Below are 114351 nucleotides of genomic sequence, written 5' to 3' on the forward strand. Positions count from 1 at the left end.
GTCTGGCGGTAATAGCGCGGTGGTCCCACCTGACCCCATGCCGAACTCAGAAGTGAAACGCCGTAGTGCCGATGGTAGTGTGGGTATTACCCATGTGAGAGTAGGGGGCCGCCAGACTTTTAAATTTGAGAGAGAGCCCAGCAGTGATGCTGGGCTTTTTTGCTTTTAATTATCTTATCGTGAGTAAATTATCATTTATCTATTTATAATAGTCTTAATCAAAATTAGTTATTGAAGATTATCAGTTAATAAGAGAACAAAATGAGTTCATTAATAGCCTTTAATAAACCGTTTAATGTTACGACTCAATTTTCACCACATGAAAAATATCAGACGTTAAAAGACTTTATAAGCTTATCTAAGTTCTACCCTGCTGGGCGGTTAGATACCGATAGTGAGGGGTTATTATTGTTAACCAGTGACGGTAAATTACAAGCCAAAATCAGTTCACCAAAGTTTAAATTGCCAAAAACTTATTGGGTACAAGTTGAAGGTATTATTAATCAACAGGCTATAGATAGGCTAAGAAATGGTGTGCAATTAAAAGAATTTTATACAAAGCCAGCCATTGTAACCTTTCTTGATGAGCCATTGCAATTGTGGAAAAGAGTTCCTCCTATTAGAGAGCGCAAAACAATACCAACTTCATGGATAAGTATGACAATTTCAGAAGGAAAAAATCGACAAGTCAGAAGAATGTGTGCGGCTGTCGGTTTTCCTTGTTTACGTCTAGTGCGTGTTCAGATTGGAAGGTATAATCTATTTACTCACCAGTTACCATTAAGTGAATGGCGATTCATCGCTATTCGAGATCTTTATTTATAATCAGTGATATTTACTGATTGTGGATCGCGAAATATTTCTTTTATAATCTTTTTAAAAGATCGAATGCATTGGGCTTTATTCTAAAATAAGATACAATGATCTTTAAATGATCATGGGATAAATTATTTATGGTTGAACAAAAAAAAGAAGGGTTTTTCTCCCGTTTAAAAAAAGGTCTTTTTAAAACTAAACAGAATATTGGATCTGGTTTTTTAAGTCTATTTAGAGGAAAAAAGATCGACGATGCTTTATTTGAAGAACTAGAAGAGCAGTTACTTATTGCTGACGTTGGTTTTGATACAACACAAAAGATTATAGATAGCTTAACAAAGCAGGCCTCAAGAAAAGAGCTAAAAGATGCAGATGCTTTACATGTACTTTTAAAACAAGAAATGAAATCTATTTTAGATGGGGTAGATAAACCACTTGATATTAATACTCATAACCCATTTGTTATCTTAATGGTTGGTGTTAATGGTGTAGGTAAAACAACGACAATTGGCAAATTAGCCCGTCAATTTCAGCAACAAGGTAAATCAGTTATGCTGGCTGCTGGCGATACATTTCGTGCTGCCGCTGTTGAACAATTGCAAGTTTGGGGGGAACGTAATCATATCCCTGTTATTGCACAGCATACCAATGCAGATTCAGCATCAGTTATCTTTGATGCAATACAAGCAGCGAAAGCAAAAAAAATAGATATATTAATAGCTGATACAGCAGGTCGTTTACAAAATAAATCTCATTTAATGGATGAGTTGAAAAAAATAGTACGAGTGATTAAGAAGCAAGATGAAACAGCTCCTCATGAAATCATGTTAACCATCGATGCAGGTACCGGTCAAAATGCGATTAGCCAAACAAAACTATTTAATGAAGCGGTTGGCGTAACAGGAATGACATTGACTAAATTAGATGGTACGGCAAAAGGTGGGATTATTTTTAGCATTGCAGATCAGTTTAATATCCCAATTCGTTATATAGGCGTTGGTGAAAAAATTGAAGATTTAAGGCCTTTTGTTGCCAATGATTTTATAAATGCCTTATTTGATGAAGCAGATGAATAGAGAAAGGTCATGATCGAATTTCTGCGTGTAAGTAAAGTTTATTCTGGTGGTAAACCAGCATTACAGAATATAAACTTTACTTTATCATCTGGAGAAATGGCATTTTTAACTGGCCATTCTGGTGCAGGCAAAAGTACTTTAATGCGATTAATCTGTGGTTTAGAGAAAGCCAATGATGGTCAAGTGTTACTAAATGGTATTAATGTTTCAAACCTAAAAAGACACGATATGCCATTTTTACGTCGCACTATTGGTATGGTATTTCAAGATCATCAGCTATTAATGGATCACACTGTCTATGATAATGTTGCTATTCCATTAATTATTTTGGGTAAACCGGTAGAAGAAATACGCAGGCGGGTTTCAGCATCATTGGATAAAGTCGGATTGATAAATAAGATGAAATTTTATCCTATACAGTTATCAGGTGGGGAACAGCAACGAGTGGGGATAGCTCGTGCGATTGTTAATCGCCCTAGTGTCTTGCTTGCTGATGAACCGACCGGTAATTTAGACGATAAGCTTTCCAAAGATATCTTAAAGCTTTTTGAAGAGTTTAATCGGTCAGGTGTAACTGTTTTGATGGCAACGCACAATATGGGACTTATTCGTCGTAAGCATCATAGAATACTGCATTTAAATCAAGGGCGTTTAGAGATAAAAAATTGATGCGTAATACCACTATCAAATCTACTAAATCGAAAGAAACGAAAAATACTTTTTTGTCTCGTTGGAAAAGGCAAATAAGTTATGCTTGGCGCAATGCCTTTAATGATTTTACTCAACATCTTTTTGCATCATTACTGACTATTTTTGTTATTGCGATTTCTATTACGCTACCAACCATTAGTTATTTACTTTGGAAAAATGCCAATCAGGCTGCACATCAATGGTATCCAACGCCTAATTTAACTGTTTATATCAATAAAGAATTAACTCCGGAGCAAACTACAGAATTGCTGACCAAACTCAAATCTTATCCTGAGGTTGATAGCGTTGATTATCTTTCTCGAGATGAAACAAAAGAGGAATTTAGAACATGGTCTGGATTTAGTAACGCATTGGATTTATTAGATGAAAATCCACTACCAGCAGTAGCCATTGTTATACCTAAAGAAGAAGCAAAAAAAACAGTTGTATTGCATCGATTACAAGTTGAATTACTTAATATTGATGGCATAGATGATATAAAGTTAGATGATAGCTGGTTTACTCGATTAACTGCACTAACTAATATGGTTAGATCTGTTTTTTGGATTATTTCAATCTTTATGATTATTGCTGTGTCACTTGTAATCGGTAATAGTATTCGCTTAAATATTTTTGCTAGAAAACAAACAATAATTGTTATGCAATTAATTGGTGCAACAGAAGGTTTTATTTTACGTCCTTTTTTATATAGTGGAATTTTTATTGGCTTTGTTAGTTCTGTTGTTTCGTTGGTGTTATCGGAAATATTTATCTTTCAAATAGAATCAATTATATTGAATGTTTCTGATGCTTTTGGGACAATTATTCATATTGAAGGCTTATTGTGGGATGAAAGCTTATTAATTATATTTATTACTATCATTATTGGATGGCTTTCATCGCTTGTTGCGACTAAAAAATATTTAGAAATAACACAAATAACCTAGCTATTTCGACATAACTAATTAGAATGTGTATTAGTTTTAGTAAATGTAGATCCTCGCAACATGTTTTATTAATTTTAAATAAAAAATATGAACTAATTTATAGCTTGAAGGTCTAACTGATAAGTGAACATCAGTTTAATGTTTTTAATTGTTACATCTTATTTATGTGACAAAAACTAGTTAATTTAAGAGGGGGAGTTAAATGGGTACTGATATAAAAATGCAAGTAAGTGCTTTAATTCCACAAGGTAATATTGAATCATATATTCGTATGATTAATACCTATCCGATGCTAACAGCAGAAGAAGAAAAATCATTAGGTGAAAAACTTTATTATCATGACGATGTTGATGCTGCAAGACAATTGATATTATCTCATTTGCGTTTTGTTGCGCATATTGCTCGTGGGTATTCTGGTTATGGTTTACCGCAAGCAGATTTAATTCAAGAAGGTAATATTGGTTTAATGAAAGCTGTGCGCCGTTTTAATCCAGAAATGGGGGTGCGTTTGGTCTCATTTGCTGTGCATTGGATAAAAGCCGAAATTCATGAATATGTATTAAAAAATTGGCGTATTGTTAAAGTGGCCACGACTAAGGCACAAAGAAAGTTATTTTTTAATCTAAGAAAAACCAAACAACGTTTAGGTTGGTTTAATAATGCTGAAGTTGATATGGTGGCTAATGAGTTAGGTGTAAGCCGTAAAGATGTACTTGAAATGGAATCACGCATGTCAGCACAAGATATGTCATTTGATATAGATAGTGATGACGATGATAATTCAATTGTTGCGCCAGCACTTTACTTAGAAGATAGCAATTCTGATTTTTCAAAATCAATTGAAAATGACAATTGGGAAAATGATGCAACAGATAAGTTACACGATGCATTATTAAAATTGGACGAACGTAGCCAAGATATTATCAAAGCTCGTTGGTTAGACTCAGATGATAGCAAATCTACATTACAAGTTTTAGCTGATAAATATAGTGTTTCAGCTGAACGAATTCGCCAACTCGAAAAAAATGCAATGAAAAAATTACGAGTTGCTATTGAAGCCTAATTTTTTCGTTAATGTTAACTTCCTAAGCCTTACTGATAAAAAAGTAAGGTTTTTTTGTACTTAAATCCAATAAAACAATAAAAAATTATCGTTTTATTTTAATTTTTTATTGTTTCAAATTTTATTTATGTTATATTGTGTACAGTTTTATAAAAGAAAGGATATAAAGATGAACACAGATATGACTAAAACACATTCTCGATTGAATCAATATTGTCGCTTTATGGCATTATTAACATTAATTCCTATTCTAATTATGTTAATTAGCTCAATATTCCCATTCTTGTATTATTTTTTTGATATGCAAAATATTGGGCTTGAATTTGGAGGGTTTTCTTTTATCCAAAGTGGGATTGATAATGTTGATCCTAAATTGTTATCTGGATGGCAAGCGACTATCGCAACCTTAATCGATACTTCATTAATACTTATTTTAGCTTATGCGTTTTATCAACTTAGATTATTGTTTATTAATTACAGTCAATCAGAGTATTTTTCGGTAAAATCAGCTAACCATTGTTACGTATTTGGCAAATTGCTTGTTTTATGGGTGGTTATAAGTTTTTTATCTGAACCTTTATTGACAATGCTCTTAACTTATAATCAAGACGCATCAGCACGATACTTTTCTATTTCTTTTTCTAGTGATGATATTATAACGCTATTTTCTGCCATGAGTATTATGCTTATAGGTCAAATATTGAAAAAAGCTTGCCAACTAGCTGAAGAAAATAAACAATTTATTTAAAAGGAGCCATATGTGCCAATTATAATAAATTTAGACGTAATGCTAGCAAAACGTAAAATCAAATCCAAAGACTTAGCGGCGGCGATAGGTATTACAGAACAAAATTTATCATTACTTAAGCAAGGTAAAGTAAAAGGATTTAGACTTGCAACACTCGAGGCAATCTGCAAACATCTAGATTGCCAACCAGGTGATATATTAGAATATACAGATAAAGAGTAGATTAATGAAGGCAATAAAATCACAGTTATGGCTTGCAACTACTATTTATTTTATACTCTCCCTTCCCTGCTTTGCTTATCCAAAAGTGATTCATGTTTTGGTGGCACTTTGTGATAACAAATATCAAAAGATTGCACCTGTTCCTAAAGCTATAGGTAATGGTCAAGATCCAAAAAATAATCTTTATTGGGGCGCAGCCTACGGTTTTAAGACCTATTTTGCAAAGCAAAAAGAATGGCAGGTTATTCAAATTAATAAACCAAGCAAAGGTAAAATATTAGAAGAAATAATTTATAAACATCAACATCAAGATGTCTATATCGTAGCGCAAGCATATGATGGCAAATATATAGATGATACTGTTGATGATTTTCTAACCTATTCGGCAGGTAAAAAAAATCAATTGTATTTGCTTGGTGATAAAAAGATTATTGCTGGAGGAAAGGCTGACTTAGTTATTTATATTGGTCATGATTCATTAATGGAGTGGTCATGGCGTAAATATTTACCTGATAGTTGGCGCTGGGATACATTATCAAAAGAACAACAAGAAAAACAAAAATCACGTTATGCGGCGGTATTTGCTTGCAAAAGCCAACAATATTTTACACCACCACTATCTCGTTTAGGCATCACGCCTTTGATTTTGACTATGCATCGAATGGCACCAGAAGCGTATAGTGTTTATGCGATGATTGATAGTTGGTTGAAAGGTGAATCTAAAGAAGCTATCCGACTGAAAGTGGCAACTGCTTACAGCCAATATCAAAGACTAAATAAACCAGCATTACAGATGTTTACTACTGAATACAAGTAATAATTTTATTCACTTTTTTTAAAAAAAGTAATTACTATGGTTGATGTTATAACTTATAACAAAATAATTTAATAGCAAAGGAAAAGGTGTATATATCCATTATGAAGATACCTAAAATTGTCATTTTAACAGGCGCTGGTATTTCAGCTGAGTCGGGGCTATCAACATTCCGTGCGCAAGATGGGGTGTGGGAAGGCTATAATGTTGATGATGTTGCCACTTATGAAGGGTATATTCGAGATCCTATAGCGGTTCATCAATTTTATAATATGTTGCGCCATAAATTACAAGATGCCAATGTTAAACCAAATGCAGCACATCTTGCTTTAGCTGAGTTAGAAAGAAAGTTAGGCTCAGAAAATGTATTAATTGTGACACAAAATGTGGATAATTTACATGAACAAGCTGGATCTAAAAATATTATTCACATGCATGGGGAATTATTAAAAGTCCGTCATGAAAAAACAGGGCAAATTATTGAGTGCGATAAAGATGTGGATTATAAACAAAATCCATTCATTCGCCCGCATATTGTTTGGTTTGGAGAGATCCCACTACAGATGGATGAAATCTATGATGCACTTTCGCAAGCTGATTATTTTATTGCAATTGGTACATCAGGTAATGTTTATCCCGCTGCCGGTTTTGTGCAAGAGGCCAATTTATCTGGTGCTGAAACGATTGAACTTAATCTAGAACCTAGTCTTAAGCAAAGTTTATTCCAAACAAAAATTTATGGTCCAGCAAGTAAAATTGTGCCTGAATTTATCCAAAAATTTATTTAGGAATAGGTGGCTATTTTAGTTTTTTGAGATAATTATTATTGCCTAAATTACGCATTTGGGCATGAATCCATTTTGCTCTTTTTTGGACTCTCTCGCTTGGTGTTATTGGGCTCCAACGTCTTGGATTAGGTAATACTGCTGCAAGTAAGCTTGCTTGCTGTGATATTAACTGGCTGGCACTGACATTAAAATAGTGCTGAGATGCGGCTTCAATGCCAAAAATACCTTCTCCCCATTCTGCACAATTTAAATAGAGTTCCAGTATACGTTCTTTTGACCAAAATAACTCTATCCATAATGTAAACCAAGACTCAATTCCTTTACGAATCCAACTGCGAGATGGCCATAAAAAGATATTTTTAGCCACTTGCTGAGTGATTGTGCTAGCGCCTTTAATCTTTTTGCTATTTTGATTATGGTCTAGCGCTAGGCGAATGGCTTTAAAATCAAATCCCCAATGGGCAGGAAAATTCTGATCTTCTGACGCTATTACTGCAATTTTTATATTATCTGAAATTTTATCTAGATCTTTCCAGATTTGTTGTTGTTGGGTGTTCCAATGCATTATCTTGCGCTCTATCATTAACATAGAACCGAATGGAGGATTTACCCAGCGCATAACTAAGGTGGAGAAGATAGATAGCAACATGAGTCCAATTATTCCTTTTTTGGTAATGATTAAAATGCGTTTTAATTTTTTTAATACAGGAATCATGTAAATTTTATAGGCTATAAAGTAAAAAATTGGTAAATAAGATACGCTATATTATTGTTTAAATAAATAACTTTTTATAAATTCAACAAGTTGAACTGGTTGATTGATATCAAATACTGGTAAAGAAGTAGTTAACGGCTTATCACTCGCAACCGCTATTGTAAACTCGTCAATATAGAGTGCTTTTTTATCTGATTTGCGGTGGCAAATAATTTTAGGGATTTTTTCGTGTTTAAATCCTTCTATCAGTATTATATCAATATCGTTAAATTGATTAATGAGTGTAATTAAATCGGTTGGCTTATTTGGTGTTTCATGAAAAACTGCATATCGCTTATCAGAAGCAACAATTGTTTGTAACGATCCAGCCTTACGTAATTGATAACTATCTTTACCTGGAATATCGACTTCAATATCGTGATGAGCGTGTTTTACTGAGCCGACTTTAAAATTTTGTTCAACAAGTAATGGAATGATCTTTTTCAGCAATGTTGTTTTACCGCTGCCACTATAGCCACTAATGCCGATAATTTTTTGTTTGTTCATAGAACCCATCTTTTAAAAGTGTTATATTCATGTGTAATTAATATTACATCATTTTATACAAAGCTAAACGATAAAGGTAATCATATGTATGATTTTTTGAATGATTATAATCAGACTATTCATCCTACATTGCTCAAAAGTGTTATTGATATTACTGATAAGAAGTTCAGTGGGTATGGTTTAGATCAATATTGTAACCAGGCAAGAGAAAACATAAAAATACAGTTACAGTCGCCTAATGCTGATATTCATTTTATGCCGGGGGGGACGATTACTAATTTAGTGGTCATTTCACATATCTTAAGACCTTATCAGGCGGTGATTGCGGCTGATACTGGGCACGTCAATGTGCATGAAACTGGGGCTATCGAGGCAACTGGGCATAAAGTGTTAACAGTACGAACAGAAGATGGAAAGCTAACGCCAGAACTGATTAAGCCCGTTTTAGCTGATCATTGTGATGAACATATGGTGCAACCAAAGCTTGTATATATATCAAACACCACAGAACTTGGCACTATATATACCAAGCAGGAGATCAAAAAATTATATCAATTTTGTCAAAAAAATGACCTTTATCTTTATTTAGATGGAGCGCGTTTAGCTATGGCTTTAGCGGCGAAGGATAATGATATATCTTTTCCTGACTTAGCAAAATACACAGATGTATTTTATATCGGTGGTACTAAAGTTGGTGCTTTGGCTGGTGAAGCGGTGGTATTTAATAACCTTTCTATTAATCAAGATTTTCGTTTCAGTATGAAGCAAAAAGGTGCAATATTCGCGAAAAGTTGGATTGTGGCAGCACAAATGAATGCGCTAATGCAAAATAACCTTTATTTTGAGTTAGGCAAGCATAGTAATCAGATGGCTGATAAATTAAAAACGATATTTGAGAAAGCAGGATTAACCTTTGTAGCCAAACCTCAGAGCAATCAATTATTTGTTAATTTTCCTAATCTATTGGCTGAAAAAATTCTCGCTCATTACGCTGTTGATAACCTAGGCCAAACTGACTCTCACCATATTGGCTTGCGTTTTTGTACTTCATGGTCTACTCAAAATGATGAGATAGAATCGTTTGCTGAGCAATTTAAAACATGGTTAGCCTAACATGTTGATAAGTATTAAACGTTGACAGGAATGAGTGATCGTTGATCACTGTTCCAGTGAAATTATCTATTGATAAGTTATTTTTATATCGGTTATACATTTATCTTATTTATATTTTGGGCTATTTTGTCAGCTGGTTTGCTTGTTTTAGTTCTTCAGGCGTATTGATATTAATAAAACAAGACGCCTGATCATTAAAGTCGACCGATTTTGTAGCGATTTGTTCTAAAAATAACATTAATTTACGATTACCCTGTTCTAAATAACTTCTAAGTTGTTGAATAACGCTCTTGTGAATAAGTAGAATGGTTGGGTGATGATATTTACCATCAATAGGATAAATTGCTTTATGGGTTAAGGTATGCACAGCTAAACGTGCGATTAAATCATTCGGTAAAAAGGGAGTATCACAACTAACAAATAAATTCCAATCAGTTGTACTATATAATAACCCACTGTAAATACCTGATAATGGACCAAAGTACCCCGTTAAAACATCGCTAAACACTGGATATCCAGCTGATTGATATTGGTTAACATTATTATTACAATTAATCATGATTGAATCAGTTTGATGTTTTATGCGGTCAATGACATGCTGATACAGCGGTTTTTGATTTAATAACAATAAACCTTTATCATCACCATTCATGCGTGTGCTTTTTCCCCCTGCTAAAATGATTGCAGTAATAGACAGTTTTTCCATAAATTATTTCTCTTTTACATTGCGAAAAAACAAAATAACATTACTATATAGCAAAGTTATTTTAAATTGCAGCATACACATTTTAAACAGATTGACTCAACTATTATTGAAACTGAGTATATACCAGTCTCTTTTTAAGGTGTAGTTTAATCAATTAAATATTATTATGGTGTCGATTTTTAGGTTGGCAATAATGGGTATGCGAGTTATTGCCTTATGTTTTGGAATAATTTATTTAGATATATGTAAATAAGATTTTATATCATCTTCAATTAATTTGAGGATTAAAAAAGGTATTAATTATGAAATGTCACCGTATTGATGAGGTAATGGAATTATTACAACCTGCATGGGAAAGTGATTCTGATCTTAACTTATTACAATTTTTGGCTAAATTAGGTCAAGAGGCTGGTTTTGAAGGTGAATTAAAAGACTTAAGTGACGAAGTATTAATTTATCATTTAAAAATGCGAGGTTCAGATAAAAATGAGGCTATTCCTGGCCTAAAAAAAGATTATGAAGAAGATTTTAAGTCCGCATTGTTAAAAGCTCGTGGGATTATAAAAGAATAAGGAGAATTGTTAAGATGAAAAAAACACTTATTGCAATTAGTATTTTGCTTTCTTCTGTAAACTGTTTTGCAAATGAAAGTCCAACTATTAGTAAAACTAACACACCACAAACAGCGGCTGCGAATGTACTTGATCCGATTGAATTAGGCAAACAATATGCTGCACTGCCAACTAATCCATCACCCGATAAAGAAGTTATTGAGTTCTTTTCGTTTAATTGCCCAAGCTGTTTTAGATTTGAAATTCAAAATAATGGATCACAAACTATTGGTAAAGCTTTACCAGAAGGATTTAAGTTTAAACGCTACCATTTAGAGGATTTTGGACCATTAGCTAAAGAGCTTGCGCAAGCATGGGCTGTGGCTAATGTACTTGGTATTCAAGATAAAGCATCAGATGCACTTTATAATGCAGTGCAAAAAGATAAAACAATAAAAACTGCTGATGATATTAAAATGGTTTTTGAAAAATTAGGTATCAGTGGTGAAGTATATGATAAAACTAAAGACGGTTTTTTAGTTAAAGCGTTTATGGCACAACAAACTGATGCGATTAAAGAGATGAAACCAGAGTCTATACCTACTGTTATTGTCAATCGTAAGTTTTATATCATATCAAATCAGCTTAATATCACCAGTGATGAGGATTATATTAATGATTATGCTAGAGTCACTGCATTTGTTGCTGGGTTAGATCCTAATGCAAAAATAAAAGAAAAATCTCATTCTGATAAAAAATAAATGATTATTGAGTTTAACGAAGCAACTTGCATAAATTAATTTTTAAATCCCTTTGCAGCATTATTTTGTGCAAAGGGATTTTTTATTATAGTAAGATGATTATTCTCGCTCTAAAGCATAAATAGGATCGAGTTTTGCTGCTCGTTTTGCTGGAAAGTAACCAAAGATAATACCAATTATGCTTGAGCAGCTAAATGCCGCAACAATGGCGATAATGGAAAAACTCATAGCAAATGATGTAACAAAAGCGTTAAAGATAAATCCAATAGCAAACGAAAGTAAAATACCTATTGTGCCACCCGTTAAACAAACTAATACGGCTTCAATTAAAAATTGTTGTAATATGTCGCTTGAACGAGCACCAACGGCCATACGTACGCCAATTTCTCGCGTTCTTTCTGTGACCGATACTAGCATAATATTCATCACGCCAATGCCACCAACAATAAGTGAAATGAGTGCAATAGCCGAAACCAAGAGTGTCATTACCCAAGCTGATGAGTTAATGGTTTCTCGTATATTATCTGAGTTAAAGATAAAAAAATCTTTTGTGCCATGTCGTTTTAACATAATTTGATTGATCGCTTGTTCTGCAATTGATAAATCGACATTATCTTTAACGCGTACCGTGATGCTTTTTAACGAAGTTTGACCCATCATACGATTAATCACAGTGGTATAAGGTAACCAAATATTCAAGCTTTCATTACTACCAAATCCTTGTTGTTGTTTAGTTGCAACGCCAATGATTCTTACGGGTAGCTGGCCGGCCATTAAAATTTTTCCAATAGGGTTTTGATCTGCAAATAGTCGCTTAACGGTATTTTCATCAATTACCGCATCTTGTGCTGAAGTAATAATACTTGTTTCATCAAACGATTTTCCTTGAGAAATAGTATAACCGCGAACTGCAAAGAATTGCTCTCCAACACCATTTACGGTTCCTGTTACAGCTAAGTTGTTAATTCGAAAATAAACACCCGTTGATAGGTTTGGCGTGGTGCTGTGAACAAAACTTTGTTGAGCTAAAAAATCGGCATCAGATGAGCGTAGTGTCGTGATTTTATCTGCATTGCGATCACCAAAGCCTGAACCTGCATAGATTTCAAGTGTGCTTGTTCCCAACGAATTAATATTAGATAAAATTTTCTGTTTTGTGCCTTGTCCTAATGCAACGACTGATACTACAGAAGCAATACCAATAATGATACCTAACATTGTTAAGACAGTACGTAATCGCTGTGAAAGCATCGACAACATAGCCATCTTAAAAGCATCACGAAAACGATAATATTTTGCCAAGAAGTTATCTTGGGTTTTAGTCGCTTCGATTTGCTTAATTTCACGATTATCACCTTGTTCAGATTGGTATTTGGGATTAATTGAATCAGAAATAATATTACCGTCACTAATTTCAATTATTCGCTGGGCATTTTGGGCAATATTTGCATCGTGTGTGACAATAATAACTGTGTGGCCTTGTTGGTGTAACTCTTGCAATATTGCCATCACTTCTAAGCCACTTTTGCGATCGAGGGCTCCGGTTGGTTCATCAGCTAAAATGATTTGTCCACCATTAATTAAAGCTCGGCCAATACTGACACGTTGTTGTTGTCCTCCTGATAACTGACTAGGTTTATTATGTATTTTATCGGCAAGTCCTAAACGTGTTAAAATTTCGTCCGCTCTTTTTTGCCGTTGTTCACTGGTCACGCCAGCATAAATGGCTGGAATTTCAACATTTCCTTGTGCTGTTAGTGCATTTAACAAATGATAACGTTGAAAAATAAAACCAAAATGCTCACGACGTAATTGGGCGAGCTCATCAAGTGACAATTTACTTGTTGCCCGTCCGCCAATGGAGTAAGTGCCAGTGGTTGGTTTATCTAGGCAGCCTAATATATTCATCAAAGTGGATTTACCAGACCCAGATGCTCCAATAATCGCCACCATTTCACCAGCATTAATTGTCAGATTTATGCCTTTAAGAACTTGTATGGTTGAATCACCTGCTGGAAATTCACGAACAATATTTTCAAGCTTGATAAGAGATATATTATTTGCCATATTAGAATCGAATCCTTGGGGATCTTGTATTATTACCTATTGACGCTCCATTAGTACTACTTACTACAACAATATCGCCCTCTTTAATACCCGATTTTATCTCAACATTGACATTATTATCGATACCTAAAATAACTTCGTGTTCTTCAATTTCTTTACTTTTATTTAATAAATAAACAATGGCTTTATTGTTGCCTAATTTTTTTTGGATTGCTTGAGAAGGAATGGTTAATACATCTTTTGCTTCAGACAAGACAATATAAACTTGTGCTGTCATTGAAATTCTTAAAATATGATCAGGATTATCCACATCAAATAATCCATTGTAATAAATCGCGCTTTTTGTTGATGAGGATGAGCCTGACAAGGTTGTCTCGGTATTAATTGAATCTGGTGCCGGCTCTATCGCACGTAGTGTTAAACCCTCAAAACGTCTATTCGGTTGTCCTAAAATGGTAAAATAAACTGGCATTCCTTTTTTAACATTGACCACATCGGCTTCAGAAATTTGCGCTTCAATAGTCATTTTATCCAGCTGAGCTACTTTAACAATGGTTGGTGCACTTTGGACGGAATTAACGGTTTGTCCTTCATCGACAGGAATGGCGACAATCACACCATCAATTGGCGAGCGAATTTTAGTATATCCTAAGTTAACTTTCGCTGTATCAACTGCAACTTGCGCCTTAACAATATCGGCATTAAGCGCAGCAATATCGGCTTTGATAGCATCAAGTTCGGCTTTTGCTGCATCCAAATCTGATTGAACACCCACCCCTTTACTGACCAGTTTGTGCTGACGATTATAAGTTAACTGATAGTTAATTAGTCTTGCTTGTTTGGCTTCTCGTTGTGCTTCTAAACTATTAAGTGAAGCTTCTGATTGTTTTAAATCATTGCTTTGTTTAAGATCGTCAATTTCGGCGATCATATCGCCTTGTTTAACTTCATCACCCAACTCAACGTAGAGTTTTTTAATTTGACCAGAAACTTGCGCGCCAACACTAACCTGCTTAAAAGCACTAATTGTGCCATCAGCAAGAACCGTTTTTTCAATCTGACCTTTGGTCACAGGCGAGGTAATATAATTAACGGTAGGTTGTGAATGAGATGTGATTAAATATGCAATATAAATAATTGCTAAGAAGATAATAGCTATAACTATATATTTAATTTTAATAAACTTTAACAATCCTTTTCATCCTTTAATTTAGTTATTATTTTATTTACATTTTATCGTAATAAACAAAAATGAAATTGATAACTATTCTTAATAAATTGTAATAATTATGAAAATTATCTTATACAAATTTTCCATTTTATATTAAAACGCATAGTTTTCTGAAAGTTTTTTACAGTAATTGCACATCTCAATAAGTGATAATATGATCTTTATTCGGATTTATTGGCAATTGCGCTATAATGGCGCAAATTTTTGGCAGTATCTAAAGATAGAAGAGTAATGGCGTTAAAAATAACCAATAAATGTATTAATTGTGACATGTGTGAGCCTGAGTGCCCAAACGAGGCTATCTCTATGGGCTTTGATACTTATGAAATCGATCCTAATAAATGTACCGAATGTGTGGGTTATTACGATCACTCAACTTGCCAGCGGGTTTGCCCTATTCAAAATGCAATTATTGCCGACCCTGAACATGTTGAAACTCAAGAAGCGTTATTAGCAAAATTTCAGGGACTGAAAGCTTCTTCTTAAATTAGATTGGCTTATTATCAATCCGAAGCTCTTTGGGAATTTCAAAGGTGATATTTTCTAAAATGCCATCTGTTTCAATGAGTGATGTACAACCGAGGCTTTTTAAATGATCAATCACTTGCTGTACTAAAATATCAGGAGCAGAAGCGCCGGCTGTCACGCCGATTGTCTGTGCATTTATCAACCATTCTTTGCGGATGTCAGAAGCAAAATCAATTAAATAAGCCTGTTTACTGTTTCGTCTTGCCAGTTCGGCTAGGCGATTGGAATTAGACGAATTTTTAGAACCAACGACAAAGACGATATCGGCACGTGATGATAGCTGTTTAACGGCTTGCTGGCGATTGGTTGTCGCATAGCAAATATCATTTTTGCGAGGGCTGCGAATATTAGGGAAACGTTTTTTTAAAGCAGTAATGATTTCGGCTGTATCATCAACCGATAACGTTGTTTGAGTGGTAAAGCAAAGGTTATTTTCGTTTTTTACCTGTAGCTTTTGTACATCATCAATCGATTCGATTAAATAGATGCCACCTTCGGGATTGCTATATTGTCCCATTGTACCATCTACTTCGATGTGACCTGCATGACCAATTAAAATGACTTCTTCGCCACGATAGCTTGATCGAGCAACTTCCATATGTACTTTGGTTACAAGTGGACAAGTCGCATCAAAAACGCGGAGTTTACGTTGTTTGGCTTCCTCGCGGATCGCTTTAGACACACCATGTGCTGAAAATATAAGAATGGTGTTGTCGGGTACTTCGCTAATATCTTCAATAAAAATCGCCCCTAACTCTTTTAGACGATTAACAACATAGCGATTATGTACAACCTCGTGGCGCACATAAACTGGTGCGCCAAATAATTCAAGTGCACGTTCAACGATGGTGATAGCACGATCAACACCAGCACAAAAACCGCGAGGATTAGCTAAAATAATTTGCATACTATACAGTCTTCTTCGGTTTTTTATAATTACAGATGATAAATAATCCAATACCTATGCAGATTGCACAGTCTGCGATATTAAAGGTTGGATAGTGCCAATCACCAAAATTGACATCAAGAAAGTCGACAACAAAACCATGATAAAGGCGATCAAATAAATTACCTAATGCACCACCTAAAATTAGTGATAATGAAAAATTTTCTAATTTTTGCTGACGAGTATTGCGGTATAACATATGCAAAATCACGGCACTGATAATCAAGGCGATAGCGGCAAGCATCGTACGTTGACCTTCAAGAATGCTAAAGGCAGCGCCAATATTGCGTACATAAGTAATTGAGAAGAAGGGTAATAGGTTCACTGATTCAAATAGCGAGAAGTTATTTAAAATCCAAAATTTACTTGCGATATCAATGATAAAAACAATGATTGCAAATAATAACCAGTAAAGTCCGTTATCTTTTTTCATATAAGTCTGTGCTCATTATTATGTTTCCGCCGACAATTGTCGGCGGAAAGGGTACTAGATAGCTATAAAGAGAGGCTATAGCTTATTTTAATGTGCTAAATGGCTTATCGCTATGCAAAATGTCGCACTTCGCCTTGGCCGTGAATGTTTTCTGCACAACGTTTACATAAGTGTGTTGTTGGCTCATTATCGACGGTATAGTGCCAACAACGAGGGCATTTATCACCTTGCGCCTTAGCGAGTTCAATTTTCAGTCCTTGAATATCGCTTTGCACAGCATTGGCTGGCGCTGCTTGTAATGGTTTTACGCTCGCTTGTGATGTAAGTAAGACAAAGCGTAATTCATTCTCTAATTTAGCTAATGTTGCGACAATATCTTCATCAGCATAGAGCGTAACAGCAGCTTCAAGAGCGCCACCAATCACTTTATCATTACGACCTTGTTCAAGCACTTTATTCACTTCGCTACGAATCGCTAAAATCTGCGCCCAATATTCGCTATTTAATGCTTCGTTATCTGACAAAGTAAATAGCGAGCTATACCACTCATCTTCAAAAACAAATTCTTGTTTGTTTGTCATTGGTAGATATTGCCAAATTTCGTCTGCGGTAAAGGATAAAATTGGCGCGATCCAACGAACCATCGCTTGTGCAATATGATATAAAGCCGTTTGGCAACTGTGGCGAGCAATACTATCGCTTTTAGCTGTGTACTGGCGATCTTTGATGATATCTAAATAGAATGATCCCATTTCGATTGAGCAAAATTGCATAATACGTTGCACCACTTTGTGGAAATCATAATTTTCATAAGCCTGAATGATCTGCTCTTGTGCTTCTTTTGCCATACTCACTGCCCAGCGATCAAGTACAACCATATCTTCTGGTTTAACCATATCTTTCACTGGATCGAAACCATTCAAGTTAGCGAGCAAAAAGCGAGCGGTATTACGGATTCGGCGATAACTGTCAGCAGCGCGTTTAATAATTTCATCTGAATAACTCATTTCGCCTGAATAATCGGTCGATGCAATCCATAAACGTAAAATATCGGCCCCAAGTTTGTTCATAACTTCTTGTGGTGTGACAATATTACCAAGCGATTTAGACATCTTGCGGCCTTGCCCATCAACCACAAAACCGTGAGTTAATACTTGCTTATAAGGTGCTTGGTTATTGATAGCCGTTGATAACATTAATGAAGACATAAACCAACCACGATGCTGATCAGAACCTTCTAGATAAAGATCGGCTTCATGCCCTTCAAACTCAGGGCGTGAGGCTACGACCGAATAGAATGTCGATCCTGAATCAAACCAAACATCTAATGTATCGGGCACTTTTCGATAATCTTCTGCATCAGGACCAAGCAGGTCTTTAATATCGGCATCCCACCAAGCTTGAATACCATTTTGTTCAACTAACTTAGCGACTTTTTCAACTAATGCCAACGTATCAGGATGAAGTTCTTCAGTCTCTTTGTGAACAAATAATGTCATTGGCACGCCCCACGTGCGTTGACGAGAAATGCACCAGTCTGGTCGATTGGCAACCATGGTTTCAATACGTGCTTGTCCCCAATCTGGGATCCAGCGAACTTGCTTGATCTCTTTTAATGAATTTACTCGTAAACCTTGTTTATCCATGCTGATAAACCATTGCGGTGTTGCGCGATAAATGACAGGAGTTTTATGACGCCAACAACAAGGATAGCTATGTACGATGTTTTCAAAGTGTAGTAACGCGTTATGCTCTTTTAATATTTCAACGACAACTTTATTGGCTTTGAATACAAATAAACCATCTAATCCGGCACCTGTACCCGGTAGGTAACAACCATTCCCTCCAACAGGATTTGCTACTTCAAGACCATATTTTTGACCGACCATAAAGTCTTCTGTACCATGACCAGGTGCGGTATGTACTGCACCTGTACCGGCATCAATAGTAACATGCTCGCCAAGTACCACAGGTTCATCAAAATCAAGGAATGGGTGTTTAAAACGTAATAATTCAAGTGCCTTACCTTGACAGCTACCTAACACTTTCCATTCACTGATATTGGCTCGTTTCATCACAGTTTCAACTAAATCAGTGGCTAAGATTAGGCACTCTTTATCATTGATTTGAACAAGTTGATATTCAAAATCTGCATTTAAAGCAATCCCTCGGCTAGCTGGTAATGTCCAAGGTGTGGTTGTCCAGATAACAGCATAAATGGTTAAATCGGTATTGATACCAAATTTATTCGCGACGGCTTGATTATCAACCGCTTTAAATTTTACATCGATTGCTGGTGATGATTTATCATAATATTCAACCTCGGCTTCCGCTAAAGAAGACATACAATCAGTACACCAATAAACCGGTTTTGCGCCTTTAACTAAATGACCATTTTCAATCACTTTACCTAAAGCACGAATGATGTTGGCTTCTGTATCATAATTCATGGTGCGATAAGGGTTTTGCCAATCACCAAGTACGCCCATACGAATAAAATCGGCTTTTTGTAGTTCAACTTGTGAGGCCGCATAATCACGGCAAATTTGGCGAAATTCAGCCGGAGATACTTTAACCCCTGGTTTACCAACTTGCTCTTCGACCTTTTGTTCAATTGGTAAGCCATGACAATCCCATCCTGGAATATACGGGGAATCATAACCGCTTAAGCCTTTTGATTTGATAATGATATCTTTGATAATTTTATTAACTGCATGACCAATATGAAGTTTACCATTTGCATAAGGAGGACCATCATGCAAAATAAAGGTTTTTTTTCCTTTTTTTTCTTGGCGGATTTTGCGATAAAGTTCCTTATCGTACCAATTTTGTAACATTGCAGGTTCGCGTTTAGCAAGATCGCCTCGCATTGGGAATCCTGTTTCAGGTAAATTCAATGTGTTTTTATAGTCTGTCATGCTGATTTATTCCAGTTAAATTTGTTGATACTACTTTTAATTGGTTAATTGTGCACTGATCTTTTTCGCAGTGCAAATATCTTGTGTAATTTGTTGTTTTAAATCTGTTAATGAATCAAATTTTTTCTCATCACGTAATTTTTGGACAAAAGTTATGTCTAAATATTGTCCATAAATATCCTCTGAAAAGTCAAATATATTCACTTCTAAAATAGCCTTTTTTCCATTAATGGTTGGTCTTAAACCAATATTGGCGATACCATGGTAATGCTGGTTGTTACAGATATTTTTGACTTTAACAAAATAGACACCTTGTAGCGCAGGCTTTTTTCGGTGTAAGTGGATATTGGCTGTTGGGGATCCTAATTGTCTAGCCAAAGCATTGCCATGGACTACGCGACCTTGTATTGTATAATCACGCCCTAGCAGACAATGAGCCAATTCAAAATCACTATTTAAAAGTGCTTGGCGAACAGCAGTACTACTAATACGAAAATTATTCCAAACCAATGTTGGCATGCTTTCTACTATAAAATCGTTGTTGTGGGCATATTGTTGTAGAAGATTGATATCCCCTTTACGGTCAAATCCAAATCGAAAATCATCACCGATGGTAATATATTTAGCTTGTAGCTTATTAATCAACCAATCTTGAATAAAATGATTTGCTGACATATGGGCAAATTTTTTTGTAAATGGAATAACAACAGTATAGTCAACACCTAACTTTTCAATAAAAATGATTTTTTCTTGGAATGAAGTTAACCGTGACGGTGCCTTATCTTGTGCAAAAAACTCTAGTGGTTGAGGCTCAAATAACATCACAACCGCAGGCAGTTTTCTTTTTTTTCCTTGTTTAATAATATGGTTAATTAATTGCTGGTGCCCTAAATGAACGCCATCAAAATTTCCCAAGGTTAAAACACATTGAGAGAATTGATTTTTTAAATTAGTTATACCACGGATAATCTTCATGAAAACAATGCTATTTATATTAAGTAACTAAGAATTATACCAATCTTTCTTGAAGATGCACGCAATATAAAGCTAGGTTTTACTGTTTTGCATCAAGCCTTTTACTCTATTTTACACAAAAGGCTTGCTGCTAAGTTATGCCTTAAACCGTTACTCGTCAAAAATAACGATTTATAAGATATAGCAAAAATACCGAGTTGTTGACACTTCATGATTAAAATAATCCGCTAAAAATGTATAAAGTGTTTTCTCCGAGATCACTTAAGCTTTTATTTTCTATCTTTTGTATATTTGTTGATTATGTTATATCTCTATTAAAATGCGTATCACAATTTCTGCTTTCCCATTCGTTTTTGGGTTAGCAGATTTCGTGAATTTTTCATTTATATGATGGGTATCTTTTTAATAATAAATGTTCGCCTGTTCTTTGATATTCACATCCGTTATCCAAATAAATAACCGTATCAAGATCTCGCAAAAAATCATTAACTCTAATAAATAAGTTGTTTTTGGTTTACTGTTTAATTTTGTTTTTAATTAATGGCACACGCTTGGTATCAACATATTGCATTTCGGCAAGATAGATTTTGTTATAGCGATTAGCCAAATCGGTGATGGCTATTTTTCATTTATGATGCCATCACCATATCTCTTGTCTGTGATAAGGCGTTAGTTTTGTTGTTTAGAACATGAGCATGTTATTTGCTAACTTTGTCAGCTCAGTTGTTCCCCCCCTTAAGTAGGGGCAATTTTTCTTTATCAGCTTGACCTTAATTTGCTCATAATTCCGTTCTCAGTTCAAAAATTAGAAACTCAGTACTAAAATCTAAGGATAGGTGCACAACCCATACTGAAGGTAAGTAGACGGATTGCTGTAAACAGAACCGAAGAGCGAGGAGACATAGAACTGCCTTAACCCTATTACATCACTTGTCCAGTAATTACTTTTCGATTTGGAAACAAAGCCCGAATTGGTATAACTTGTCATTTTTCCCCATTCGCTGAACAGGCCCGCACCAATTTGGCGCTGGTAAACGTTGTTACTTGATGACGGCTTGGCACCAATGGCTCCTTGACAAGTATCGCCTGAGCCTTTATTTGTACAAATTGCGTTGGTAACATCGTTTACTTTTATAAGCCTATAACCTATGCTAGTACACCAAGTTGCATGGTTGGAAATAGTTCTATTTTTATTTCCACGGCTAATAAACCACTTGCTCAAGACAAACCCATATCTTAGTGCTTCTCTACCAGAGATATCGTAACCGACTAACTCGAATGTCTGTGGTAAGGTTGGTTTTGTTATTTGACTTGGATTGTCGGCTTGCTGCTCGGCCTCGGTTGCCGTTGGTCCTGTTAGTACAACCCGAATAGTGTTACTATTTGCTTTGGGCGTCATGGTAGCGGTGATACCTCCATGTGTCACTGTTGGCCAAGCTAGTTGGTCAAATGCTCCTCCTATAACTAAATCAAAGAATAAACCATCAGCACCAGTGGTTGGGAAGTTACGATCATAAGATGTGGGTAAGGTAGATTGAACAAGAAACCCTTTACTTGGATTCCATATGTTTTCGGGACCGGCGTGACTCCCTGTTCCCAAATTATTCTGCCCATACTTCAATTCTGGCTTGGCATAGCAGATTTTGGGCGGTATGTTTGGGGAGATATAGTAAGTTGTCGTCTTGGTACTAAAAGTGTTGGTGTTAGGTACGCCGTACTTTGAACTGAACATGCCATCGGTGTTACTTAACACCACTTTATAAGGAGCTCTACAAATATCTAAGGTATCGTTGCGATCCACTATTTGGTTATCTCTATCCATAAAGCTAACACTTATACTGCCTGTTGCAGTCACGCCATTTTCTTCTTGTCCATCGCCATCATCATCACCCCAGTATTTATAAGGGGCATCAATGAGTCTTTCTAATCCTATTGAGTTGATTGATGTTGGCACAAACATGCCTATATTTGCTAAGGTATCAGTTGCATTAGGTAATACTATTGGTTTTTTTGTATTTGAAATGTTGGTTGATGGCGTAAAAGTTCTACCGTCCGGTAAAGTAATACTTAACAAACCTTCTGTCGTGCGAGCTTTGGTTCTACCTCCATCAAACGTTAAATATGGTGCTGAGCCTTGAATAATATTTGTAGTAGTAGCTGATAACGCCTGAGTATTTAATGAATATGACAATAGCAATGCTAATGTTAAAGGAAATTTTGATGATACTAATGAAGTTAAAGAGAAAACTTGGTTAAAGTAATATTTAGAACTATTTAAGACATCAAACTGCCAGCGCCGGTGCCTACAATGATAATGCATATCTCCTCCGTCAATTAATTCCTTATTTTATCTTTTTCTATAATTATCAGCTCGCAAAATAAGCTAATTTTATTTTTAATCACCAAAATTATAACGCCTTAAAAAAATTGTTCACCTTTTAAATAGAAAAATTTGTAAAGAAATATAAATACTACAATCAGTCTCACGTTTTGTATAAAAAAACAATTTTTTGGTTCTTTTTTGTGGATATTTATACTGGCGTTATTTTTATCGTTAACTGTTTGAAAGCCCCAAAACCTATCTGACAAAAAAAATGAAATGCTCCATGCTAGTTACTTTACTAAGTAAAACGAAGATGAATTAAAGCGACAAATAGGTAATTGCTAAGATAATATTGCTAGAGTATAGGAATTACTCGCGTTATTTACAGTAATTTGAGAAACTAAAATAATCAATATACATAAAAAACAAAATTAACGTCTTATCGCCAGCAAGAGATATGGCAAGTATCATAAAGAAAAAATAACTGTCACCGATTTGGTTAAACGCTTTGTGAGCAATCTTCCAACCATGTATAACGAGTCAAAAAAGCCCGATTGAAGATAAATCTAATCTGGCAAATAAAACACGATAACAAAACTTATCTGGACGAAATATTCACAAAATCTACCCACCCAAAAGCGAATAGGAAAGCAGAAAGCGTGATACGCACTTTAATGGAGAGATGGCATAATCAGGAAATATTTCAAAATAAAAAATATATAAAACAAAACATTAATCAATTTTTAGGAAAACGCCTTATGTGTTTTTAGCCGATTATTTTAATCATGAAATATAAACACTCCAGCGTTTTCTTACATATAATATCAATAATGGTTTAGTGCTCGTAAAAACTCTTGTCTTGTACTTGGATTTGTTTTAAAACCCCCTCCAAGCGCTGTGGTGGTTGTCGTGCTGCTCGAATCTTTAATGCCTCTGGCTTTTACGCAATAATGGGTCGCATCAATTGAAACTGCAACATTGACTGTACCAAGTAACGTTTGCAGAGCAACTAAAATTTGCTGCGTTAACCTTTCTTGTACTTGGGGGCGTTGTGAAAAAAACTCAACGATACGATTGATTTTCGATAAACCAATCACTTTATCTTTCGGAATATAAGAAACGGTAGCTTTGCCGTCGATGGTAACAAAATGGTGTTCACAAACACTGGTTAGTGTAATATCGCGAACAGTTATCATCTCGTCAACTTGCATTTTATTTTCGATTAGCGTGATTTTCGGAAAATTTTCATAATAAAGACCTGAAAAAATCTCATCAACATACATTTTTGATACACGATGAGGCGTCTCGGCAAGACTATCATCAGTCAAATCCAGCTCCATTAATTTCATAATTTCACGGAAGTGAGCCTCGATTTTTGCTTTACGCTCACTATTATCCATAGCTAGACGGCATGATGGTGTTTCAAGGTTTTTAGCGGCTAGTGCTTCTTTGACTTTTTGCGCAGCAAGAGTTAATTCTGTCATTTATCAAATACTCAGGCGAAATTAGAGGCAATATTATATAACACTCGTGATGTAATATACAGTTCTTACAGATTTTTATACTAAAACGCATAGTTTCCTGAAACTTTTTTACATTATATTATTGTCTTCCTAAGAATATTCTAGCTAATTAGGTTATACTATCAGTCATTGAATTGACTAACGTTTTAGGTAACCATAATGCCAAATAATACACCGATTATTTTAATTGATGGATCATCTTATCTTTACCGTGCTTTTTTTGCATGTCCTCCATTAACAAATGCCAAAGGTGAGCCAACAGGCGCTATTTTTGGTGTGATTAATATGGTTCGTAGTTTAATTAATCAATACAACTCTTCCCATATTGCTGTGGTATTTGATGCCAAAGGGGGATCATTTCGTAACGAGATCTATAGCGAATATAAAGCTACCCGAGAGGCAATGCCCGAAAATCTTCGTCCCCAAATTGAACCTATTCACACTATTTTGAAAGCCATGGGTTTACCACTACTTTGCATTGATGGTGTCGAAGCAGATGATGTCATTGGTACACTAGCTAGACAAGCAGAAAAGGAAAATCTTGAAGTGTTGATTAGTACTGGCGATAAAGACATGGCTCAGTTGGTGAGTGATAAAATCACGCTTATTAATACCATGAATAATACGATTCTTGATCCAAAAGGCGTTATGGAAAAATTTGGTGTTCCACCCGAAAAGATGATTGATTATTTAGCATTAAGAGGGGATTCTTCCGATAATATCCCTGGTGTACCGGGCATAGGGGAAAAAACGGCACAAAGTTTATTATCTGAATTTGATGGCATAAAAGATATTTATAATCGATTGGATGATATTGAAAAATTATCGATCCGAGGCGCTAAATCTTTAAAGAAAAAATTGATTGATAATCAAAATGATGCAGATCTTTCTTATTTACTCGCAACAATCAAAACCGATGTGAAGTTAGATTTTACCAATGAGCAATTATTGGTAGGGGATATTGACGTTAAGGCTCTAATTGAGTTGTTTAATTACTATGGTTTTCATCGTTGGCAAAAAGAATTAATTGGTGGTACCTTTTTAAAACAGCAAAAAAATACTGCGGTAGAAGCCGATGATAATTTCTTCTTCTCTACTCAAGAAGAACAACTTACACCAACTTCACAAAACACAGAAACTGATTATCAATGCATATTAACCAATGAACAACTAGATGAATGGCTTGTAAAATTAACAAATAGGAAGCAATTCGCGTTTGATACTGAAACCGATAATGTAGATCATGTGCATGCTAAATTAGTAGGCATATCACTCAGTGTTGAACCTTATCAAGCGGCTTATATTCCACTTGCTCACCAATATTTAGGTGTTCCGAAGCAATTGCCGCTCAATGATGTTTTAGCTAAATTAAAACCGATATTTGAAAATCCTAAAATCGCAAAAATTGCCCAAAATGCGAAATTTGATTACAGCGTGCTGGCAAACTATGGCATAACAGTGCAAGGGATTGCGTTTGATACCATGATTGAATCTTATGTATTAAACAGTAATGACCGTCATGATATGGATAGTTTGGCAAATCGCTATTTGAATCACAAAACCATTACTTATGATGAATTAACTAAATTTGATAAAATTCGAGTGACTATTGATAATATTGATGTAATAAAAACGACGCAATATGCTGCTGAAGATGCCGATATCACGTTACAATTGCATAATAAGTTATGGCCTGATCTTGAACGAGACCAAAAATTAAAAAATCTATTCACTAATATTGAAATGCCACTCACCATTATAATAGCCGAAATGGAAAGAACCGGTGTTTTGATTGATGCCAAGTTATTAAATAAGCATTCTACTGAATTGAACAACAAATTGAACGAAATTCAAGAAAGATTACAATTGTTGGCAGGTGAAAATTTTAATCCCGCATCACCTAAACAAATTCAAGCTCTTTTATTTGATAAGCATCAATTACCGATACTCAAAAAGACACCAAAAGGCGAACCGTCAACTAGTGAAGATGTTTTGAGTGAGCTCGCTAATCAATACGAATTGCCGCGCATGATTTTGCTTTATCGTAGTTTAGCTAAGTTAAAAAATACTTATACCGATAAATTACCATTGATGATTAGCCCTATCGATCATCGGATCCACACTAATTATAATCAAATCGGTACAATAACGGGTCGATTGTCGTCAAATGAGCCAAATTTACAACATATTCCAGTGAGAACCGAAGAAGGGCGCCGAATTCGACAGGCATTTGTTGCGCCAAAAGGTTATAAGATTATTTCTGCTGATTATTCGCAAATTGAATTACGTATCATGGCGCATCTATCACAAGATAAAAGCTTACTTAACGCTTTTGCTAACGATAAAGATATTCACCGAGTGACAGCTAGCGAAATTTTAGATAAATCTGAATCTGAAGTCACTTTTGAAGAGCGAAGACGGGCAAAAGCAGTTAATTTTGGATTAATTTACGGTATGAGTGCTTTTGGTTTATCTAAACAAATTAATATTACTCGTAAAGAAGCAAGCTTTTATATCGATCGCTATTTTGAACGTTACCCAGGCGTTCAAACTTATATGGACGAAACCCGCCAGCAAGCAGCAGAACAAGGTTATATTGAAACTTTATCTGGTCGACGTTTGTATCTTCCTAAAATTAAATCAGGAAGTGGTATTGAACGTCGCGGTGCTGAGCGTGCCGCTATTAATGCGCCAATGCAAGGCACGGCGGCCGATATTATCAAAACAGCGATGATTAAGGTAAGTGAATGGATTAAAAGCCTACCTGTAGGTAATATTAGGATGGTGATGCAAGTCCACGATGAACTCGTATTTGAAGTAAAAGAGGAATTGGTTGAACAGTATCGAACTCAAATAAAATCGATTATGGAAAATTGTTATCAGCTATCTATACCATTAAAAGTGGATGTCGGCGTGGGTGATAACTGGGATGAAGCACACTAATGAGGCTAGATCAGCACTAAATAAATCAGCCTTGACTTAAATAAAATGGCTAAGTGTTAATTTTATACTGAAACACATGCTTTTCTGAAACTTTTTTACACAGCATGGCTTAATTTTCTAACATTAATGGTACTATTGCCGAAACCTTTCGGCGTGTTAGAATAGGTAACTAAATCAAATTTATATCAAAATGTTATTCTGTCAGAGCAACAGGCAGAATAAGAAAAGGGAGCGCAAGCCGCAGTCTGGTTAATTAGGCGCTCGTTTTTGTTATTTTTAGGATTATTTCATGAAAATCAAAACCCGTTTTGCACCCAGCCCAACAGGCTATTTACACGTAGGTGGTGCTCGTACCGCACTTTATTCTTGGCTTTATACTCGCCATGCAAAAGGTTCATTTGTATTACGTATTGAAGATACCGATCTTGAGCGTTCAACACCAGAAGCGATTGAAGCAATAATGGAGGGTATGAATTGGTTAAAATTATCATGGGATGAAGGTCCTTATTATCAAACTAAACGTTTTGATCGTTATAATCTCGTTATTGACGAAATGTTAACCAAAGGTACAGCTTATCGTTGTTACTGTTCTAAAGAACGCCTTGACCAGCTACGTGAAGAACAGATGGCGAAAGGTGAAAAAGCGCGTTACGATGGTCATTGCCGTTGTGATTCGGTACAAAAAGAACATTCTCATGATGAACCTCATGTTGTTCGTTTTGCTAATCCTATTGATGGTACCGTTATCTTTAATGATTTAATCCGAGGACCGATTGAGATCGCCAATAAAGAGCTTGATGATCTTATTATTCGTCGCACAGACGGTTCACCAACTTATAATTTCTGTGTGGTTGTTGATGATTGGGATATGGAAATTACCCATGTTATTCGTGGTGAAGATCACATCAACAACACACCTCGTCAGATCAACATTCTCAAAGCGTTAGGTGCACCATTGCCTGAGTATGGGCACGTATCGATGATTTTAGGGGATGATGGACAAAAATTATCTAAACGCCATGGTGCGGTCAGTGTAATGCAATATCGTGATGACGGTTATTTACCCGAAGCGCTACTTAACTATTTAGTACGCCTTGGGTGGTCGCATGGCGATCAAGAAATCTTCTCAGTGCCTGAAATGATTAGTTATTTTTCATTAAATGCAGTGAGTAAATCAGCCAGTGCATTTAATACTGAAAAATTACTTTGGTTAAATCACCATTATATTAATCATTTAGATGCAGATTATGTTGCTCAGCATTTAGTTTGGCATATGAACCAACAAGGCTATGATTTAGCTAATGGTCCCGATCTTATTACTATCATTAAGCTATTTGGCGAACGTTGTAAAACGCTGAAAGAAATGGCTGAATCTTGTTCTTATTGTTATCAAGACTTTGCTGATTTTGATGCAGATGCAGCTAAAAAACACCTTCGCCCCGTGGCTAAACAACCATTAGAAACACTTAAAGCCAAAATTGAAGCGATCGCCGATTTTGATTGGCAAATAGATAAAATTCATCATGCCATTGAACAAACGGCAGCTGAACTGGATGTTGGTATGGGAAAAGTCGGCATGCCACTACGCGTTGCAGTAACCGGTATCGGGCAATCACCATCGGTTGATGCAACTGTTTTTGCCGTTGGTAAAAAGCGCACGCTTGCTAGAATTGATAAAGCTCTGGCATATATTACTCAGCGTGAGCAATCTCAAAATTAATCTATTTATTGCAGGGTAATGCCTGCAATTATTTTCGCCAAATCGAGCACTTCTATGGTTCGCTTAAAAAAACGCTATTGGATCTCACTAAGTATCTTATTTTTGATCGCATTGTTTTGCTTATATGGGTGGCACTATTGGCAGTCATTTAAGCAGAAACATGGAATTATGGTCGATTGGCATGATGCTAGCCTTGGTTTTGATGGCCTTACTTTTGATGAACTTACTGTTAGCAAGCAATCTCAAATCTCTATAACAGCTAAAAATCTATTAATTTCATGGTCATATTTATCTGCAAATAATTTAGATATCCACTGGCAAGTAAATCAATCTGAAACGGTCGTAGATTCTGTCGAAAATGTAGTTGATACTGCTACTGATAATCTTAATCAATCCGATCTTGATCTCTCTTTGATTCCAACGATTATTTATTGGTCACCTAAGACGATTCATATAGATACATTGCGATTTTATGAACAAGATAAAAAACAATTCGATTTAAAAGTCGATATCAGTAAACAGCAAGAAGCGATACAACTGAATGTAGCAACCAATACCCAAGAGATCGCACAATTGTCAGCTACTTTGTTGGTTAATCAAACAGCTTCACGTTTTGATATACAAAACGGTCTTTTTAAAACATCTTTAAAGCCATTTGGTCTAGAAAATAGCAACTTAACATTACCATTTACTGGTTGGGTATCTGCTGATCAATTGGCATTAACAACTTCAGATAACGCCTCAATTAGCTTTGATAAAGCGAATATTTCTAACGATTTACTCCTTGGTTCTGGCACAGGGCATTTGAATATGCAACTTCAATCAAAAATTCCGTTTGATAGCAATAAACTCTCTGTTATAGCAATGCTAACGGTTAATAAGCTCAATGGTATTTATAAAAGTAGTGAAATCAAATCGGTGACAGGTAATGTCAATATTATTGTTAAAGATAACCGATTTACGATTTCAACGCCGGCGTTAAATGTTCAAGAAGTAAACATGGGTATCGCCTTTGAAAAGCTAAAATTAGCTGGAAGTTATTCCGCTTCATTCAAAGCACCTAGCAAAGGAATAGTTACTTGGAAAAAGCTTCAAGCTGATATTTTTTCTGGCTCAGTTTTTATTGAACCGAGTAAATTGAATTTAGCTAAATTACCCCAACAATTAAATTTAAAGATAAAACAGATACAATTAAAAGATATTCTTGCTAAATATCCAACCGAAGGGCTTGCTGGCGACGGTACAATTGATGGTTTTTTACCGATTACATTATTAAAAGCGAAAACAAAGAGTGAGGCGGCATTTGAACTGGCAATTAAAAATGGGCAGCTAACCACAATTAATCAAGGTTATTTACAGTTTGAAAATTCAGCCTTAAAAAATTATGCGCAAAATAACCCAAATATGAAAATACTCACTGATATTATTAAAAACTTTCATTATACTAAATTACAAGGTACAGTTGATTACGCCAACGACATTGCTAAATTGAAATTGAATATTCAAGGAAGTAATTTAGATGTTGAAAATGGCAAAGCAGTGAATTTAAATATCAATCTTGAAGAAAATATGGCTAAATTGCTGATGAGCTTACAGTTATCAGATCAAATTAGTGAGCCAGTTCGTAAACGAATTCAAGCACGTTTAAAAAAGGAAGCTTCAAAATAAGAGGTTATTTTATGGTACGAAATGTTATTGCAATAATGATGCTAAGTAGTGCGTTAATCGGATGTTCGCCAACAGTAAAAGTGCAAGCGCCGAGCGAACCGATTAATATCAATTTGAATGTTAAGATAGACCATGAAATTAATATTAAGGTTGATAAGGCGTTAGATAATATCATCAATAAATCTGGATTATATTAAATTAATCGGTTTTATTTTCATCTATCCTTTTGAATGTGACTAATAGAAAAACCTGTATTCGCATTCAAATTAATAAAATATGATGTATTTATTAAGGAGTTTGTTATGACTATTTGTAAAAAAGCAACTGTAGCATTATTGTCTGTCTTTTTGTCTTTTTCTGCGTTTGCATTAAATTTAGAGCAAGCTATTGATTCATTGAGTCAAGCCAAAGCACAAGGTATCGTTGGCGAACAGGCTGATGGTTATTTAGGTGTTGTGAAAAATGCAGGTAATGCCACCGAAATTGCGCAACTGATTAATCAAGCTCGTAAAGCACAGTATCAAAAAGTGTCCGCTGAAAGCAATGTTCCTTTAAGTGAAGTAGAAAAAAAAGCGGGTAGTAAAGCGCAAGAAAAGACCCCAGCAGGTCAATATATAAAGCAACAAGGTCAATGGTTAAAAAAATAATCATCACTTTTTGCAACGATAGAAAAAGTATAATGACATTGTACTTTAATTGTGTATTAATAATGTGTATGCTGTTTGTTTAAATATTTGTTCATTATCTTTTTATATTTAATAAAAAAGATGTGAAGTTTTTATCTAGTTAGTTTTTTTACTTGTAATAGTATCGCTTATGCGATTTGAAATGGAGAAAATCAATGTGTTCGATTTTAGGTATTCTTGATATTAAATCAGATCCAGAACAACTACGAACAAAAGCATTAGAGCTATCATGTCTACAGCGTCATCGTGGTCCTGATTGGTCTGGTATTTTTGCGTCTGATAAAGCTATTCTTGCTCATGAACGTTTATCAATTGTGGATGTTAATACCGGATCTCAGCCTCTTTATAATAAAGATAAAACTCTAGTTTTAGCGGTGAATGGCGAAATTTATAATCATCAAGAACTCCGAAATCAGTACAAAGATCGTTATGAGTTTCAAACCGGTTCAGACTGTGAAGTAATTCTTGCTTTATATCAAGAAAAGGGTATTGACTGTCTTGACGAATTACAAGGCATGTTTGCGTTTATCCTTTATGATATTAATAAAGGTAGCTATTTTATTGGTCGTGATCATATCGGTATTATTCCAATGTATACTGGTCATGATGAAAATGGCACATTTTATGTTGCCTCTGAAATGAAAGCACTCGTGCCTGTTTGTAAAACAATTGAGGCTTTTCCTCCAGGATGTTACTTATCTAGTACCGAAGGTGAAATCAAAACCTACTACAAACGTGACTGGATGGATTATGACAATGTTAAGGATAATAAAACAGACATCAATGAACTTCGCCTTGCATTAGAAGAGTCAGTAAAAAGTCATTTGATGTCTGATGTGCCTTATGGTGTGTTATTATCAGGTGGACTTGATTCTTCAGTCATTTCAGCAATCACTAAAAAATTCTCAGCGCGCCGTGTTGAAGATCACGAAAAATCAGAAGCATGGTGGCCGCAGTTGCACTCATTTGCAGTAGGTCTAAAAGGTGCACCCGATCTTAAAGCGGCGCAAGCGGTTGCGGATCATTTAGGTACAGTTCATCATGAAATTAACTTTACTATTCAAGAAGGTATTGATGCCATTCGTGATGTAATTTATTTCATTGAAACTTATGATGTAACAACTATTCGCGCGTCCACACCGATGTATTTAATGGCACGTAAAATCAAAGCTATGGGCATTAAAATGGTACTATCTGGTGAAGGTGCTGATGAAGTGTTTGGTGGTTACCTTTATTTCCACAAAGCACCAAATGCCAAAGAGTTCCATGAAGAAACCGTACGCAAATTAGCGGCACTGCATATGTATGATTGTGCTCGTGCTAATAAAGCGATGGCGGCGTGGGGCGTTGAAGCGCGCGTTCCATTCCTTGATAAGAAATTCTTAGATGTTGCTATGCGCATTAATCCAAAAGATAAAATGTGTGGTAGTAATGGCAAAATGGAAAAACACATTGTCCGCGAAGCATTTGAATCTTACTTACCAGCATCGGTTGTTTGGCGTCAAAAAGAGCAATTCTCTGACGGTGTGGGTTATAGCTGGATTGATACATTAAAAGAGATTGCCGAAAGTAAAATTACTGATCAGCAATTAGAAAATGCAAAATTCCGCTTCCCGTACAATACGCCGACTTCAAAAGAAGCCTATATGTATCGTGAGATTTTTAATGAACGGTTCCCACTTGAAAGTGCAGCACATTGTGTGCCTGGTGGTCCAACAGTTGCTTGCTCAACTGCGAAAGCGATTGAATGGGATGAATCATTTAAGAACCTAAACGATCCGTCTGGACGTGCGGCAGTTGGTGTTCATAACGATGCATATAAAAAATAATTGATTAGATTTTAAAAAACAGATTAAAAAAGGGCATGGTTGCCCTTTTTTATTGATTGAATCTATGTGCTCTCCTTTCTGATATTTAGTTTCATATTTCTCTTTTCGTCAATATTTATCTAGGATTTTTATACTAACAAGATTTGCCATTCATTGAGTTGAGTCTATTTTTTAGTGAGTAATTGTTCAATATGTGATCTAAATTCACTTTTTTCTTAAATTAATTAACTATACTTAATGTTACCAGTCACATAACGACTGGGTGGAAAGTAAACAATGTTTATTTTCCAATAAATATAATTGTAAGAGTGGTAATTTATTAACTAGGAGCATTGAGTGAAAAATTATAGAATTGCAATAATCAACTCAAGTAGTTTTGGAAAATATTTTCCAGATCATTTAAAACGATTAGAAAAAATAGGTGAAGTAAAACATTTTACTTTTGAAAATAGTATTTCTGGAAAAGAATTAGCTGATGCATTGCAAGGGATCAATATTGTCATTGCCAGTGTCAGGCCATTTTTTGATAAAGTGTTTTTTGATAATAAAAAAGATCCTTTATTTTTACTTTCTCGCCATGGAATAGGGTTTAATAACGTCGATGTTATTGCTGCTAAAGAGCATGGTACGATCGTTACTATTGTTCCCCCTTTAGTTGAGCGAGATGCGGTTGCTGAAAATGCAGTAACGAATTTACTAGCATTAATTAGACAAACAGTTCAATCTCAAGCGGCTGTTAAGTCAAATGAATGGAAAAAAAGAGCCTCTTTTCTAGGCGTTAATGTTACGGGTAAAGTTGTTGGTGTTATTGGATGCGGTAATATTGGTAGTCGGGTCGCAGAAATATTTAAACACGGCTTTAATACTCGGTTACTTGTGGTTGATCCTAAGGTCAATAAAGAATGGGCACATAAAAATAATATCGAAATTGTTGAATTAGATTATTTGCTTCAAAATTCCGACATCATCTCTTTAAATGCATCACTGAATGAAACAAGCTACCATATCTTAAAAGAGCCTCAATTTTCTTTAATGAAAAAAGGTGTCTATATTACGAATACTGCACGAGCTGAATTGATTGATGAAAGTGCGTTATTAAATGCACTTGATAGTGGTATTGTTGCGGGACATGCAACTGACGTAATGTATGTCGAACCTTCATATAACGATCATCCTTTAGTTAAACACCCTAAAGTACTTGTTACACCTCATACTTCCGCTTATGCCATTGAATGTCTGCAAGGTATGGGGGAAAAGTGTGTACAAGATGTAGAAAACTTTGTTAATAATTTAGAACTACAATCAGTTGTTTCTTAAAAAGTTATTTAACATTTTAAGTAATAACAAAAAATATTAAGGAGTCTATATATGCAAGAAATGCATGTAACGTTTCTTCAAGCGGCGATTATTTCCATATGGGTTGCAATGGTTATGTCACGGGGATTGGGTGGCGCAACCTTAACGTTAAGGTTTACCCCAATGATGACAGGTTTAATTGTTGGTGTTGTTTTTAATGATATTCCAAACGCCATGATAACAACTGCCGCAATACAATTAATTTACATGGGCGTTTTTTCGCCAGGTGGTCAAATGCCATCAGAGCCAGCTATTGCAACTGCTGTTGCTGTTCCTGTTGCGTTGCTTGGAAATATGGAGCCAACCGCTGCGGTTGCAGTTGCTGTACCAGTTGGTTTATTAGGATCTTACTTGTATCAACTAAGATTTTTCTTTAACACTATGATTATGAAATTAACTGAAAGATATGCGCAAGAAGCAAATAGTTCAGGATTAACTCTTTCTATCATTATATTACCAATAATTTGTAGTTTTGCCTTATTTGTTCCGTTTATGTTTGTTGCACTATATTTTGGAGCACCGATTATTGCTGATGTCATTAAATCCAATGCTGGGGGAGTGGTTTTCCATATTCTTAACGTTATTGGTGGTGGTCTTGCCGCAGTTGGTATTGCATTAACCATTTATGTTATTGGTAAAAAGAGCTACATCATTTTCTTCTTATTGGCTTATTTTATGGCAGTAATGGCCAAACCACTGAATATAACAATGGTAACTTATGCGATTGTTGGAGCTATTGTTGCCTTTATTTTTGTTCTTGCAAAAAGTGAAGCAGTAAATTCTGCGGCGGATCAGCCTAGAAATAATTCAAATAATAGCAATCAAGATGATGACGATTATTAATCTACAGTGATTTGATGAATCAATTAGATAGAGGAATTTTATAATGACAGAAATAGTACAAGAAAGCATTGATCTAAAACCAGAGACTATTACTAAAAAGGATATAACTTTTGCTTGGTTACGATGGTATTATGCCAACGAAATCCCACACTCATTTGATCGTTATCTTGCAGCATCATTGATGTGGGGGTTAATGCCAATCCTTAAAAAATTATATAAATCAAAGAGTGAACTGGCAGCAGCTTACCAACGACATTTATTGTTTTTTAATACTCAAATAACTTGGGGGGGAGGAACAATTTCAGGAATTATGGCCTCTCTTGAATCAGTTCGAGCCGATGAGGTTTATCAAAACAAACCAATCAGTATTGATGATGATGTTCTTTATAATACTAAAGCGGGTTTAATGGGAGCATTAGCTGGCATTGGAGATGCGATTGACTCGGGTACTATACAATATATTTTTATTGCAATAGCACTTCCTTGGGCACAAGAAGGATTAGCAATTGGTGCGTTGTTCCCTTTCTTTGCTTTTGTAATATATCAACTTTTTGTGGGATATTATTTTGCGCAATTAGGATTCAAATTAGGTAGAAATGCCGCTACAGAAGTGGTGGGTAACAAAATGCAAATGCTTATAGAAGGCTTATCTATTTTAGGTCTATTTATGATGGGAATTTTAGCTGCCAGCTATATTAAAGTCTCATCAAGCTTAAAATTTACCTTATCAGGCAAAGATTTCGTTATACAAGATACATTAGATAAAATTTTACCTGGTGCGTTACCGCTCATTGTTGTAATGGGATTATATTTTTATTTTTCTAAGAAAGGTTTAAAAGTCACCAGAGCATTAGTTGGATTAACCATTATACTAGGTGTTTTAGCTGCAATTGGCATTTTATAAAATAGTGATATAAAAAATAGAGGTTTTAAATTATGGGAAAAGTTGTTTTAGCTCGTGTAGATAGTCGTCTTATTCATGGTCAAGTCGCAACTAATGTTTCTAAAGCGGCCGGTGCTAATGCCTTATTCGTTGCCGATGACTATTCAGCAAATGATGAGTTTACAAAAAATATCATTTTAGGTGCTGGTGCTAGCACAGGCCATAAAATCAGAGTATTAAAAGAAGATGGCGCTGTAAGATATTGGAATGATCGCAAATATGATGATTTTAATGTTATCTTAATTACTAAAAATATTGAGATAATGTATAAAATTATTAAAGCTGGGGTACCAATAACTAATCTTAATATTGGTGGTTTACCATTAGTACCTGGCGCAACTTCAATAATTAAAGAAGTATCGATTAACAAAGAGCAACTTGATCTATTGATCGATTTAAAAAAGAGTTTCCCTAATATGGATATCTATTTTCAAGCAACGCCTTCATTGAAAAAAGTCACATTAAATGAAGCAATCAAGATGTTTGAATAATATAGGATGGTAAAAATGATAGGCGTGTTATTAATTAGCCATGGCAAGATGGCTTTAGGAATAAAAGATAGTGTAACAATGATTGTTGGGGAACAAGACAAATTTGAATCATTATCACTTAACCCAGGGCAAGATATTAATCAATTAAAAACGGATTTATTTAATTGTAGCAAATCGTTAGATTCTGGCGATGGTGTTTTAATTTTTGTCGATCTCTATGGTGCTTCTCCTTATAACGCATCAATGCAATGTGTGCCACAATGGCATGATCTTGGCATGAATGTTCGCGTTATTACTGGTATGAGCTTGCCAATGGTAATTAATGCAGTATGCAATAGAGATTCGCTATCACTGCAAGAGTTGACAAAAGAGTGTATTGAATCAGGGCATGAAAACATTCAAGATGCTATTGCAAATATTATGCATTCTAACAAATCTGAAAGTGAAGACGATTATTAAATAGTTTAATTTAACTAATAATATTATTTATTAAGTTGATAGTTTTTAGTCTATACCTATCAACTTATTTTTTATCTTCATAGTTAATTGGATTGTATAAAGGTTTATTCACTATATTATTTTAAATTTTATATTTAGATAGTTTATTAAAAATGGAAATACTTAAAGATCTTGTTCTACGATATTGCGTCATCTTTGGCAAACGGTTTTCTTCTAAAGAAAAGATTGCTTTTTTAAGAGTGATATCTAAAGAACTCAGTCAATTAGGCTATATAGTTGATGCAAAACTGGCTAAATTGAAATTAGCCACAAGACGGTATGAAAGCTACTACAATGCTTATATTGGTGATTTAAATAAAGCTGAATTAATCATCTGCACTTATTATGATACGGCTATTAACTGTTTTAATCTTCAAAAAAACTACGCATTTACACCGCAATTTAATAAATTAAATTACTTTATCAGTATTGCGCCTATTGTTTTTTTATTTATTATATCGCTGATATTAAATTATTTTGTCTTTCTTCCAAATATTAGTACTCAAGGCTTTTTTAGCATTGCTGGTATTAGCTCAATTATTTCAACTGTTTTGCTATTTTTTGTTGTATTTAAATTTAAGAGCGGCATTCCTAATCAAAAGAATTTTGTTTGTAATTCATCAAGTATTATTACTATTATTAACTTGATTAACCAACTCGACAAAAAAGACAAGAAAAAAATAGCCTTTGTTTTATATGATGGAGGGAACAGTAGTCAATATGGCTTAAAAATGCTGGAAAGCTACTCTAGCCAAATAAAAGACAAAAAATTTATTTTTATAGACAGTATTGGTAATGGCAATGATTTAATTTATCTAAAACCACAAGGATCGGCTCTACAAATAGAAGACAAAACTATTTATACAGGAAAAATGGAAACCCAATTACCTAATTACATCATGATCACATCTGGTGATATAGATAAAGATGGTAAAATTGTTATTAATAATGCTCATTCATCAAAAGACAACTATTTATCTAACGAAATAATCGAAAAACATACCCAGTCGCTTCATGATGTATGCCGTTCATTAACAACTCGTTATGCCAATAAAAATCAAAAATAGTATTTGAGTAGAGGGAAAGCGATCACATCTACCAACCGATTGGGTAGATGTGATAGATAAATTAATGTGCAGCGCCTTTTGGTGCACCAATAGGTAAAATGGTTCGACCGTATTGCTCATTAATCACTTCAGCCATAGCTAAATAAATGGCACTTGCGCCACAAAGAATACCTTCAAAACCAGCGATATGGAGAATGTCATGGTTACCTGAAATATTACCAATAGCTAATAAAGCAAATAACACGGTTAAACTAGCAAAAACAAATTGTAATACGCGGTTACCTTTTAATGTGCCAATAAACATAAAGCCAGTAAAAATACCCCATAAAGCAAGGAAGATACCGACAAAAGTTGCATCAGATGGTGCTGTTGCTGGCGAAGTAGGTAAGTACCAAATGCCCACTAACGCAATCCAAAAGAAACCATAAGAAGTAAATGCTGTTGTACCAAACGTATTGCCTTTTCTAAATTCTAAAATACCAGCAATGACTTGAGCAAGACCACCATAAAAAATACCCATTGAGACAATGACTGTCATAACTGGGAAAAATCCAGCATTATGAATATTTAATAAAATTGTTGTCATACCAAATCCCATTAAACCAAGTGGGCCAGGATTTGCAAGTTTTGTTTGTTCCATAAGGATCCTATAAGTTAAGTTTGATGATTAAAAAAGAGCGGCAATAATAAGTGCAGAAAACGCGATAATCAAGATTTCAGGGGAAATTATTTTTTTGTCCCCCTTGATATTAATAATAATGTTCCCATTTATGTGAAAACAAAAACATTTCTTTGTGAAATAAAGGCTTGAAAATTAATATTTAAGACCTATATACAAGAAATAAAATACAGATTTTGAGGAGAAAAGATTATGGGTAAAATTATTGGTATTGATTTAGGTACAACAAATTCATGTGTTGCTGTCATGGACAATGGCCAAGCAAAAGTATTAGAAAATGCAGAAGGCGATCGTACAACCCCTTCCATTATTGCTTATACTCAAGATGGTGAAATCTTAGTTGGTCAACCAGCAAAACGTCAAGCAGTAACTAATCCACAAAATACATTATTTGCCATTAAACGTTTAATTGGTCGTCGTTTTGAAGATGCCGAAGTACAACGCGATGTTAGCATCATGCCATATAAAATTGTAAAAGCCGATAATGGTGATGCATGGGTTGATGTTAAAGGTCAAAAAATTGCGCCACCACAAATTTCTGCCGAAGTATTAAAGAAAATGAAAAAAACAGCAGAAGATTATCTTGGTGAAGCGGTGACTGAAGCGGTAATTACTGTTCCTGCTTATTTTAACGACGCACAACGTCAAGCAACCAAAGATGCTGGTCGTATTGCTGGACTTGATGTAAAACGTATCATCAACGAACCAACAGCTGCAGCCCTTGCTTATGGTTTAGATAAAGATGTAGGTAACCGTACTATTGCTGTTTATGACCTTGGTGGTGGTACATTTGATATTTCTATTATCGAAATCGACGACGTTGATGGTGAAAAAACCTTTGAAGTATTAGCAACAAATGGTGATACTCACTTAGGTGGTGAAGATTTTGACTCACGCTTAATCAACTATTTAGTTGACGAATTTAAACGTGAACAAAACTTCGATCTAAAAAATGATCCGCTAGCAATGCAACGTTTAAAAGAAGCGGCAGAAAAAGCAAAAATTGAATTATCATCAGCACAACAAACTGATATTAATTTACCGTATATCACTGCTGATGCAAGTGGTCCAAAACATTTAAATATTAAAGTAACACGCGCTAAACTTGAGTCTTTAGTTGAAGATTTAGTTAAACGTTCAATGGATCCTGTAAAAACAGCATTACAAGATGCAGGTCTTTCTGTTTCTGATATTAAAGACGTTATTCTTGTTGGTGGTCAAACACGTATGCCAATGGTTCAAAAAGCGGTTGCTGACTTCTTTGGTAAAGAACCACGTAAAGATGTAAACCCTGATGAAGCAGTTGCTGTTGGTGCGGCTGTTCAAGGTGGTGTACTTGGTGGTGATGTTAAAGATGTGTTATTACTTGATGTTACGCCATTGTCTTTAGGTATTGAGACTATGGGTGGCGTAATGACAGCTTTAATTGAAAAGAACACAACTATTCCAACTAAACATAGTCAAGTGTTCTCAACTGCTGAAGATAATCAATCAGCTGTAACCATTCATGTGTTACAAGGTGAACGTAAACGTGCGGGCGATAACAAATCATTAGGTCAATTCAATCTAGATGGTATTCAAGCTGCACCTCGCGGTATGCCACAAATTGAAGTTACATTTGATATTGATGCTGACGGTATTTTACATGTATCTGCGAAAGACAAAAATACTGGACGTGAACAAAAAATTACGATTAAAGCCTCTTCAGGATTAAGTGAAGAAGAGATTCAAAAAATGGTTAACGATGCTGAAGCTAATGCCGATGCAGACCGTAAATTTGAAGAGCTAGCTCAAACTCGTAACCAAGCCGATCATCTTGTTCACTCAACACGTAAACAAGTGACTGAAGCAGGTGATCAGTTATCAGCTGATGATAAAAAAGCAATTGAAGATGCAGTCAGTGCTTTAGAAGTTGCCGCTCGTGGCGAAGATAAAGCAGAAATTGAAGCTAAAATTAATGCATTAATGGAAGCATCTAAAAAATTGCTTGAATTAGCACAACAACAAGCCCAAGCAGCTCAAGGTGCGGGTCAAGCAAATAGTGGAAACACTAATGCGCAAGATGATGTTGTTGATGCAGACTTCAAAGAAGTTGATGATGATAAAAAATAAACATTAACTACAATGTTTTTTAATGAGTTATTTCAACAAGTTTTAAGCATATAACAAGTTAAACGGGCGCGAGGTAACTCAAGCCCGTTTAGTTGTTTATACAATCATAAAAAAATAAAGGTTAATTATGGCGAAGAAAGATTATTATGAAACATTGGGCGTTAGTAAAAGTGCCAGTGAAAGTGAGATAAAAAAAGCCTATAAACGCCTAGCGATGAAATATCATCCTGATAAGAATCAAGATAACAAAGCCGAAGCCGAAGCAAAGTTCAAAGAAGTGAAAGAAGCTTACGAAATCCTAACTGATCCGCAAAAAAAAGCGGCTTATGATCAATATGGACATGCAGCTTTTGAACAAGGACAGGGTGGATTCGGCGGATTTGGTGGTTTTGGCGGTGGTGCATTCGACGATATATTTAGTGATTTCTTTGGTGGCGGTCGTGGACGCAGTCAAACCGCCTCTCGCGGCAATGACTTACAATACAATATCTCCCTAACATTAGAAGAAGCCGCAGCAGGCGTTAATAAAGAAATTAAAGTACCAACTTGGGTAAGTTGTGATACTTGCCACGGGCAAGGCGCTGAAAAATCTTCTGATGTGGTCACGTGTAATACCTGTCATGGTGCAGGTGTTGTACAAATGCGACAAGGATTTTTTGCCGTGCAACAAGAGTGTCCAACTTGTCATGGACGGGGTAAAGTGGTTAAAAATCCATGTAAAAAATGTCATGGTGAAGGTCGTGTTGAAAAAACGAAAACATTGTCTGTTACTATTCCAGCCGGTGTTGATACAGGCAACCGTATTCGACTATCTGGTGAGGGCGAAGCAGGTTTAAATGGCGCACCAGCAGGTGATTTATATGTTCAAATGCAAATTAAACCACATGCTATTTTTGAGCGAGACGGCACCAATTTGCATTGCGAAATTCCAATTAATATTGCATTGGCATCACTTGGTGGCGAAGTTGAAGTACCAACCCTTAATGGCAAGGTCAGCTTAACGATTCCTGCTGAAACACAAACCGGTAAAATGTTCCGACTACGAGGTAAAGGCGTCAAATCATTACGTGGTAGTGCGGTAGGTGATCTTTACTGCCATGTTGTGGTTGAAACACCCGTTAACCTAACGAGCAAACAAAAAGAGCTGCTTAAAGAGCTAGGCGAAAGCTTTAAAGCCGATAAAAACTCTAAACACAGCCCCAAAGAAAAAAGCTTCTTTGACAAAGTGAAAAAGTTTTTTGAATAAAGCTAATCATAGTTGAAATAATAGCGAGATTAGGTTACTAATCTCGCATTTTATTTTTATCTTATTGTTTAATTTTAATATTTTTTGCTTTTCCATTTCCATAAAATAAAATTTCTTTACAGCAATATTTAAATTAATAATCTTATTAGATAATTGATAGTTATTAACTTTAAATGAATATAGTATACATTAGTTAAATTATTAATATTAGTTTTGTATGATTTTAATGACATGAAGGGAATAATATATATGTTTTTTAAAAAGTTTTGGAAAAAATCACCGCCTGATATTAAAGACACACCAAAAGAGAAACAAAGCTCACAAGATCATTTAAGTGTGATAATTCACGATTTTTGGCAACAGGTAAAGAAATCTGAACAATCTCTTAATGAACTTGAACTTATCGATATAATGGAAAATATCAATAAGCTATTAGATGAAAATCAGTTAGATGTCATTGCTGAAATTACTGTAGGGGATACTAAGAAGCATAAAATTATTTTTACCGCGGATGGAAAAATTGATCGATTCGAGTATGTAATGGAAATTTCCCGACAAGCACCTGATCTTCAGTTTTTCGAAGTAGAAGCATTTCGTCAGCGCATTAATAATGTAGATACCTTTGTTATAAAATCTAAAGAGAGTTCTTTCTCATTAGGTGCAACTGATTTATTAATTCAATATAAAGAAAGTTATCGTAAAATATCTATTGGCATTATGTTCGCTAAGACTGTTCCCGAAGATATGATAAAACAAGCAGAAACGATGGCATTGATTTATCTCGATCATCTATTGGGTGAATATGATTTTGCTATTAGAGTAGAATCTATTGAGTTTTTAAAGACAGATCAGAATGTTGCGACAGTTCCTGCTAACCAATTTGTAACTATTTTTGATCGGTTATGGAAAGAAGATTTAAAACACACAGGTGTACTTAATGCTCAAGAGGATCAATGGATTGTATTTGAATTAACGGATCTTAAAATGTTAGTGCATCGTAATGAAGCGGCTAATTCTTTGGTTGGGCATGAAAATTATTGTTATGCACTTAATGTTATCGTTGATATTGATAGTAAAGAGACTCTTTCAGCTGTTTATGAATTAGAAGATGCTATTAATCTTGCATTACGTGCTGATAAGCGAGGTATTCATTGTCAAAACAGTTTTAGTCAAGGTGTAAGAAATATGTTATGGCATGTAGGAAATAAACACTCAGCACTTCAATTAGTACAACAGATAACAAACCGATATAATACGTTATCAGTTAAAATTGAATGTGAGTTCGATCCTTTCTGGCGACAGTACTTACGTTGGGTTGAATGTCATCAAGCATAAAAAGTATCTACGATCAATAGATGCTTTTTCGCATAATAACTACTGTGTTAGCATATTGTGATATTTAAGTTATAAAAAAGGATAACCTAATTACTTAGATTATCCTTTATAAAACTTAAACCCGATTTAAGTCGGGTAGCAACGACACATTACTGTGTCGCCGCCCCCTAAGAACTGTACGAGCGAATTTCTCCGCATACAGCTCAAGCCTTTCTATTAACTTATTGCTAAGTCGGTTTCAATACGTCTAACTTCAGTGCATGAACTTTAGTATGACATACAGGATGTAATAAAACCCTGTTTTTCAGCTTATTATCCCCGCCATTTACACGGTATATGATATGGTGGTCATGCCAACCCGTCTCTTTTGTGATAGGAAGATGACATAATCCACAACGCCCTTTTTGTTCCTTATACAACCTTTGCCATTGACTTCTGTGCGAATAATCCTCGTACATCCGTTTTTGGTATAATGTTTCACCGTATAATTCCCATTCGGGTAAAAATGGGTTGTACTCCGATTTTACCTTTACATGACGTTTAATTTCTGTCCTACTGCAAAACAGTAATTCAGTCCATATCTTTTCACCGTGCCGATTCGTTGTATGTGTGCCAAATATCCAGTCCCTGCTTTGTATCTTTGTAAAGTATTTCGCTTTAACAAATCGTTTCCGCCTGTTACTGTGTCTTCGACAACACCATCGCCAAATCGCTTGCCAGACTAAATAGTCTACTTTACTGTACGTTTCTTTAGCAACTATGCTGCGGTGATAGTTAGCCCATCCCCTTAACATTGGATTTAACTTTCCTATTAATATGTCTTGTTTAACCATCTTCATAGCACTGATTGTTTCTTTCACCTTGCGATAGAATGCTTTCACATTCTTTTTACTTGGCTTAATCAACAATTTGCCTTTAAATGATTTCACCGTCCAACCAAGAAAATCAAACCCTTGCTCGATATTAACAACGTGAGTTTTCTTTTCCGATAAGGTTAATCCCCTCTCTTTTAAAAATTCCCGCATTATTGGCAGAACTTCATTTTCAAGTAATTCTTTCGAACTCCCCGATATAATAAAATCGTCCGCATATCGAACCATATACACCTTATTGGCTCGCCGTTGTCTATTTCCAATTACACCAAAGTGTTTGGTTAATAGCTCGTCTATGCCGTCTAGTGCCATGTTTGCTAAAGTTGGTGAGATGATACCCCCTTGTGGTGTACCCTCTTCCGTCCGCTTGACCTGTCCCATGTCTACTACACCCGATTTTAACCATTTTGATAATATCCGTTTATTCATCGGAATATTTTCGATTAACCAATCGTGGTTAATATGGTCAAAGCAACCCTGTATATCGGCATCCAATACCCATTGCGCCGTTTGTCTCATTTGACGCCCTTTGCGTGAAAATATCTTATGCACGTGGCTTATCGCATCCGCCGTTGAGCGATTGATACGAAACCCATACGAGTTTTTATCTGCTGTCGTTTCGGCTACAGGCTGTAAAGCAAATAAATACAGCGCTTGCATTGCTCTGTCTTTCATGGTCGGAATGCCTAAAGGGCGCTTCTTTCCGTCAGACTTGGGAATATAAACTCGCCTTAACGGCATGGGTTTATATCCTTTACTTGTCAGCGTTGCAATGGCTTTCCATTTACTCATTGGCGTTGACCATGTTACCTTGTCAACGCCTGCCGTCCTTTTACCTCTGTTTTCTGTCACTCTTTGAACCGCTAATTGCTTAGCATACGTTGAGCGTGTTAGTAACCTTTGTAGGCGTTTGACCTTACGGTAGTCACCTTCAATTGTTGCCTTCGCAATCCGTACCTGCAATCCCTTAACATGTTTTGTTGCTTTAACCCAATCAATATTGTGCCATAGCTCATTCATGTCAGGAGTCGCTGGAGCTGGACTACTTTTAACTTTTTCGTTAAACTTAGTGTACTCTTTCATACTTACTCCTGTAGTAACAGAAATAAGCAGAAATCTACTTGGTTTGGTATGAATAATTTCTTCGTCGTGAACAGTCAGAAGAATTATTCAGGTTACCAAATAAATTCTACTTCTCTGTCACATGGTGAATTGTTAGAGTAGGGAAATGGGCTTGTTTTCACTTGCCTGTTTCCTTTCCTCACCCAATCATTCCCGAAGAAATGACCATAAAGGATTAGCCCACATCTTACGATGAAAGACCAGTCAGAAGTCTGCACCCTTTCGAGTTGGGTCATGTTTCATACCCTATATCAGCCATTACAGCCAATCATTCGCTTTCTCTAACCTCCTTTACCTGCACCCCCATCAGTATCGCTTGCGCTTTACCTGCCCTAAGGCGGAAATACAGGCTTACCAAGTTCCATTATTATCACACAAATAGTTAAGATGCTGTCTGTTCGCCGATAGTGTTATGATGACGTATCCCCAATCTAAAAAGAGATATCCCACTATATACCATTTTGGTTAGAGCTTGTCAGTAGCTTAAGCTCTTTAACGATCACGACGTTTATCAACAATTCACTTACGTTCATCTTTCTATTTAGCCTAGCCCCTCATGGCATGCTACTTGCCATTACTTAGTGTTACCTCACGATAAACATTAACCTTGCTATTCCTCAAGGGGGTACATTGTCAGGAAGCTCCGCACCAAACCGTTGCCAGTTTCGCACTATCCCTAGACTACTGTTAGTCATATAACAGGTTGACTCGCACGTTTACCTCATTTATCAGTAATTGTACTTCAACAATGATAATAACAGCTTATGCACTTATAACTTCACAATAGGTCAATTCTAGCTTAAACTATATGCTGATGGATTCTTTCGTTTCCTTGGTCGATTCAATAATTTCTTATTGAACTCCTTGGAATCTTCCAGAATATCAGATAGGATTAATTGAATTGTCCAAAGAATTTTGTTCTTTAGTTATGAGATTTGTCTCCCACAGACTAAGGTAAATTCTTTACCGAATATAGGTTGTGCAATATCCTTTCGGACATTGTATACCGTCCTACTCAGATATTGCGAGGGGTGGCTAATTAAAGTTATTCACCTTAATAGCCCACCTAACTTTTGATTAAAAATCAAAGAGTTAGGCGTACAAGTGCGCCTCTTGTCGCACTTAAATTTTCGTTGTAAATGTACGAGCAATAACATCGCGTTGTTGTTCAGCAGTTAGTGAGTTAAAACGTACCGCATAACCAGAAACACGAATAGTTAATTGTGGGTATTTTTCAGGATTTTTTACAGCGTCTTCTAATGTTTCACGGCGAAGTACATTAACATTTAAATGTTGACCGCCTTCAACTTTAATAGTTGGGGCAACATCTAATGGAACTTCACGATATTCGAATTGACCTAGTTCTGCAGTCGGGATCACTTGATCTTCTTTATAAACTGATTTAGCAGCTACACAGCGCGCTTCTTTTGTCGCGTCGTCTAATAACCAGAAAGAGTTAAGAAGTGCTGCATTATCTGCTTTAGTAATTTGGATACCTGTAATCATTTTAAATCCTCCTAACGGGGCCTTATTGCCCTAAAATAATTAGGGTTAATATAGCACTTTGAATATTTGATTAAAGTCAAAAAAAGCTATCGATTCAATAAGTAATACCTTTGTTTAGTGTTTTAGTTATGATTGTATGAAAACTATTTATTACATTAATTATTTTTTTATTTATTCCTCCTTATCAATTGTCTTTTTAACAATAAAAGAGCACAACTTAATATTCGATTTAGCCAAACTGATTGTGATTTAAAATTTTGTAAAAATATGTCATTAATATTGAAGCATTAAATACTTGGTTGTATTGCGTGTCTAACTGAATATTTAATAATCTTGCTGTAGTGAGGTTTAAGCTGATTAGCATTAGGTTTATTATGATTTTTAGGTATAATTATTGTAATCAGCAAATAGTGTTGTTGAGTCATATAAAATTAGAATATAGGTATTGTATGAGTAATCAATTAACATGGCATGACGTTATCGGTGGTGAAAAACAGAAGCCCTATTTTCAACATATAATGCAATTTGTGGCATCTGAGCGCGCTAATGGTAAGATTGTGTATCCACCCCAGCATGATGTGTTTAATGCGTTTCGCTTCACGCCATTTGATCAAATCAAAGTCGTAATTTTAGGGCAAGATCCTTATCATGGACCTAATCAAGCTCACGGACTTTCATTTTCTGTTTTACCGGGAATTAAGCCACCGCCATCGTTAATGAATATTTATAAAGAGCTATCAACAGATATTGATGGATTTACAATTCCTTCTCATGGCTATTTAGCTTCTTGGGCGACTCAAGGCGTATTATTATTAAATAATGTGCTCACTGTTGAAGCAGGGCAAGCACATTCTCATGCAAAAATAGGTTGGGAAACCTTTACTGACCATGTGATAGCCGCAATTGATAAGCATCTTGAGGGTGTGGTTTTTTTATTGTGGGGATCACCTGCACAAAAAAAAGGGCAGTTTATTAATCGTCAAAAGCACCATGTATTAACGTCAGTGCATCCATCACCGTTATCTGCTCACCGTGGATTTTTGGGCTGTAAGCATTTTTCAAAAGCAAATGATCTTATTATACAACAAGGCAAAGCAGCCATAGATTGGCAGCCAAGACTACCGGAAAAAGTGAATGAATAGCCATAAAAAACGTCGAACGGGTTTGCAAGAAATCGCCAATTTAATTGGGATTAGTAAAATGACAGTTAGCCGCTTTTTACGTGATCCTAATTTGGTCTCTAAACCTCTTCAATTACAAATTTCAGCCGCGATAGATGAGCTAGGCTATATTCCAAATAAAGCCCCTGATATGCTATCTAATGCTAAAAGCAATGCAATTGGTATTGTGTTTCCTTCTTTTACCAATCAAGTTTTTGCTGATATTTTAAAAGGGATTGAAACGGTGACGGATGCTCGGGGATATCAAACCATGATTACCCATACTGGCTATAGTGCAGAAAAAGAAGAATCACGTTTGCGATCATTACTTTCTTATAATATTGATGGATTAATTTTAACCGAAAGAACACATACTCCAGCAACATTAAAAATGATTGAAATTTCGGGCATACCTGTGGTTGAAATTATGGATAGTGTTTCACCTTGCATTGATATGGCGGTTGGATTTGATAATTTTACTGCGACTAAAAAGATGATTCAGCGCATGATAACTAAAGGGCGTCGAAATATTGTCTATTTTAGTGCAAGGCAAGATCAACGGAGTATTATTCGTCAACAAGGTTATGAAAAGGCAATGGAAGAAGCAGGATTAACCCCACGAACGCTAGCAACTAAAGAAGCGTCGTCTTACCAATTAGGGGCGAGATTTTTGCATCAAATTTTAACAGAGTTTCCTTGTGTTGACGGTATTTTTAGTACTAATGATGACTTAGCTTTGGGGGTATTATTTGAATGTCAGCGGATGGGAATTGAAGTGCCAAAACAGATAGCGATTGTTGGATTTCATGGACATCAAATTGGTCAATTTATGAACCCAAAATTGGCGTCTATACAGACTCCAAGAATTGAAATGGGAAAAATTGCCGCAGAGCTGTTATTAAAACGGATTAATGGTGAACAAATTGATAAAAAAGTGATTGATTTGCCGGTTGAGTATTTAGACGGCGAAAGTATTTGATAAAACAGAAAGTCGGATTGAGAATCATCTAACCTTACCACATTTAGTGATAATGTTATGAGTAAATTATAAACCTTTAGGGTTTTCACCATATTGGTTAGGACCAGGAGTTGAATCGGTACACATAAGTTTTAATAGCGTATAAGGTGTTGCAGTCCAAAAGTACCAACCCGGTTTATCAACATCATGCAAACGGCGTACTGTAACTGCGAAATTAGGAACAAATAAAGCCAACGTCAAGCTCAAAGTTAAAACGAGGTTATTTTTTATCATATTATCAATAATTATCATCAAAATAATTAGAACAATATAGATCGAAGAGAACATCCAATATTCTTCACGGCAAGCTCGCCCATCAAAATTTCCATAATTTATTGTAATACAATCAATAAACCAATTCATTCCCATATTCTTTGTTTATTTAATAACTGACAACCATTCTAATGAAAATAAAACGAAAATAAAACTGCTTTTTATGATTAAATTTCCTATTTTTTATTTTTTTATCGATAGTTATATCGTCGATAGCTTGTTAATTCGAGGTTTTCATAAAATGATAACTATGTTAGAATTATCGCTCAGTGGTTATTTATACCGACTAACAGATTATAGAAAATAGCACTGAGGCCCTCCATGAAAATAGTTGAAGTAAAACACCCTCTTGTACGCCATAAAATTGGATTAATGCGCGAACACGATATTAGCACCAAAGACTTTCGTGATCTTGCCAGCGAAGTTGGCAGTTTATTGACCTATGAAGCAACGGCTGATCTTCCTACCGAAAAAGTCACCATAAATGGTTGGTGTGGACCTGTTGAAGTTGAACGAATTAAAGGTAAAAAAATTACGGTAGTACCAATTTTACGTGCAGGTTTAGGTATGATGGATGGTGTGCTTGAACATATACCAAGCGCCCGAATTAGCGTTGTGGGTTTTTACCGTAACGAAGAGACACTTGAACCAGTTCCTTATTTCCAAAAGTTAACCTCTGATATTGAAGAGCGAATGGCTTTGGTTGTTGATCCAATGCTGGCAACAGGCGGTTCTATGGTTGCGACGATCGATCTGCTTAAAAAAGCAGGTTGTAAAAATATTAAAGTATTAGTTTTGGTTGCTGCACCAGAAGGCATTAAAGTGCTTGAGCAAGCTCATCCTGACGTTGAACTTTATACCGCATCAATCGATGAGAGGTTGAACGAAAAAGGCTACATATTGCCAGGACTTGGGGACGCTGGAGATAAAATCTTCGGCACAAAATAAAATCTCAAATTTTAGACCGGTTAATCCGGTTTTTTTATGCCTGTCAATTAGGCAAGTTATACAACAAATTAGTTAAGTAAGAGAGGCGCGATGTGAGCAATATCACAACAGACAAAACAAAAAATATAACATCTCTGCATAAGCATTCTTGGCAGGATATTTTTACTGGCGCACAAATGTTATTTGTCGCATTTGGTGCATTAGTGTTAGTACCGTTGTTAACGGGGTTAAATCCAAATGTAGCGCTGTTTACTGCTGGAGTTGGTACTTTACTATTTCAATTAACCACTAAAGGTAAAGTGCCGGTATTTTTAGCTTCATCATTTGCTTTTATTGCCCCTATCTCATTTGGTGTTGCTCAGTGGGGGATCCCCGCTACGTTAGGTGGTTTAGTTGCCGCTGGTTTTGTATTTATGCTTTTTGCTTTTTTAGTCAAAATGAATGGTAGTGATGTTATTGACCGCATTTTACCACCGGTTGTGACCGGTCCAATTATTATGGTTATTGGCTTATCACTTGCACCGGTTACTGTTGGGATGGCAATGGGTAAAGATAGTGGCCTGCAAGCAGAAAATTATCAATTGATTCTTATTTCAATGGCTTCACTATTAACAACTTTAGTGGTGGCTATTTGGGCAAAAGGGTTTTTAAAATTATTACCAATTATTTCCGGTATTGTGGTTGGTTATGCGCTTTCTTGTTTGTTTGGTATTGTCAATTTTCAACCGGTGATTGATGCACCATGGTTTAAAGTACCTGATTTCACGTTTCCTGAATTTCACTGGCAAGCGATTTTGTATATGCTGCCAATTGTGATTGCACCAACCATTGAACATGTTGGTGATATTATGGCAATTAGTACTGTTACAGGTAAAGATTATACGCGTGATCCTGGTTTACAGCGCACATTACTCGGTGATGGATTAGCAACTTCGACAGCTGGATTTTTTGGTGGACCACCTTGTATTACTTATGCCGAAGTGATTGGTGCGGTTACATTAACGCGTAATTTTAAAACTCGCGTTATGACATGGGCGGCAATTTGGGCTATTTTAATGTCTTTTATTGGTAAAATCGGTGCATTTTTAGGATCAATTCCAACTGTAGTCATGGGGGGAATTATGGTGCTATTGTTTGGTTCAATTGCATCAGTAGGCATTAATATCTTAGTCAAACATAAAGTAGATCTATCCGTGCCTCGAAATATGTGTATTGTCTCATTAGTCTTAGTTTTTGGGATTGGTGGAATGATTTTTGATTTTGGGTCATATGCTCTACAAGGTATCAGTTTGTGCGGTATTTTAGCCATTGTGTTAAATCTGATCTTACCACATCAAGTTAAACCGACTGATAGCCACTAAATTAATTCACATTTCGTTGACTATATTTATAGTCAACGATAGCCATAATATGGCTATGTTAACCTATTATTATAAATTCTCAATTAATCACCAAACGGTATAGACTCCTGAATATTTTTTACAAAAATATCACTTAAACGTGCATATCCCATTTTCATTAAAGTCACCATCTCTTTTTGTTTTTTTATGCATTGGTGGGCAAGCTATTTTGTGAATTGTTGATTGATACCATGGTTATCACAAATCGATGCTACAAATGCTCAATTAATCACGAAACGGTATAGACTCCTGAATATTTTTTACAAAAATATCACTTAAACGTGCATATCCCATTTTCATTAAAGTCACCATCTCTTTCTGTTTTCTTATGCATTGGTGGGCAAGCTATTTTGTGAATTGTTGATTGATACCATGGTTATTACTAATTGATGCTACAAATGCTCAATTAATCACGAAACGGTATAGACTCCTGAATATTTTTTACAAAAATATCACTTAAACGTGCATATCCCATTTTCATTAAAGTCACCATCTCTTTCTGTTTTCTTATGCATTGGTGGGCAAGCTATTTTGTGAATTGTTGATTGATACCATGGTTATTACTAATTGATGCTACAAATGCTTAATTAATCACGAAACGGTATAGACTCCTGAATATTTTTTACAAAAAATATAACCTAAAAATTGAATAGGTAGGTAGATACCTCATAGTTAGTACACAACTTATGTATAAAATTATGTTGCCTGTTTTTATTCAATGCATTTTACAATTTTATTTATGATATAAGCTGCTTATCCGTGATAAAGTGAAGGTTTTTATATGGTTATTACAGTTGTTTGTCAAAAAGTTTCAGGAAACTATGTGTTTGAGTATAAAAGTGTTTGAGTATAAAAACACACTTATCATAAAATAAGTGTGTTTTTAATAAAAAGTTATTTATTTGATTGGACGCATAGTCGGGAATAAAATAACATCACGAATAGTATGACTATTGGTAAATAGCATCACGGTGCGGTCAATACCAATCCCAAGTCCTGCTGTAGGTGGTAAGCCGTGTTCAAGTGCGGTGATATAATCTTCATCATAAAACATGGCTTCATCATCACCCGCATCTTTTTGTGACACTTGGTCAGCAAAGCGCTGTGCTTGATCTTCCGCATCATTAAGTTCTGAAAATCCATTACCAATTTCACGACCACCAATAAAGAATTCGAATCGATCAGTAACAAATGGGTTGTCATCGTTACGGCGAGCAAGTGGTGATACTTCTGCAGGATATTCAGTAATAAACGTTGGTTGAATTAAATTTGCTTCAGCCACTTCTTCAAAAATTTCAGTGACAACCCGACCAAGTCCCCAGCCTTTTTCAATCTTAATACCAATAGATTGCGCAATGGTACACGCTTTTTCAAAATCATCTAAATCGGCATTATTGGTTTCAGGACGATAATGGCAAATGGCTTCACGCATCGTCATTTTTACAAATGGTTTGCCAAAATCAAAGGTATGATCGCCATATTGCACAACAGCATCACCTGTCACGGCAATCGCTAAACGACGGAATAAGGCTTCTGTTAACACAATTAGATCTTTATAATCAGCATAAGCCATATACATTTCCATCATGGTAAATTCTGGATTATGTCTTGGCGATACGCCTTCATTACGGAAGTTACGGTTAATTTCAAAAACACGCTCAAAACCACCAACAACTAAACGTTTTAAATAAAGTTCGGGTGCAATACGCATATACATATCTAAATCAAGTGCATTGTGATGCGTAATAAATGGTTTAGCTGATGCTCCACCTGGAATGACTTGCATCATTGGAGTTTCAACTTCCATAAAGTGATGTTCAAGCATAAAGTTACGGATTTCGCTAACCACTTTTGAACGAGCCTTAAACGTCTCTCTTGACTCTTGATTGGTGATAAGATCCAAGTAACGTTGACGATAGCGCATTTCTTGATCGGCAAGTCCATGAAACTTATCAGGTAATGGACGTAGTGCTTTGGTTAATAAGCGAATTTCTTCACAATGAATAGAAAGTTCGCCTGTTTTCGTTTTAAATAGGTAGCCTTTCGCACCGACAATATCACCTAAATCCCATTTTTTAAATTGTTCGTTATAAAAACCTTCAGGGAGATCATCGCGGGTAACATAAAGTTGGATCTGCCCAGCAACATCTTGCAAAGAAACAAACGACGCTTTACCCATAATACGGCGCATCATCATACGCCCAGCAACTGTTACAGTAATTTTGTTTTCAATAAGTTCTTCGTTAGTTTTATCGCCATACTGTTTGTGGAGATCATTGGAAATCGCATCACGGCGAAAATCATTAGGAAAAGCAACACCTTGTTCCCGAAGGTGAGCGAGCTTTTCGCGACGTACTTTTAGTTCGTTATTTAACTCTTCAATTTGGTTTTGTTGCTCTTGCTGCTGTGTTGACATAGTTTTCCCTTTTATTTATAACTAAGCTGTTTTTATAACCCTGCTTTCAAGCTTTCTTCAATAAATTGATCTAAATTGCCATCTAATACGGCCTGTGTATTACGTGTTTCAACGCCAGTGCGTAAATCTTTAATACGCGAATCATCAAGTACGTAAGAGCGAATTTGACTACCCCAGCCGATGTCAGATTTGTTTTCTTCCATCTGTTGTTTTTCGGCATTTTTTTTCTGCATCTCAAGCTCATACAGTTTTGCTTTTAACTGTTTCATGGCTTGATCTTTATTGCTATGTTGTGAACGGTTATTTTGACACTGCGTCACAATACCGGTTGGCACATGGGTAATACGTACAGCAGACTCAGTTTTATTCACATGCTGTCCACCCGCACCCGATGCACGGTATACATCAATGCGAAGATCAGCTGGGTTAATGTCGATATCAATATCATCATCAATTTCAGGATAAACAAATACTGACGAAAACGAGGTGTGACGTCGATTGCCTGAATCAAATGGACTTTTACGGACAAGGCGATGCACACCTGTTTCAGTACGTAACCAACCGTAAGCATAATCACCGGATACTTTAATAGTTGCTGATTTAATACCGGCAACATCGCCATCAGAGACTTCCATTACCTCGGTTGCAAAGCCTTTTGATTCAGCCCAACGCAAATACATTCTCAGTAGCATTTCAGCCCAATCTTGTGCTTCAGTACCGCCCGATCCAGATTGAATATCCAAATAACAATCTGCACTATCGTAATTGCCTGAAAACATACGCCGAAACTCAAGTCCGGCCAGTTTTTTTTCTAGTTGTTCAAGTTCGCTATTTGCTTCATCGAAAGTCTCTTGATCGTCCGCTTCAATAGCCAGCTCAAGTAAACCTTCAACATCGTCAAGACCTTGATTTAACGAATTGATAGTATTGATAATTTCGTCTAGTGCAACGCGCTCTTTACCTAACGCTTGTGCTTTTTCGGGGTCGGCCCAAACTTCAGATTGCTCTAATTCAGCATTAACTTCTTCGAGCCGTTCTTTTTTTAGATCATAGTCAAAGATACCCCCGAATCACAGCCGTGCGTTCGGTAAGTTCTGCTATCTTTGATTTAACAGGATTAATTTCAAACATGATTTAAATTGGTTTGCTCAGTTTCATGATTTTTTTAACAAGCGTTCATTGTAGCGGATTTGGGCATAATTTAGCAATTGCCAATTGCCATTTTTGGCTTGAAGTTGATAAATGAAGTATTGGTTTGAAAAGCAAAGATGGCGCAACAAGCGCCATCTTTTAAGTTGAAAATAATGAGTGCAACCGAATTATTTTTTTGCTTCAGCATATAGCTCAGCAACTTTATCCCAGTTAACCACATTCCAAAATGCACCGATGTAATCAACACGACGATTTTGGTATTTCAAGTAATAAGCATGTTCCCAAACATCAAGCGTTAGGATAGGCGTACCAGAAACACCAGCAAATTTTTCGCCCATTAATGGTGAATCTTGGTTAGCTGTTGAAACAACTTCAAGTTTACCATTTTGTAATACTAACCAAGCCCAACCAGATCCAAAGCGAGTGGCTGCCGCTGCTGCAAATTTTTCTTTAAATGCATCAACTGAACCAAAATCTTTTTCGATGGCTGCTTTAAGTTCACCTTTAAGTTCGGTACCGACTTTTAATAGTTCCCAAAAAAGAGTGTGATTAACATGACCACCTACGTTATTTTTAATGCCTGTAAGTTTATCAGCGGGTACTTTATCTAAATTTTTTAATAAATCGCTTGGGCTAAATTCTTTAATTTCAGCAGATAAAGTTTCAATGATAGCATTGGCATTGTTGACATAGGTTTGATGATGTTTATCGTGATGAAGATGCATTGTTTCAGAATCAATATAAGGTTCTAATGCATCATAAGCATAAGGTAAGGGAGGTAAAGTATAAGCCATGAAATTTGCTCCTTTCATATATTAGGTATTATTAACTACTTTATCTTGTGAGTATACGAGCTATTAGTATAGCCCTCAAACTATCACTTAGATAGTTAGTGGCTATCTGCAATTAGGGGGATTATTATTTTTCCAATTAGCTTTCATTACTTGCGATAAATGGGGTATACATCATAATGGCGTGATTTTCGCTGATGAGCTTTTCTTCGACATGGTTATCAATTAAATGTGTTTTGCGTTGCCATATTTTATTATGTCTGGTATAGCCTCCCCACCACTGTTGTTCAATGCGATGATCGGTTTCTAGGATTACATAATGATGAGTTAAGGGGGTATCAGCAAGTAATTCCCCATGTAAATACTGATCATCAAGCCAAAGATTAAGCCGGTAGGTGGTATTGGTTTTATTGATTAATTGTAAATCAACATAGTTATAAGACAAGGTTGCGCCACAAGCAAAAGGAATCGTACGATTGATATCGGGGAAAACATCAAAACTATGCCGCCAACGCTCCATAATGGTGAGATCAGAATGTAATACGATCCAATAAATCAAATTACCTAATTGGCATAATCCTCCGCCAATGTCTTTGCCTATCTGCCCATTATGTAATGATAGTCCTTCTAAAAATCCTCGTTTTTTCGATGGGCGTCCTACTTTTTGCCAGATCGAAAAACGTTGATTGGGCTTAATGATTGAACCATTAAGTTTTTCAATGGCTAATCTAAGATTAGTAATTTTATTATATTGTAAATACATATCAACATCTTTTAGTTGCCTTAATAAAACAGACTGATGTTTTTTGTGTGAATAACAACAAGTATTATTATTGATGTCGACAGTACTATAGGCGTGACGATGCCGCCACCACTCAAATTTTCTCTTTAAAATAAAATACTCTTTGCCTAATTTTAGCCTGAATTTACTGCGTTTTATCGGTTTATCGACAATGATATCCTTCATATTTTCCATTCCTTTATCTACAATATATAATCAGTTATTTTTCTAAAGATGACTGATAATGCTCGCTCAACTTGTCGAGAAAAGCGAAAAGTTTTTGATTCATTGTCGTGTAATCATGCGAGCGAAGCGTATCAGGCGTATCAACAAAGCGGTAATTTGCAGCTTGTTTAAGCTCTTTTTGCGAATGGGCAATCAGCAATTCAACGACTTCAGGCGTGAACTCCATATGGCATTGAAATCCATAAACGAAGTCATTATAAGCAATGATTTGCCGAGGGCAGCCTGCACTATAAGCTATAATTTGGGCATCTTGGGTTAAACCAGGCATATCATTGTGCCAATGACCGACTTCTAATGTATTGCCAAAATCAGCAAATAGAGGGTTGGTTTTACCCAGTTGCGTTAATGTAATTGGGAATTTTCCAATCTCTTTTTCTGGGCTTTGGGCATGACTTGCGCCTAACGCCTCACCAATTAATTGAGCGCCTAGACACACGCCAATAACTATTTTACCGGCATTTATCATTGATAAGATCACAGCTTGTTCTGCTATAGAATCAAAATGAGCACACTCTTGTTTGGTTGTTGACGGTGATTGTGGACCACCCATAACAATAAGAAAGTCGATATCATCAATGCAATTAGGAAGTGGTTCACCAAGATAAACGCGACAATAGGTTATGGAGTGATGATGCATGCTAGCCCATAGCTCATAGGCACCGAGTGCTTCGAAAGCTTCATGAATAATAAAATGTATATGCATTAATAAAGGTTCCTTGCCTATAAATATTATCACCAAAAATCATGGTTCAATGACATTATATATATCTAAAGATAAATTTATTATTGAATTATTATGAATAATTTTTTCGCAAATACAATATAGACTTTTGATATCAACAGGATAAAAATTTGGAAGAAAAAAGAAGTTTGGTAGAGGTAATTTATCTAAGATGATTTTGGAATTTAGAAGTTGGCTCCTCCAACAGGACTTGAACCTGTGACATACGGATTAACAGTCCGCCGTTCTACCGACTGAACTATGGAGGAACCGAAATGTAGCGCGCATATTATAGATTTTATGGCGCTATGTCAATAGTTAAATGCTTTTTTTGTATGAACTTGCCTCCTTTATAATCATTCAAGTGTTAGGATTGTCTTGAATAAATGTTTTTGTCTGAGTAATTGTTGGGGATGCGAACCAAGCTCTTGTTGTGGGATGCTCTGTTTTAGATCGCGATAATAATCAATCCAATAAGGCAAAATTTGATTTGTCGTTACATCCTTAAAATTCATTGGATATAATGCGAAATAATCACTACCTTGTTTAGTTTTAAAAGCATAAGTAATCAGCTCACTGCAATAAAACCCATCTGTATTTTGATTAAAGCTATGATTGTAAGGTGAACCTAAGCAATGTTTAGCTCGCTTTAATGCATTTTGAATAACAGCCAAATCATGGATTCTACCAATGATATTACGTCTAGCCGCACCAACAAAGTCAGTCAAAGATTGTTCAATCACGCCATATTTTTGTGTGGCTTCAATGACGCTATTATTGCCAATATATAAACCGACATGATTGATATTTTTTGTTATCTCATCCATGTTAGGCACTGCACCAGAACGGTTTATAGCGTCACTAAAATCATCATCTTCGTTAAGGCTTTGAAAGATGATATCGCCACTTTGAATATTATTTATTTTTAGCACGATAACGCCATAGTGAAAACATTACACAAGTTGCAATAATAAATTTAAGTGCATCAATACCAACAAATGGAAAATAACCTACTTTTAACGCATCAATAAGTGTAATGTGTAAATAGCCCATTAAATAGACAACACCAAATACAAATAACAATTGATGCGCACAAGCGAATGCAATTAAGCCTAAAATAAAGCGACGATCATACCCTCTTTCTGCTGCAAAACCGGCTAAATAGGCACTAAATACATAGCCATATAAGTAACCAGAAGAAGGTGACGCTAATGCCATAATCCCACCACTGCCATTAGCAAATAGCGGTAATCCCATTGCGCCTAAAAAAAGGTATTGGATTATTGCTAATGCGCCTAATTTACGACCTAAAAAAGCACCAATTAACAATACCGCCAATGATTGTAGTGTAAATGGAACAGGGTAAGTTGGAATACTAATATTAGCCGCTAATCCTAAAAGTAATGCTGCACTGGTAGTAGTCAATAGCTTACGTTGCCAAGAAGATAAATTAACCAGTGTCGTGATAAATGTTGGATAATACGAAGTAATTTGTTGTTTCATTATTTTCTACCTTTGATACATAAATAGTAGAACTATAATAGCGCAATGTATTTCAATGTAAACTATTTTTTATATAAAAAGTTTACATATAGGTTAAATTGTTGCTATCACAGCCCAATACAAAGAGCGTGATAACAAAAAATAAGGTTCTACTTAAACTAAGTAAGGATTGCTGATTCGTTCATGACCAAAACTTGACATAGGGCCGTGTCCTGGTACAAAAATAAAGTCATCACCAAGTGGTAATAATTTGTTAGTGATTGATGAAATTAAATCGGTATGGTTGCCTCGAGGAAAATCAGTTCGTCCAATACTGCCTTTAAATAATACATCGCCGACAAAAGCTAGTTTATCCAAATGATTAATAAAAACAATATGTCCTGGAGTATGACCAGGGCAGAAAAGCACATCAAGGGTTATGTTACCTACTTGAATTTGGTCGCCTTCTTTTAACCAACGATCGGGTAAAAAGCTGTCAGTATGAGGAAAACCAAATTGTATGCATTGCTGTGGCAAACTTGTTAGCAAAAATTCATCTTCTTGGCTTGGTCCAATAATTTTTACATCATAATATTGAGCTAATGTGGTTGCCGCACCCACATGATCTAAATGTCCATGGGTTAATAAAATCTGTTTAATATTTACGCCTAGTTTTTCAACGGCTTTTTTCAGTAGTTCTGATTCACCACCAGGATCAATCAGTGCGCCTTCCATGGTTTGATCACACCAGATAATGCTACAGTTTTCTTGAAAAGCGGTAACGGGGATGATTTGATACTGAAACATATACTTATCTCCTTGTTTCTTGGTGATGGGTGATTAGATTTTGGCCGTCTTCTTTTTTTAGTTGCGCAAAAATAACGCTTGATAGCACTGTAACCACACCGAGTATAACAAACGTTAATTGAAATGCGTGAATAGTACCAGTTGAGTTGCTAATTAATCGCAGTAAAACTGCACCAAATCCTGTACCAAAACTGATTGCAAGTTGTTGATTAACTGCCATTAAACTATTACCACTACTCGTATTTTTGTTTTCTAAGTTCGCTAAAGTTATGCTATTCATCGCGGTATATTGCATAGAATTAATACCACCTATACAAAATAACAATAAACTGATTAAGATAAGGGGTGTCGATAAATTTAGTAGAGACATTAAAACAATCATGATGCCCGCTAAAATGGTATTAGCAACGAGCACAAAACGATAGCCTAAACGAGCTAAAATACGTGGAATAAAAATTCGAGTACAAATTGATGCAATGGCCATTGGCATTAGCATCACACCGGCAAAAACAGCCGAGTAGCCAAAACCGACTTGTAACAACAATGGAATTAAAAAAGGCACACCAGATATACCTAATCGGCAAATTAAATTGCCAATAATGCCTATTTTGAACGTATGGATCTGAAAAAGTGATAGTGGGAATAAGGGGGTTGGTTTCTTTTTGGCATACCCATAATAAATAAGTAGAAAAACGAAGCTGATTACGGCAAGTAGCAATGGAAAATCATATGTCTGATTTTGGTTTAAAACCTCTACACTTAAAGTGGCGCTAATAAAGGCAATCACAATAAATATAAAGCCAAACAGATCAAAAGGCATGCGTTCACCCTTTAGATTAGGCATATATTTCCAACTAATTATCACACCTAAAATACCAATGGGTAAATTAATAAAAAACACCCAATGCCAACTCACCATATCAACCAAATATCCTCCTAATACCGGTCCCAAAACAGGTCCAATTAAACCGGGAATGGTGGCAGTATTTAAGGCGGCTAAAAAATCACTACGCTTAAAAGATTTAATTAATACTAAACGTGATATCGGTACCATCATTGAGCCACCAATACCTTGAATAACACGCGAGATATCTAAAAAAATTAATGAATTGGATAAAGCACAAAGCAATGAGCCAAGGGTGAACAGTGAAACTGCCATCACAAAAATATTTCTAGTGCCAAATTTATCTGATAAAAAACCACTGACTGGAATAAATAATGCCAAGGTTAAAGCATAGCTTATCACTGCTGATTGCATATTTAAGGGAGATTCATTAAGATCTTTAGCCATCGTGGGAAGCGCAGTGTTTAATATCGAGGTATCAAGCGATTGCATAAAAAATGCAAATGCTGCAATCCATGGTAATATTCGATAAACAAAGGGTGGTAATTGTAATTCGCTATTCATTTTAATTTTGCCTAAAATTAATTTAAATGCTGGATGAGCAGTTGGCTATAAGCTCGGAAAATTAAGCTCTCTTACTACCTATTTTATTAAGAAAAAGAGCAGATGAATGCTATTTTACAATATTATTTGCTTATTATTGGATTTTTTCTTATTTTTAACAGGTTTATCTTGCCGATAGCCAGCTAGTAATGACCCAGAAATATTGTGCCAAACCGAAAATACTACAGCGGGCAGCATTGATAAAAGAGAGGTAATCGATTGAATAAATAGTTGATAAAATTGCCTGGTCATATAAACCTGCCATGAGTCTAATAAAATTATTCTATAATAATGATAAAGTTATTTTAGTTTCTTTGTGTGATTTTTGCTCTATTGAGTCTACTAAATAGCGTCAAGGTATTTGCTAAAATCGTGTGCATTATGTGCTCTGCTGACTCATTGCGTAATTGAGTCAAGATTTTAAATACTTCTGCGATATATTCAGGGCGATTTATTTGACCTTGACGACCACTTAATGGCATATCGGGGGCATCCGTTTCAAGCACAAGACTTTCTAGCGGTAATTGAGCAATCGTATTGCGCGTTTTATTCGCTCGTTCATAACTAATTACGCCACCTACACCAATATAATAGCCCAGCTTAACAAATTGCATAGCTTGCTGATAGCTACCTGAAAATCCATGTATTACACCACGGCAAGGTAGGTTGGCACGGTGTAATTCATGGTACATAATATCGTGCGCTTTGCGTGAATGAATCAAAACGGGTAAATCAAATTGTTTAGCAAGCGCTAATTGTGATCTAAAAAATGATAGCTGCTGTTGCCAATCAATACTTAAATCATAGCGATCAAGTCCGATCTCACCAATGGCAATTAATTTTTTAGGTTTGGTTTTAACGATATTAGTTAACAGCTCTAAATCAGCTATGGTATGGTGATAAATAGGATGCAGTCCCAAAGCGGCATAGATTTCGTTATAATCATCTGTAAGTTGTAAAACAGTATCAAAATAGTTAGCACTAACTGCGGGTATGATTAACCCAACAATATCTGCTTGGTGAATTTTAGCTATTGAATCGGCCAGATGATCAGTGAAAGGCGGAAAATCAAAATGACAGTGTGTATCAATAAACATAATGCCCCTTATTCTACGGTTGTTTGATGTAATAAAATTGGCAGTAAAAATCGTTGGGCAGCAAAAATAATTTGTTCAATTAATGCGTCGGTTAAGTCAGGGTAAAGGCGAGTATAATAACTGTCGCACTCAGCAGATCGGTTAAAGCCGCCTTGCCAAGTATTCAAAAGCTGATTGATAGCTTTATCGCTCGCGACAATCTCGCCTGTTTTTTTATTATAGGCTGCAATTAACCAACTCCATGCGCTTTGCACTGGTAACAATAAAGGCTGATTAATACCGTGCAAATAACCTTCCACCAATGTGGTTAATATCGCAATTGCTTGATCATGGGGTAAGTGTAAAAAACGCCACTCAGTATCTTCTCGGCCATAGATGCGGCTTTGATTTTCAACTTGATCTGGATTTAAGATGCAATACACTAAATGATCAATCCATAGCGAAATACCATCTCGAATCGAAAGTTTTGCTGGGCGCCATGTTAAAATACCATCATCTTGAATATGGGTTAACCAACCTTGTAATTGGGCATGTTGCCCATTGGTCAAAATAGTTAAATTGACCTCTTGCGTTGTCATAACCAAGCGTTCTTGATTAATTTTATTCGCTAGTGGTTGCAGTGATTCAAATTGATTATCATAAATAATTTCACCAAAGGCACCATCTGGTAATTCACCCGTTAACGCTAAATTTTGATAAAGATCATCGGATTGTGGTGGTTCATTAGAGATCAGCTGATTTAAAATCAGCAAGTTCAATTGATAACGTTTTAAACTATCAAGATTAAAATTTTCGGCATCCGGTAAGGTATCATCCAAATAATTGATATAAAAATTAAACCGTTTTTGTAAAAAAAACCGAATAGAGTGTTGGTAAAATCGTTTTAATTCATCAAGATTGATATTATCGACATCAATAACAGGTATTTCACTAATAAATAATTGGTTTTCACCTTGTTGCAATGCCGCAGGTAACCACTCATCGGCATAGCTTTTGGGTTCTTGTAAAAAATTTTGCGGATTAAACGGTGTGCGTGTATGGTTTACACGTAAACAATTCAAGTTGTTAGTAGAAATTGCAGTGTTATTTGCAGGTTTATTATAATATTGGGCAATATACTCCCAAAGTTCATCAACAAGTATAGAGGGATAACGCTCACTATCATCTTTCATTTCGCGACCAATATAACTGATATACAACTGTTTTTGCGCAGATAAAATTGCCTCTAAAAAAAGGTAACGATCATCGGTGCGACGACTGCGATCGCCTCGTCTTGGATGCTGTGCGATTAAATCAAAGTCAAGTGGAAGCGACGTTCTTGGATAATCCCCATCATTCATTCCCAATAAACAAACAACTTTAAAGGGAATGGAGCGCATTGGCATCATGGTACAAAAGTTTATCTTACCGACTAAAAAACGATGTGCTAAATGATTTTGTTCTAAGCGTGATTGCATGGCATCATGCAAAATCGTGATAGAAATATTATCCATATAATTGGCAGACAAACCACTATTAATCAACGCTTGCCACTCTTGTGCTATCATCAATAAAATGGATTCACGTTGTGAATTGCTAACAAAAAAATCATTAATCAATTCAAGACAACAAGGTTGCCAATCAATGAGCGGTTTTTCTCCGTTTAAGATAGCAAACCACTTCTTTACCACTTTAATAAATTCGGCTAATTGACCGATTAATTCGGCATCTAAACCAGTTGCACCATCATAAGGTAATATCTGTTGCCATCCCCCTTGCTCACTATTCATCGTATAGCCAAGTAATAACCGTTCAAGCCCAAATAACCAACTATGTGCACTATCAAGCCCAAAACGAATGCCTGACTCAACAATCCAAGTCCTCAACAAGGTTAGCTGTGATTGATTAATTGCAAATTTTTCAGAAACAGCCGGGATCTCAAGCAAATTAAAGAGTTCTTCTGCTGTAAATCGACTATTTGGAAAATTTAAAATAGCAAAAAAACCTTGAACAATCGGATCGATATTTCGTGCCTTTTGATCTGAAATAGTAAAAGGTAAATAGCGCTTCTCATAAGCATTACCAAAAACAGCTCGAATATAAGGCACATACTTATCAATATCCGAAACCATAACTATGCAATCGCGTAATTCTAGTGTGGGATCTGCGTCAAAAACTGATAGCAGATAATCATACAATACTTCAACTTCACGTTGCTCACTATGGCAAGCATGAAACGAAATTGACTTGTCTGTTGCTGCAATATACTCATTACCAAAATCGTTTTGATACAGATCTAAAATATCTTGCTGAATGGCATTTAATAAACAAGATCGCCCCTGATCGACAAAAGCTTCAATATCTTGTTTATTATTAAATTCCTGTAACAGGAACAGATTATCACGACCTAGTTTTCCCCACGAGGTTAACAGGGGATTGGGTATTTTATCGGGGGTATTGAATATATCTGACAACTGCTTTTCAACAATATCGCCCCAATACCATTTACATGGATTGTTAAACATCAAATGGACATCAATATGTTGCCCAAGTGCTGACAGTAACGAAAGATAAATAGGAGGAAGAGAAGTAATACCAAAAATAAAAATACGATTAGGTAACGAATCTAAACGTGAACGATCAAAGTGATTATCTAACAAAATTTCAAGCATTTGTTGATAAATATTAGCGCGATGATAAGGTTGACTGATGGATATTAGCTTTCGCCACAGCTCTGCTTGCCACCTTTCATCAGAATGATGATTTAATTCGCTAACAGTATGATTGGCTTCCCATTTTGCAAGCCAATCAGGGCGATAAACTAAGTATTGGTCAAATAACCGCGCAATACGCGTTGCCAGCTGATATCGTTTTTTATCTTGTTTATCAATATCCAGATAATGTTTAAGTGCGCTAAACTCAGGTTGTTCAATAACTTGGGGCAACAAATAATACAAACGCCAACTCATTGATTCAATACTATAACTATTTTCAATGGGGGCATCGGGCAATAATTTTTGATAAAGTTGCCAAATAAATTGAGTTGGAAAAAGAAAATCAACATTAGCCACAATACCCAGTTCATCCGCTAACGCAATTTGCAACCATTGTGCCATACCTTGGCTTTGCACCATCACTACATCAGGTGTAAATACATCCTCTAATGGTTGTCTGCGCATCAATTCACTCAATAACGTCTTGAGTAAATCGACCTGATTTGAATGATAAATGGTAAACATAACAACACTAATTATTGATAAGAAAAGATTAAGATTATCGCTGATCGTTACTAATAAATCTAGTTGCTATTCTAGTGTCAACTTTATAGGCAAAAAAACTACAAGTCATGGCATTGCACAACTAGCAGTAGCAAGAATTTTTATGTCTAATTAGTTCGGCCTGCTATTTACAATGTATGATAAGAAGATTCTAATAACAATCTAATTTTTACACATCTAAAAAAATGGTACACTTTGTGGTTAAATCTGCAAGAAATCAATTTAGGTAATAATATGAAAAAACTATCTATACTAATATTATTAATGTTGTGGCCATTAGTATCCTTAGCCAAAGGACCTAATTGTTATACTTGGCCCATGAATATGACCGAGGTTTGGATGAAAAATGAAAAGATAGTGGATATTCAAGACTTGGATGAATCGAAAACCAAAATAACGCAATTGGCTTCAGAGGAAATAAAAAAGGGTTTATATAATCAAATTTATCAATTTGTTTTTTATGATAAAAATGGTAATAGTTACGAAGTTATTACAAAAAGCCAAGCATCATACGAAGAATGTTCAATAAGTGATGTGAATAAATATCTAATATCCAAAAGCCAAGTTCATCAGTAGGTTATCTAATAATAGGTAAGTAACTTCGGTATTTTAGACTGTTTTTAGTCTATGATAAAAGTAATATAAGGTAAAAAAGAATAATTTAAGGTAATTATGTGAAAAAGCTTTCTTTAGTAATATTGTTAATATTATGCCCAATTCTATCCTTTGCTAATGGGCCCGATTGCCATAATCGCGCTTTGAATAAAGCTAAGGAGTGGTTGAAAAGTAGTAATATAGTGGAGATTGAAAAATTGAATCAATCAAAATTGAGAATAACACTTTTAGCATCTGAACAGAAAAGTAAGGATTTATATACACAAATTTATCATTTTGTTTTTTATGATAATCAAAACAAAGCTTATGAAGTTATCACAAAAAGTGAAGCTTCTAATAAAGACTGTTCGATAGGTGAAGTTGATAGTTATTTAGTATCAAAACGCCAGATTGATTATTTTGATTAATACGTAAAATGGTCAACGGTTTCAGACATGTTTAACCAAATCATATTATTGCTTTATCAATTAGCTAAATGAATACGGCAAGACAAAAATTAAAGGTTGTAAAATGAAAAAGTTTTTTTTAATTATTGGGCTAATAATGTGGCCTATAATCTCGTTTGCTAAAACACCTGATTGTGCAAATGCTTTCATGAACGAAGCGGCTCGTTGGATGCAATATGATGGAGGAATCGTTGAGATGGCTGATTTAGATCCATCAAAAACAACAGTAACATTATTGGCATCAGAAAAAAAGAAAAATACAAATAATATGATAAAGAAAAAATATGTATATACCCAAATTTATCGCTTCGTTTTTTATGATGATAATGGCAATAGCTATCAAGTTATAACAAAAGGTGATGCTGTAGAAGTTAACGAAAATGATATTACTGAATTTTGTTCAACAGGGGGGAGCGATATTTATTTTGTATCGAAAGATAATTTAAAAGTAGATCGTAAATAGCTGGACTAACACAGGTTATGTTAATAGATGCAATTAAAGAAATCTATTAACTCAATTCCTTGGTCGTGTGGTGTTAACAACATGATAGATAATACAAAATTTTCTAGAGAATGGCTTCATTTAAAAGAATCTGAAACAAATCTATTTTCTTCTAAATATTATTTTAGAAAATCAAAATGTTTTTTTAAGCAATTACTATTAGCACTCAATACATTATCAGAACAAGGAACAGCATTAAGATTTATAAGAGATGATGATTTTAATGACGAAGAATTAGAAATATTAATCCCCATAATTATAGATATATCAATAGATGGCAATATTGATAATATTCCTATAGCTAGAGATATATTGATCAAGCTTAAAGAGAATAAAATCGTAAAAAATAAATTATCTAGTCTGTTAGATAATGACCTTGATTCTTTCGATGACTTTATATTCCGAAGATTAGCTGAATTACTGCAATATTTAAATTTCTCAGACCTAAAAATCAAATTAATGGATAAATGCCAAAAGAGCGAAAATGATAATTTAATTGAAATATATCAAGATTTCATTGAAAAATGATATGTAGCTCCCGAGTTGTTTATACTTCATGATTATAGCATTTCCTTTATTTTTCCAACTTATTTTTAAATTTCTTATATTTGATAACTAGTTATAAATAAAAGAGCTATCTTCTTTATTAAGAATTACTGAATTCCTGTTAAAAATATTCAGGATCCTATACCGTTTCAGCATACAATCATTTTAAATTTAATGATTTAATAAATTTCATTGATAAAGCCTAACATTGCTTAAATCCCTTATTTAACAAAGGCGTTAAGCCGCTATCACTTACCGTTTTAACTAACTGAAATTATTCATATTAAACAAAGATATTGATTAAAAAAATTAAACTTTACGTTAAAATCGTTTATACTCTGTTTGCATTATCGCTTACGTTGAAAATAGTCAGCATAAAAACAATAATATCGCGATAAACTAATAGCATAATAAAAATAAACGGTATGAATTATTAGGAATAAAGGGGGGGAAACATGTCAAACGAACTTAATCGTCTTCTGGGTCAGCTCGGTGACGGGTTTAGCGATTTAATGGCGGGCTTAGGGGGTGTTAGCCATAATCGCTATACTTTAACGGTTGACGGGCTGGGCGCGCCGATGTCGGTTTTGCATGTTGAGGGTGATGAGTCGTTAAACCAGCCTTGGCGTTATGTAATCTCCTTTACTAGTACTGATAAAACCTTATCGCCTGATTCCTTTCTTAATCAAAAATCGACTTTTTCCTTTAATCCGGTTATCAATAAACCATTAACTTCCGCTATCCGCTCATTAAGTGATTTGCCCACGTTGAGTAATAAACGCACCTTGCATGGGGTGATTACCGAATTTAGTCAGTTATCGGTCAATAAAGATGAAGCCCATTATCAGGTGGTGTTATCCTCGTGCTTAGCCAAGCTGAATGTCGGGCAACATAGTGCCATATTTCAAAATCAAAGCGTGGTGAGTGTGGTTGAAGAAGTGCTACGTAGTCATGGTTTGACGGGGATTGATTACCGTTTAGAGCTAAAAGATAGCTACCCTGAGCGGGAGTTTATCACGCAGTGGCAAGAGAGTGACCTTGCCTTTATTCAACGCTTATTGGCCGATGTCGGTATTTGGTTTCGCTTTGAAACGCATGCTGAGCACCATTGTGATGTGATGGTGTTAAGTGATTATGAGCAAGGTTATGCGCAGGTGGCTGATATTGACTATAAACCGCCCAGTGGCATGGCTGATACGGGCGTTGAAAGCGTGTGGGATATCAGCCTACATAGTGAAGTGGTGGTTTCCTCAGTCAAGGTACAAGATTATAACTACCGTGATGCCCTCGCCGATTTACAGGGCGAAATAAACACCCAACCCAAAGACCTTACCACCTATGGCACTGACTACCGTTATGCTGAGCACTATAAAGGCTTAGATAGCAATGGACAGGAAAACCCGCAAAATAGTGATGATAATAACGGTGATGATGATAATCGTGATAATGACAATAACACTCACGACAATCAGATTGAAAGTGGTCAGTGGTATGCCCGTATTCGTCATGAGCAAGCGATTAGCCAGAAAATTATCCTCAAAGGCAAGAGTAACCATTATAACCTTGCTCCCGGTCAATGGATTAATATCAATGGCAGTCCGCTGGCAGATATAAATGATGGTGTAATTATTTTAAGTGTACAGGGGCAGGGTAATCGCACTGATGCTTATGAACTCACCTTTACCGCCATTCCTTATCAAGCCTTAAAACCCTATCGCCCCGCGCCCATATGCTGGCCACAAGTCAGTGGCACTTTACCTGCCCGTGTCACCAGTCCTAATCATGACACCTATGGTTATATCGACCCGCAAGGGCGCTATCGGGTTAAATTTAATGTTGACCTGAAACAATGGAAAAGTGGCACGGAAAGCTTATGGGTACGCTTAGCTAAACCGTATGCGGGTAACACCTATGGTTTTCACTTTCCCTTAATTGACGGTACTGAAGTAGCCATTGCCTTTATGCAAGGCAATCCTGATAGGCCATATATCGCCCATGCGATGCATGACAGTGCTCACCCTGACCATGTTACCACCATTAACAAACACCGCAATGTGATTCGCACGCCGGCTAATAACAAACTGCGCATGGATGATAAACGCGGGCAAGAGCATATTAAACTGGCCACCGAATACGGCAAAAGCCAACTTAATTTAGGGCATTTGGTTGATAATAAAAAAGGACAACGCGGTGAAGGCTTTGAACTACGCACCGACGAATGGGGCGCCATTGCCGCTAACAAAGGCTTATACTTAACCACCCAAACCCAGCCGAAAGCGCAAGGCAAACAGCTCGATATGCAAGCAGCGATTGCCCAACTTGAAAATGCCTTATCCATTGCCAAAGCCCTACAAAATGCCGCCACCCAGTCCGAAGCGCACAGCGCCGATACCGACAGCCAAGCGCAACTTAAAGCCAACTTAAGTGAGCTAACCCAAAGTGGCATTTTAGCCTACGCTCAAGAAGGCATAGCCCTAACCAGCCCTGAAAATATTCAACTGACAACAGCGAGCAGCCTCACCTTAACTAGCGAACATCAAACCGACATTAACGCTTTAAACAACGTCACCCTTTCAGCGGGCGAGGCGATTGGATTATTTGCCCAAAAATCAGGCATGAAACTATTTGCCAACCAAGGTGATATTGAAGTGCAAGCCCAAAATGCCAACCTCAACATGGCTGCCAAGCAAGATATTAAAGTGGATAGTGTCGATGGTAAAGTCACCATTACCGCCAAAGACAACCTCACGCTCATTTGCGGTGGCTCTTATATCAAAATCAGCGGTGAAGGCATTGAACTGGGTACACAGGATAATATCTATTTTAAATGTAATGTCTTCCAGAAGATGGGGCCGAAAGCACTTGATATCTCTACAGTAAATTTACCACAACTTATTACAGAACATGGTATTAAATTTCACTTTGTCGATGATCAAGGCGGGGTATATGCTAATGAACCCTACATTGCCGTGTTACCCGATGGCAAAGAAATACATGGCATAACCGATAAAGAAGGCAAAACCAAAGCTTTCTATACTGATTCTCCAGATTCAATTGATGTGCAATTAACTCGATTAATATAAGGAAATCAATATGAAGAATAAAAAGCAGGGATCATTTACTACAGCTAACACTAACCAAGTTGGAGCTAATGGTGAGGTTGCTGTACATAAACAAGTGATTAAACGTCCTGATGAAGTTATATTGACTATAGGTGTATTTTTTGACGGTACAGCGAATAATTCATTTAACATCTCAATGCGTGAAGAGTATCAACAAGCGCTAGCCCGCGGCGAAACACCTGAAATCACTTTCCCAGTGTTCAATACCAGTTACACCAATGATCATTCGAATGTCTATAAATTATATCAAATGTATCAGTCTGATCTTAAAAAAGATCTTGCGAAATTACCAAAAGATAAAAATGGTGTGGCACATTATCAATTGAGCGTTTATATAGAAGGTGTCGGTAGCCGAATTGGTGAAAGTGATAGTAATATTGGTTTTGCCACAGGCCTTGGTGTAACGGGAATTAAAGGTAAAATAAACCGAGCTATAATCGAAATTAAAAAAGAGTTAAAGACTTTTTTGGGTAAAGCCCCTAAAACACGTATTCAACAAATTAACTATGATGTATTTGGCTTTAGCCGAGGTGCGGCAACCGCCCGCTACTTTACCAACTTTGTTGCTGATAAGTTAAATGATAAAGATAAACAAGGCAATAACAACCCGCTAACCAAAATGTTAAAACAGGCGTTAGAGGGCAAAATCAGTGACCATTGGCAAGGACATGCCAATGGACATGTCCATTTTTTAGGTATTTTCGATACCGTGGCAGGAATTGGTCGACCCGAAAATTTATTTGATGCGGGCGATGCTAACACTTTTGATATCGATATCCATATTCACCCCGATTCGACTGATGCAGGATTACATATTCAGGCCGCGCATGAATATCGGCATAACTTTTCGCTCAATGATGTGCCTAATTATTTTAAAAAAGTAAGCATGCCGGGTGCGCATTCGGATATTGGCGGTGGCTACCCCAATCATGATATTGAAGAAAACCTTTATATTACCAAAGTTTATCAACATGATAATCTCTATTTAGGTCAACCATCCAATATTAAGCAAAAGCTACAAAAAGCGCTCGTAAAAATCCAACAACATCCTGATTTGCACTACCTGTTTTATGGTTTAAGTGAAAATAACTTCTACCAATGGACAACCCCAGTAAGATACGATAACAATAACTACACCAACGCCTATGGCGTAATTCGTGTTAGGCGGCAAATAAAATTTGGTCTTGACCGGGTTGCTTTAAGGATTATGTATAACGAGGCGGTAAAACAAAATTGTCATTTTGATACATTTGATAATGATTATGAAATTCCAAATGAATTACAAAGCGTGGCCACTAAAATCATCAAAGCTGCCGACAGTTATCAAACCTATCAATTGACGGAAGCTGAAAAGCGGTTAGTGTTGAACAACTATACCCATTGCTCGGCTGAATATGAACGCTATTTTTATACTAGACCAGCCGAAAAAGAACTAATCGACAAAAATACCGGTCAAATAGTTAAAATCACTTGGCCAACAAAAAAAGAAAAAGAGCAGACAATAACAGGATTACTGCAAGTTCACCAACCACACCTTACCCACCACGGTGATTGGCAACGGCTAATCCACCCCGATCAATAAATAGTAAGGATTTTATATGTTAAAAAAATTTATCACCAGCTTCAGTTTGGTACTACTAATAAGTGGTTGCCATACACCATTTACACATAACAACGTGGACCCTAATTTGCCGCAAAAACCTTACAGTGAATGGCGTATTGGTGGGCGTTATCCACACTATTTTAAAGCCAAAGTATTTTCAACCATGATAAAGACCCAATCAAACAAATATAAAATCATTGATGTATTTGTGAACGATAACCACAATAAAGATCCCGGTAAATGGCAAACTAATTTTGGTTTAAGTAATTTCAAAATAAATTCCGATTTGCCAGAAGAATTTTATATTTGTTGGTCATCTTTTGCCGATCAAACTTTTTATCGCACTAAATTAGTGGTGCCATTATGGGCTAGGCAAGAGATGGTAAAACCGTATCAATATTATTCTTATGCATATAATAAAGATGATATTGGTTATTACAATATCATTATTATTGGTTTTGCCCCAGGCGGCAGTGTGACCGGTTGGATTAAGGGAGTTCCTCGGCAAGATGCGATCGAATTTGGTAAAGGAGTCACTGAGCGAATCCCGCAAGGGTCGGATGTTTGCCCCAATCCATACCCAAACGGTAAAATAACCGAAATCACCCCTGAAGCTAAAGCTTGGCTAAAAAAACACGGCATGCCTAAAGAGTGGCAAGAAAAATATAATAATGTCACCATGGGCGCCTATCTCAAACTAAAAAATCCACCCAATTTTTAAAATTGTAAGTATAAATAACGGGTAATAATGAAGAACCATGGTACAAGTTTAAAAGAAGAAAAAGAGCAGGCAATAACAGGATTACTGCAAGTTCACCAACCACACCTTACCCACCACGGTGATTGGCAACGGTTAATCCACCCCGATCAATAAATAGTAAGGATTTTATATGCTAAAAAAATTTATCACCAGCTTCAGTTTGGTACTACTAATAAGTGGTTGCCATACACCATTTACACATAACAACGTTGACCCTAATTTGCCGCAAAAACCTTACAGTGAATGGCGTATTGGTGGGAGTTATCCACACTATTTTAAAGCCAAAGTATTTTCAACCATGATAAAGACCCAATCAAACAAATATAAAATCATTGATATAGTTGCGCGTAATAATCAAAATTATGAAACCCCTGGGCAATGGCAGACAGAATTCGGTTATAGTAATTTACCGGTTTATTCCGATTTGCCAGAAGAATTTTATATTTGTTGGTCATCCTTTGCCGATCAAACTTTTTATCGCACTAAATTAGTGGTGCCATTATGGGCTAGGCAAGAGATGGTAAAACCGTATCAATATTATTCTTATGCATATAATAAAGATGATATTGGTTATTACAATACCATTATTATTGGTTTTGCCCCAGGCGGCAGTGTGACCGGTTGGATTAAGGGAGTTCCTCGGCAAGATGCGATCGAATTTGGTAAAGGAATTACTGAGCGAATTCCGCAAGGGTCGGATGTTTGCCCCAACCCATACCCAAACGGTAAAATAACCGAAATCACCCCTGAAGCTAAAGCTTGGCTAAAAAAACACGGCATGCCTAAAGAGTGGCAAGAAAAATATAATAATGTCACCATGGGACAATATCTCAAACTAAAAAATTCACCCAATTTTTAAAATTGTAAGTATAAATAACGGGTAATAATGAAGAACCATGGTGCAAGTTTAAATAAAGCATCTTCATCATTTGTTAATTGATATTTAAAGGAAGGATTACGCAGAAGCTGGACGGCGGAGTTGATAGGGCATTTACTGGTGAAATATGAAAGCGAATGGTATGCCGATGAATCGTTAAGAAAATGGAATGAAGTTGATGAGCTGTTTGAAGAAGAAAAACAACAACAAAAAGCGCTTATCGAAGCGGGATTAGATGAGCTTGGCATCACCGAGCCTTACCTCCGTTATTTTGCCTTAGACGTGGTAGACGAAGCGCATAAACATGTCAAATCAAACTGGCAACTTGAAAAAGCGCAGCGCATTAAACCATCACTGTGGTGGAAACAAGTGGCACAGGCACAAGCGCAAACTCAAAATCAAACAACCAGCACAGAACAAAGCAATGCGAATACCAATACCCCTAAACTGTCCAATCTATCCGCAGACGGCAAGGCGTGGTTTATTCATCCGGTAGCGATGATGGATTATTTTAATATTGAAACGGCAAAACTCTGGCATGAACCTTTAGAAAATCCACAAAGGATGTATTACAATTTTAGTGGTGCGGATAGGGCTCAAAATGGTGCTTTTGGTATCGTTCGAACTCGTTTAGATAAAAATAACCCTAAAAATACAATATCTTGCGCTCATGCTGGTTTAGATATCTTTGCCGATATAAATACACCTTGTTATGCCTGTTTAGATGGTGAAATAATGCAATATAAAAATGAGGGGAATAACGGATACGGCAATATATTAGTCCTTAAAGTTAATGGTGAGGATTTAAGAAAATTACGAAATGATACTACCCTTGAATTTCGTAAAGACGGCGAAATTGAGCAAGCCAAGGATTTTAATATTAATGCTGACCATTTTTATTTGCGCTATTGTCATTTAAGTGATAAACGTGCTGACTTAGAAGTGGGTGATAAAGTTAAGTCTGGCGATTTAATTGGCTATACTGGCGATACCGGTAATGCAAAAGAATGCCTTAATCCTCACCTACATTTTGAAATTGCAATGAAGATAACAGGTAACCGCTCTACCGCATATGATACGCAAACCAATAGATTAGGCTTTAAAATTAATCCTGCGTTATTTGTTAATTTACAGCCAATAGACGAAGATGAACAGAGAAAAGTAAAAAAGCGAAGAAAAAAAGAACGAACGAAACTTAAATAACAACGCCAAATAAAAAATAAGGAATATCAATATGAAGTATATAAAGTGTATATTGCTGACCCTATTCTTAACCCCCACTATCAGCCATGCCATTTTTCGCATTTATACTGGCAATATTGGGCAAGATAACGCCGAATTTTATTTTGATGATGAATATGCTTTTTATATTGCTGGTAAAGAGCAGCAAATTAAACATTTAAGTTTTATAAGAGAAAGAGAACGTAATGATAAGTTTAATTTTAAAATTACTTACGAAGATTCTTCTTTTAAAAACATATTAGATAAAATATATATTGAAAATTTTGATGATGTCACTTTTTATCATGGGACTGAAGCCTATCAAAATCTCACAGGCTACACCCTTAACGGAGACAAAGTAAATTTACACAAAATATTTGAATATAATACCATTGATGAACGAACATGGCGGGAAGTAGAATTTAACAATATCGAATTTTTACAGAATAATAGTTCCAAAGATTTTTATTTTAAAGTGATGGTTTCTAAACTCAAAAAATCGACTGGCAACATAGTCGGTATCAAAATATATCGCAAACATGATGGTAAGCTTATTCAAACCATTACCGGCATCGACGGGTGTGATTTTCTTGGCCATGTTAATATCTCGAATCACGAAAACTCTGATTATAATTTTGATGGTGATAATAATGATTTTAGTCTTATTAAAGACAGATATCATGGGCCCAATACCACCGCAGAATATTATGTTTACAACAAAACACAACAACAATTTGTCAAATTAAATCTCGATGGTAATGATTTTCGTTTTGATCGCGAAGCAAAGACTGCCACTAGCTATAAAACCTGCCCAAGTAAAAAAGAAAATGATCATATATCGCTAACCGATAATTTTCAATACATAGGCAATAATCGTTACAAACGGGTCAAACCGAATGCCTGTATAAATCGGGGGAATATCTGAACGAAGACAATAATCAATTTGAATATAAAAAACAAAGGGCGTGTAAACCTAAAGAAATAAAAGATTGTCGAAATTATATTGATAATAATGATTATGATAGTTATTAATGGCACGGAACTAATTATGTAGCTGAACTCATTCGTGGCGGAAAGGGGCAAGGCTTATATTGCCGAGAAAATTATTGAAAGGAAAGCTGATTCTCGAATTTAGAATGTTAAAATTAAAAAAGGTTGCTTGGCAATGCCAAGTAACCTTGTTGTGTATGATAAAACATCAAAAGCGAACTATTGACCCATGCGGCGAGTCAATTCGATAACACGAATTTTTGCCAATGCTTTTGATAGTTCTGCAGAAGCTTGAGCAAATGACATATCATCGCTTGGGTGATTGATATGTTCTTGTGCTTGTCTTACTGCTTCTTGTGCTCTTGCTTCATCTAGATCTTCGCCACGGATAGCGGTATCCGCTAAGATGGTTACGATGTTAGGTTGAACTTCTAAGATACCACCAGATAGATAGATAAACTCTTCTTCTCCATTCGTTTTCACAATGCCAACCATACCTGGTTTTATGGTTGTGAGTAGGGGAGTATGACCAGGATAAATTCCAAGTTCACCTTCTTTACCTGTGACTCTGATTCGCTGAACATCACCTGAAAACAGGTGAGATTCAGCACTAACAACTTCTAATTGATAGGAAGTTAGTGCCATAATACGATCTCCATTAATACGATCTGTTCTATGAATCTCTTAGAGAGATTTTGCCTTCTCAATCGCTTCATCAATTGAACCGACCATATAGAATGCTTGTTCTGGTATATGGTCATAATCGCCTTTCATGATACCAGTAAATGCACTTATCGTATCTTTCAATGGTACATATTTACCTGGTGAACCAGTGAATACTTCTGCAACAAAGAATGGTTGAGATAAGAAACGCTGAATTTTACGAGCACGAGCAACGATCAATTTATCATCTTCGGATAACTCATCCATACCAAGAATCGCAATGATATCTTTTAATTCTTGATAACGTTGTAAAATTGACTGAACGCCACGAGCACAATCATAATGTTCTTGACCCACTACTAAAGGATCTAATTGACGACTGGTAGAATCTAGTGGATCTACGGCCGGATAGATACCTAAAGAAGCAATTTGTCGGCTCAATACAATTGTTGCATCTAAGTGAGCAAAGGTTGTTGCTGGTGATGGGTCAGTTAAGTCATCTGCTGGTACGTATACGGCTTGGATTGACGTTATCGAACCTGTTTTAGTAGATGTGATACGTTCTTGTAGTAAGCCCATTTCTTCGGCTAGTGTTGGTTGATAACCTACCGCCGATGGCATACGACCTAATAGTGCAGATACTTCAGTACCGGCTAAGGTATAACGGTAAATATTATCAATAAATAATAAAACGTCTTTACCTTCATCACGGAATTTTTCAGCCATGGTTAAACCCGTTAACGCAACACGTAAACGGTTTCCAGGTGGCTCATTCATCTGACCATAAACTAACGATACTTTATCAAGTACGTTTGATTCTTTCATTTCGTGGTAAAAGTCATTGCCTTCACGAGTACGTTCACCCACACCAGTAAACACAGAGTAGCCTGAGTGTTCGATAGCGATATTACGGATTAACTCCATCATATTAACGGTTTTACCGACACCTGCACCACCGAATAGACCCACTTTACCACCTTTAGCAAATGGACAAATTAAGTCGATAACTTTAATACCTGTTTCAAGCAATTCAGTTGAGTTTGCGAGCTCTTCATAGGTTGGCGCTGCACGGTGAATCGCCCAACGCTCTTCTTCACCAATTGGACCTGCTTTATCAACAGGATCGCCGAGCACGTTCATAATACGACCCAGTGTTTTAGTTCCCACTGGTACTTCGATACCGTGACCTGTATTTACAACTTTAAGTCCGCGTCTTAAGCCATCAGATGATCCCATTGCGATACAACAAACAACGCCACCACCTAATTGTTGCTGAACTTCCAGAACTAATTTTTCAGTGCCAGTTTCCACTTCTAATGCATCATATACCTTTGGTACTGCATCTTCTGGGAATTCGACATCAACCACCGCACCGATGATCTGGACAATCTTTCCAGTAGCCATTTTTAATCCTCTACGTCTTTTTCTTAACTATAAGCCAATATTTAGCACTAACCTGAAACAGCGGCTGCACCGGATACAATATCAATCAATTCATTCGTGATAGCACCTTGACGTGCTTTGTTATACACAATTTGTAATTCATTAATTAGGTTTGCACCGTTATCTGTTGCCGCTTTCATGGCCACCATTCTTGCTGCTTGTTCACTCGCTAAATTATCAACCACTGCTTGATAGACCTGTGATTCAATATAGCGACGTAAAATCACGTCTAATAGCGATTTAGCATCAGGCTCATAAATATAATCCCATGATGAAGCTTTGAGCTCTTTATCTTCTGATGGCGGTAAAGGTAATAATTGCTGAATTGTTGGCTTTTGTGACATGGTATTAATAAATTTATTAGTCACAATATATAATTTATCAATTTTACCATTATCATATGCCTCAAGCATTGTTTTTACCGGACCAATTAAATCGGATAAATTTGGTTCATCCCCCAAGTTAGTCACTTGGGTTAAGATGTTTGCTTTTACTGATGAGAAAAACGAAACACCACGAGAACCAACTAAAGCAACATCAGCTTCAACACCTTTTTCCTGCCATGCTGACATGTCAGCAATGACAGTTTTAAAAAGATTGATATTTAAACCACCACATAAACCACGATCGGTTGAAATAATAAGGTAGCCAACTCGCTTTACATCTCTTTCTTCTAAATAAGGATGTTTGGCGCCTATTTGAGCTAACGCTAAATGTCCAATTACTTCACGGATCATTTCAGCATAAGGTCGACTAGCTGCCATTCTATCTTGCGTTTTACGCATTTTAGAATTGGCAACCATTTCCATTGCTTTAGTGATCTTTTGCGTACTTTGGATACTGGCAATTTTTGTTCTAATCTCTTTTGCATTAGCCATTTGTTACCTCACCCTTACCAAGTTTGAGTTGATTTAAAGCTTTCAAGTAATGCTTTTAGCTTACTTTCAATCTCATCATTGTAATTACCCGTCTCGTCGATTAATTTGACAAAATCGGCATATTGACTATGGGCATAAGCAAGTAATGCTGTTTCAAATGATAATACTTTAGTCAGTTCTACATCTTCAAGATAACCACGCTCAGCAGCGTAAAGTACAATTGATTGTTCAGCAACAGTCATAGGTGAATATTGCTTTTGTTTTAACAATTCGGTTACTTTTTCGCCGTGACTTAGTTGGTTTCTTGTTGCTTCATCTAAGTCAGATGCAAACTGAGAGAACGCAGCCAACTCACGATACTGCGCCAGTGCGGTACGAATACCACCTGATAATTTTTTCATTATCTTCGTTTGTGCAGCACCACCCACACGTGAAACCGAAATACCCGGGTTAACCGCAGGACGGATACCTGAGTTAAATAGACTAGTTTCGAGGAATATCTGACCATCAGTAATCGAAATTACGTTAGTTGGTACGAATGCCGAAACGTCACCAGCTTGAGTTTCAATAATTGGTAATGCTGTTAATGAACCTGTTTTGCCTTTAACTTCGCCTTTTGTGTACTCTTCAACATAAGCTTCGTTCACGCGCGCTGCTCGTTCAAGTAAACGAGAATGAAGATAAAATACATCACCTGGGTAAGCTTCACGTCCAGGTGGACGACGAAGTAGTAATGAAATTTGACGATAAGCAACGGCTTGTTTAGATAAATCATCATAAACAATTAATGCATCTTGACCACGGTCGCGGAAGTATTCACCCATTGCACAACCAGCATAAGGAGCTAAGTATTGTAACGCAGCTGATTCAGATGCTGATGCTACAACGACAATTGTGTTTTTAAGTGCACCATGATCTTCTAGTTTACGCACAACATTTGCAATAGTTGATTGTTTTTGACCAATGGCAACATAAATACATTTTACCCCTGAGTCGCGTTGGTTGATGATGGCATCGACAGCAAGCGCTGTTTTACCTGTTTGACGGTCACCAATGATAAGCTCACGTTGACCTCGTCCAATTGGAATCATTGAGTCAACGGCTTTATAACCGGTTTGTAATGCTTGGTCAACGGATTTACGATCGATAACACCTGGAGCAACAACTTCGACAGGTGAAAAGCCATCATGTTGAAGTGAGCCTTTACCGTCAATTGGTTCGCCTAGTGTATTAATAACGCGACCTAATAAACCTTCACCAACTGGTACTTGTAAAATACGACCAGTACATTGTACCTTCATACCTTCGGACAAGTCTTCGTATGGCCCCATGACTACCGCACCGACAGAGTCTCTTTCAAGGTTTAATGCCATTGCATATCGGTTGCCAGGTAATGCAATCATCTCACCTTGCATTACATCAGTTAATCCGTGGATTCGAAGAATACCATCACTTACAGATATGATAGTTCCTTCATTGTGAGCATCACTCACAATATTGAACTGAGCTATCCGCTCTTTAATTAGTTCACTTATTTCAGTTGAATTTAGCTGCATTATCAGTCCCCTTAAGACTGTAGAGCGTCATTTAAACGATTTAAACGCCCTCTGATACTACTATCAATAACCATATCGCCCGTACGAATAATAAAACCAGAAATGAGCGATTTATCTATATGACATTTTAGTTTTACTTTTCGTGATAAACGTTTTTCGACAGCGACAGAAATTTTATTAAGTTGTTCATTAGTTAGCTCATTGGCAGAAATAACATCTACATCTGCTTGTGCTTCTCTATCTAAACAATATTGTTCAAACAAGGTTAAGACTTCAGGAAGAAGTGATAACCGCTTGTTTTCAGCCATAATCTTAATAAAGTTAGTGCTAAACTCATCTAACATATCTTTACAGATGTTGATGAGTAAATTAGCCACCGAATCGGTTTTCATGTCTGATGTTAAAACACTTCTTATTTGAGCATCTTTACTCACTTCAGATGTTAACACTAACATGTTATGCCATGATTCGATGCTGTTTCTTTCTACTGCAAAATCGAAAGCGGCTTTAGCATAAGGGCGAGCAATTGTAATTAAGTCAGCCATTGCTCTATTCTCCTTATAGTTCAGCTACGAGTTTATCAATGATGTCGCTATTTGCGGCTTCATTAACAGAACGTTGAATAATTTTTTCTGCACCAGCAATAGCAAGTGTAGCGACTTGTTGTTTGAGCTCTTCTTTAACTCGTTTGCGCTCGGCCTCTACTTCGGCAAGTCCTTGCGCAACAATTCGTTCTTTTTCACGAGAAGCTTCTTGTTTTGCTTCTTCAAGAATGGCTGCTTTACGTTTGTTGGCTTGCTCAATAATTGCATTAGCCTCAACCTTAGCCTGTTGCATTATGTCAGATGTATTTGCTTTGGCTAATTCCAAATCTTTTTTTGCTGTTTCTGCTGAAGCAAGTCCTTCGGCGATCTCTTTTTGGCGTTTTTCAATTGCGCTAATAACAGGAGGCCAAACAAACTTCATACAGAACCAAACAAACAATACAAATGTAATTGCTTGGCCGAGGAGAGTTGCGTTCATATTCATGACACGATTCCTCTTAAATTTTTATTAGCCTGCGACAGCAAAAATAACATAAAGTGCAATACCCACACAGATCATTGGGATCGCATCAACTAGGCCCATAACGATAAAGAATTGAGTACGTAACATAGGCATTAATTCTGGTTGACGAGCAGCACCCTCTAAAAATTTGCCACCTAATAAACCAATACCAACTGCACCACCAATTGCAGCTAATCCCATCATGATGCCTGCGGCTACAAATAACATACTATCCATTATATACTCCAGTTTATTATCAAAAAAATATTAAAATTAATGATCTTCCGTTGCCGACGCCATAGCTAAATAGACGATCGTCAACACCATAAAAATAAATGCTTGTAACGTAATTATTAAGATATGAAAAATGGCCCATGGTAACGATAATACCCACTGCGACCACCAAGGTAATAATGCAGCAATTAGGATGAAGATAAGCTCACCTGCGTACATATTTCCGAAAAGTCGAAGTCCTAAAGAAACGGGTTTCGCTAATAGGCTAACTAATTCAAGTACTAAATTGATAGGTGCAAATGCCCAGTGATTAAATGGGTGCAAGGTATATTCTTTGATAAACCCTGAAATTCCTTTGTACTTGATTGAATAAATGATAATAAGCGCAAACACACCTAAAGACATTGACATGGTAATGCTGACATCGGCTGTTGGCACAACTCTTAAATGTGATAGACCTAAATATTGACCTGCATAAGGTAGAAAGTCAACAGGGATAAGATCCATTAAATTCATCAAGAAAACCCAAATAAATACCGTTAATGCTAATGGTGCGATAAGTTTATTTTGGCCGGTAAACATGTCTTTTACCGTATTATTGACAAATTCAAAGATCATTTCTACTGCACATTGCAGTTTACTTGGCACGCCACTGGTTGCTTTTTTTGCTACGCGATGGAATACCCATAAGAAGATTACACCAAGTAGAATTGAAAAGAACAATGAGTCAAGGTTAAAGGTCCAAAAACCTGAACCTACTTGCAAGTTCTCAAGATGGTGCTTGATGTAAGCTTGCGGTGAAGCTGGAGAGGAAACTGACATATAACCCTCTTAACCTATTTCTAAAAAATAAAAATATTGCTCATGTTTTCATTTGAAAGATATAAGCAATCGCTGTAATAATCTGAAGTTGCTATTTTAAACCTAATTGCCTATATTAAGTCAACCTTTGATTAACAAAATTAAGATTTTAGACACTTTTTACTAATTTTGCGTAAATTAACGTAACTTCACGCATTATTTTAAATCGAATTTAGCTCAATTAATGGCTGAATTAATGGGCATTAATGGTGCTGTTTCTAAGCTTTAACTGCGTTTGCGATAGTTTCGGCTAATTTTTGCACTTCGTGTTCATTGCTTCCTTCCACCATGACACGAATTAACGGTTCGGTTCCCGATTTACGAATCAGAACTCGACCATGATGATCTAGTTGTTTTTCTGCTTGTGCAATAGCTGATTTTACCTCAGTGCTATTGAGTGGATCATGTTCACCTGCAAATCGAACATTAATTAATACTTGCGGCAACATTGTCATGCCACTGCACAAATCAGCTAACGACATATCGTTGCGAACCATTGCCGCGAGTACTTGTAAGCCAGCAACAATACCATCACCTGTGGTAGTTTTATCTAATAATAACACGTGTCCCGAATTTTCAGCACCTAAGCGCCAGTTTTTTTCTACTAGTTTTTCAAGTACATAACGATCGCCAACTTTGGCACGAACAAAAGGAATACCAAGCTTTTTAAGCGCTATTTCAAGCCCCATATTGCTCATTAAAGTGCCGACAACGCCGCCTTTTAGTTGGCCTTGTCTTAATGCTTCGCGTGCAATGATATAGATAATTAAATCACCATCAATTTTGCGACCTTTATGATCAACCATGATGATGCGATCGCCATCGCCGTCTAATGCAAAACCTAAATCGGCTTTTTCATCAATAACGCATTTGGCTAATGCTTTTACATCAGTTGCACCACAGTTCTCGTTAATATTAACCCCATCAGGCTCACAGCCAATTTTAATCACTTGTGCACCAAGCTCTCGTAATACTTTCGGAGCGATATGGTAGGTCGCACCATTAGCACAATCGACAACAATTTTTAATCCTGCCAAACTTAAATCATGATCGAATGTACTTTTGCAAAATTCGATATAACGGCCTGCTGCATCGGTGATACGGCTTGCTCGACCGAGTTGTTTAGATTCTACGCAATCGATCTCTTTTTCAAGTTCAGTTTCAATTTCTAATTCGATTGCATCATCAAGTTTTTTGCCTTCGCTTGAAAAGAATTTAATGCCATTATCATAAAAAGGGTTGTGTGAAGCCGAAATAACTACGCCAGCATCAGCTCGAAAAGTACGGGTTAAGTAAGCAATGGCTGGCGTTGGCATGGGGCCTGTAAAAGCAGCTGCAACGCCTGCAGAAGCAAATCCTGCTTCTAGTGCAGATTCAAGCATATAGCCTGAAATACGGGTATCTTTACCGATTAATACTTTTTTCACGCCATCTTTGGCTAGCACACGACCCGCTGCCCAGCCTAATTTGAGCGCAAAATCTGGTGTGATAGGATACACTCCAACTTTACCGCGAATCCCATCGGTACCAAAATATTTTCGATTAGACATTTTATTCCCTCATACTAAATGATTTTTGATAAACGTATATTTTAAGTTGTAAAAAACTTTCAGGAAAGTATACCGCTTAGTATTAAGTTACTCTCGATTATCATTGGCAAATTTTAATAATACTTGGCTTTCTTTGATAAAGCGCTCTGCGTAAGAGCCAAACCAAGTAGTCACTTCGTTAAAATTCTGGATAAATTTTGTTTTGTCGCGTTGTTCAATTAATTTAACCATTTGTCCAAAGCGTTCGTAATAGCGTTTGATTAATTCGATATTATCATCCGATGCCATAATGATATCGGCATACAGCTCGGGATCTTGAGCAAACAAACGCCCAACCATCATCAGTTCAAGGCGATAAATAGGCGAAGAAAGTGCGATTAATTTTTCTAAATCAACCTGTTCACGTTGTAAATTAACACCATACGAAAAAGAAGTAAAATGACGCAGAGCTTGGATGAACGACATGCATTTGTCATGTTCTTTGGCATCCATGGCGCACAAATTAGCTCCCCATATACGCATTTGCTCAATTAACCATTGATATTTTGCGGGATGTCGACCTTCACAATAAACGATGATTTGTTTAGCTAAATTGGGTACATCAGGGCCAAACATAGGGTGCAATCCGACTACAGGGCCTTGATGCTTATCAAGCATTGTTTGGAGTGGTTTGGCTTTTATGGATGTAAAATCTGTTAAAATACAATTTTGGGGTAATGGCGGTAATTGTTTGATGATTTCGCAAGTTTTGTTTATCGGTACGGTGACAATCACTGCCGCAGCATCGGTAACCACTTCGGCAGCTTGATGCATCGTTTTAGAACCTAATGTTTTAACCTGATAGCCAGATAAAGTAAATAATCGAGCAAACAACCGCCCCATTTGCCCATTACCACCAATAATTACTATCGAGCCTTGGCCACTATAGACTTTTTTAAAGCCTTTGTCATTTTCGCTAATATAAGATTCACGCATTAAACGACGTAAAATATCTTCAATCAAAACGGGGGATATGCCTGCTTTTTCAGCCTCTTGTCGTCTTTTTGCTAGCATGTCTGCTTCACGCTTAGGATCATAAATCGGAATACCGTGTTTGCTCTTTACTTCTCCGACTTCGGCAACTAATGCTAATCGTTTGCTAATTAAAGATAAAATGGATTTATCAACTTCATCGATTTTATCGCGCAAGGCAAGTAATTCGGTAGACATATTTGGTGATTCCTTTTATCACAAATGACAACTCTTTCTGTAATAGCTTAACAGTATAACGTATTTTTGGTAGGATGGGGCAACTGCAACATTAAATCTAACATAATAAAATAATCATGAAAGTTATCTCGTTTAATATTAATAGCCTTCGCGCGCGAATTCATCAGTTAGCAGCAATTATTGATACTCACCAACCAGATATAATTGGTTTACAAGAAACTAAAGTTCATAACGATCAGTTTCCCGTTGACGAGCTAGCACAGTTTGGTTATCACTTACATTATCACGGACAAAAAAGCCACTATGGGGTGGCGTTATTAACTAAGCAAAAGCCTCTGTCTGTACAGTGTGGTTTTCCTACTGATAGTGATGATGCGCAATGTCGTTTGATCATGGTTGAATTACCAACTAGTCAAGGCAATTTAATGGTAATTAATGGTTATTTTCCTCAAGGTGAAAGTTTACATCATGAAATTAAATATCCAGCTAAACGTAAGTTTTATCAGAATTTAATAGCCTATATTAACCAGCAGCAATTAAGTAATCAGTTATCTTTAATTATGGGCGATATGAATATTTGCCCAACTGATTTAGATATTGGCATTTCACAAGATAGCCGTAAACGTTGGCTACGCACGGGTAAATGTTCATTTTTACCCGAAGAACGTGAATGGATGAACAGTTTAATGTCGCTGGGTTTTGTTGATACTTACCGCCACGACCACCCAACTGCGCAAGAGTATTCTTGGTTTGATTATCGTTCAAAGGGTTTTGATAGCCATACTGGGTTACGAATCGATTTAATATTAGCAAGCCAAAAAATGATGGCGCATTGCAAGCAAACTGGGATTGATTATGATATTCGTGCAATGGAAAAGCCATCGGATCATGCGCCAATTTGGGCTCAATTTGATTTAGTTTAAACTTGTGTAGTTATAATATAGTTGTAAAAGGATAATCGCATGCAAAACAGTTCGATTCTATCGGTTAAAGATCTTAATCAAATGGTTAAGGATCTGCTTTGTAATGCTATTGGTCAGATTTGGTTAATGGGGGAAGTCTCAAACTTTTCACGCCCATCATCAGGACATTGGTATTTCTCGTTAAAGGACGATAGTGCACAAGTTCGTTGTGCCATGTTTCGTAATAGTAATTTTCGTGCCAGTTTTACACCACAAAATGGACAGCAGGTTTTAGTGAGAGCAACTGTTACGTTGTACGAGGCACGTGGGGAATATCAACTGATTATTGATAAAATTCAACCCGCAGGTGCTGGATTATTGCAGCAAAAGTTTGAGCAATTAAAACAAAAACTGTCTGACGAAGGCTTATTTGATCCTATTTATAAACAGCCATTACCTGAAAATATTCATACCGTTGGGATTATCACTTCGTCGACGGGTGCTGCGCTGCATGATATTTGCCAAATATTAAAACGGCGAGATCCGAGCTTGCATTTGATTATCTACCCAACACAAGTACAAGGCAGTGAAGCGGCAGGGCAAATTGCTAAAATGATTCGAATTGCCAACATTCGTCAAGAATGTGATGTATTAATCGTTGGGCGAGGCGGTGGCTCGCTTGAAGATTTATGGTCATTTAATGAAGAAGTGGTGGCAAGGGCTATTTTTGCAAGTCAATTACCTATTGTCAGTGCGGTTGGGCATGAAATTGATTTTACCATTGCCGATTTTGTGGCTGATGTTAGAGCGGCCACGCCATCTGCTGCAGCCGAATTAGTGAGTCATGATAATTTGGATCAAATAAAACGTATTCAAGCAAAAGAACAACATTTATCCATGGCAATGGATTATTATTTAATACAGTGTCGAGAAAAACTCAATAAATGGCATCATCAATTGCAGACTCAACATCCGCAAACAAAATTAGAAAAACAATTGAATCAACTTTTAACCTATCGTCATTCATTATATGAAAATATTCAGCAATATTTTCTCAAGCAGTCAAATCGCCATAACTTTTTAGATAGACGATTATTACGAGTATCGCCACAAAATAACATCACCTATTTAGGGCAATTGGTTCGACAAAAACAGCAGCAACTCATTAATTTAGTTGATCAGAAGTTAACAAAGTCACAGCATCAATTTGTGTTACAAACTTCACAACTCAATAGCGTTAGTCCGCTGGCTACACTCGAGCGAGGTTACTCTGTTACCACAAACCAAAACAACACAGTGGTTCGTCGCTTTGAGCAAGTTAAGGTCGGGGAATTTATCATAACAAAATTAAAGAAAGGGAAACTGGTTAGTCAAATTATCGAAATTAACGAATAAACTCATTATCTTTAAAGAATATTCATAAACTGTTTTTACCGGTTTTTAACATCATTTTTGCAATTCAAGTGATCACTAGTATATAATCTAAACAATAGGAAATTATTATATTATTCAGAGGGGTTATGAGTTACCCGATAGGTATTGATTTAGGTACGACAAATAGTTTAATTTGTGTTTGGCAAGATGGTAAACCACTCCTCATTCCTAATTCAATTGGTGAAGTTGTTACACCATCTGCAGTTAGTGTTGATGAAGACGATTCTATTTTAGTCGGACATGCGGCATTGTCCCGTTTAACCACGCATCCTAATCGTAGCGCAGCCGCTTTTAAACGCTTTTTAGGTTCAAATAAAGTTTTCGAATTAGGTGACAAAAAATTTACGCCAACTGAACTTTCAGCCATGGTTTTAAAATCATTGAAAGCAGATGCAGAGGCTTTTTTAAACCAAGAAATTCGTGATGTTGTCATTTCTGTTCCTGCTTATTTTAATGATGAACAGCGTAAGCAAACTCGTTTTGCTGCTGAGTTAGCGGGATTAAATGCTGTGCGTTTAATTAATGAACCAACAGCAGCTGCTATGGCATACGGATTACATGAAGACCAATCAGGTAATACTTTAGTATTTGACTTAGGTGGTGGCACGTTTGATGTGACTGTGCTTGAATATTCGATGCCAATTATTGAAGTGCACGCTTCGGCAGGTGATAACTATTTAGGTGGTGAAGATTTTACCCAAGAGCTTGTTAAAGCTTGCTTAAGTGAATGGAATCTTAAACAACAAGATATTCCAGCAGATGATTATGCTCGATTGTTAGATTTGGCAGAGCAATTAAAATGCAAATTAAATGGTGAACAGATGCACAATTTGACGTGGTTTTGGCAAGATAAGCAGTGGCAATTTGCACTCAATGAAAGCCGAGCTAAAATGATCTGGTTACCGTTACTTAACCGTTTGCGAGCACCGGTCGAACAAGCATTAAATGATGCACGTTTAAAGCCTAATCAGCTTGAGCATATTGTATTAGTTGGCGGTTCATCACGACTTGGTGTAGTGCGCGAATTGGTTACTAAATTATTTGGAAAATTACCTTATCGTCATATAAACCCAACTACAATTGTCGCTCAAGGTGCCGCTGTTCAAGCTGCTTGCCGATTGCGTAATAAAGATATAGAAGAAGTCATTCTCACCGACGTGTGTCCTTATACTCTTGGGATTGAAAGTTGTTCAAATAATGTCAGTGGATTATTTTCCCCCATTCTTGAACGTAATACTATTGTACCAACTTCGAAAGTAAAAACATTTTATACAACTCATCCTCAACAAAAGATGATTTGTATTTCGGTTTACCAAGGTGAAAATCCACGCGTTGAAAACAATGTTTTAATTGATGAGTTTGAAGTGCCTGTAACGCCAATGGAAAAAACACAAGGGATTGATGTTCGTTTTAGTTATGATTTAAATGGCTTATTAGAAGTTGATGTGGTTTTACTTGAGACAGGCAAACAGCACGGTAAGGTTATCGATCATAGCCCAATAGGTTTAACAGACAAGCAAAAACAAGAAAGTCATGAACGCTTAAAATCACTTAAGATTCATCCACGTGACGAAATGCCAAATCGTACCTTATTGGCTAGATTAGAACGAGCATGGGCCCAATCATTGGGTGATGAACGACTATTAATTGGATCATATATTGAAGCTTTTATGGAAGTATTAAATAGACAAAATTCTGAAGAAATTAACGAAATTCGTTGTGAAATTGAATCCGATCTACAAGATCTTAATCGATAACAGATAAAATTTGAAAAGTTCCCTTTTTTAGTAAATAAAAAAGGGAACTTTATTTAGTTTATTTTTTCTCGGTAATTTCTTCTAGTGGTGGTCCAAAACGATTGTTTTGTTCAATGCTAGGAAGCCAAAATGGCTTCAAAAAGAAGGGCGCAATCAGTATTGAAGTCAAAAAGTATAAAGGCTGCCCTTTATAGCTGTCATTTAGACGTCGCTTTATAGCAAAAACCGTGTTAGTTGCGACAATAGAATAACAAATCATAGAAAAAGTTGGACTATTTGGCTCAAAATACTTGCTAAGTACCGACATTAAATTTAACAGTACAAAATTACAAAATAATTGTGCAATAAAACCTTTTAGATTTGCTCGCCCATTCCAACGCCAAAACTGCCACCATTTGTTTATAGGCAATGACTGTGAGTCCAGTTTTTTTTGATTTTCGGTATTTTTTGCTATAAGTAATGCTGCACAAAGCCGCAAGATTAAATCATAGTCACTGGTATTTTTAAACTTGTCTAATATTTCGAGTTCACTTTTATCAAGTATACCGTAATAGTTAGACAAACGCTCAGCAAAGATCATTATTTGATCGGTTTGGATGTGATTGCATTTTATTTTGCCAACAGAAGATGGCGCAACCCAATTCTTTTGTAGATTTTTTGATATTTTTATTAACTTTTTATCATTGCCAATAATGTTGTGCAATACCTGACTTAATTTGGCTTTTTGCTCAGGTTTATTGAATACAATTATGTATAACAACATTAAATAAATTGGATTTCTATTCGCCAGTTTTTGTGCCCATGCGTACTCTAGTTTTTGCCCAATATCGTCAAAATCAATAAGGTGAGGCGCATCAATAAACCATTCAATCGAATTTTGATAATTGTTTAAAACACAATTAATTAGTCTGCCATCATTATTAATCAGATTATATAACTCTGTTTCATTTTTCCAATTTCCATACTTAAATATCTCTATTAACGGTTTAAATGGGTCATCCTCCTCGAGAACAAAGGTATTATTTTCTTGTTGAAGATAATTCGCAGTTTTTATTGGTTCACAAGCAATTGCGACTACTAATAAGTAACGACGATACCATTGCCAATAAGCTTCTTTCTTATTAGCAATAACTGAAGGATCTGGAGATTTTGGTAGTTGATAATAATTATTAAATTTTAAAAACGTAATCCAATCAAACATCTCCATATTTGAATAATGAAAGCTTTGATATAAGTGTGATTGAGCAATATCAGGGATATCTTCGAATCTATCTAACCATAAACGACCATATAAAACTTGCTTGCCATCTTCGTCGGGATCGAATTGGGTTGGAAGTTGAGCATTTTCATTATTATCAAATAACCATGCTTTAAATTCTTGTACTGGCGAAAGTTCTGTAAGCCATGCAAGATGTTGTTGTGCTTGGCGTTGCAAATGTTGCAAAATAAATTGTTCAAATGGATCATCACTTTGCTCATCTAAAATTTCTTGTAATAATCTTTCGTTACCATGGCGCAACATAATGGCATGTCGATATAAACGATATAATCGATTATTACCATCATCACGTAACAATATTGATAAGACTTGTTTATAATTCCAGTTTGTACTCAAAGCCCAATTAACAAAGTCGACGATTTCTTTTGAATATTCATTGATATCTTCTAACCCAGCTAATCGTGCCGTTGTGGTTGCAGTAATTTGCGGAATAGTATGCAAATAATTTTTTGTTTTATCGACCGCGACACAATAACTATTATTCAGTGCCATAACTAATAATGGGAAGTAATTTTTTTCAAAATAAACACACCAACCTGCTATCCAGCTTTCTGCTTTTTGTTGATAATGACCTGAATAATACAATTCTAACCAAGCCTGTAAGGCATTTTGTTTATCTTCAAGCAAAGTATATTGGATGGCAGCAATATATTTCCACTCGATAATAATATTTTCGTCTTGATCGCCTTCGGCAATGCATTTTAAAGCGTAATCCAAAATAGATTGATTTTTTAGGCTCGCAGCACTGTGCCAATGAGCAAATTCGAGCATAAATTTTTTATCATCAGGAAGGTAAATAACTGTATCTTGACATAAAAATGCATAAACATCTTCAGATCTACGTTCCCAAAATAACCATTTGGTATAATATATATAATCGATAGTTGTATTTTGTAGTATTTTATTTGTTGTCGGTAAGCATGTGTAATCAAAGACATCGCCACGATCAATGTGATTTAAATAATTATCATATTTTTCAAATTCATCAGTGAATTGTGTCATCAATTGCTGACGCCAGCGCAAATTATCGGCTAAAATTTTGACACATGATTCGGATATATTTGTTGTTTCGTAACTTAACTCTAATAGCCGCCATTTTACCGAATCAATAACTGTCATGGGATAGTCATAGAATGAGCCGATAAATTTTTGCCATTCATCAATGTTATAGCAACGCTGTGGATCTTCTAATAGGGCTTGATAAGCATCGCAAATTTCATTCGCTTTAATTTGTTCTTCTGTTAATGATGGCGCTTCTTTTTCTTCTGATTTCTGTGCAGTTTCGTCAACGGCTGTTTCGGGCAAATTTGCATAATTCATTGCCGATTCGTAAGCTTCGCGCAATGCTTTAAACCCGTCAGGATCCGTTTCAGGATGATATGAGGGTAATTTTGCACGATAGGCTTGACGAATAACAGTTGTATCTTTTGTTTGATCTATGCCCAGCAATTGCCAAAAATTTGTATTCATGACCAATCATACTCCGTTAGTGATTCAGGCTTTTCTAGTTCGTCAATCTCAATATACCAAGGCAGGCGATTGCAAGGAGAATCCTTGTCGGTAATTAATATTTTCATGGTATTTGTTTGTGATGCTCGGGTTAATTCACAGCGTAATACTTCAAGATCTTCTTTATTGTTGAGTGATTCCCAAAATTGAAAACCAACCGACCAACCCGCAAAGTAGTTATGCCAAGATTCATAAAAATATTGAGAACGAGCAGCAATTCTTGAAAAAATCCATAGCGCTTCTTCTTCGGTAATATATTTATTGGTCGTGCCATTGCGTAGCACATATCCCATACGTGCATAATCCCAACTACGAATGCCGCCATAGCCACATACGCAAAAAGTTTGTTCAACAAACTCTAGTAATATTTTTTGATAATCATCTTGTGCTTGGCAATAATCACGCCAGTCTGATTCAGAAAATCGAGAATAGATTGAATAATATTGAGATAATAAAGGTGCATGCCCATCATCAACCATATCAAAGACACAGTTTAGTAATGTTTGGCGAGAATCAATTCTCCAACTTTCACTCATATCCATAAAATCCCGATCGGGATAAAAGAACGGTGAAGTATAACTTGCACCATTATTCTTGCTTAAGGCAACCATTGGCGCAGACAAGCCATATAACCAATCAATAACATCTTGATTCATTTTTTTATTCCAATCATCTGATTTATTTTTTATCAAAAGATAGCAGATTTTACACCAAAATAAAAATTGAAATTCAAGGCGGGAATTTATGGTGTGGCTAAGTTATAATGAAATATAAATACAATTATAAGCCTGCATAAATCATAAAATCATTTTGCAAATCAATATCTACAAGGCATAATAATGGTAAATTTATTGGAATTTGATTATTACTAAGTAATAAGTCATAAGGAGTGATAATGAAAAAAATTACCTTAATGATAATGTTAATATTTTGTACATTAACATTACAAGGTTGCGTTGCTGCAGTTATTGGCGTTGGTGCAGGTGCAACAGCAAAAGTTGCTACAGATCCTCGTACCACTGGCACCCAAGTTGATGATACAACGCTCAGTTCACGCATGGGTATAAAAATTAAAGACCATGGACCTTTGTTTATTGGCTCGCGTATCGTTTCGAGTGCTTATGGTGGTAATATCCTTTTAGTTGGACAAGCCAATAGTGAACAAGTTGAACAAGCAGAAAAGCTTGCTTATCAAGTTGAAGGGGTAAAAAAAGTCTATAACCAAATTCGTATTGGGGAACCCGTTGGGGCAGTGACAATTACTAATGATACTTGGATAACTACTCAAGTTAAATCTCGGTTAGTTTTAGATGCCAAAACTAAAGCTCGCAAAATTAAAGTGGTAACCGAAAACAGTGAAGTATTTTTAATTGGAATTGTTACACCAGAAGAAGGCAAAGCAGCAGCTGAAATTGCAAGTAAAGTCAGTGGTGTAAAAAAAGTCATCACACTTTACACTTATACTGAAAATTAACGGAAACTATATAAAAGACAGGGGGCGCATTAGTCCCCTTTTTTATGCAACCGATTTTATGCGCTCAATTAATTTAGCAAGCCCTTGCAAACGTGATTGGCTTAGCTCATCGGAAATTTTTAACTGACTTAATAGGGATTGAAAATGGATAGCTGCAATTTCTTGTGCTGTTTTGTGATTAGCAATGATGATTAAAATGGCTAATAACCCTTTCACAATTCGCCCTTCGCTATCGCCACTAAAAATATAAGTATTATCGGCCTGCTTGTGATAACTAAGCCAAACTCGATTTTCGCAGCCATTGACTTGGTTCTGCTCTGTTTTTTGCTAGCCAGGAAAATCAGGCAATTGCTTGGCTAATATCACTAACTGTCGATAGCGATCTTGCCAAGTACGTTGCTTTGCAAATAACTCGGTTAAATTTTTCTGTGATAGCATAATATTGACCTATTTATGGTTGACTATTTTGTAAAAAATTTTCAGGAATCTATCATTTGATATATAAAACTATTTTTTGATAGGTTTAATTTAACAGGATAAAGTTAGATGGTAAACTAAGTTGTTCAAAAATGGAGCAACGTACAGTATTGATAACAACAATATGAAAAAATTGTATTACCTAAATAAACAATTTATGATGTGGTATGCTGAAAATAAAAGCATATTTAGGTTATATGCCATAAAGTGCTAGCTTAGTTGTACCTTTGTTGACGCAAAAATAAGGATTAAATAGTATTATGATACGTCAAAATAACAGACCCTATTTTAGATATAACATTGAACAATTACAAAATCTTGCCGAAGAAAATAATAATAATCTTGAAATCTTAAATCTGATTGTGATGGAATTGGAGTGCCGTTCAACCAAGAAAGCTATGATTTTATTAGAAAAAACAAGTGATTATCTGTCAAAAAATAAAAAAATTGTACCGTTAAAAGAAAAAGTGAACAATCAGAATTCTGATAGTCAACATTTTAGTGAGAAGATAATAAACAACAAACAAGCAATAGAAAAAGATTCACAATTTCAGCGTTGTGTACAGGTAGAAAAAGTAAACGACAATAAGATTATTTCAAAAGACGTGGATGTAAATCATCATCAACATGCGACTCAAACGGTCGAGCAATCTAGCCACATAGCGGAGTGTATGCATAAAGTTCAGACTTACTCTCAATTACCAGAAATAAAAAGAATAAACGAACAAGTGAATAGTCTTAGAATAGATAGAAACAACGATCCATTATCGATTCTCTCAAGTTGGAGTGCGTTAGAAGCTTTGGCGCCTCAAACTTACAAAAAACCAGAAGATTTAGCTAATGGTGATCGTAATAATATTATCAATACAACTCATACGGGTTTGCCGTGGTTACAGCAGCAAAAAAGCAGACCTAATTATAAGATTTATTATCAGGTGTGCTTAGGTTCAATTTCTATGTCAGAAGCAATCAAAGATCTTATTAAAGTATTTGGTCGAGATGAAGAACTAAACCAAAGAACTACAGAACACGCTGTTATCGGTTCATTACTGGTCGATAATAATGGTGTTTTATTAGAAGAAAACGGTATTGCAATTTCTAGTTTTGCTTGGGCTTTACCTTTAACGTTAAATAAACAATTAAATGGACTTAATCAATGGATAAACATTGAACGCACCATTCTGGCGCATCTTCAAAAATTATTACGTAAAACCAATGAGCAAGGTCAACTGATACCATTAAATAAAACAATGATCATTAATGCTTTTTATTGGTTGGTTAATCAGTTTGAACTACCCGATCATCTTGTTCAGCCACCTGAGTATATTATTCGTACGTACCACCATTTCAAAGCGAAAACGCCGCCAGAACTACCACTATTAAATTCATTCTATTTTAATGATCTGCTTAAAATCGCTCAACAAGTAGAAAACAAAACAGTTAATAAAGGAATTAAAGCCTATTTGGGTATAACAGAAATAAAAAATGTGAATGATTTGTTGACTAATCACGTTCTTTTAGAAAAAGTTTTGGCTCCAAAGAATATAAGTTTATCCCGTTGGCCTTCGCCAGGTGGACATCCGTTGGTCACTTTACAACAAGCGGCTGTTAATTTAACAAGAATGGAATTGAGGGATAATGGTGGCATTATTGCTGTAAATGGCCCTCCTGGAACGGGTAAAACGACATTGCTAAGGGACATTGTGGCTTCGGCTGTTGTTGATCGTGCTCTGGCAATGTGTGCTTTTGATGAACCCGAGAAAGCTTTTATACCTGTCGGAGGTAAAATTCCCGCAGGAAAAGGATTTTATCAGCTTTATCAACTAGATACTTGCTTAAAAGGGCATGAAATAGTTGTGGCTTCAAGTAATAATAAAGCAGTCGAAAACATCAGTAAAGAGTTACCAGCAAGTAAAGCTATTGGTTATTCGGTTGATGAATTTAACTATTTTAGTGCAATAAGTAATCATGTTTATAATTTATCGATTGATGATAATAAGCAAACCGACAATTCAAATTTACCATTGAATGAAACTTGGGGCATGATGGCTGCTGTGCTTGGCAATAGCAAAAATCGGACAATTTTTCAAAAAACATTTTGGTGGAATGAAGAGTATGGTTTTCGCATTTATTTAAAAGCTGCTAAAGGTGATGATGTTACAAAAGAGATTACAGATGAGCAAGGCAACGTTATTGCCCGTAAAATACCAGAAATTGTTTCAATAGAGCGACCAGCGACAACACTTCAACAAGCCGTAAGCTTATGGCAAGCAAAAAAAAATGAATTCTTGAAACTTAAATCAGAAATTGAAGCTGCATTAAAGACATTAGAACAACTACGACAAGCTTGTTTAAATAAGCAAAAAATTAGTCAGAAAGTTACTGAACAATATACTGTTCAACAAAATTATCAACAAAAGAAACAAGAACTAGATTTACAATTAGCGCAGCAACAAGCAGAATATCAGTCTTATGAAGCATTGTATGAGAAATCCCAACATATTGAGAACCTAAGTAAGAAAAAAAAGCCGGGATTGTTTGCTCGTTTATTTCGTACTCAGGCTTGGATGCAATGGTTACATAAACATAAAGAATTACAACAATCATCATACTCTAGAAAAAAACTTTTTCTAAATGCGCAAGCTGTTGTAGAACAACTTTTATCTGAAAAACAAAAATTAGAACAAAAACAATCGAATATACAACAATCCCAAATTAAACAACAAAATGAGCTAGCGCGATTGAACCAATATATTGATTCTTATCGCACTAAACTCGGTAATCGTCTTATTGAGGATAAAACTTTTTTTGCTGATCATCAGCTTTATAATCTAAATTCCCCTTGGTTACCAAATGAATTACATAAAAAACGAGAGCGACTGTTCATGCTAGCTATGGATCTTCACAAAGCCTTTATAAATGCTAGTGCTCAAAAAATCCTACATAATTTAAGTATTTTTATGATGCCTGGTGCGCTAAAAGAACAAGACAAAAAACAATTTTTATCTGATTTATGGTCAACGCTGTTTCTTGCCGTGCCTGTTATATCAACAACATTTGCTTCTTTTGAACGTATGATGGGAGATCTAAATCAAGATTCAATTGGCTGGTTATTAATTGATGAAGCAGGACAAGCATTACCCCAAGCTGCTGTGGGTGCTATAGCTCGTGCCAAAAGAACCATTGTTGTTGGTGATCCATTACAAATTCCGCCCGTTACTTCTATTCCATTACGTTTAAACGAAGAGATATGTCGATTTTTTAACGTAAATAAAACACTTTGGAGCGCACCTGATGCTTCTGTTCAAACACTAGCTGATAGAGCTTCTAGTTACCAATCTTCTTTTAGGAATGATACAGGAGGACGTAATGTCGGGATCCCATTATTAGTGCATCGACGCTGTTGTGAGCCAATGTTTAGCATTTCTAATCATATTGCTTATGATGGGCAAATGGTTTATGCAGCAGGGCACCATCAACCAGGCGTGATTGGTAATATATTGGGTTCTTCTTGTTGGTTTGATTTAAATGGTCAAGCGGATACAAAATGGTGTCCTGATGAGGGAAAAATAGTGATTGAGCTTTTAAATAAAATTGCCCATCAAGGCATTACCGAGCCCGATTTATTTATTATTACGCCATTCAAGATAGTGGCTAACGAATTAAGAAACTGTTTAAGAAAAGAAAAAGACCTTTTTGAAAAACTTAATATTAATTTAAATCAATGGATCATTGACCGAATCGGAACTATTCATACAGTTCAAGGGCGGGAAGCAGATAGCGTGATATTAGTGCTTGGAGCTCCAGAAAATAAACATAATGGAGCGCGTCTATGGGCGGCTGGTACACCTAATATTATTAACGTTGCGGCATCAAGAGCTAAACAGAACTTTTATGTTATTGGCTCTTATGCTTCTTGGTCAGGAGTAGGACATTGTCGAATAATGGCGCAGTATTTACCAGTGAAATAATTATCGATAAATAAAAATTTAACTGTTAGTCATCTCCCTATTTATGTTTGATGACATTATATTATAAATTCTCAAATAATGTGGCTTGGTGCGATGGTAATTATCATCGCAATATTTTTAAATTTTCAGGGGTGCGGTATGTCATCTAATTTTTTGGTTAATTCTAAAGCTTAATTTGGATTCAATTTTTTTACTGTTTGATTCCCTTCTGTTACTCTTCAGGGTTATAAATTAACTCACACATCATGTTAAATAAAGATTATCAAAACTTATCTGATTGATTTTATGCGCTCAATTAATTTAGCAAGCCCTTGCAAACGTGATTGGCTTAGCTCATCGGAAATTTTTAACTGACTTAATAGGGATTGAAAATCGATAGCTGCAATTTCTTGTGCTGTTTTGTGATTGGCAATGATGATTAAAATGGCTAATAACCCTTTCACAATTCGCCCTTCGCTATCGCCGCTAAAAATATAAGTATTATCGGCCTGCTTGTGATAACTAAGCCAAACTCGATTTTCGCAGCCATTGATTTGATTTTGCGCTATCTTTAGCTGTTCAGGAAAATCAGGCAATTGCTTGGCTAATATCACTAACTGTCGATAGCGATCTTGCCAAGTACGTTGCTTTGCAAATAATTCGGTTAAGCTTTGCTGTGATAGCATAATATTGACCTATTTACGGTTAACTGTTTGTAAAAAAGTTTCAGGAAACTATACGTTTTAGTATAAAATTACACTAATATTTCAATTGCATTTTGCAACTCTGAAATAAATTTATCCACATCTTGCTGATTATTATATGGCATCAATGAAACACGAACCGCGCCGTGGCACCCTAATTTATTTATCAAAGGCTGGGCACAAAGCTCACCAGTGCGGATCGCAATATTTTGTTCACTTAATAAGATAGCAATATCATTATGATGAATATCATTGATATTAAACGTAATAATCGGGCTACTATCCACACTATAAAATTGAATATCCGCAAATTGGTTTAGTTGTGATTTTGCGTAGTCAGCGAGTTGCTTTGTGTAGTTCTCTGCTTGCTTATTATCCCAACTTTTTAACCATTCAAGTGTTGCGTTAAAGCCAAGAATCCCAGCAATATTGGGCGTGCCTGCTTCAAATTTATAGGGAAGATCTTCTTGAATAAAATCATCAAATGAAGCGCTTTTTAGCATTTTTCCGCCACCATGCCAAACCGACATTTGTTCAAGTAAGGCCTTTTTACCATATAAAACACCAAGACCAGTTGGTCCATACAATTTATGGGCTGAAAAAGCATAAAAATCGATATTTAATTGCTGGGCATTAAGCGCATGATGAACAATGCCTTGAGCACCATCAACAACTAAAACCGCATTATGTTGATGAACAATGTGGCTAATTGTTGCTAAATCAGGGCAAAATCCAGTGACGTTTGACATTTGGGTTATTGCAACGATTTTAGTCTTTACTGATATTAGAGATAATAATTCATCAATATCCGATGACCATTTTATAACTTTAGCCCCCGTTTGTGTTGCAACAATTAGCCAAGGTAATAAATTGCTATGATGCTCTAATTCACTCACAATAATTTCATCATCAGGTTGTAGCAACGGGCGAGCATAGCTTTGTACGATTAAATTAATTGATTCGGTTGCTCCTCGTGTCCAGATAATTTCAGAGCTGCTATTAGCATGAATTAAATCAGCAACATTTTGCCTTGCCCTATCAATTGTTGTTGTGACTTGCAAAGCATCTTGATACAAACTACGCTTTGCGGTTGCTGTATTTTGTGCATAATACGCAAATGTTGCATCAATCATCACTTGTGGTTTAAGTGCGGTTGCTGCCGAATCAAGATATACGCTTTCACTATTAAGCGCAGGAAAATTCGCCCTAAATTGCTCAGGTACAAAATGCTTATTGGGTAAGTTCAAGTCCGGCAATACCATTCCAGTAACCATTACAATCTCGTTTATGTTCAATTTGTAGTGGGTTTAATCCATCTTCGTTGGCTTTGAACTGCTTGACAATATCAAGTGTTTCAAGACCAAGTGGAGAAATTCTAACAATATCCACTAATCCTTTCATCTCTTTGAGATTATTGCCTAAGTTATAACAATAACCACTTTGAGTCTGAATACCGTTTAGCACAAATACTTTTTGCTGTTCTTGCGAGAACACTTCACGCCCAACGGGATAGTTAATGCAACATGTTTCACATTTATCTTTAGGCTTGTCTTCTGATCTAGCGGTAAAACAACGCGCTGAATAAGCTAAAGGTAAGTAACCGTAGCTAAAGACTTCAACTTCAAAATTTCGCTTAATATTTAAATTTTCAAACTGATTAAGTACATTGGTTAACCAATCACGAGAAAGTTCAACCGGCATACACCAACGCACCATCCCTTGTTTTTGTAATAATTTTAAAGTTAATGCGTTATAACAGTTAATAGCAGGGCCTGCAACAAATGGTAATTTATGCTCTTGCGCAATATTAATAGCAGCTAAATCATTTGCTTCGACTAAAAAATCGCCGTTATTGACTAATTGTCGTAAATCATTTAATTCTGATGGTGCTTCAAGTAACGCTAGGGTTGAAAGTACCACTTGTTTACCCGATTTAGCAATTTCTTTCGCCAGTTCAAGCCAATTGACAACTTTCATTTCACGGCGTTTGGTACACACCGTTTCGCCCATATAAATAACATCTGCTGCACTCTCTTTGGCAGCATGATAAAACGCTTCTGTTGTGGTTTTAGGCCAATAATAAAGTAATGGTCCTAATGCGTATTTCATAGTTTTGCTCACAATATTGTTTATATTAGATGAATTAAATTATTAAACATAATACCTTATCGCCTGTATTTATTTACAATAAAAACAGAAGATATAAAAAGCGAAATATTACATTTAAAATGTATATTTTTTAATTATTTGTTTTAATAAGCAAATTAAGTTATTGCCATTTACGGTGATAAGCGCCTAATGTTGTCTGTGTTCCCTCTGAAACAGAGCCAAGCGTATCCATCCAGCTTTTTTCTGTTTGGAATGATTGCGGATTGGCTTTATAGCGATCGATGGCTTGTCGCCATACTTTGGTCACTTGTTCAACATAAGCAGGGCTACGCTGACGCCCCTCAATTTTAACCGAGGCAATATTAGCAGCAAATAGTTCAGGTAATAACTCAATAGTATTTAAGCTGGTTGGCTCCTCGATTGGATGATAAAGCTTATCGCCAACAAAATAACGCCCTTTGCATAGCGTTGGGTAACCCGCATTTTCGCCTTTTTTATGGCAATCAATTAACACATTATTGAGTCGTGACTCAAGCCCTTTTCCGGTATCTTCCCAGCGAACAAATTTAGCAGGCGAACAAGCTCCAACGGTATTGGGTGATTCACCGGTTAAATAGGATGATAAATAACAGCGCCCTTCCGCCATAATACACAGGCTACCGAAAGCAAATACTTCAAGCGGAACAGGGGAAACTTGTGATAACTGTTTGACTTGATGCATCGAAAGTACACGTGGTAACACAATACGATGTACCTGAAAATTGTTATAGTAAAACTTAATTGATTCTTCATTGGTTGAAGACGCTTGCACAGAAACATGGCGTTCAAGATCAGGGTACTTTTCAGCCGCATAATCAAGCATGGCAAGATCAGCAATAATTAACGCATCGGCGCCAATATTGGCTGCTGTATCAACAGCGTGTTGCCAACGCTGAAAATTTTCAGGATGAGCAAAAGTATTAATGGCAATATGTAACTTTTTACCGCGTTTATGTACATAATCTGAAGCTTCTAACAATCGCTTTTCATTAAAATTTAAACCAGCAAAATGACGGGCATTGGTGTCATCTTTCAAACCAATATAAACAGCATCAGCACCGTTATCAATGGCCACTTTTAGTGACGGTAAAGATCCTGCTGGACAAAGAAGTTCCATAATTATTCCTAACTTAATTTCGGTAATTTATTCGCTGTGTATTATGCAATAATTCCGAGTGTAATGCGAATAGAAAGCGATAGTGTTAGCTAAAAAACATCAGATGCTTGGTTTATTGTATAAACAGTAATTCCTACAAATTATATGAATAACAATTACTGCTAAAAATCGCAGTATAAGCCATTACATGTGTTACGCTTGGAACGGCATTTTGGGGAAATATTTTATATCATATCTAATTGCATGTTTTATGATCAGTATAAATAAAACTCTGGTTAAGTACAAAAATAAGATATATGGTAATATTTATAATGTGAATAAAAATAATTCATTATTTATCAATTTTTTACACTATCTTAATGATCAAGATATGTAAGTTTTTATTTATAACACATTAATAATATTTGGAATTTTATTAATAATTGTAGAAAAATAGCGTAATTTATTATATCATAAAGATTATCTATTTATATTATTTAAGAAATTATCAATTTATTCGTGTTTCATAAGGAATCAAATATGTCAAATAGCTATCAAAACGAAGTACCTCCTGCTCGTGTTAATATTCAACTAGATCTTCATACTGGTGGGGCCCAAAAGAAAGTTGAGTTACCTTTAAAAATTTTATCTATTGGTGATTATGGTCGAGGTAAAGACAAACGCCCACTTTCAGAAAAAGAGAAAGTATCTATTAATAAAAATAATTTTGATGCAGTATTAAAAGAATTTAGACCTTCTGCCAAAATCAGTGTACCAAATACTCTTGCTGATGATGGTAGCGATATTAGTGTAGAACTTGCATTTGAATCAATGAATGATTTTAAACCTGAACAAGTTGCAAGAAACATTCCTCAGCTTCGTTCTTTGCTTGCTATGCGTAATTTATTAAGAGATTTGAAATCTAACTTACTAGACAACGCTACATTTCGTTACGAACTAGAGAAAATTGTTAAAGATGAACAATTATCTGATGAGCTTCGTGCAGAATTAGAATCAATTGTATCTAAAAACACAAAATAAGTGTTTTTTAATAAATTATCTCAGTTACTTTCGAAATAAATTATATCGTTATTGATGAACAATAAGGAAAAAAGCAATGAACGAAAAAACAGAACAAAAAAGTGTTAGCCAAACCGTTTTAGAAGATAATGGTAGTGTTTACCAATCTTTATTTAATAAAATAAATTTAAATCCAATCCAAAAAGCTGGTGAGATCGATAAATACGAAGATAATGATGTATTATTTGAGTCCTCACAAGATGAACGTGTCACCATGGCTGTTGACATTTTACTTAAATTGATTCAAAGCTCATCTCAAAAAGTTGAAAAACTAGACAAACATTTATTGGATTACCATATTAGCCAAATCGACCAAAAACTAAGCCGACAATTAGATGCGATTATGCATAATGAAACTTTCCAAGAAATTGAGGCGACATGGCGTGGTTTAAAATTTTTAGTAGATCGTACTGATTTTCGACGTAACGTAAAAATTGAATTATTAGATGCTTCAAAAGAAGATCTTCGCCAAGATTTTGAAGATGCACCAGAAATCATCCAAACAGGTTTTTATCGTCATACTTATATTCAAGAATATGATACACCGGGTGGAGAACCAATAGGTGTAACTATCTCGAATTATGAATTTGATCGTGGTCCACAAGATATAGCTTTATTACGCAATATTTCAAAAGTTGCGGCTGCAGCTCATATGCCATTTGTTGGTTCTGTCGGTCCAAAATTCTTTGGCAAAGAAACCATGGAAGAAGTTGCTGCAATTAAAGATATTGCAAATTATTTTGATCGAGCTGAATATACAAAATGGAACAGTTTCCGCGAAACGGATGATTCACGTTATGTTGGCTTAACTTTACCAAGAGTATTAGCTCGTTTACCTTATGGTCCTGATACAGTACCTGTCCGTAGTTTTAACTATATTGAAGATGTTAAAGGCATTGAACATAGTCGTTATTTATGGGCTAACGCTTCGTATGCTTTTGCAGCTAACATGGTACAAAGTTTTATTCGTAATGGTTGGTGTGTACAAATTCGAGGTCCACAAGCTGGAGGCCTTGTCGAAGATTTACCTATCCATCTTTACGATTTAGGTACAGGCAACCAAGTTAAGATCCCAACTGAAGTTCTTATCCCAGAAACACGTGAATTTGAATTTGCTAATTTAGGTTTTATACCGCTGTCTTTCTATAAAAATAGAGATTATGCTTGTTTCTTCTCTGCAAATTCGGCACAAAAACCAGCGCTATATGATACAAAAGAAGCAACAGCAAATAGCCGTATTAATGCACGCTTACCATATATCTTCTTATTATCACGTATTGCTCATTATTTAAAAGTAATTCAGCGAGAAAATATTGGAACAACAAAAGATCGTCGAGTTCTTGAACTTGAGTTAAATAAATGGATTAGCAATCTTGTGACTGAAATGACTGATCCTAGTGACGAAGTTCAAGCATCTCATCCATTACGAGAAGCAAAAGTTATTGTTGAAGATATTGAGGATAACCCAGGATTCTTCCGTGTTAAAACATTTTTAATCCCACATTTCCAGGTTGAAGGAATGGATATTAATTTATCGATGGTATCACAAATGCCAAAAGCTAAAGCTTAATATCAAAAAATCTGGGTGGTAGGATTCATGAAAATTTTTCGTCCTTTATGGAATGAAGGTGTCTTTTTGACACCTCAACAATTTCAGCAACAGGCGTTATGGCAACAGTTTTCCTCTCAAAAGTTAGCTGCTATGGCAGTAGCTAACCCATGGGGTGTTGAAAAATTAGTCATAGATACGCAAGCGCTGACAATCGATCGCTTGCAGGCAGAATCTATTAGTATTCGATTTCGTGATGGCGTGCTAATTAATACTGATACGGCTGATAAATTACCCGAAGCTAGAACACTAAATACAGATGTTCCACCTGAGCGTGAAGAAGTCATTGTATTTATTGGGATACCATTGCTACAAGCTAATGGAGGTAACTGTCTACAAGACAATCAACAACTTGAAAGACCGCTTCGCTATCGACAAGAATGGATGGAAGTGGTAGATCTATTTGGACAAAATGCTGAAACAATTGCTGTTGAGCGTTATGCGTTAACTTTTTTATTTGATTTTGAAGATCATAGTGATTATTTAACATGTCCAATTGCATGCCTTAAGCGTGATCTAAATGGTCGTTTTGTACTTGATTTTGAATATCTTCCTCCACTAATTAATTTATTCACTCAAAGTGGAACATTAATAAAAGAGTTAGAATTATTATGTATCCAAATACAAGCTAAACGTCAACGTTTAATGGGTATGAGACATGAACGTAACGAACAAATGGCTGAATTTGCAATAGCTGATGTATCCCTGTTTTGGCTTTTAAATGCACTAAACACATTTGAGCCTCAACTCAAATTTTTACGTGATAATCCAACTATTCACCCAGAAAACCTTTACCAAACCTTAACGGCATTAACAGGTGCATTGTTAACGTTTTCATTAGCAAATGATGTCGATAAAATTCCAGCTTATCAACACACCAACCTTAATGAAGTGTTTCCACCATTATTTGGATTAGTGCGTAATTTGTTAGAAGAAAGCTTACCATCTCGAGTGATTAAAATTGATTTAGTACATAATAAAGATACATTATGGACAGGTCGCTTAAACGATTCTCGTCTTGTTGAAGATGCTGATTTTTATCTCTCTGTACGTTCAAGTATGCCCGGACATCAATTACAGTCTCAGTTTCCAATATTATGTAAAGCCGGTGCACCAGATGATGTAAGGCAAATTATACATTCAGCATTATCGGGTATACCAATAAAAGCGCTTAGCCATGTTCCAGCAGCAATACCTATGCGTTTAGAAAATCAATATTTTGCACTGGATCTATCGCATAGTGCTGCAAAAAATATGTTGCAAACTCGATGTTGTGAGTTTTATGTACCAAGAGCAATGCCAGATATTTCACTAGAACTTTTCGCAGTTTTGCGATCATAAGGTCAAGATTATGAGTATAGAACCACAAACAATAGTCATTGATGAATTATTACGGGATTCAATATTAGTTGTTGTCCAATTAAAAGCGAAAGCGGATATTCCATCAGGACATAAATTATATGAACTTTGTAAACAGCAAGTGACGACCGTTCGTGAGACGTTATATAAGGCACAATATAGTCAAGATGTGATTGATGATATAAGTTATGCCCTATGTGCATTATTAGATGAAACAGTATTACTTTGCCATCGTGATAACCCCGAAAAACAAAATTATGATGAGTGGTTAGGCGCACCATTACAAGTCATTTTTTTTAATACACATAATGCTGGTTATGATTTATTTGAAAAAATTCGCGGACGCTTAAAAGCAGATAAAAAAGATCCATTAGTATTAAGTTGCTTTGACAGAGTGCTTGGGCTTGGCTTTCAAGGGTGCTATCTTGATAAACCTCAAATGGAAAGGGAACACTTGGTTTTAGCCCTACGTGAAGCTGTACGAGAGTACGAGCCAGAACAATCTCATCCTATTATTGAACAAACCAAAACTTATCGTTATTTAGGGCGCAAAACGATGCTGTTATCTTGTACTGCGTTATCCGTTTTGTTGGTTATTGTTCTTTACTTTTTATTAGATTATCGACTTGATACGTTGATTAAAAAAATTGTAGGTTAAAGGGGAATTTATGAGCGATTACCCTAAACGAATTCAAATCATTTATGCTGCTATATTAAGCTTATTGTTACTATTTGTTTTTTTACCAATAGCAGTCGGTTGGAAAATTATTGGTACGGTTTTAGTTTTAGTTATTGCAGGTGGATTGCTATGGCGAATGCAACGCTATCGGCGAATGCTTGCTTTATCAACAACAAATATTGATTTTTTAACTCAAAAGCTTGATTTATTACCGGCAAGGCAACGTTATCGATTACCTATCTTATTGGTAACTGGTAGTGCAGCAAAAGACTTTTTTCCTGAGGATCTATCCATAGCAGAATCGAATATTGTTGTTTCATCCGAAGCAGTATGGATCTATGTTGAAGAGTATTCTCATTTACCTATTGTTTATGATTCATTAATCGCAAAATGGCCAGATATGATAGGGCGGGTAGGCATATTTCTTGCTTTAACGCCTGAACTTGAGGATAAACAAGGATTGTTCATTGCTAAATTGCAGGCATTTCGTCAATCATGGGCAGATACATGTCGCATTGCAAAATATCAACTGCCTGTTTACTTATCGACACATATTGGTCTAAATAATTTAATTTATGATGAACAAAATCCATTACCTGTTTATTGGTTTCAATTAGTTGATCACAAATTATTTCTGCTTGATCGTTATTTATCGCCTCTAAACAATTGGGTTAATGATATTAAAACGCCTTCAAGCGAACGGGAAAGACGATTACGATTAAGACCATTGCTAAACGAAGCACAATCTTGGATTGAACAAGTCGTGTTATCAACGTTAATTGATCCAAAACAGCCTATTGCAAAATGTAATCCAACAGGGATAGCGATTTATCCTATAAATCAATCTATTGTAAATAACAATATTATGCAAAAACAATGGGAAAGTATCACGACTTTACTACTGCCAAATAACCATAAAATTGAAGATAATGTAAGTCCGCCCGATTCCTTAATTAAATTTATGCCAATAGCTTACCCATTTTCGCCTATTGCCACGATGGCCTGTGGATTAATTACGATCACATCCATATTTATTATGGGGTGTTTAGGCGCATCTTTTTGGAACAATATTAAACTTTCCGATCAAATACAAAATGATATTCGGCATTACCATTTAATTTCGATGGACAGTTATGAAGAAAAGCGACAAGCACTTGAGTTACTTAAAGGCGATAGAACAATGTTAAATCAATATTTAGCTCAGGGGGAACCTGTTCGTTTAGGTATGGGGCTTTATCATGGACAGCAATTACTTGAGCCTTTAAATGTCTCTATGAGTGATTATGTTGCTAAACCACCAGAGCCAGAAAAAATTATTATTAAAGAAGAAAAAGTTATCATGAAAGAAGCACCGTCCGTGATTCGTCTAGATAGTTTAGCATTATTTGAAAGTGGCCAATCAAGCTTAAAATCAGATTCAACCAAAATATTAGTCAATGCGTTAGTTGAAATGAAAAAACAAATAAATGCTAACCACGGAACAGGGTGGCTTATTTTAGTTGCAGGGCATACTGACTCCACTGGTGATGAAAATAAAAATATTCAATTATCACTTGAGCGTGCAACAGCAGTACGAAACTGGATTATAAAAGCCAGTGATATCCCTGAAACCTGTTTTGCAATACAAGGGTATGGAGCAAAAAAACCGCTAGTTAGTAACGACACTCTGGAAGGTCGAGCACAAAACCGGCGAGTAGAAATTAGCTTAGTTCCTCAAATGTCAAATTGTATTTTGGCAAATGAAAACTAAGAGTGTTTAATAAAAATCAAAAAAGGAGTAAAAACAATGGCAGTTCCAGCGTATATGTTTTTAAAAGACGATGGTGGTGCAGAAATTAAAGGTTCTGTAACTGTAGTAGGACGTGAAGGTAGTGTTGAAGTGGTTGAATTTGATCACAAAGTCTACATTCCAACCGATGGTAATACAGGTAAATTAACCGGAACTCGCGTTCATAAAGCACTTGAATTTGTTAAAGAAGTTGATGCTTCATCACCTTATCTTTACAAAGCTGTAACTACAGGCCAAAACTTAAAGTCTGTTGAAATCAAATGGTACAAAATTAATGATGCAGGTCAGGAAATTGAATATTTCAATACATTAATGGATAACGTAAAAATTGTTTCTATTAAACCTGAAATGCACAATATTAAAGATCCAACAAAAGAACAATACAATCATTTAGAGCGTATTGAACTACGTTACGAAAAAATCACTTGGACTTATAAAGATGGCAACATCATTCACTCAGATAGCTGGGTTGAAAGTAGAGCCTAATGTGGTTTTTGTTGATTCTGCCATTACGGCAGAATCAACATTTTTTTATAAACAATAACATAACGAAAGGAATAGTAATGATTGCCGATCCTTCTGTTTTATTAAGGCGACTCAATCCGTATTGTGCAAGAGCACTTGAAGCTGCGGCAGAATTATGTCAAACGAGAGCACATCCAGAAATTACACTTGAACATTGGTTATTAAAATTATTAGAACAAGGCGCAGGGGATATTTCATTTATTGCAAGACATTACCAACTAGATATGGACAAAGTCTGGCAAGGATTATTGAATTATTTAGACATTTTACCACACACAATTAATACAAAACCTAGTTTATCGTCATCGTTGATTGCGGTATTGCAATCAGCATGGTTAAAGGCTTCACTTGAAGATCAAGAAGATGTTATTCGTTCAGTACATATTTTACAAGTGTTACAAGAGATGCCTCATTGCTTAAAAGCACAAGATGCATGGCAATTGCTTAGCTTATCCGTTGTGTCATTACAAAAAATGCGCACTCAATTAAATGAAACATCAGATGAAAGCCCAGTAAATCAATACAGTTATCATTCAAATAATGATATCGATAGCACATCCCAATCAAAAATTGATACTAATCAGGATTCGCAAACAGCTGATACTAAAAATAACCAACAACAAGCTGTACAACAAAAACATTATCAAGCGGCGCTTAGTCGATTTACTGAAGATATTACCGAAAAAGCGAAAACAGGTAAAATTGATCCTGTATTTGGTCGCGATAGTGAAATAAGACAAATGATCGATATTTTATCTCGTCGTCGCAAAAATAACCCAATCTTAGTGGGGGAACCCGGCGTAGGTAAAACGGCATTAGTTGAAGGACTGGCGCTACGTATTGCAGAAGGCAACGTGCCTAAGAACCTTGAAAAAGTTAGCATATTAATGCTTGATCTTGGCTTACTACAAGCTGGTGCTGGCGTAAAAGGGGAATTTGAACAAAGATTAAAAAATGTGATTGAGGCTGTTCAACAATCACCGAACCCAATATTACTTTTTATTGATGAGGCACACACCATTATTGGTGCAGGTAATTCAGCCGGTGGAGCTGATGCAGCAAATTTATTAAAACCGGCGCTAGCTAGGGGTGAATTACGTACAATTGCTGCTACAACATGGTCTGAATACAAACAATATTTTGAAAAAGATGCTGCGTTAGAACGTCGTTTTCAAATTGTTAAAGTTGATGAGCCTGATGACGAGAAAGCCTGTCTTATGCTACGTGGTTTAAAATTACGATACGCAAAACACCATGGTGTACATATACTGGATGAAGCTGTTAAAACAGCGGTTTCGCTTTCTCGACGTTATATCAGTGGTCGTCAACTGCCAGATAAAGCCGTTGATCTGCTTGATACTGCTTCAGCTCGGGTTCGCATGGGGCTAGATACAATTCCTGAATCAATCACGTTGCTTGAAGCCAAAATTGCCTCATTGACAATGGAACAAGAAGCAATAGAAGCTGATGTAGTATTAGGAGAACAGCTATCAACAGATCGTATGGGAGAAATCGATTTACAACTAGGCGAACTACAAGAACAATTAACCAATCAACAAATACAATTTGAAAAAGAGAAAAAACTTGTTGAAACACTAATTGAGTTACGACAAAAATTAACACTAAAACAAGATAAAAAAATTCAAAAGCAACTGATTGCAACACAGCAAAAATTAAGTGAACTACAAAAAAGTTTACCTTTATTGTCACTTGATGTTGATAGCCGAATTGTCTCTTCAATTATTGCCGATTGGACCGGAGTGCCATTAGAAAGTCTATTAAAAGATGAACAAAGCCATTTGCTTATGTTAGAAGATGATTTGCGCTTACGTGTTGTCGGTCAAGATAACGCGCTTTTTGACATCGCTAAACGGATTCGTGCTGCAAAAACGGGGCTAACCTCAGAAGATGCGCCGATGGGAGTATTCTTATTAGTCGGTCCTTCTGGTGTAGGTAAAACCGAAACAGCTTTAGCTTTAGCTGATACGCTTTTCGGTGGCGAACAATCTTTGATCACCATTAATATGTCAGAGTATCAAGAAGCTCATACCGTATCACAACTCAAAGGATCACCACCTGGATATGTGGGTTATGGTCAGGGTGGAATATTGACTGAAGCCGTCCGTAAACGCCCATATAGCGTTGTATTATTGGATGAAGTCGAAAAAGCACATCGCGATGTATTGAATCTATTTTATCAAGTATTCGATCGTGGTTTTATGCGAGATGGTGAAGGGCGTGAAATTGATTTCCGTAATACCTTAATATTAATGACTTCTAACCTAGGCAGCGATGAATTAATGGCATTATTTGATGAAATGCCAAATGCTGATATTGCAACACAGCAAGAATTATTGCGCCCTATTATACGTGAACACTTTCAACCAGCATTATTAGCGCGTTTTCAAACTGTCATTTATAAACCATTAGATGATGTTGCACTGCGCAAAATCGTTGAAATGAAATTAAATAAAGTTGCCTCTCGATTACAAAAACATTACAAAATTGAGTTTAATGTTGGTCAAAAACTTTACGATACCTTAGTTTCAGCTTGCTTATTGCCAGATACAGGTGCTCGTAATATCGATAGTATTTTAAATCAACAAATCTTACCAGTAGTTTCTAACTTGTTACTACAGCAGGTTAATAGCCAAAACAATCAATCACTAACGTTACAACTCGACTTTAGTGAAACAGATGGCATTGTACTTGAATGGGTAACAAAAAATAGTAAAACAGCGCCAACAAAAGCTAAAAAGGCAACAACAGTAAAAAAAACATCTTCAAAAGTATCAAAGACAAAGGAAAAAAACAGTAATAAAAAACAAACAACAAAAGAAACAACTAGTCATACAGAGTAAAAAAATATACACAAATAAATAGGAGAACAACATGTCAAACGAACTTAATCGTCTTTTGGAGCAACTCGGTGACGGGTTTAGCGATTTAATGGCGGGCTTAGATGGCGTTAGCCATAATCGCTATACCTTAACCGTTGACGGGCTGGGCGCGGCGATGTCGGTTTTGCATGTTGAGGGTGATGAGTCGTTAAACCAGCCTTGGCGTTATGTTATCTCCTTTACTAGTACTGACAAAACCTTATCGCCTGATGTTTTCCTTAATCAAAAATCGACCTTTTCTTTTAATCCCGTTATCAACAAACCGTTAACTTCCGCTATCCGTTCATTAAGTGATTTGCCCACGTTGACAAATAAACGCACCTTGCATGGGGTGATTACTGAGTTCAGTCAGTTAGCGGTCAATAAAGATGAAGCGCATTATCAGGTGGTGTTATCTTCGTGCTTAGCACGGCTAGATATTGGGCAACATAATGCGATATTTCAAAATCAAAGCGTGGTGAGTGTGGTTGAAGAAGTGCTACGCAGTCATGGTTTAACGGGCATTGATTACCGTCTAGAGCTAAAAGATAGCTACCCTGAGCGGGAGTTTATCACCCAATGGCAAGAGAGTGACCTTGCCTTTATTCAACGCTTATTGGCCGATGTCGGTATTTGGTTTCGCTTTGAAACCCATGCTGAGCACCACTGTGATGTGATGGTGTTAAGTGATTATGAGCAAGGCTATGCGCAAGTAGCTGATGTCGACTATAAACTACCCAGTGGCATGGCAGATAGTGGCGTTGAAAGTGTTTGGGATATCAGCCTGCATAGTGAAGTGGTAGTCTCTTCAGTCAAAGTACAAGACTATAACTACCGTGATGCCCTCGCCGATTTACAGGGTGAGATTAACAGCCAACCCAAAGACCGCACCACCTATGGCACTGACTACCGTTATGCCGAGCACTATAAAAATTTAGATAGCAACGGACAAGACAACCCGCAAACTCGTGGCGATGATAATAGTGATAATGACAATAACACTCACGACAATCAGATTGAAAGCGGTCAGTGGTATGCCCGTATTCGCCATGAACAGGCGATTAGCCAGCAAATTATCCTCAAAGGTAAGAGTAACCGCTATAACCTTGCCCCCGGTCAATGGATTAACCTCAACGGCAGTCCGCTGGCCGATATCAATGACGGTA

The 114351-nt window shown here is 36.0% G+C and carries 97 protein-coding genes, 1 tRNA gene, 1 rRNA gene and 3 pseudogenes; 57 read left to right on the forward strand and 45 right to left on the reverse strand.

The window, feature by feature from the left end; translation table 11 throughout:
- Position 1 precedes the first annotated feature (1 nt).
- The 10 genes and pseudogenes from rrf to cobB all read left to right on the forward strand — a co-directional run bounded on the left by rrf (position 2) and on the right by cobB (position 7164).
- Positions 2 to 117 (forward strand): 5S ribosomal RNA (gene rrf, locus ACYIAL_RS03530).
- 144 nt (positions 118 to 261) lie between these two features.
- A complete protein-coding gene (locus tag ACYIAL_RS03535; RefSeq protein WP_483750998.1) occupies positions 262 to 825 on the forward strand; it encodes a pseudouridine synthase in 564 nt (187 codons plus the stop codon).
- A 143-nt stretch (positions 826 to 968) separates the two neighbouring features.
- Positions 969 to 1892: pseudogene (gene ftsY / locus ACYIAL_RS03540) on the forward strand (signal recognition particle-docking protein FtsY); the annotation flags it as partial.
- A 9-nt stretch (positions 1893 to 1901) separates the two neighbouring features.
- Entirely contained in the window at positions 1902 to 2561 is a 660-nt protein-coding gene (gene ftsE / locus ACYIAL_RS03545) for a cell division ATP-binding protein FtsE (protein ID WP_174796851.1), read from the forward strand.
- Entirely contained in the window at positions 2561 to 3529 is a 969-nt protein-coding gene (gene ftsX, locus ACYIAL_RS03550) for a permease-like cell division protein FtsX (protein WP_483750999.1), read from the forward strand. Before ftsE ends, ftsX begins: the two co-directional genes overlap by 1 nt.
- A 202-nt stretch (positions 3530 to 3731) precedes the next feature.
- Positions 3732 to 4592, forward strand: a complete 861-nt coding sequence (gene rpoH / locus ACYIAL_RS03555) for an RNA polymerase sigma factor RpoH (RefSeq protein WP_174796849.1) — start codon at positions 3732 to 3734, stop codon at positions 4590 to 4592.
- Between the two features lie 169 nt (positions 4593 to 4761).
- Positions 4762 to 5340, forward strand: a complete 579-nt coding sequence (locus tag ACYIAL_RS03560) for a DUF2975 domain-containing protein (RefSeq protein ID WP_483751000.1) — start codon at positions 4762 to 4764, stop codon at positions 5338 to 5340.
- 12 nt (positions 5341 to 5352) lie between these two features.
- The gene (locus tag ACYIAL_RS03565) at positions 5353 to 5562 is read left to right on the forward strand and encodes a helix-turn-helix domain-containing protein (protein ID WP_065638399.1); all 210 of its coding nucleotides are present in this window, start codon (positions 5353 to 5355) and stop codon (positions 5560 to 5562) included.
- 4 nt (positions 5563 to 5566) lie between these two features.
- Positions 5567 to 6379, forward strand: a complete 813-nt coding sequence (locus ACYIAL_RS03570) for a hypothetical protein (RefSeq protein WP_483748126.1) — start codon at positions 5567 to 5569, stop codon at positions 6377 to 6379.
- Positions 6380 to 6480: 101 nt separating this feature from the next.
- Positions 6481 to 7164 (forward strand): Sir2 family NAD+-dependent deacetylase, encoded by a 684-nt coding sequence (gene cobB, locus ACYIAL_RS03575; protein ID WP_483751001.1) that lies wholly within the window; start codon positions 6481 to 6483, stop codon positions 7162 to 7164.
- Between the two features lie 10 nt (positions 7165 to 7174).
- Here the strand turns inward: cobB and mtgA are convergent, their stop codons facing one another.
- On the reverse strand, positions 7175 to 7879 hold the full coding sequence (gene mtgA / locus ACYIAL_RS03580) for a monofunctional biosynthetic peptidoglycan transglycosylase (RefSeq protein WP_483751002.1): 705 nt from the start codon (positions 7877 to 7879) through the stop codon (positions 7175 to 7177).
- A gap of 51 nt (positions 7880 to 7930) precedes the next feature.
- On the reverse strand, positions 7931 to 8425 hold the full coding sequence (gene mobB, locus ACYIAL_RS03585) for a molybdopterin-guanine dinucleotide biosynthesis protein B (RefSeq protein WP_483751003.1): 495 nt from the start codon (positions 8423 to 8425) through the stop codon (positions 7931 to 7933).
- Between the two features lie 84 nt (positions 8426 to 8509).
- On the opposite strand from mobB, the gene ACYIAL_RS03590 reads away from it, so the two are divergent.
- Positions 8510 to 9538 carry a threonine aldolase family protein gene (locus ACYIAL_RS03590; RefSeq protein ID WP_483751004.1) on the forward strand — a complete coding sequence of 343 codons (1029 nt, stop codon included), beginning with the start codon at positions 8510 to 8512 and terminating at the stop codon, positions 9536 to 9538.
- Between the two features lie 121 nt (positions 9539 to 9659).
- Here ACYIAL_RS03590 and mobA read toward each other — a convergent pair whose 3' ends face one another.
- Positions 9660 to 10244 carry a molybdenum cofactor guanylyltransferase MobA gene (gene mobA, locus ACYIAL_RS03595; protein ID WP_483748121.1) on the reverse strand — a complete coding sequence of 195 codons (585 nt, stop codon included), beginning with the start codon at positions 10242 to 10244 and terminating at the stop codon, positions 9660 to 9662.
- A 302-nt stretch (positions 10245 to 10546) separates the two neighbouring features.
- On the opposite strand from mobA, the gene ACYIAL_RS03600 reads away from it, so the two are divergent.
- Together ACYIAL_RS03600 and ACYIAL_RS03605 are read left to right on the forward strand one after the other, a co-directional pair.
- Entirely contained in the window at positions 10547 to 10816 is a 270-nt protein-coding gene (locus ACYIAL_RS03600; protein ID WP_065638393.1) for a YihD family protein, read from the forward strand.
- Positions 10817 to 10830: 14 nt separating this feature from the next.
- Positions 10831 to 11556, forward strand: coding sequence for a DsbA family protein (locus tag ACYIAL_RS03605; RefSeq protein WP_483751005.1), 726 nt, complete (start codon positions 10831 to 10833; stop codon positions 11554 to 11556).
- Positions 11557 to 11655: 99 nt separating this feature from the next.
- Here the strand turns inward: ACYIAL_RS03605 and ACYIAL_RS03610 are convergent, their stop codons facing one another.
- Both ACYIAL_RS03610 and ACYIAL_RS03615 read right to left on the reverse strand, forming a co-directional pair.
- Positions 11656 to 13623 carry a MacB family efflux pump subunit gene (locus ACYIAL_RS03610; RefSeq protein ID WP_174796842.1) on the reverse strand — a complete coding sequence of 656 codons (1968 nt, stop codon included), beginning with the start codon at positions 13621 to 13623 and terminating at the stop codon, positions 11656 to 11658.
- 1 nt (position 13624) lies between these two features.
- Positions 13625 to 14815, reverse strand: a complete 1191-nt coding sequence (locus tag ACYIAL_RS03615; protein ID WP_483748119.1) for an efflux RND transporter periplasmic adaptor subunit — start codon at positions 14813 to 14815, stop codon at positions 13625 to 13627.
- A gap of 270 nt (positions 14816 to 15085) precedes the next feature.
- On the opposite strand from ACYIAL_RS03615, the gene ACYIAL_RS03620 reads away from it, so the two are divergent.
- Entirely contained in the window at positions 15086 to 15340 is a 255-nt protein-coding gene (locus ACYIAL_RS03620) for a YfhL family 4Fe-4S dicluster ferredoxin (protein WP_174796857.1), read from the forward strand.
- 1 nt (position 15341) lies between these two features.
- On the opposite strand, the gene ispH is transcribed toward ACYIAL_RS03620, so the two are convergent.
- The 6 genes from ispH to folE form a co-directional block, all read right to left on the reverse strand.
- Positions 15342 to 16289, reverse strand: coding sequence for a 4-hydroxy-3-methylbut-2-enyl diphosphate reductase (gene ispH, locus ACYIAL_RS03625; protein WP_174796840.1), 948 nt, complete (start codon positions 16287 to 16289; stop codon positions 15342 to 15344).
- Position 16290: 1 nt separating this feature from the next.
- A complete protein-coding gene (gene lspA / locus ACYIAL_RS03630; RefSeq protein ID WP_174796839.1) occupies positions 16291 to 16761 on the reverse strand; it encodes a signal peptidase II in 471 nt (156 codons plus the stop codon).
- A gap of 110 nt (positions 16762 to 16871) precedes the next feature.
- Positions 16872 to 19679 carry an isoleucine--tRNA ligase gene (gene ileS, locus ACYIAL_RS03635; protein WP_483751006.1) on the reverse strand — a complete coding sequence of 936 codons (2808 nt, stop codon included), beginning with the start codon at positions 19677 to 19679 and terminating at the stop codon, positions 16872 to 16874.
- 36 nt (positions 19680 to 19715) lie between these two features.
- On the reverse strand, positions 19716 to 20654 hold the full coding sequence (gene ribF / locus ACYIAL_RS03640; protein ID WP_483751007.1) for a bifunctional riboflavin kinase/FAD synthetase: 939 nt from the start codon (positions 20652 to 20654) through the stop codon (positions 19716 to 19718).
- A gap of 826 nt (positions 20655 to 21480) precedes the next feature.
- Positions 21481 to 22974, reverse strand: coding sequence for a hypothetical protein (locus tag ACYIAL_RS03645; protein ID WP_483751008.1), 1494 nt, complete (start codon positions 22972 to 22974; stop codon positions 21481 to 21483).
- Positions 22975 to 23801: 827 nt separating this feature from the next.
- A complete protein-coding gene (folE, locus tag ACYIAL_RS03650; RefSeq protein WP_174796835.1) occupies positions 23802 to 24461 on the reverse strand; it encodes a GTP cyclohydrolase I FolE in 660 nt (219 codons plus the stop codon).
- 198 nt (positions 24462 to 24659) lie between these two features.
- On the opposite strand from folE, the gene polA reads away from it, so the two are divergent.
- The 12 genes from polA (at position 24660) to ACYIAL_RS03710 (ending at position 38544) form a co-directional block, all read left to right on the forward strand.
- On the forward strand, positions 24660 to 27443 hold the full coding sequence (polA, locus tag ACYIAL_RS03655; RefSeq protein ID WP_483751009.1) for a DNA polymerase I: 2784 nt from the start codon (positions 24660 to 24662) through the stop codon (positions 27441 to 27443).
- Between the two features lie 289 nt (positions 27444 to 27732).
- Entirely contained in the window at positions 27733 to 29163 is a 1431-nt protein-coding gene (gltX, locus tag ACYIAL_RS03660; protein WP_483751010.1) for a glutamate--tRNA ligase, read from the forward strand.
- Between the two features lie 54 nt (positions 29164 to 29217).
- Entirely contained in the window at positions 29218 to 30831 is a 1614-nt protein-coding gene (locus ACYIAL_RS03665) for an intermembrane phospholipid transport protein YdbH family protein (RefSeq protein WP_483751011.1), read from the forward strand.
- Between the two features lie 11 nt (positions 30832 to 30842).
- Positions 30843 to 31028, forward strand: a complete 186-nt coding sequence (locus ACYIAL_RS03670) for a YnbE family lipoprotein (RefSeq protein WP_085246970.1) — start codon at positions 30843 to 30845, stop codon at positions 31026 to 31028.
- A 105-nt stretch (positions 31029 to 31133) separates the two neighbouring features.
- Positions 31134 to 31478 carry a YdbL family probable chaperone protein gene (locus ACYIAL_RS03675; protein ID WP_483751012.1) on the forward strand — a complete coding sequence of 115 codons (345 nt, stop codon included), beginning with the start codon at positions 31134 to 31136 and terminating at the stop codon, positions 31476 to 31478.
- Between the two features lie 194 nt (positions 31479 to 31672).
- Positions 31673 to 33346: an asparagine synthase B gene (gene asnB / locus ACYIAL_RS03680; RefSeq protein ID WP_483751013.1), complete on the forward strand. Its 1674-nt coding sequence runs from the start codon at positions 31673 to 31675 to the stop codon at positions 33344 to 33346.
- 336 nt (positions 33347 to 33682) lie between these two features.
- Positions 33683 to 34663, forward strand: coding sequence for an NAD(P)-dependent oxidoreductase (locus tag ACYIAL_RS03685; RefSeq protein ID WP_160431879.1), 981 nt, complete (start codon positions 33683 to 33685; stop codon positions 34661 to 34663).
- A gap of 60 nt (positions 34664 to 34723) precedes the next feature.
- Positions 34724 to 35545: a PTS mannose/fructose/sorbose/N-acetylgalactosamine transporter subunit IIC gene (locus ACYIAL_RS03690; RefSeq protein ID WP_160431905.1), complete on the forward strand. Its 822-nt coding sequence runs from the start codon at positions 34724 to 34726 to the stop codon at positions 35543 to 35545.
- Positions 35546 to 35588: 43 nt separating this feature from the next.
- A complete protein-coding gene (locus ACYIAL_RS03695; RefSeq protein ID WP_160431878.1) occupies positions 35589 to 36449 on the forward strand; it encodes a PTS system mannose/fructose/sorbose family transporter subunit IID in 861 nt (286 codons plus the stop codon).
- 32 nt (positions 36450 to 36481) lie between these two features.
- Entirely contained in the window at positions 36482 to 36979 is a 498-nt protein-coding gene (locus tag ACYIAL_RS03700) for a PTS sugar transporter subunit IIB (protein WP_160431877.1), read from the forward strand.
- A gap of 15 nt (positions 36980 to 36994) precedes the next feature.
- Positions 36995 to 37438, forward strand: coding sequence for a PTS sugar transporter subunit IIA (locus tag ACYIAL_RS03705; protein ID WP_483751014.1), 444 nt, complete (start codon positions 36995 to 36997; stop codon positions 37436 to 37438).
- A gap of 152 nt (positions 37439 to 37590) precedes the next feature.
- Positions 37591 to 38544, forward strand: a complete 954-nt coding sequence (locus tag ACYIAL_RS03710; RefSeq protein WP_483751015.1) for a hypothetical protein — start codon at positions 37591 to 37593, stop codon at positions 38542 to 38544.
- A 61-nt stretch (positions 38545 to 38605) separates the two neighbouring features.
- Here ACYIAL_RS03710 and satP read toward each other — a convergent pair whose 3' ends face one another.
- On the reverse strand, positions 38606 to 39184 hold the full coding sequence (satP, locus tag ACYIAL_RS03715; RefSeq protein ID WP_160431874.1) for an acetate uptake transporter: 579 nt from the start codon (positions 39182 to 39184) through the stop codon (positions 38606 to 38608).
- Positions 39185 to 39415: 231 nt separating this feature from the next.
- On the opposite strand from satP, the gene dnaK reads away from it, so the two are divergent.
- From dnaK to ACYIAL_RS03730, 3 genes are all read left to right on the forward strand, one after another.
- The gene (gene dnaK / locus ACYIAL_RS03720) at positions 39416 to 41335 is read left to right on the forward strand and encodes a molecular chaperone DnaK (RefSeq protein ID WP_085246966.1); all 1920 of its coding nucleotides are present in this window, start codon (positions 39416 to 39418) and stop codon (positions 41333 to 41335) included.
- 127 nt (positions 41336 to 41462) lie between these two features.
- Positions 41463 to 42581 (forward strand): molecular chaperone DnaJ, encoded by a 1119-nt coding sequence (gene dnaJ / locus ACYIAL_RS03725; RefSeq protein ID WP_483751016.1) that lies wholly within the window; start codon positions 41463 to 41465, stop codon positions 42579 to 42581.
- A gap of 249 nt (positions 42582 to 42830) precedes the next feature.
- The gene (locus ACYIAL_RS03730) at positions 42831 to 43916 is read left to right on the forward strand and encodes a hypothetical protein (RefSeq protein ID WP_483751017.1); all 1086 of its coding nucleotides are present in this window, start codon (positions 42831 to 42833) and stop codon (positions 43914 to 43916) included.
- Positions 43917 to 44143: 227 nt separating this feature from the next.
- Here ACYIAL_RS03730 and ltrA read toward each other — a convergent pair whose 3' ends face one another.
- Positions 44144 to 45808, reverse strand: coding sequence for a group II intron reverse transcriptase/maturase (gene ltrA / locus ACYIAL_RS03735; protein ID WP_483751046.1), 1665 nt, complete (start codon positions 45806 to 45808; stop codon positions 44144 to 44146).
- Between the two features lie 1224 nt (positions 45809 to 47032).
- Complete coding sequence (gene grcA / locus ACYIAL_RS03740) at positions 47033 to 47416, reverse strand: autonomous glycyl radical cofactor GrcA (protein ID WP_065566106.1); 384 nt, start codon at positions 47414 to 47416, stop codon at positions 47033 to 47035.
- Between the two features lie 449 nt (positions 47417 to 47865).
- Here grcA and ung point away from each other — a divergent pair, with 449 nt between their 5' ends.
- Together ung and gntR are read left to right on the forward strand one after the other, a co-directional pair.
- Positions 47866 to 48558: a uracil-DNA glycosylase gene (gene ung / locus ACYIAL_RS03745; protein WP_483751018.1), complete on the forward strand. Its 693-nt coding sequence runs from the start codon at positions 47866 to 47868 to the stop codon at positions 48556 to 48558.
- On the forward strand, positions 48551 to 49555 hold the full coding sequence (gntR, locus tag ACYIAL_RS03750; RefSeq protein WP_483751019.1) for a gluconate operon transcriptional repressor GntR: 1005 nt from the start codon (positions 48551 to 48553) through the stop codon (positions 49553 to 49555). Before ung ends, gntR begins: the two co-directional genes overlap by 8 nt.
- Before the next feature lie 66 nt (positions 49556 to 49621).
- Here the strand turns inward: gntR and ACYIAL_RS03755 are convergent, their stop codons facing one another.
- Positions 49622 to 49957, reverse strand: coding sequence for a DUF805 domain-containing protein (locus ACYIAL_RS03755; RefSeq protein ID WP_483751020.1), 336 nt, complete (start codon positions 49955 to 49957; stop codon positions 49622 to 49624).
- A gap of 231 nt (positions 49958 to 50188) precedes the next feature.
- On the opposite strand from ACYIAL_RS03755, the gene upp reads away from it, so the two are divergent.
- The gene (gene upp / locus ACYIAL_RS03760; protein ID WP_483751021.1) at positions 50189 to 50815 is read left to right on the forward strand and encodes a uracil phosphoribosyltransferase; all 627 of its coding nucleotides are present in this window, start codon (positions 50189 to 50191) and stop codon (positions 50813 to 50815) included.
- Positions 50816 to 50907: 92 nt separating this feature from the next.
- Positions 50908 to 52176 carry a solute carrier family 23 protein gene (locus ACYIAL_RS03765; RefSeq protein WP_202115447.1) on the forward strand — a complete coding sequence of 423 codons (1269 nt, stop codon included), beginning with the start codon at positions 50908 to 50910 and terminating at the stop codon, positions 52174 to 52176.
- A gap of 937 nt (positions 52177 to 53113) precedes the next feature.
- Here the strand turns inward: ACYIAL_RS03765 and lysS are convergent.
- From lysS to recC, 13 genes and pseudogenes are all read right to left on the reverse strand, one after another.
- Entirely contained in the window at positions 53114 to 54631 is a 1518-nt protein-coding gene (gene lysS / locus ACYIAL_RS03770) for a lysine--tRNA ligase (protein ID WP_160431826.1), read from the reverse strand.
- A gap of 32 nt (positions 54632 to 54663) precedes the next feature.
- Positions 54664 to 55762, reverse strand: a protein-coding gene (gene prfB / locus ACYIAL_RS03775; protein WP_160402362.1) for a peptide chain release factor 2 whose coding sequence is annotated in 2 segments (ribosomal slippage) — positions 54664 to 55686 and positions 55688 to 55762 — 1098 coding nt in all. Because the reading frame shifts where the segments join, the coding sequence is not laid out codon by codon here.
- 188 nt (positions 55763 to 55950) lie between these two features.
- A complete protein-coding gene (locus ACYIAL_RS03780; protein ID WP_091350432.1) occupies positions 55951 to 56577 on the reverse strand; it encodes a Fe-Mn family superoxide dismutase in 627 nt (208 codons plus the stop codon).
- Between the two features lie 136 nt (positions 56578 to 56713).
- On the reverse strand, positions 56714 to 57541 hold the full coding sequence (locus tag ACYIAL_RS03785) for a VanW family protein (protein WP_483751022.1): 828 nt from the start codon (positions 57539 to 57541) through the stop codon (positions 56714 to 56716).
- A gap of 34 nt (positions 57542 to 57575) precedes the next feature.
- The gene (locus ACYIAL_RS03790) at positions 57576 to 58304 is read right to left on the reverse strand and encodes a type 1 glutamine amidotransferase (protein WP_483751023.1); all 729 of its coding nucleotides are present in this window, start codon (positions 58302 to 58304) and stop codon (positions 57576 to 57578) included.
- 211 nt (positions 58305 to 58515) lie between these two features.
- Positions 58516 to 58591, reverse strand: a tRNA-Asn gene (locus ACYIAL_RS03795).
- 87 nt (positions 58592 to 58678) lie between these two features.
- On the reverse strand, positions 58679 to 59254 hold the full coding sequence (locus ACYIAL_RS03800; protein WP_160402366.1) for a YiiX/YebB-like N1pC/P60 family cysteine hydrolase: 576 nt from the start codon (positions 59252 to 59254) through the stop codon (positions 58679 to 58681).
- On the reverse strand, positions 59238 to 59825 hold the full coding sequence (locus ACYIAL_RS03805; RefSeq protein ID WP_160402367.1) for a biotin transporter BioY: 588 nt from the start codon (positions 59823 to 59825) through the stop codon (positions 59238 to 59240). Before ACYIAL_RS03805 ends, ACYIAL_RS03800 begins: the two co-directional genes overlap by 17 nt.
- Positions 59826 to 59978: 153 nt before the next feature.
- Entirely contained in the window at positions 59979 to 60611 is a 633-nt protein-coding gene (locus ACYIAL_RS03810; protein WP_483751024.1) for an MBL fold metallo-hydrolase, read from the reverse strand.
- A 4-nt stretch (positions 60612 to 60615) separates the two neighbouring features.
- Positions 60616 to 62019 (reverse strand): DHA2 family efflux MFS transporter permease subunit, encoded by a 1404-nt coding sequence (locus ACYIAL_RS03815; RefSeq protein WP_483751025.1) that lies wholly within the window; start codon positions 62017 to 62019, stop codon positions 60616 to 60618.
- Between the two features lie 114 nt (positions 62020 to 62133).
- Positions 62134 to 62268 (reverse strand): annotated as a pseudogene (locus tag ACYIAL_RS03820) (bile acid:sodium symporter); the annotation flags it as partial.
- Between the two features lie 95 nt (positions 62269 to 62363).
- On the reverse strand, positions 62364 to 63155 hold the full coding sequence (locus tag ACYIAL_RS03825) for a TatD family hydrolase (protein ID WP_483751026.1): 792 nt from the start codon (positions 63153 to 63155) through the stop codon (positions 62364 to 62366).
- An 8-nt stretch (positions 63156 to 63163) separates the two neighbouring features.
- Positions 63164 to 66373, reverse strand: a complete 3210-nt coding sequence (recC, locus tag ACYIAL_RS03830) for an exodeoxyribonuclease V subunit gamma (protein WP_483751027.1) — start codon at positions 66371 to 66373, stop codon at positions 63164 to 63166.
- A 273-nt stretch (positions 66374 to 66646) separates the two neighbouring features.
- Here recC and ACYIAL_RS03835 point away from each other — a divergent pair, with 273 nt between their 5' ends.
- The 11 genes from ACYIAL_RS03835 to ACYIAL_RS03885 all read left to right on the forward strand — a co-directional run bounded on the left by ACYIAL_RS03835 (position 66647) and on the right by ACYIAL_RS03885 (position 77029).
- Positions 66647 to 66988 (forward strand): hypothetical protein, encoded by a 342-nt coding sequence (locus ACYIAL_RS03835; RefSeq protein ID WP_483748096.1) that lies wholly within the window; start codon positions 66647 to 66649, stop codon positions 66986 to 66988.
- Between the two features lie 98 nt (positions 66989 to 67086).
- Complete coding sequence (locus tag ACYIAL_RS03840) at positions 67087 to 67434, forward strand: hypothetical protein (RefSeq protein ID WP_483751028.1); 348 nt, start codon at positions 67087 to 67089, stop codon at positions 67432 to 67434.
- Positions 67435 to 67537: 103 nt separating this feature from the next.
- Positions 67538 to 67936, forward strand: coding sequence for a hypothetical protein (locus ACYIAL_RS03845; RefSeq protein WP_174796809.1), 399 nt, complete (start codon positions 67538 to 67540; stop codon positions 67934 to 67936).
- 81 nt (positions 67937 to 68017) lie between these two features.
- Entirely contained in the window at positions 68018 to 68503 is a 486-nt protein-coding gene (locus ACYIAL_RS03850) for a hypothetical protein (RefSeq protein WP_483748093.1), read from the forward strand.
- Between the two features lie 473 nt (positions 68504 to 68976).
- Positions 68977 to 71604, forward strand: coding sequence for a type VI secretion system Vgr family protein (locus ACYIAL_RS03855; RefSeq protein ID WP_483751029.1), 2628 nt, complete (start codon positions 68977 to 68979; stop codon positions 71602 to 71604).
- Between the two features lie 10 nt (positions 71605 to 71614).
- Complete coding sequence (locus ACYIAL_RS03860) at positions 71615 to 73225, forward strand: T6SS phospholipase effector Tle1-like catalytic domain-containing protein (RefSeq protein ID WP_483751030.1); 1611 nt, start codon at positions 71615 to 71617, stop codon at positions 73223 to 73225.
- A gap of 16 nt (positions 73226 to 73241) precedes the next feature.
- Positions 73242 to 73967, forward strand: coding sequence for a DUF2931 family protein (locus ACYIAL_RS03865; protein WP_483751031.1), 726 nt, complete (start codon positions 73242 to 73244; stop codon positions 73965 to 73967).
- A gap of 27 nt (positions 73968 to 73994) precedes the next feature.
- Entirely contained in the window at positions 73995 to 74120 is a 126-nt protein-coding gene (locus ACYIAL_RS03870; RefSeq protein WP_255458430.1) for a hypothetical protein, read from the forward strand.
- Positions 74121 to 74136: 16 nt separating this feature from the next.
- Positions 74137 to 74865 (forward strand): DUF2931 family protein, encoded by a 729-nt coding sequence (locus tag ACYIAL_RS03875; RefSeq protein WP_483751032.1) that lies wholly within the window; start codon positions 74137 to 74139, stop codon positions 74863 to 74865.
- 138 nt (positions 74866 to 75003) lie between these two features.
- Positions 75004 to 76086, forward strand: coding sequence for a M23 family metallopeptidase (locus tag ACYIAL_RS03880; protein ID WP_483751033.1), 1083 nt, complete (start codon positions 75004 to 75006; stop codon positions 76084 to 76086).
- A gap of 31 nt (positions 76087 to 76117) precedes the next feature.
- Positions 76118 to 77029 carry a hypothetical protein gene (locus tag ACYIAL_RS03885; RefSeq protein ID WP_483751034.1) on the forward strand — a complete coding sequence of 304 codons (912 nt, stop codon included), beginning with the start codon at positions 76118 to 76120 and terminating at the stop codon, positions 77027 to 77029.
- Between the two features lie 284 nt (positions 77030 to 77313).
- On the opposite strand, the gene ACYIAL_RS03890 is transcribed toward ACYIAL_RS03885, so the two are convergent.
- From ACYIAL_RS03890 to tyrA, 10 genes are all read right to left on the reverse strand, one after another.
- Positions 77314 to 77739, reverse strand: coding sequence for a F0F1 ATP synthase subunit epsilon (locus ACYIAL_RS03890; RefSeq protein ID WP_174796801.1), 426 nt, complete (start codon positions 77737 to 77739; stop codon positions 77314 to 77316).
- 39 nt (positions 77740 to 77778) lie between these two features.
- On the reverse strand, positions 77779 to 79161 hold the full coding sequence (atpD, locus tag ACYIAL_RS03895) for a F0F1 ATP synthase subunit beta (RefSeq protein ID WP_483751035.1): 1383 nt from the start codon (positions 79159 to 79161) through the stop codon (positions 77779 to 77781).
- A gap of 47 nt (positions 79162 to 79208) precedes the next feature.
- A complete protein-coding gene (atpG, locus tag ACYIAL_RS03900; protein WP_065587117.1) occupies positions 79209 to 80078 on the reverse strand; it encodes a F0F1 ATP synthase subunit gamma in 870 nt (289 codons plus the stop codon).
- 14 nt (positions 80079 to 80092) lie between these two features.
- On the reverse strand, positions 80093 to 81634 hold the full coding sequence (atpA, locus tag ACYIAL_RS03905; RefSeq protein ID WP_160402378.1) for a F0F1 ATP synthase subunit alpha: 1542 nt from the start codon (positions 81632 to 81634) through the stop codon (positions 80093 to 80095).
- Positions 81635 to 81645: 11 nt separating this feature from the next.
- Complete coding sequence (gene atpH, locus ACYIAL_RS03910; RefSeq protein WP_483559782.1) at positions 81646 to 82179, reverse strand: F0F1 ATP synthase subunit delta; 534 nt, start codon at positions 82177 to 82179, stop codon at positions 81646 to 81648.
- A gap of 13 nt (positions 82180 to 82192) precedes the next feature.
- Positions 82193 to 82663: a F0F1 ATP synthase subunit B gene (gene atpF, locus ACYIAL_RS03915; protein WP_483751036.1), complete on the reverse strand. Its 471-nt coding sequence runs from the start codon at positions 82661 to 82663 to the stop codon at positions 82193 to 82195.
- A gap of 24 nt (positions 82664 to 82687) precedes the next feature.
- Positions 82688 to 82918 (reverse strand): F0F1 ATP synthase subunit C, encoded by a 231-nt coding sequence (gene atpE / locus ACYIAL_RS03920; protein ID WP_034901511.1) that lies wholly within the window; start codon positions 82916 to 82918, stop codon positions 82688 to 82690.
- A gap of 36 nt (positions 82919 to 82954) precedes the next feature.
- Complete coding sequence (gene atpB / locus ACYIAL_RS03925; protein WP_174796798.1) at positions 82955 to 83737, reverse strand: F0F1 ATP synthase subunit A; 783 nt, start codon at positions 83735 to 83737, stop codon at positions 82955 to 82957.
- Positions 83738 to 83994: 257 nt separating this feature from the next.
- Positions 83995 to 85326, reverse strand: a complete 1332-nt coding sequence (gene glmM / locus ACYIAL_RS03930; protein ID WP_174796797.1) for a phosphoglucosamine mutase — start codon at positions 85324 to 85326, stop codon at positions 83995 to 83997.
- Between the two features lie 87 nt (positions 85327 to 85413).
- Positions 85414 to 86535: a bifunctional chorismate mutase/prephenate dehydrogenase gene (gene tyrA, locus ACYIAL_RS03935; protein ID WP_483751037.1), complete on the reverse strand. Its 1122-nt coding sequence runs from the start codon at positions 86533 to 86535 to the stop codon at positions 85414 to 85416.
- Positions 86536 to 86651: 116 nt separating this feature from the next.
- Between tyrA and xthA the strand changes: the two genes are divergently transcribed.
- From xthA to ACYIAL_RS03950, 3 genes are all read left to right on the forward strand, one after another.
- Positions 86652 to 87458, forward strand: a complete 807-nt coding sequence (gene xthA / locus ACYIAL_RS03940; protein ID WP_483751038.1) for an exodeoxyribonuclease III — start codon at positions 86652 to 86654, stop codon at positions 87456 to 87458.
- A 39-nt stretch (positions 87459 to 87497) separates the two neighbouring features.
- A complete protein-coding gene (xseA, locus tag ACYIAL_RS03945) occupies positions 87498 to 88832 on the forward strand; it encodes an exodeoxyribonuclease VII large subunit (RefSeq protein WP_483751039.1) in 1335 nt (444 codons plus the stop codon).
- A gap of 125 nt (positions 88833 to 88957) precedes the next feature.
- A complete protein-coding gene (locus tag ACYIAL_RS03950; protein WP_483748362.1) occupies positions 88958 to 90628 on the forward strand; it encodes an Hsp70 family protein in 1671 nt (556 codons plus the stop codon).
- Between the two features lie 58 nt (positions 90629 to 90686).
- On the opposite strand, the gene ACYIAL_RS03955 is transcribed toward ACYIAL_RS03950, so the two are convergent.
- Together ACYIAL_RS03955 and ACYIAL_RS03960 are read right to left on the reverse strand one after the other, a co-directional pair.
- Positions 90687 to 93377 carry a hypothetical protein gene (locus tag ACYIAL_RS03955; protein WP_483751040.1) on the reverse strand — a complete coding sequence of 897 codons (2691 nt, stop codon included), beginning with the start codon at positions 93375 to 93377 and terminating at the stop codon, positions 90687 to 90689.
- The gene (locus tag ACYIAL_RS03960) at positions 93374 to 94072 is read right to left on the reverse strand and encodes a DUF1266 domain-containing protein (RefSeq protein WP_483751041.1); all 699 of its coding nucleotides are present in this window, start codon (positions 94070 to 94072) and stop codon (positions 93374 to 93376) included. The genes ACYIAL_RS03955 and ACYIAL_RS03960 overlap by 4 nt, the downstream gene beginning before the upstream one ends.
- A 239-nt stretch (positions 94073 to 94311) precedes the next feature.
- On the opposite strand from ACYIAL_RS03960, the gene dolP reads away from it, so the two are divergent.
- Positions 94312 to 94890 (forward strand): division/outer membrane stress-associated lipid-binding lipoprotein, encoded by a 579-nt coding sequence (gene dolP / locus ACYIAL_RS03965; RefSeq protein WP_174796790.1) that lies wholly within the window; start codon positions 94312 to 94314, stop codon positions 94888 to 94890.
- Positions 94891 to 94932: 42 nt separating this feature from the next.
- Here the strand turns inward: dolP and ACYIAL_RS03970 are convergent.
- Positions 94933 to 95205, reverse strand: a pseudogene (locus tag ACYIAL_RS03970) (SufE family protein); the annotation flags it as partial.
- Positions 95206 to 95627: 422 nt separating this feature from the next.
- On the opposite strand from ACYIAL_RS03970, the gene ACYIAL_RS03975 reads away from it, so the two are divergent.
- Positions 95628 to 99338 (forward strand): DEAD/DEAH box helicase, encoded by a 3711-nt coding sequence (locus ACYIAL_RS03975; RefSeq protein ID WP_483748360.1) that lies wholly within the window; start codon positions 95628 to 95630, stop codon positions 99336 to 99338.
- 269 nt (positions 99339 to 99607) lie between these two features.
- Here the strand turns inward: ACYIAL_RS03975 and csdE are convergent, their stop codons facing one another.
- The 4 genes from csdE to ubiU all read right to left on the reverse strand — a co-directional run bounded on the left by csdE (position 99608) and on the right by ubiU (position 103286).
- On the reverse strand, positions 99608 to 100003 hold the full coding sequence (gene csdE, locus ACYIAL_RS03980; RefSeq protein WP_174796788.1) for a cysteine desulfurase sulfur acceptor subunit CsdE: 396 nt from the start codon (positions 100001 to 100003) through the stop codon (positions 99608 to 99610).
- A gap of 68 nt (positions 100004 to 100071) precedes the next feature.
- A complete protein-coding gene (gene csdA, locus ACYIAL_RS03985; RefSeq protein WP_483751042.1) occupies positions 100072 to 101295 on the reverse strand; it encodes a cysteine desulfurase CsdA in 1224 nt (407 codons plus the stop codon).
- Positions 101252 to 102130: a U32 family peptidase gene (locus tag ACYIAL_RS03990; protein ID WP_174796787.1), complete on the reverse strand. Its 879-nt coding sequence runs from the start codon at positions 102128 to 102130 to the stop codon at positions 101252 to 101254. Before ACYIAL_RS03990 ends, csdA begins: the two co-directional genes overlap by 44 nt.
- 160 nt (positions 102131 to 102290) lie before the next feature.
- A complete protein-coding gene (ubiU, locus tag ACYIAL_RS03995; RefSeq protein ID WP_174796786.1) occupies positions 102291 to 103286 on the reverse strand; it encodes a ubiquinone anaerobic biosynthesis protein UbiU in 996 nt (331 codons plus the stop codon).
- 519 nt (positions 103287 to 103805) lie between these two features.
- Between ubiU and tssB the strand changes: the two genes are divergently transcribed.
- The 8 genes from tssB to ACYIAL_RS04035 all read left to right on the forward strand — a co-directional run.
- The gene (gene tssB, locus ACYIAL_RS04000) at positions 103806 to 104306 is read left to right on the forward strand and encodes a type VI secretion system contractile sheath small subunit (RefSeq protein WP_174796785.1); all 501 of its coding nucleotides are present in this window, start codon (positions 103806 to 103808) and stop codon (positions 104304 to 104306) included.
- A 76-nt stretch (positions 104307 to 104382) separates the two neighbouring features.
- Positions 104383 to 105915 (forward strand): type VI secretion system contractile sheath large subunit, encoded by a 1533-nt coding sequence (tssC, locus tag ACYIAL_RS04005; RefSeq protein WP_065637773.1) that lies wholly within the window; start codon positions 104383 to 104385, stop codon positions 105913 to 105915.
- A gap of 27 nt (positions 105916 to 105942) precedes the next feature.
- Positions 105943 to 107295 (forward strand): type VI secretion system baseplate subunit TssK, encoded by a 1353-nt coding sequence (tssK, locus tag ACYIAL_RS04010; protein ID WP_174796784.1) that lies wholly within the window; start codon positions 105943 to 105945, stop codon positions 107293 to 107295.
- 10 nt (positions 107296 to 107305) lie between these two features.
- Positions 107306 to 107971: a type VI secretion system protein TssL, short form gene (tssL, locus tag ACYIAL_RS04015; RefSeq protein ID WP_174796783.1), complete on the forward strand. Its 666-nt coding sequence runs from the start codon at positions 107306 to 107308 to the stop codon at positions 107969 to 107971.
- 10 nt (positions 107972 to 107981) lie between these two features.
- Entirely contained in the window at positions 107982 to 109742 is a 1761-nt protein-coding gene (locus tag ACYIAL_RS04020) for an OmpA family protein (protein ID WP_483751043.1), read from the forward strand.
- A gap of 36 nt (positions 109743 to 109778) precedes the next feature.
- Positions 109779 to 110267: an Hcp family type VI secretion system effector gene (locus tag ACYIAL_RS04025; RefSeq protein ID WP_065590676.1), complete on the forward strand. Its 489-nt coding sequence runs from the start codon at positions 109779 to 109781 to the stop codon at positions 110265 to 110267.
- A 77-nt stretch (positions 110268 to 110344) separates the two neighbouring features.
- Entirely contained in the window at positions 110345 to 113167 is a 2823-nt protein-coding gene (gene tssH, locus ACYIAL_RS04030) for a type VI secretion system ATPase TssH (RefSeq protein ID WP_483751044.1), read from the forward strand.
- Between the two features lie 31 nt (positions 113168 to 113198).
- Positions 113199 to 114351 (forward strand): type VI secretion system Vgr family protein (locus tag ACYIAL_RS04035; RefSeq protein ID WP_483751045.1); only part of this gene is annotated, 1153 nt, incomplete at its 3' end.

This window comes from Gilliamella sp. X-57, from assembly GCF_057063565.1.

Coding starts and splice junctions, on each gene's coding strand:
- ACYIAL_RS03700 (WP_160431877.1), top strand. CDS start 36,482: ATGGGAAAAGTTGTTTTAGCTCGTGTAGATAGTCGTCTTATTCATGGT.
- ACYIAL_RS03960 (WP_483751041.1), bottom strand. CDS start 94,072: ATGAATCAAGATGTTATTGATTGGTTATATGGCTTGTCTGCGCCAATG.
- folE (WP_174796835.1), bottom strand. CDS start 24,461: ATGACAGAATTAACTCTTGCTGCGCAAAAAGTCAAAGAAGCACTAGCC.
- ribF (WP_483751007.1), bottom strand. CDS start 20,654: ATGAAGATTATCCGTGGTATAACTAATTTAAAAAATCAATTCTCTCAA.
- ACYIAL_RS03665 (WP_483751011.1), top strand. CDS start 29,218: ATGGTTCGCTTAAAAAAACGCTATTGGATCTCACTAAGTATCTTATTT.
- ACYIAL_RS03780 (WP_091350432.1), bottom strand. CDS start 56,577: ATGGCTTATACTTTACCTCCCTTACCTTATGCTTATGATGCATTAGAA.
- mobA (WP_483748121.1), bottom strand. CDS start 10,244: ATGGAAAAACTGTCTATTACTGCAATCATTTTAGCAGGGGGAAAAAGC.
- ACYIAL_RS03620 (WP_174796857.1), top strand. CDS start 15,086: ATGGCGTTAAAAATAACCAATAAATGTATTAATTGTGACATGTGTGAG.
- cobB (WP_483751001.1), top strand. CDS start 6,481: ATGAAGATACCTAAAATTGTCATTTTAACAGGCGCTGGTATTTCAGCT.
- ACYIAL_RS04025 (WP_065590676.1), top strand. CDS start 109,779: ATGGCAGTTCCAGCGTATATGTTTTTAAAAGACGATGGTGGTGCAGAA.
- gntR (WP_483751019.1), top strand. CDS start 48,551: ATGAATAGCCATAAAAAACGTCGAACGGGTTTGCAAGAAATCGCCAAT.
- atpD (WP_483751035.1), bottom strand. CDS start 79,161: ATGGCTACTGGAAAGATTGTCCAGATCATCGGTGCGGTGGTTGATGTC.
- ACYIAL_RS03825 (WP_483751026.1), bottom strand. CDS start 63,155: ATGTTTATTGATACACACTGTCATTTTGATTTTCCGCCTTTCACTGAT.
- atpH (WP_483559782.1), bottom strand. CDS start 82,179: ATGGCTGACTTAATTACAATTGCTCGCCCTTATGCTAAAGCCGCTTTC.
- ACYIAL_RS03730 (WP_483751017.1), top strand. CDS start 42,831: ATGTTTTTTAAAAAGTTTTGGAAAAAATCACCGCCTGATATTAAAGAC.
- ACYIAL_RS03610 (WP_174796842.1), bottom strand. CDS start 13,623: ATGGCAAATAATATATCTCTTATCAAGCTTGAAAATATTGTTCGTGAA.
- ACYIAL_RS03670 (WP_085246970.1), top strand. CDS start 30,843: ATGGTACGAAATGTTATTGCAATAATGATGCTAAGTAGTGCGTTAATC.
- ACYIAL_RS03605 (WP_483751005.1), top strand. CDS start 10,831: ATGAAAAAAACACTTATTGCAATTAGTATTTTGCTTTCTTCTGTAAAC.
- lysS (WP_160431826.1), bottom strand. CDS start 54,631: ATGTCAACACAGCAGCAAGAGCAACAAAACCAAATTGAAGAGTTAAAT.
- ACYIAL_RS03695 (WP_160431878.1), top strand. CDS start 35,589: ATGACAGAAATAGTACAAGAAAGCATTGATCTAAAACCAGAGACTATT.
- tssL (WP_174796783.1), top strand. CDS start 107,306: ATGAGTATAGAACCACAAACAATAGTCATTGATGAATTATTACGGGAT.
- glmM (WP_174796797.1), bottom strand. CDS start 85,326: ATGTCTAATCGAAAATATTTTGGTACCGATGGGATTCGCGGTAAAGTT.
- tssC (WP_065637773.1), top strand. CDS start 104,383: ATGAACGAAAAAACAGAACAAAAAAGTGTTAGCCAAACCGTTTTAGAA.
- ACYIAL_RS03755 (WP_483751020.1), bottom strand. CDS start 49,957: ATGAATTGGTTTATTGATTGTATTACAATAAATTATGGAAATTTTGAT.
- ileS (WP_483751006.1), bottom strand. CDS start 19,679: ATGACAGACTATAAAAACACATTGAATTTACCTGAAACAGGATTCCCA.
- ACYIAL_RS03865 (WP_483751031.1), top strand. CDS start 73,242: ATGTTAAAAAAATTTATCACCAGCTTCAGTTTGGTACTACTAATAAGT.
- ACYIAL_RS03875 (WP_483751032.1), top strand. CDS start 74,137: ATGCTAAAAAAATTTATCACCAGCTTCAGTTTGGTACTACTAATAAGT.
- gltX (WP_483751010.1), top strand. CDS start 27,733: ATGAAAATCAAAACCCGTTTTGCACCCAGCCCAACAGGCTATTTACAC.
- atpB (WP_174796798.1), bottom strand. CDS start 83,737: ATGTCAGTTTCCTCTCCAGCTTCACCGCAAGCTTACATCAAGCACCAT.
- ACYIAL_RS03805 (WP_160402367.1), bottom strand. CDS start 59,825: ATGAAACAACAAATTACTTCGTATTATCCAACATTTATCACGACACTG.
- ACYIAL_RS03590 (WP_483751004.1), top strand. CDS start 8,510: ATGTATGATTTTTTGAATGATTATAATCAGACTATTCATCCTACATTG.
- tssB (WP_174796785.1), top strand. CDS start 103,806: ATGTCAAATAGCTATCAAAACGAAGTACCTCCTGCTCGTGTTAATATT.
- ACYIAL_RS03600 (WP_065638393.1), top strand. CDS start 10,547: ATGAAATGTCACCGTATTGATGAGGTAATGGAATTATTACAACCTGCA.
- ACYIAL_RS03560 (WP_483751000.1), top strand. CDS start 4,762: ATGAACACAGATATGACTAAAACACATTCTCGATTGAATCAATATTGT.
- grcA (WP_065566106.1), bottom strand. CDS start 47,416: ATGATTACAGGTATCCAAATTACTAAAGCAGATAATGCAGCACTTCTT.
- ACYIAL_RS03785 (WP_483751022.1), bottom strand. CDS start 57,541: ATGAAGGATATCATTGTCGATAAACCGATAAAACGCAGTAAATTCAGG.
- ltrA (WP_483751046.1), bottom strand. CDS start 45,808: ATGAATGAGCTATGGCACAATATTGATTGGGTTAAAGCAACAAAACAT.
- tssH (WP_483751044.1), top strand. CDS start 110,345: ATGATTGCCGATCCTTCTGTTTTATTAAGGCGACTCAATCCGTATTGT.
- dnaK (WP_085246966.1), top strand. CDS start 39,416: ATGGGTAAAATTATTGGTATTGATTTAGGTACAACAAATTCATGTGTT.
- ACYIAL_RS03790 (WP_483751023.1), bottom strand. CDS start 58,304: ATGCATATACATTTTATTATTCATGAAGCTTTCGAAGCACTCGGTGCC.
- ACYIAL_RS04020 (WP_483751043.1), top strand. CDS start 107,982: ATGAGCGATTACCCTAAACGAATTCAAATCATTTATGCTGCTATATTA.
- ACYIAL_RS03710 (WP_483751015.1), top strand. CDS start 37,591: ATGGAAATACTTAAAGATCTTGTTCTACGATATTGCGTCATCTTTGGC.
- atpA (WP_160402378.1), bottom strand. CDS start 81,634: ATGCAGCTAAATTCAACTGAAATAAGTGAACTAATTAAAGAGCGGATA.
- ung (WP_483751018.1), top strand. CDS start 47,866: ATGAGTAATCAATTAACATGGCATGACGTTATCGGTGGTGAAAAACAG.
- ACYIAL_RS03570 (WP_483748126.1), top strand. CDS start 5,567: ATGAAGGCAATAAAATCACAGTTATGGCTTGCAACTACTATTTATTTT.
- satP (WP_160431874.1), bottom strand. CDS start 39,184: ATGGAACAAACAAAACTTGCAAATCCTGGCCCACTTGGTTTAATGGGA.
- polA (WP_483751009.1), top strand. CDS start 24,660: ATGCCAAATAATACACCGATTATTTTAATTGATGGATCATCTTATCTT.
- atpF (WP_483751036.1), bottom strand. CDS start 82,663: ATGAATATGAACGCAACTCTCCTCGGCCAAGCAATTACATTTGTATTG.
- ACYIAL_RS03950 (WP_483748362.1), top strand. CDS start 88,958: ATGAGTTACCCGATAGGTATTGATTTAGGTACGACAAATAGTTTAATT.
- ACYIAL_RS03955 (WP_483751040.1), bottom strand. CDS start 93,377: ATGAATACAAATTTTTGGCAATTGCTGGGCATAGATCAAACAAAAGAT.
- ftsX (WP_483750999.1), top strand. CDS start 2,561: ATGCGTAATACCACTATCAAATCTACTAAATCGAAAGAAACGAAAAAT.
- ACYIAL_RS03815 (WP_483751025.1), bottom strand. CDS start 62,019: ATGAATAGCGAATTACAATTACCACCCTTTGTTTATCGAATATTACCA.
- mobB (WP_483751003.1), bottom strand. CDS start 8,425: ATGAACAAACAAAAAATTATCGGCATTAGTGGCTATAGTGGCAGCGGT.
- csdE (WP_174796788.1), bottom strand. CDS start 100,003: ATGCTATCACAGCAAAGCTTAACCGAATTATTTGCAAAGCAACGTACT.
- lspA (WP_174796839.1), bottom strand. CDS start 16,761: ATGAAAAAAGATAACGGACTTTACTGGTTATTATTTGCAATCATTGTT.
- ACYIAL_RS03835 (WP_483748096.1), top strand. CDS start 66,647: ATGAAAAAACTATCTATACTAATATTATTAATGTTGTGGCCATTAGTA.
- csdA (WP_483751042.1), bottom strand. CDS start 101,295: ATGGTTACTGGAATGGTATTGCCGGACTTGAACTTACCCAATAAGCAT.
- atpE (WP_034901511.1), bottom strand. CDS start 82,918: ATGGATAGTATGTTATTTGTAGCCGCAGGCATCATGATGGGATTAGCT.
- ACYIAL_RS03645 (WP_483751008.1), bottom strand. CDS start 22,974: ATGCATTATCATTGTAGGCACCGGCGCTGGCAGTTTGATGTCTTAAAT.
- ACYIAL_RS03885 (WP_483751034.1), top strand. CDS start 76,118: ATGAAGTATATAAAGTGTATATTGCTGACCCTATTCTTAACCCCCACT.
- ACYIAL_RS03860 (WP_483751030.1), top strand. CDS start 71,615: ATGAAGAATAAAAAGCAGGGATCATTTACTACAGCTAACACTAACCAA.
- rpoH (WP_174796849.1), top strand. CDS start 3,732: ATGGGTACTGATATAAAAATGCAAGTAAGTGCTTTAATTCCACAAGGT.
- ubiU (WP_174796786.1), bottom strand. CDS start 103,286: ATGGAACTTCTTTGTCCAGCAGGATCTTTACCGTCACTAAAAGTGGCC.
- ACYIAL_RS03705 (WP_483751014.1), top strand. CDS start 36,995: ATGATAGGCGTGTTATTAATTAGCCATGGCAAGATGGCTTTAGGAATA.
- ispH (WP_174796840.1), bottom strand. CDS start 16,289: ATGCAAATTATTTTAGCTAATCCTCGCGGTTTTTGTGCTGGTGTTGAT.
- ftsE (WP_174796851.1), top strand. CDS start 1,902: ATGATCGAATTTCTGCGTGTAAGTAAAGTTTATTCTGGTGGTAAACCA.
- ACYIAL_RS03675 (WP_483751012.1), top strand. CDS start 31,134: ATGACTATTTGTAAAAAAGCAACTGTAGCATTATTGTCTGTCTTTTTG.
- tyrA (WP_483751037.1), bottom strand. CDS start 86,535: ATGTCTACCGAATTACTTGCCTTGCGCGATAAAATCGATGAAGTTGAT.
- xseA (WP_483751039.1), top strand. CDS start 87,498: ATGCAAAACAGTTCGATTCTATCGGTTAAAGATCTTAATCAAATGGTT.
- upp (WP_483751021.1), top strand. CDS start 50,189: ATGAAAATAGTTGAAGTAAAACACCCTCTTGTACGCCATAAAATTGGA.
- asnB (WP_483751013.1), top strand. CDS start 31,673: ATGTGTTCGATTTTAGGTATTCTTGATATTAAATCAGATCCAGAACAA.
- dnaJ (WP_483751016.1), top strand. CDS start 41,463: ATGGCGAAGAAAGATTATTATGAAACATTGGGCGTTAGTAAAAGTGCC.
- tssK (WP_174796784.1), top strand. CDS start 105,943: ATGAAAATTTTTCGTCCTTTATGGAATGAAGGTGTCTTTTTGACACCT.
- xthA (WP_483751038.1), top strand. CDS start 86,652: ATGAAAGTTATCTCGTTTAATATTAATAGCCTTCGCGCGCGAATTCAT.
- ACYIAL_RS03975 (WP_483748360.1), top strand. CDS start 95,628: ATGATACGTCAAAATAACAGACCCTATTTTAGATATAACATTGAACAA.
- recC (WP_483751027.1), bottom strand. CDS start 66,373: ATGTTTACCATTTATCATTCAAATCAGGTCGATTTACTCAAGACGTTA.
- ACYIAL_RS03535 (WP_483750998.1), top strand. CDS start 262: ATGAGTTCATTAATAGCCTTTAATAAACCGTTTAATGTTACGACTCAA.
- mtgA (WP_483751002.1), bottom strand. CDS start 7,879: ATGATTCCTGTATTAAAAAAATTAAAACGCATTTTAATCATTACCAAA.
- ACYIAL_RS03990 (WP_174796787.1), bottom strand. CDS start 102,130: ATGAAATACGCATTAGGACCATTACTTTATTATTGGCCTAAAACCACA.
- ACYIAL_RS03870 (WP_255458430.1), top strand. CDS start 73,995: ATGAAGAACCATGGTACAAGTTTAAAAGAAGAAAAAGAGCAGGCAATA.
- ACYIAL_RS03690 (WP_160431905.1), top strand. CDS start 34,724: ATGCATGTAACGTTTCTTCAAGCGGCGATTATTTCCATATGGGTTGCA.
- dolP (WP_174796790.1), top strand. CDS start 94,312: ATGAAAAAAATTACCTTAATGATAATGTTAATATTTTGTACATTAACA.
- ACYIAL_RS03845 (WP_174796809.1), top strand. CDS start 67,538: ATGAAAAAGTTTTTTTTAATTATTGGGCTAATAATGTGGCCTATAATC.
- atpG (WP_065587117.1), bottom strand. CDS start 80,078: ATGGCTAATGCAAAAGAGATTAGAACAAAAATTGCCAGTATCCAAAGT.
- ACYIAL_RS03810 (WP_483751024.1), bottom strand. CDS start 60,611: ATGTTTCAGTATCAAATCATCCCCGTTACCGCTTTTCAAGAAAACTGT.
- ACYIAL_RS03890 (WP_174796801.1), bottom strand. CDS start 77,739: ATGGCACTAACTTCCTATCAATTAGAAGTTGTTAGTGCTGAATCTCAC.
- ACYIAL_RS03850 (WP_483748093.1), top strand. CDS start 68,018: ATGATAGATAATACAAAATTTTCTAGAGAATGGCTTCATTTAAAAGAA.
- ACYIAL_RS03855 (WP_483751029.1), top strand. CDS start 68,977: ATGTCAAACGAACTTAATCGTCTTCTGGGTCAGCTCGGTGACGGGTTT.